The 90,952-nt window shown below is 36.1% G+C and carries 66 protein-coding genes and 1 tRNA gene (1 of these 67 cut by a window edge); 27 read left to right on the plus strand and 40 right to left on the minus strand.

The genetic code is table 11. The features are described from left to right. The 4 genes from EKM05_RS05445 to truB all read left to right on the plus strand — a co-directional run. Positions 1-246, plus strand: partial view of an ABC transporter permease gene (locus tag EKM05_RS05445; protein WP_126457611.1) — the 3' portion only. 630 nt of this gene lie to the left of the window's left edge; only the last 246 of its 876 coding nucleotides appear in the window; its start codon lies beyond the left edge, outside the window; the stop codon is at positions 244-246. A 71-nt stretch (positions 247-317) separates the two neighbouring features. Continuing rightward, a complete protein-coding gene (locus EKM05_RS05450; protein WP_126457612.1) occupies positions 318-557 on the plus strand; it encodes a DUF3098 domain-containing protein in 240 nt (79 codons plus the stop codon). A gap of 72 nt (positions 558-629) precedes the next feature. Next, the gene (locus EKM05_RS05455; protein WP_126554004.1) at positions 630-1,439 is read left to right on the plus strand and encodes an undecaprenyl-diphosphate phosphatase; all 810 of its coding nucleotides are present in this window, start codon (positions 630-632) and stop codon (positions 1,437-1,439) included. 6 nt (positions 1,440-1,445) lie between these two features. Beyond that, positions 1,446-2,147 carry a tRNA pseudouridine(55) synthase TruB gene (truB, locus tag EKM05_RS05460; protein WP_126457614.1) on the plus strand — a complete coding sequence of 234 codons (702 nt, stop codon included), beginning with the start codon at positions 1,446-1,448 and terminating at the stop codon, positions 2,145-2,147. A 226-nt stretch (positions 2,148-2,373) separates the two neighbouring features. Here truB and hflX read toward each other — a convergent pair whose 3' ends face one another. Then, positions 2,374-3,624 carry a GTPase HflX gene (hflX, locus tag EKM05_RS05465; RefSeq protein ID WP_126456307.1) on the minus strand — a complete coding sequence of 417 codons (1,251 nt, stop codon included), beginning with the start codon at positions 3,622-3,624 and terminating at the stop codon, positions 2,374-2,376. Between the two features lie 713 nt (positions 3,625-4,337). Here hflX and EKM05_RS05470 point away from each other — a divergent pair. Further along, entirely contained in the window at positions 4,338-6,518 is a 2,181-nt protein-coding gene (locus EKM05_RS05470) for a glycoside hydrolase family 97 protein (protein WP_126554006.1), read from the plus strand. A 327-nt stretch (positions 6,519-6,845) separates the two neighbouring features. On the opposite strand, the gene EKM05_RS05475 is transcribed toward EKM05_RS05470, so the two are convergent. The 3 genes from EKM05_RS05475 to EKM05_RS05485 are packed head-to-tail and all read right to left on the minus strand — an operon-like array spanning position 6,846 to position 11,571. After that, entirely contained in the window at positions 6,846-7,307 is a 462-nt protein-coding gene (locus EKM05_RS05475; RefSeq protein ID WP_126554008.1) for an FKBP-type peptidyl-prolyl cis-trans isomerase, read from the minus strand. A 60-nt stretch (positions 7,308-7,367) separates the two neighbouring features. Beyond that, positions 7,368-8,723: a DUF5689 domain-containing protein gene (locus tag EKM05_RS05480; protein WP_126554010.1), complete on the minus strand. Its 1,356-nt coding sequence runs from the start codon at positions 8,721-8,723 to the stop codon at positions 7,368-7,370. 10 nt (positions 8,724-8,733) lie between these two features. Next, positions 8,734-11,571: a carboxypeptidase-like regulatory domain-containing protein gene (locus tag EKM05_RS05485; RefSeq protein ID WP_126554013.1), complete on the minus strand. Its 2,838-nt coding sequence runs from the start codon at positions 11,569-11,571 to the stop codon at positions 8,734-8,736. Positions 11,572-12,128: 557 nt separating this feature from the next. On the opposite strand from EKM05_RS05485, the gene rbfA reads away from it, so the two are divergent. Beyond that, entirely contained in the window at positions 12,129-12,521 is a 393-nt protein-coding gene (gene rbfA, locus EKM05_RS05490; protein ID WP_126452046.1) for a 30S ribosome-binding factor RbfA, read from the plus strand. Between the two features lie 3 nt (positions 12,522-12,524). After that, positions 12,525-13,724 (plus strand): FtsX-like permease family protein, encoded by a 1,200-nt coding sequence (locus EKM05_RS05495; RefSeq protein WP_126554014.1) that lies wholly within the window; start codon positions 12,525-12,527, stop codon positions 13,722-13,724. A 122-nt stretch (positions 13,725-13,846) separates the two neighbouring features. Here EKM05_RS05495 and dusB read toward each other — a convergent pair whose 3' ends face one another. After that, positions 13,847-14,839, minus strand: coding sequence for a tRNA dihydrouridine synthase DusB (gene dusB / locus EKM05_RS05500; protein WP_126457620.1), 993 nt, complete (start codon positions 14,837-14,839; stop codon positions 13,847-13,849). Positions 14,840-15,133: 294 nt separating this feature from the next. Between dusB and lepA the strand changes: the two genes are divergently transcribed. Beyond that, positions 15,134-16,930, plus strand: coding sequence for a translation elongation factor 4 (gene lepA, locus EKM05_RS05505; protein ID WP_126452060.1), 1,797 nt, complete (start codon positions 15,134-15,136; stop codon positions 16,928-16,930). A 171-nt stretch (positions 16,931-17,101) separates the two neighbouring features. Beyond that, on the plus strand, positions 17,102-17,872 hold the full coding sequence (locus tag EKM05_RS05510) for a Bax inhibitor-1/YccA family protein (RefSeq protein ID WP_126554016.1): 771 nt from the start codon (positions 17,102-17,104) through the stop codon (positions 17,870-17,872). Between the two features lie 61 nt (positions 17,873-17,933). Here the strand turns inward: EKM05_RS05510 and EKM05_RS05515 are convergent, their stop codons facing one another. From EKM05_RS05515 to EKM05_RS05525, 3 genes are all read right to left on the minus strand, one after another. Then, entirely contained in the window at positions 17,934-18,449 is a 516-nt protein-coding gene (locus EKM05_RS05515) for a PAS domain-containing protein (RefSeq protein ID WP_126457622.1), read from the minus strand. A 94-nt stretch (positions 18,450-18,543) separates the two neighbouring features. Next, entirely contained in the window at positions 18,544-19,626 is a 1,083-nt protein-coding gene (gene dinB, locus EKM05_RS05520; RefSeq protein WP_126554018.1) for a DNA polymerase IV, read from the minus strand. A 54-nt stretch (positions 19,627-19,680) separates the two neighbouring features. Further along, positions 19,681-21,765 carry a site-specific recombinase gene (locus tag EKM05_RS05525; RefSeq protein WP_233590879.1) on the minus strand — a complete coding sequence of 695 codons (2,085 nt, stop codon included), beginning with the start codon at positions 21,763-21,765 and terminating at the stop codon, positions 19,681-19,683. Positions 21,766-22,187: 422 nt separating this feature from the next. Here EKM05_RS05525 and EKM05_RS05530 point away from each other — a divergent pair, with 422 nt between their 5' ends. Then, positions 22,188-22,655 carry a CYTH domain-containing protein gene (locus tag EKM05_RS05530; RefSeq protein ID WP_126554020.1) on the plus strand — a complete coding sequence of 156 codons (468 nt, stop codon included), beginning with the start codon at positions 22,188-22,190 and terminating at the stop codon, positions 22,653-22,655. A 1-nt stretch (position 22,656) separates the two neighbouring features. Here EKM05_RS05530 and EKM05_RS05535 read toward each other — a convergent pair whose 3' ends face one another. The 12 genes from EKM05_RS05535 to uvrC all read right to left on the minus strand — a co-directional run bounded on the left by EKM05_RS05535 (position 22,657) and on the right by uvrC (position 42,814). Then, positions 22,657-23,139 carry a septal ring lytic transglycosylase RlpA family protein gene (locus EKM05_RS05535; protein ID WP_126554022.1) on the minus strand — a complete coding sequence of 161 codons (483 nt, stop codon included), beginning with the start codon at positions 23,137-23,139 and terminating at the stop codon, positions 22,657-22,659. 83 nt (positions 23,140-23,222) lie between these two features. Beyond that, the gene (locus EKM05_RS05540; RefSeq protein WP_126554024.1) at positions 23,223-23,657 is read right to left on the minus strand and encodes a hypothetical protein; all 435 of its coding nucleotides are present in this window, start codon (positions 23,655-23,657) and stop codon (positions 23,223-23,225) included. 96 nt (positions 23,658-23,753) lie between these two features. Further along, entirely contained in the window at positions 23,754-27,047 is a 3,294-nt protein-coding gene (locus EKM05_RS05545; RefSeq protein WP_126554026.1) for a TonB-dependent receptor, read from the minus strand. 261 nt (positions 27,048-27,308) lie between these two features. Continuing rightward, complete coding sequence (locus EKM05_RS05550) at positions 27,309-30,554, minus strand: carboxypeptidase regulatory-like domain-containing protein (RefSeq protein ID WP_126554028.1); 3,246 nt, start codon at positions 30,552-30,554, stop codon at positions 27,309-27,311. 380 nt (positions 30,555-30,934) lie between these two features. Next, a complete protein-coding gene (pgi, locus tag EKM05_RS05555; RefSeq protein ID WP_126554030.1) occupies positions 30,935-32,578 on the minus strand; it encodes a glucose-6-phosphate isomerase in 1,644 nt (547 codons plus the stop codon). Positions 32,579-32,758: 180 nt separating this feature from the next. Then, complete coding sequence (locus tag EKM05_RS05560) at positions 32,759-33,979, minus strand: peptidoglycan DD-metalloendopeptidase family protein (RefSeq protein WP_126457630.1); 1,221 nt, start codon at positions 33,977-33,979, stop codon at positions 32,759-32,761. A gap of 22 nt (positions 33,980-34,001) precedes the next feature. Next, positions 34,002-34,937 carry a tryptophan 2,3-dioxygenase family protein gene (locus EKM05_RS05565; RefSeq protein WP_126554032.1) on the minus strand — a complete coding sequence of 312 codons (936 nt, stop codon included), beginning with the start codon at positions 34,935-34,937 and terminating at the stop codon, positions 34,002-34,004. Continuing rightward, on the minus strand, positions 34,937-35,707 hold the full coding sequence (locus EKM05_RS05570) for a DUF3108 domain-containing protein (RefSeq protein ID WP_126457632.1): 771 nt from the start codon (positions 35,705-35,707) through the stop codon (positions 34,937-34,939). The genes EKM05_RS05565 and EKM05_RS05570 overlap by 1 nt, the downstream gene beginning before the upstream one ends. Positions 35,708-36,027: 320 nt before the next feature. Next, positions 36,028-37,188, minus strand: coding sequence for a 4-hydroxyphenylpyruvate dioxygenase (hppD, locus tag EKM05_RS05575; protein WP_126457633.1), 1,161 nt, complete (start codon positions 37,186-37,188; stop codon positions 36,028-36,030). A gap of 206 nt (positions 37,189-37,394) precedes the next feature. Next, positions 37,395-38,552, minus strand: a complete 1,158-nt coding sequence (locus EKM05_RS05580; protein ID WP_126554033.1) for a homogentisate 1,2-dioxygenase — start codon at positions 38,550-38,552, stop codon at positions 37,395-37,397. A 189-nt stretch (positions 38,553-38,741) separates the two neighbouring features. Further along, complete coding sequence (locus EKM05_RS05585; RefSeq protein WP_126554036.1) at positions 38,742-40,940, minus strand: patatin-like phospholipase family protein; 2,199 nt, start codon at positions 40,938-40,940, stop codon at positions 38,742-38,744. Between the two features lie 74 nt (positions 40,941-41,014). Then, positions 41,015-42,814 carry an excinuclease ABC subunit UvrC gene (gene uvrC, locus EKM05_RS05590; protein ID WP_126457636.1) on the minus strand — a complete coding sequence of 600 codons (1,800 nt, stop codon included), beginning with the start codon at positions 42,812-42,814 and terminating at the stop codon, positions 41,015-41,017. 127 nt (positions 42,815-42,941) lie between these two features. Here uvrC and EKM05_RS05595 point away from each other — a divergent pair, with 127 nt between their 5' ends. From EKM05_RS05595 to EKM05_RS05605, 3 genes are read left to right on the plus strand one after another with little or no spacing between them, the layout of a single operon-like run. Further along, positions 42,942-43,904, plus strand: coding sequence for a succinylglutamate desuccinylase/aspartoacylase family protein (locus EKM05_RS05595; protein ID WP_233590880.1), 963 nt, complete (start codon positions 42,942-42,944; stop codon positions 43,902-43,904). 49 nt (positions 43,905-43,953) lie between these two features. Continuing rightward, positions 43,954-44,517 carry a 5-formyltetrahydrofolate cyclo-ligase gene (locus tag EKM05_RS05600; protein WP_126554038.1) on the plus strand — a complete coding sequence of 188 codons (564 nt, stop codon included), beginning with the start codon at positions 43,954-43,956 and terminating at the stop codon, positions 44,515-44,517. A 36-nt stretch (positions 44,518-44,553) separates the two neighbouring features. Beyond that, positions 44,554-44,751 carry a hypothetical protein gene (locus EKM05_RS05605; RefSeq protein WP_126457638.1) on the plus strand — a complete coding sequence of 66 codons (198 nt, stop codon included), beginning with the start codon at positions 44,554-44,556 and terminating at the stop codon, positions 44,749-44,751. Between the two features lie 66 nt (positions 44,752-44,817). On the opposite strand, the gene EKM05_RS05610 is transcribed toward EKM05_RS05605, so the two are convergent. From EKM05_RS05610 to gdhA, 7 genes are all read right to left on the minus strand, one after another. Further along, a complete protein-coding gene (locus EKM05_RS05610; RefSeq protein ID WP_126457639.1) occupies positions 44,818-45,417 on the minus strand; it encodes a lipoprotein signal peptidase in 600 nt (199 codons plus the stop codon). Positions 45,418-45,502: 85 nt separating this feature from the next. Further along, complete coding sequence (locus EKM05_RS05615; protein ID WP_126457640.1) at positions 45,503-45,883, minus strand: TraR/DksA family transcriptional regulator; 381 nt, start codon at positions 45,881-45,883, stop codon at positions 45,503-45,505. A 6-nt stretch (positions 45,884-45,889) separates the two neighbouring features. Beyond that, the gene (gene ileS, locus EKM05_RS05620) at positions 45,890-49,354 is read right to left on the minus strand and encodes an isoleucine--tRNA ligase (protein ID WP_126554042.1); all 3,465 of its coding nucleotides are present in this window, start codon (positions 49,352-49,354) and stop codon (positions 45,890-45,892) included. 316 nt (positions 49,355-49,670) lie between these two features. Continuing rightward, positions 49,671-49,874: a helix-turn-helix transcriptional regulator gene (locus tag EKM05_RS05625; protein WP_126457642.1), complete on the minus strand. Its 204-nt coding sequence runs from the start codon at positions 49,872-49,874 to the stop codon at positions 49,671-49,673. Between the two features lie 415 nt (positions 49,875-50,289). Beyond that, on the minus strand, positions 50,290-51,003 hold the full coding sequence (gene recO, locus EKM05_RS05630) for a DNA repair protein RecO (RefSeq protein ID WP_126554044.1): 714 nt from the start codon (positions 51,001-51,003) through the stop codon (positions 50,290-50,292). 54 nt (positions 51,004-51,057) lie between these two features. Beyond that, the gene (locus EKM05_RS05635) at positions 51,058-53,346 is read right to left on the minus strand and encodes a T9SS type A sorting domain-containing protein (RefSeq protein ID WP_126554046.1); all 2,289 of its coding nucleotides are present in this window, start codon (positions 53,344-53,346) and stop codon (positions 51,058-51,060) included. A gap of 125 nt (positions 53,347-53,471) precedes the next feature. After that, complete coding sequence (gene gdhA, locus EKM05_RS05640; protein ID WP_126457645.1) at positions 53,472-54,815, minus strand: NADP-specific glutamate dehydrogenase; 1,344 nt, start codon at positions 54,813-54,815, stop codon at positions 53,472-53,474. A gap of 365 nt (positions 54,816-55,180) precedes the next feature. On the opposite strand from gdhA, the gene EKM05_RS05645 reads away from it, so the two are divergent. Continuing rightward, complete coding sequence (locus EKM05_RS05645; protein WP_233579249.1) at positions 55,181-55,891, plus strand: glutamate dehydrogenase; 711 nt, start codon at positions 55,181-55,183, stop codon at positions 55,889-55,891. 79 nt (positions 55,892-55,970) lie between these two features. Here EKM05_RS05645 and EKM05_RS05650 read toward each other — a convergent pair whose 3' ends face one another. Further along, positions 55,971-57,116 carry a cystathionine gamma-synthase gene (locus EKM05_RS05650; RefSeq protein ID WP_126554048.1) on the minus strand — a complete coding sequence of 382 codons (1,146 nt, stop codon included), beginning with the start codon at positions 57,114-57,116 and terminating at the stop codon, positions 55,971-55,973. A 103-nt stretch (positions 57,117-57,219) separates the two neighbouring features. Between EKM05_RS05650 and EKM05_RS05655 the strand changes: the two genes are divergently transcribed. Then, a complete protein-coding gene (locus EKM05_RS05655; protein WP_126554050.1) occupies positions 57,220-57,666 on the plus strand; it encodes a hypothetical protein in 447 nt (148 codons plus the stop codon). A gap of 45 nt (positions 57,667-57,711) precedes the next feature. Here the strand turns inward: EKM05_RS05655 and EKM05_RS05660 are convergent, their stop codons facing one another. The 3 genes from EKM05_RS05660 to EKM05_RS05670 form a co-directional block, all read right to left on the minus strand. Beyond that, positions 57,712-58,923: an MFS transporter gene (locus EKM05_RS05660; protein WP_126452111.1), complete on the minus strand. Its 1,212-nt coding sequence runs from the start codon at positions 58,921-58,923 to the stop codon at positions 57,712-57,714. A gap of 171 nt (positions 58,924-59,094) precedes the next feature. Beyond that, positions 59,095-60,135, minus strand: a complete 1,041-nt coding sequence (locus EKM05_RS05665; protein WP_126554052.1) for a Gfo/Idh/MocA family oxidoreductase — start codon at positions 60,133-60,135, stop codon at positions 59,095-59,097. Positions 60,136-60,509: 374 nt separating this feature from the next. Continuing rightward, positions 60,510-61,577, minus strand: a complete 1,068-nt coding sequence (locus tag EKM05_RS05670) for an NADH:flavin oxidoreductase/NADH oxidase (RefSeq protein ID WP_126554054.1) — start codon at positions 61,575-61,577, stop codon at positions 60,510-60,512. Positions 61,578-61,777: 200 nt separating this feature from the next. On the opposite strand from EKM05_RS05670, the gene rseP reads away from it, so the two are divergent. The 5 genes from rseP to EKM05_RS05695 all read left to right on the plus strand — a co-directional run bounded on the left by rseP (position 61,778) and on the right by EKM05_RS05695 (position 70,467). Next, a complete protein-coding gene (gene rseP / locus EKM05_RS05675; RefSeq protein ID WP_126457651.1) occupies positions 61,778-63,127 on the plus strand; it encodes an RIP metalloprotease RseP in 1,350 nt (449 codons plus the stop codon). 138 nt (positions 63,128-63,265) lie between these two features. After that, positions 63,266-63,339 (plus strand) — tRNA-Asn (locus tag EKM05_RS05680). Positions 63,340-63,904: 565 nt separating this feature from the next. Beyond that, positions 63,905-65,548 (plus strand): amidase family protein, encoded by a 1,644-nt coding sequence (locus EKM05_RS05685; RefSeq protein ID WP_126457671.1) that lies wholly within the window; start codon positions 63,905-63,907, stop codon positions 65,546-65,548. Between the two features lie 512 nt (positions 65,549-66,060). Then, complete coding sequence (locus EKM05_RS05690) at positions 66,061-69,282, plus strand: glycosyl hydrolase (protein ID WP_126554056.1); 3,222 nt, start codon at positions 66,061-66,063, stop codon at positions 69,280-69,282. A gap of 381 nt (positions 69,283-69,663) precedes the next feature. Next, entirely contained in the window at positions 69,664-70,467 is an 804-nt protein-coding gene (locus EKM05_RS05695; RefSeq protein ID WP_126554058.1) for a hypothetical protein, read from the plus strand. Between the two features lie 236 nt (positions 70,468-70,703). On the opposite strand, the gene EKM05_RS05700 is transcribed toward EKM05_RS05695, so the two are convergent. From EKM05_RS05700 to EKM05_RS05735, 8 genes are all read right to left on the minus strand, one after another. Then, on the minus strand, positions 70,704-71,447 hold the full coding sequence (locus EKM05_RS05700; RefSeq protein ID WP_126554060.1) for a tetratricopeptide repeat protein: 744 nt from the start codon (positions 71,445-71,447) through the stop codon (positions 70,704-70,706). A 73-nt stretch (positions 71,448-71,520) separates the two neighbouring features. Next, the gene (locus EKM05_RS05705) at positions 71,521-73,266 is read right to left on the minus strand and encodes a BatD family protein (protein ID WP_126452129.1); all 1,746 of its coding nucleotides are present in this window, start codon (positions 73,264-73,266) and stop codon (positions 71,521-71,523) included. A 20-nt stretch (positions 73,267-73,286) separates the two neighbouring features. Beyond that, entirely contained in the window at positions 73,287-74,033 is a 747-nt protein-coding gene (locus EKM05_RS05710; RefSeq protein WP_126515349.1) for a tetratricopeptide repeat protein, read from the minus strand. Positions 74,034-74,079: 46 nt separating this feature from the next. Next, positions 74,080-75,111, minus strand: coding sequence for a VWA domain-containing protein (locus EKM05_RS05715; protein ID WP_126554062.1), 1,032 nt, complete (start codon positions 75,109-75,111; stop codon positions 74,080-74,082). 129 nt (positions 75,112-75,240) lie between these two features. Further along, complete coding sequence (locus EKM05_RS05720) at positions 75,241-76,242, minus strand: VWA domain-containing protein (RefSeq protein WP_126554064.1); 1,002 nt, start codon at positions 76,240-76,242, stop codon at positions 75,241-75,243. Next, positions 76,242-77,870, minus strand: coding sequence for a hypothetical protein (locus tag EKM05_RS05725; protein ID WP_126554066.1), 1,629 nt, complete (start codon positions 77,868-77,870; stop codon positions 76,242-76,244). The genes EKM05_RS05720 and EKM05_RS05725 overlap by 1 nt, the downstream gene beginning before the upstream one ends. Before the next feature lie 17 nt (positions 77,871-77,887). Beyond that, positions 77,888-78,751 (minus strand): DUF58 domain-containing protein, encoded by an 864-nt coding sequence (locus EKM05_RS05730; protein ID WP_126457681.1) that lies wholly within the window; start codon positions 78,749-78,751, stop codon positions 77,888-77,890. Positions 78,752-78,831: 80 nt separating this feature from the next. Continuing rightward, a complete protein-coding gene (locus EKM05_RS05735; protein WP_126452140.1) occupies positions 78,832-79,836 on the minus strand; it encodes a MoxR family ATPase in 1,005 nt (334 codons plus the stop codon). Between the two features lie 212 nt (positions 79,837-80,048). On the opposite strand from EKM05_RS05735, the gene EKM05_RS05740 reads away from it, so the two are divergent. The 4 genes from EKM05_RS05740 (at position 80,049) to EKM05_RS05755 (ending at position 84,109) form a co-directional block, all read left to right on the plus strand. Further along, entirely contained in the window at positions 80,049-80,921 is an 873-nt protein-coding gene (locus EKM05_RS05740) for an aldo/keto reductase family oxidoreductase (protein WP_126452142.1), read from the plus strand. Between the two features lie 49 nt (positions 80,922-80,970). After that, a complete protein-coding gene (locus tag EKM05_RS05745; RefSeq protein WP_126457682.1) occupies positions 80,971-81,723 on the plus strand; it encodes an SDR family NAD(P)-dependent oxidoreductase in 753 nt (250 codons plus the stop codon). A gap of 246 nt (positions 81,724-81,969) precedes the next feature. Beyond that, the gene (locus EKM05_RS05750) at positions 81,970-83,109 is read left to right on the plus strand and encodes an ATP-binding protein (protein WP_126457683.1); all 1,140 of its coding nucleotides are present in this window, start codon (positions 81,970-81,972) and stop codon (positions 83,107-83,109) included. Between the two features lie 274 nt (positions 83,110-83,383). After that, positions 83,384-84,109, plus strand: coding sequence for a metallophosphoesterase family protein (locus tag EKM05_RS05755; protein WP_126457684.1), 726 nt, complete (start codon positions 83,384-83,386; stop codon positions 84,107-84,109). A gap of 295 nt (positions 84,110-84,404) precedes the next feature. Here the strand turns inward: EKM05_RS05755 and EKM05_RS05760 are convergent, their stop codons facing one another. Next, entirely contained in the window at positions 84,405-85,952 is a 1,548-nt protein-coding gene (locus EKM05_RS05760) for an aldehyde dehydrogenase family protein (protein ID WP_126554068.1), read from the minus strand. Positions 85,953-86,337: 385 nt separating this feature from the next. Between EKM05_RS05760 and metG the strand changes: the two genes are divergently transcribed. The 3 genes from metG (at position 86,338) to EKM05_RS05775 (ending at position 90,838) form a co-directional block, all read left to right on the plus strand. Further along, on the plus strand, positions 86,338-88,398 hold the full coding sequence (metG, locus tag EKM05_RS05765) for a methionine--tRNA ligase (protein ID WP_126554070.1): 2,061 nt from the start codon (positions 86,338-86,340) through the stop codon (positions 88,396-88,398). A 206-nt stretch (positions 88,399-88,604) separates the two neighbouring features. Continuing rightward, positions 88,605-89,297, plus strand: coding sequence for an HAD family hydrolase (locus EKM05_RS05770; protein WP_126457686.1), 693 nt, complete (start codon positions 88,605-88,607; stop codon positions 89,295-89,297). 284 nt (positions 89,298-89,581) lie between these two features. Further along, complete coding sequence (locus EKM05_RS05775) at positions 89,582-90,838, plus strand: OmpA family protein (RefSeq protein ID WP_126554072.1); 1,257 nt, start codon at positions 89,582-89,584, stop codon at positions 90,836-90,838. Positions 90,839-90,952: the final 114 nt, after the last annotated feature.

Consider the following 90,952-nt stretch of genomic DNA (forward strand, 5'->3'; position numbering starts at 1 on the left):
AGAAAACCTTTTGTAATGCGAAGTATAAAACTGGGCATGATTGGAGCTTTTTTAGCCATAATAGCCTTGACTGGTGTACTGATTTATATAGAAACCAGTTTTCCAAATCTTGGCATATTAGAAGACAAAGCATTAATTGGACTTGTTTTATTGAGTGTTCTAGGAATTGGTATTTTAATTACCTGGTTAAGCACGCATTTTGCAACACAACGGTTCTTGAATTTAAGAACAGACGATTTATATTAATTTTTACTCGTTTATTTGGCTATTTGTTTACTCAAATTCTCACCATTCAGCGTTTAAATCAATCTCATAAAATGGAAAACAACAACCACAAACCAGAATTTCTTTTTGACAAAATAAATTATAAAATTCTCTTAATCGGGATTGGTGTAATTGCCTTGGGATTTATTCTAATGGCCGGCGGAGGAAGTGATGATCCAAATGTATTTAGCGAAGACATCTTCAATTTTAGAAGAATTCGACTTGCGCCAACAACTGTTTTAATTGGTTTTGGCATTACTGTATATGCCATTCTTAAAAACCCAAAAAAATAACAAACATTGACGCATTATAAGTTACAATACTGATTAACAGACTACTAAAAACAGAACACTGATCACGCTATAATGAATACATTACAAGCTTTTTTAATTGCCATAATCGAAGGATTAACAGAATATTTGCCCGTTTCATCCACAGCACACATGGTTTTCCTAAGTTCCTATTTTGGAATTCAAGAAGATGATTTTGTGAAGCTTTTTCAGGTTTCTATTCAGTTTGGAGCTATTTTAGCTGTCGTGGTATTGTACTGGAAAAAATTCTTCGATTTCTCCAAATTCAATTTTTACATTAAACTCATTTGTGCCGTAATTCCTGCTTTGGTTTTAGGAAAATTATTTGACGATAAAATAGAAGCTATTTTGGGTGATCCTATCCCTATAGCGGTGGTGTTAATTATAGGAGGTGTAATTCTGCTTTTTATTGACAGTCGTTTTCAAAGCCCCACTATCATTCAAGAAGAAGATATTACTGTAAAAAAAGCTGTAATTATTGGTTTCTGGCAATGTTTAGCCATGATGCCGGGGACAAGTCGTTCCGCTGCCTCGATAATTGGGGGAATGCAACAAGGATTAACGCGGCATGCTGCGGCAGAATTCTCTTTCTTTTTGGCCGTGCCAACAATGATGGCGGTAACATGCTATTCTGTGTTCTTGAAAACCTACGAAACTTCACAAATGAAAGGCTATGAATTGATTTTAAAGTCTAACGAAAACATCCAATTATTCCTGATTGGTAATGTCGTGGCTTTTATCGTTGCCATTATAGCAATTAAATTTTTTATTGAAATTATCAAAAAATATGGTTTCAAACCATGGGGCTGGTACCGAATAATTGTAGGTATCTTTTTATTGATCTACTTTTCATACTTTAAATAATTTCCTTTGAAGACAGCCGAAGATTACCAAAACGGACAAATTTTACTGATTGACAAGCCCTTGAACTGGACCTCATTTCAGGCGGTGAATAAATTGAAATGGGCATTAATCACTAAACTGAATCTGCCAAAAAAATTCAAGATAGGTCACGCTGGAACGTTAGACCCTTTGGCAACCGGATTACTGTTAGTTTGTACCGGAAAATTCACCAAAAGAATCACTGAACTTCAGGGTCAAGCCAAAGAATATACCGGAACTTTTTACATTGGAGCGACTACGCCTTCGTATGATTTAGAAACGGAGATCGATCAAACTTTCTCGACAGATCATATTGATGATGCTTTAATCCATGATACCATAAAACAGTTTCTAGGCGAAATAGATCAAAAACCCCCTATTTATTCGGCTATAAAAAAAGATGGCGTGCGCTTGTATGAACATGCCAGAGCAGGAGAAACTGTTGAAATTGCCACCAGAAAAACAACGATTCACGAATTTGAAATCACCAGAATTGCACTTCCTGAAATAGACTTTAGAGTAGTTTGCAGCAAAGGAACTTACATTCGTTCCTTGGCATTTGATTTTGGAAAAGCCATGGGTTCTGGTTCGCACTTAACGGCTTTACGCCGAACCAAAATTGGCGATTATGATGTAAAGAATGGTGTAGCTGTTACTGTTTTTGAAAATAATTTAGACTCCAATAATTAGTGTTTTGAGACTTTCAACCCTAACAACATTCTTAGTTGCTTTTTTAAAACGAGAATAATTTCCAAATTAATTCATCCCTAATTATATCTTTTTTTAATTACTTCGTTCAGCCACGTTTTATGAGAACTTGTTGTGCAGCGTACAACCTGATACAGCTGGGCATGCCCAAAAAAAATCCCTCTTAAAACTTCAAAAGGGATTGGTTTATTTTATGTTTTGGAGAAAATTATTCCATTTCTTCCGCGTCTTTGTCTTCTTTCTCCACCGCGTCTTTATAATCCGGATATAAAAACTTATTGTACGGAAAACGGGTAATGTGAATGTGACGTACGGCTTCATAAACACGTTCTCTGAATTCCTCAAAATTTTCCTTGTTAGTAGCCGAAATAAACAACGCATTTTGCTCGCCTACTCTGCTCATCCAAGTCGATTTCCATTCTTCCAGCGTATAATGTCTTGGCGTTTTTTCGGTCATTAAATCATCTTCGTCAATAGTCAAATGCTGGTAAGCATCAATTTTATTGAAAACCATAATTACCGGTTTGTCATTTGCCTTAATATCCAATAAAGTTTGGTTTACGGATGCAATATGATCTTCAAATTCAGGATGCGAAATATCAACTACGTGCAATAACAAATCCGCTTCGCGAACCTCATCCAGCGTACTTTTGAAAGAATCAACCAGTTGTGTTGGCAATTTCCTGATAAATCCTACCGTATCCGAAAGCAAGAAAGGAAGGTTTTTAATAACTACTTTTCGGACGGTGGTGTCCAGCGTAGCAAAAAGTTTATTCTCTACAAAAACATCACTTTTACCAACGGCATTCATCAAGGTTGATTTCCCCACATTAGTATATCCCACCAAAGCCACACGAACCATAGCGCCACGATTGCCGCGCTGCACACCCATTTGCTTGTCGATGGTTTTTATTTTTTCTTTCAATAACGCGATTCGGTCACGAACAATACGTCTGTCGGTTTCAATCTCCGTTTCCCCGGGACCACGCATTCCAATTCCCCCTTTTTGGCGTTCAAGGTGCGTCCACATTCCGGAAAGCCTTGGTAATAAATATTGACATTGCGCTAATTCTACTTGCGTTCTGGCGTACGAAGTTTCAGCACGTTGCGCAAAAATATCCAAGATAAGGTGCGTTCTGTCCAGAATTTTACATTCCGTTATGATTTTAGATATATTTTTTTGTTGTGAAGGTGATAATTCATCATCAAATACCAAAGTCGAGATATCATTTTCTTTTACAAAAAGATGAATCTCTTCAATTTTTCCGGTACCAACAAAAGTCTTGGGATTAGGACGTTCCATTTTTTGCGAAAAACGTTTCACCACTTGCCCTCCTGCGGTAAAAGTCAAAAACTCTAATTCGTCAAGATATTCGCGCAGCTTCTCTTCACTTTGGTTTTGAGTTACAATACCAACTATAGCCGTCTTTTCGAAATTTATTACTTCTTTTTCTAACATATTTTTGAATAAGTTACAAATTTAATGATTTGTCAGGGACTTATTGAGTTCTGGGTTTATAAAAAATTAGAAGCCGTAAATAATGATAGTTTTTTGGTCGATCCGAAAATTATACTGCTGAAATGTTTTCCTGCGAATAAAATAAATTCAGCCGTGTATTTCTCCAGATGAAACTGCTATTTAACTCCAGAACGAGAAAAATTTTGCCACAGATTAGCACAGATTAAACGGATTTTTTCTCTTAGCGATAAATAATCTGTGAGTATCTGCCAAATCTTTTTTATCAGCGGGTCGTAATGATTATTTCTAAAGAAAAATTTTGCCACAAATCACCATTTGATTTCAAAAAAATCAGTGAAAATTAGGATAATTCGTGGCTAAAAAAATTTGCCAAATTTACAGTTATTTTAAAAAATTTTATTCTTGCCTCGCACACATTAAATGTTAGTTCTATTTTAATAAAGTGCATCATTTGAAAACAGTTTAGGCGCTAATTTTGACTTACTATCAATTAAATTGAACAAAACTGTACATCATTCCAAATTTTATTCCACTGGAAAGAGTGTGAAATAAACAATAAAGAGTTTACTTTTACTTTTTAAGAAATTGCAGCGATAACTACAATTTTGTTACTGTTTTAAATAAAACGATCTCGTAAAAATCAAGCCGAATTATAAAACCAAAAATCAACTAGTAATTTATATTCAATAAAAATGAAGCATTATCTTTTTTCACTACTATTCACTTTAACGTTCTTGAGTAACGTTGCGGCACAACAATTAAAATCACCCAACCAAAAATTCACAATGGATTTTTCATTGTTAAGTGACGGCACTCCAAGTTACACTTTGAGCTACAAAAATAACGTCGTTATAAAACCTAGTAAACTGGGTCTCGAACTAAAAAGCGACAAAAAAACAATGTTGTTTGATTTGACATATAGTACTAATCCCGCTGAAAAAGAATTACTTTTTGATAAAAATTCGTTGTTAAATAATTTCACGATAACAGATACCCAAACAGCCACTTTTGATGAAAACTGGAAACCCGTTTGGGGAGAAGTAGCTTCCATTCGCAATCATTATAACGAATTGGCAGTAACCTTAAATCAGAAAGAAACAGACAGAAAGATTGTGATTCGTTTCCGTTTGTTTGACGATGGTTTAGGATTTCGTTATGAATTTCCTTCGCAAAAAAACCTTACTTATTTTGTAATTAAAGAAGAAAGAACTCAGTTTGCCATGACAGGAGATCATACTGCATTTTGGATTCCGGGTGATTATGACACTCAAGAATACGATTACACCACATCAAAATTATCGGAAATCCGAGGCTTATCAGAAAAAGCAACTACCGCAAATGTTTCTCAAAAGTCTTTTTCTACAACAGGAGTACAGACTTCGCTAATGCTAAAAACAGCAGATGGATTGTATATCAATCTACATGAAGCAGCATTAATCAATTATTCGTGCATGCATTTGAATCTAGATGATAAAAATATGGTATTCGAATCTTGGTTAACACCAGATGCCAAAGGAGACAAAGGATACATGCAGGCCCCAAATCATTCGCCTTGGCGTACAATAATTGTTAGTGATGACGCAAGAGAAATTCTGGCTTCAAAAATGACATTGAACTTGAATGACCCAAGCAAAATTGAAGATACATCATGGATAAAACCCGTTAAATATGTAGGTGTTTGGTGGGAAATGATCACCGGAAAAAGTTCTTGGGCGTATACGGATGAATTTCCAACGGTACAACTTGGCGTTTCTGATTTTTCAAAAGCGAAACCAAATGGAAAACACGGTGCCAACAACACTAATGTAAAAAAATACATTGATTTTGCCGCTAAACACGGTTTTGATGCCGTTTTAGTAGAAGGCTGGAACGAAGGTTGGGAAGACTGGTTTGGTCATTCCAAAGATTATGTTTTTGATTTTCTGACTGCGTATCCGGATTTTGACGTCAAAGGATTGCATGAATATGCCAAATCAAAAGGTATTAAAATGATGATGCACCATGAAACTTCAGGATCTGTGCGTAACTATGAGCGCCACATGGATAAAGCGTATCAGTTTATGAAAGACAATGGATACAATGCTGTAAAAAGTGGTTATGTAGGTGATATTATGCCAAGAGGCGAAAACCACTACAGCCAATGGATTGTCAATCACTTTCAATATGCTTTGGAAAAAGCAGCCGAATATAAAATTATGTTGAATGCTCACGAAGCGGTTCGTCCAACGGGAATTTCAAGAACCTATCCCAATTTAATTGGTAACGAAGCAGCAAGAGGAACAGAATACCAAGCTTTTGGTGGTTCTAAACCCAATCACGTGACAGTGTTGCCTTTTACCCGTTTAGTAGGCGGACCGATGGATTATACTCCTGGGATTTTTGAAATGGATTTAAGCAAATTGAATCCGGATAATAATTCCCATGTCAACAGTACGATTGCAAATCAATTGGCATTGTACGTAACGATGTACAGCCCGTTGCAAATGGCAGCCGATACACCGGAAAATTACGATCGCTTTCCTGATGCTTTTCAGTTCATCAAAGATGTAGCCGTAGATTGGTCTGACAGCAAATACCTTGAAGCAGAACCTGGTCAATATGTTACTGTTGCGCGTAAAGCAAAAGTGACGAACAATTGGTTTATTGGTAATGTAAATGGCGATACTTCTCGTACATCAACCATCAAATTTGATTTTTTGGAAAAAGGAAAAAAATATGTTGCCACTATTTATGCTGATGCAAAAGAGGCACATTATAAAACCAATCCACAAGCGTATACGATTCGTAAAATGACGGTGACTAACAAATCAAAACTGGCACAACTCAGTGCGCCCGGTGGAGGTTATGCGATAAGCATCGTTGAAATTAAATAATAATAAGCCGTTGGGTGTAATTCAATTTGTTTAATTTTTTAACCACATAGAAATATAGATTTTAAAATTCCGTAATGCGTTCCACTTTTTCCTAGAAAACCATAGCTATGTGAACCCAAGAATTAGGCTATCTTACTCTTTTTTTCTATGTCTCTATGCGGTTCAAATTTTTTATTAAAGATTAATTGAAATTTTCTTTAATTACACCCAACGAGTTCATAATAATAATCCGTGTATTGTAATTCATTCTACCACATAAATTCATAAAACAGAAAAGGCTGCCTAGAAAATCTAGACAGCCTTTTTTAGTTTTATCTTTCTCTTTAACTAATTTACTTTGATCAGTTTAACATTGAAAACAAGAACAGATCCTGCTGGAATAGGTCCACTACCGTTGCTTCCATAACCCAGATGAGAAGGAATTAAAAGAACTCCGTTTCCTCCTTCTTTAAAAAAGGGAATACCTTCTGTCCATCCTTTTATCACTTGGTTCAAACCAAATGAAATGCCTGAAGCATCACTTTGATCAAAAATATTTCCATTAGTAAAATATCCTTTGTAGGCTACTGTTACATTAGATGAAGCTGTTGGTTGAGCTCCAGTTCCCGCTTCATTAACCACATAATACAATCCTGAATCGGTTTTTGTGGCAGTCAATTTATTTTTCGCAATGTAATCCACGATTTCTTTTTCGTTTTGAACCGTGTAATCAACAGGTTTAGATGCTTCGTTATCCGATAAACAAGAAACAAATAATAAAGAAATTAGGGCTAATAAAGTAGATTTCATAATTTAATTTAAATGTTAAAGTTGCAAATATAGTAATTCAAGCAAAGCCTTTTATAAAAATTATTTATCACCAAAAATCTGGACGTCATCTACTTGAAAAGCGCCATCCAAAGCCAGGTTTTTTCCGGAGCCTGTATATTTAAAAGCAATGCTGATTTTACCTTGGAATGCAGATAAATCTACTGCGCCACTTCCTATAAATTGATACCAAGGCGTGGCTTGTTTGGGCAAATTAACCATTAAGGGAATCCAAGTGGCAGTTGCAAAATTCAATCCGTCAAAATTACTGGAAGCATACACTTCCAAGGAATTTAACTGGGAATCAACGTCTAAATGATGCTGAGCGCTTCTAAAAGTAAGGACTTCTTTCGTATGAACATCCATGTCAATTTTTGGCGAGATCAACCAAGCCACATTCGAAACAACTTTAGTTCCGCTAATGGCAAACTCGGCATACCCGTTACCGGAATAAACGGTGCCTTTCCAGAAAAGTGTTCCTTTTTGAACCATATTTGCCCAGCCGGGAAGACTCAAATTCGACTTATCGACAACTTTTTCAAAATCTTGGGAGAAAAAAGGAACAGCTCTGCTTCCGGTCATCACCACATCTTTTTCGGAACGCGACAATAATTGGTAATCCGTTCCGTATTTTGTCAAAATTCCCCTTACTTTTCCGCTTCCATCGGGAACAACTTTAGTCGAAAAATCAGAAAAACTACTCGTTCTAAAATAGACTTGATTGCCTAATTTATCTACTAATCCCCAATTTGTCGCACCGCCCACATTATTGGTTTCTTCAAAATAATGACGCCCTATTGCCAAAGCTGAAAACTGAACATCAGACAATTCGACCAACGTATTCAAATTAGAATCATTCAGCAGTTCCGACATGGTTAACGACCGAACCAAAACCTCCTCCTTTACATTCCTACACGACGCATTCAACACTTTTTTATACTCATTTTGTGAAAGTCGCCCCACGCCACCTTCATTATAGGAATTCACAAAAATACTTCCGATACGCATCCCGCCAAATGAAATATCCGTATATTGATCTTTCAATTTTATATATACTTTATTGCCCAATCTATAGTCAATATACAAGTTGGTAGCATCCACAGGAACGCTAAATCCTATGGCTGGCGTTGTGGCTGTTGCCAAAGTCTGAAAGGAAATCGACTTGAAAAAATTTCCCGATTCATCGCTGGAAACCACATACGCCTCGATGACATCCTCGTATTTGTACTGTGTTACAATGGCATTCGCAACAGCATGAACTTCGTTAACTGTTTTATTTACAACTAAATCTGACTGGGTGCAAATGAGTTTTGGAGCCACAACCTCATCCGTTACGCAACTGCTGAAAGTGATTGTCAACAGTAAAAATAGAACCGGTTTGCAAAATATTGATTTCATGTGCTTTAATTTATAAATTGATATAAAGATTGACGAAATACGTTCTTCCGTATCCGTAAAAATATTTTGGTCCAAAAGAAGGCGTGCCACTGGAAACATCTTGATTAATTTGTCTGAAATTTGCGTTTCGGGCTTGTTCATAACCACCCGTTTTATAGGTAACATCGAGTACATTATTGATGCTGGCAAAAATCCCGACATTCTTTCCGTAAATTCTCCATGATTTTCCACCCACAAGGTTGAGCAACATCGTTGGATCAAATTTTTCTTGTTTTATAAGTACTGTAGCCCGTTCCTCCGTTGCCTCTGGAAAATTGAAACCGCTTGCGGGATTTTTATAAAATATTTCGGTTCTGGAAATAGGAGAAATATCAATATAACTGTTGGTGAGGTAATTTACATTGGCGCTAATCCACCAATATTTTGGATCTCGATATTCAATTCCCACGGAATATGCGCGTTGCGGCATTCCCGCTTGCTTATAATTTTTGAGGGAAGCCGTTCCAAAATCAAAAACCGGACTGGTATTTTCTGGAGTTGCTTCAGCATCGTTTGTCAAAGTCACTCTTGGATTACTGTCATACGTATATTCCCCGAAAGCGGCCGAAAAAGTGGTTTTAAATGTTTGGCTTAATTGGTATTCCAAACTGAATTCGGCCCCTACATTTTTCTTATTCAATTGTGTTAATGTCTGACTCACAAAAGCATCGGTATTTAAATAACCGAAGCCATCATCAAAAATTCCTTCGGCATAAAAAAAGGAAATTTGAGTAGCATTTTTAATTAAGGAATAATACGCAGTTAGTCTGGCTTTGAGTTTTGGGGAACGATAGATGTAACTGGCGTCCAAACTGCTGATGTTCTCACTTTCAATTCCGTCTACAATCGCATTATTCAATCGGGAATTCGCAAACGTATTTTTCAAAGATGGTGCTTTGGTTAAATGCGCCGCATTAAAAGTCACCAGCTGTTTGCCGGAGATTTTGAAATTGAATCCGGCTTTGAAGCCAAAGTTTTCAAATGCTGTTTTTTCGCTTTTCCCGAAGGAATTGGTTTCATAAATTCCGTTTTTGTACAGACCTTCCCTTTGATAATTGGCAGTAGAAAAATGCTGGGCCAGATAAAAATCCGCTTTGTTGTAGGTGAATTTGAATTGGGTAAACGCTTCTACAGTATTGGCAAAATAATTATAGTTGTATCCGTACGTATCCCCAACAACTACTTGACGGTCGGGACTATTCAAATCAGACTGGGATTGATTTCCACTATAAAAAGCATCGATATCTTCAAAATAGGAACCGCCAAGCAAGTCCAACAATTTTTGTGAATTATGCGATTTTAGTTTTTTGAAAGATGCTCCTGCGTTCAAAAAAATATTTTCCGACAGTTGCGCACTCAAATTTGTTGTGGCCACCGCTGTTTGATCTTCTACTTGATCTTCATACAAAACATACTTGCTTTTTGTGGGTTCGTAGCTCGTAATTGTTCCATTAGCATCCAAAACCGGATTTTGATTGGCTTGGTACAATGCGGTCCAATCAATTTGCGAATTGGCTAAAAATTCCGCTTTACTTTTTTCTGCATTTTCATAATCCGGAGTAAATGCACCCGAGAATTCTCCATTATCAGGCGCATAAAGAGAGCTGTAATAACTGGGCATATTTCGATAATACGTTGGATCAGGACTATTCGCATTTTGATAATCGATGTTGCTGTTGGCAATTGTTCCAAATTGATACGTCACACTCGAATTCAAATTGGTTTTATCATTGATTTTAAAATAATGATTCAGCATTATCATGGGTTCTTCAATGGTTTTGATGCGGGCATTTCTTTTTTCATTCTCTTGAAAACCCCAATACGAATTGTATTTTACGTTTGTCAATTGGGTAACTTCAGCTGTATTAGGGGAATTTTTGGCTCTGGAATTCGGAGTGTACAGTGCCGTGAGATTCAACGAATGCTTCTCGCCTACTTTTTTTTCGAGACTTATAAAAAAGGAATTCGCATCATAACTGCTGCCTTCAAAATACCCTTCTTGCGCCCAGCGCTTTCCTGCCGAAACTACAAAAGCCCAGCCACGGGAATTCATTCCGGAAGCATGCGTAGCCATGGTGCGCCAACTGTAATTGGTATTGGTCCCAGAAAATGAAATTCGAGAACCTGGTCTGTAAATAGAGGCTCGCGTATTGATTTCCTGTGTCCCTAAAATACCCCCAAACGTATAATCCGAAGGGGCAGTTCCCATGGTAAATTCCTGATTACGTAGCGCGTCATTCAATCCGCCCCATGCACCCCATTGCGGTCTGCCGTCATAAATTTTATTCATGGAAACGCCATTGATCATCATTGTGGAATGTTCGCTGTCTAATCCCCGAACTCTAAAACGAGCTTGTCCCCAGTTGAAAGCGGCAGCTTGCAAAAAAGCATCTCGGGAGGATTGCAAGAGTCCGGAAGTACTTTCGGAACTGCTGTTGTCATCGCCAAAATCACTTTCAATAAGTGTGATGATACTGTTTTGCTGCTCTATGGATTGGTCTTGTTCTAAAGATATGGTTCCCAAATCCAGCATTTGTCCTTCGGTAATTTCAACGGGATACAAGCCATCTTTGAAACCCTGACTGTGTACCAGAAGCAAAATATTTCCTGTGGGAACGGTATCAAAACTGAAATTACCATCCGTTTTAGTGAGTTGCATTAAAGTCGTGTTTTGAACACTGACAACCACAAAACCTAACGAAATTTGCGTTTTTGAATCGATGATTTTTCCAAAAAAGCCTGTGTTATTTTGTGCCGTAATGCATCCCAGTTGAACCATGAAAAAGAAAGCTATGTAAAAATTATTCATATATTCAAACGATGAGGGTTCTATTTAATAAAAATTATAAATTCCAATAAAAAGTTCAACCGTTACAATGAATTGCAACGGTTGAACTAAAACATAGAAAGCGTCATCCGAAAGGGAATAACTTTGAAAACAATTAAAAATGAATTTTGGAAAAAGAGTATAAAACCTTACTACTATAATGCTGAAAAAAGTGGTATTTAAAATTCAGCCTGTTGTCACGAACGAATTATAATGTTAAATGTACAAAAAAAACAATAACATATTGATTTTCAATAAATAAATTACTCTTTAGGTTAAAAATAAAAAACATACAAAAACATCGCGGTTTTAGTTGAAAATTTTCATTCTTTTCAAACGATCCTAAGCTTATTTATTCAAATATTATCTGTTGTTTTTGCTTCCAATACTAGCGATTTTATCGATTTGAAGGCCTGATAAAAGTTAAAGTGTTTTTTTATTCTTCGGAAAAAGCGTCTAAAAACGCACCAATTGTTAGGTAACTTTTAAAATTTGCCCCGAAACTTCGGGATAAAACTTAAAAGTAGTATTTTTGCACTATGGAAACAAATAGACAGAAAAAAATAGGTGGGGTTATCCAAAAAGATTTGGTTGATATTCTGCAAGGTGAAGTGAGAAAAAATGGAGTAGCTAATTTAATTATCTCGGTATCCAAAGTTACTGTAACTACAGATTTATCAGTGGCGACAGTACATTTAAGCGTTTTTCCTCAGGACAAAGCCAAAGAAATTTTAGAGGCGGTGAAGTCCAATGCTAAAACTATAAAACATGATTTATCACAACGCGTTCGTTTGCAATTAAGAAAAGTTCCTAATTTGGTTTTCTTTATTGACGACTCTTTAGATTACATTGAAAAAATTGACAATGCGTTAGCCAACAGAGATAATCCTATAGAAAACAGGGATCTTTTAGACAAACGCAGATTCCAATAAAGTTTGAATTTCTCCCTCTACATAGCCAAACGATACATCCTCAGCAATAGTAAAAACAATGCTATAAACATCATCAATCGCATTGCCAGCATGGGAATTATTGTTGGTGCAATGGCTTTGTTTGTTGTTTTATCCGTTTTTAGCGGGCTAAAAGTATTTAGTCTTTCGTTTACCAATGACATCGATCCGGATTTAAAAATAAGCAGCACTTTAGGAAAATCCTTTTTGATTTCTCCCAATCAGGAAAGCCAAATCAAAAAAATAGACGGTCTTGCTTGGTATACCAAAATCATCGAAGAGCGTGTTTTATTTACTTTTGACGGAAAACAACAAGTTACGTACTTAAAAGGGGTTGATGCTAATTTTAGCAAAGTAAATGCTATTGAATCCAAACTTTTCAATGGGCAATGGTTTAAACCTGACACCTATCAAGTAGTTGTTGGGTATGGAATTGCTCAGAAATTCTCGATGGGATTATTGGATTTTAATAATCATTTGGAAGTAATGGTGCCTAAAGCTGGAAAAGGCACGATTGAAAATCAAGAACAGGCCTTTAACAAAACGGATATAATTCCTGTTGGTATTTACGCCATTAGCGAAGATTTAGATTCTAAATATGTTTTTGCTGATTTGGGTTTAGCGCAGGAACTATTGGAATACAAAACCAATCAGGTTTCCGGGATTGAAATCAAAGCAAAAACTGGTGCTGATGAAACTGCTATTATAAATCAACTTCAAACTATTTTTAAGAATAAAATCACCGTAAAAAATAGGGCTCAACTTAACGACTCGCTCTACAAAATGTTGAATACCGAGAATATCGTTGTTTATTTAATCTTTACTCTGGTAATTGTTGTGGCACTATTCAACTTGATTGGCGCGTTAATTATGATGATTTTAGACAAAAAAGGGAATCTAAAAACCCTTTTTAATTTGGGAACTGAAATCAAAAATTTGCGAAAAATATTCCTGCTTCAAGGGACTTTATTGAGTGTTTTTGGCGGAATTATTGGGCTAACCTTAGGGATTATAATTGTACTACTTCAAGAACATCTTCAGCTTGTAATGATTACTCCTACACTGGCTTATCCTGTGATTTTCTCTCTCGAAAATGTACTTATTGTTATGGGGACGATTATTACGCTTGGCTTTATTGCATCCTTGATTGCAAGTAGTCGCGTGAGTAAGAAGTTATTGGAGTAAGTTTTTTACCGCTAATTCGCTAATTTTTAAAAAAATTACTCTTTAGATTTAGCAAAGATGTTTAATTAATAAGCTATTATAAATTAGCGAATTGGCGGTAGAAGTTGATTAATATATACTGCTTAAACCAACTCATATCCCGCATACGCTTCTTCGATTTCATTCAAAGCAGCGAATAATTCTTCAGGGCGGTCCAGCGTTACTAATTTTTGTTTGTGGGGTTTAAAAGAATGAATTCCTTTGAAATAATTGGTGTAATGTGGTCTTGTTTCCACAATTCCTAATCTTTCGCCTTTCCATTCCATGGCCCAAGTGAGGTGATTTCGAACTGCTTCGACTCTATCAATAACGGTAGGTTTTGGCAAATGTTCTCCCGTTTTAAAGTAATGTTTGATTTCGTCAAAAATCCAAGGATAACCAATGGCAGCACGACCAATCATAATGCCATCGATACCATATTCATTTTTATATTGCAATGCTTTTTCCGGAGAATCAATGTCGCCATTACCAAAAATAGGCATCGTGATTCTTGGATTATTTTTAACTCGGGCAATATGCGACCAATCGGAATGGCCTTTGTACATTTGGGCACGAGTTCTGGCGTGTATGCTCAAAGCAGCAACACCAATATCTTGCAAACGCTCTGCTACTTCATCAATATTAATGGAGTTATCGTCCCAACCCAAACGGGTTTTTACGGTTACCGGCAAATGGGTACTATCGATAACGGCTTTAGTCAGGCGAATCATTAAATCTACATCTTTAAGAACGCCGGCTCCGGCTCCTTTGCAAACGACTTTTTTAACAGGGCAACCAAAATTAATATCGATTAAATCCGGGTTTACGGCAGACACAATTTTAGAGGACATGGCCATCGCTTCTTCGTCTCCACCAAAAATCTGAATCCCAACGGGGCGTTCGTAATCAAAGATGTCTAATTTCATGCGGCTTTTGATGGCGTCCCGAATCAATCCTTCGGAAGAAATAAACTCAGAATACATCATATCGGCACCGTGCGCTTTACACAATCTGCGAAAAGGCGGATCACTCACATCTTCCATTGGTGCGAGAAGTAAAGGGAATTCGGGTAATATTATGTTGCCAATCTTGATCATCGTCCTTAATTTTTTGCAAAATTACGACATTTAGCTGAAAGGATAAAAGAAGAAAGGAGAAAGACTTCGTATTAAAGGTGTTGGTTTACGAATTCGGGACTTTGAAACTGTTGAATTTAGCTTATATTTGCAGATTAATAGTCGCTGTTTGGCGATTGCGTGAGGGATTGCAGTGAAAATCCTTTTCCTTTTTTCTTTAAAAAAGGAAAAGATTGTAGCGGAAAGCCCGACCCTTGTGGTCACGCCCTGAAAAAAAATCAGGGTAAACCCAAATAAATTTGATATCAACAGAAAATGAAACACATACGGAATTTTTGTATTATTGCACATATTGACCACGGGAAAAGCACGCTTGCTGACCGATTACTTGGCGCTACACAAACCGTTACCGCTCGTGAGGAAAAAGCGCAATTGCTGGACAACATGGATCTAGAACGTGAACGTGGGATTACGATTAAGAGTCACGCGATTCAGATGGAATATACGTATAAAGGACAAGAATACATCTTGAACTTGATTGACACTCCTGGACACGTGGATTTTTCGTACGAAGTTTCTCGGTCGATTGCCGCTTGTGAAGGCGCACTTTTGATTGTAGATGCAGCGCAAAGCATTCAGGCACAAACGATTTCGAATTTATATTTGGCTTTAGAAAATGACTTGGAAATTATTCCGGTTTTGAATAAAGTAGATTTACCAAGCGCGAATCCAGAGGAAGTAAGTGACGATATTATTGATTTACTTGGATGTAAATTAGAAGATATTATTCATGCATCTGGTAAAACTGGTTTTGGTGTCGAAAATATTTTGGCAGCCATCATCGATCGAATTCCTCCTCCAAAAGGAAGTGTTGATGAGCCATTACAAGCCTTGATTTTTGACTCGCATTACAATCCATTTCGAGGAATCGAAGTTATTTTCCGGGTAAAAAATGGTCAGATTAAAAAAGGTCAGAAGATAAAATTCATGGCTACCGGAAACGAATATTTTGCAGACGAGATTGGGACTTTAAAATTAAACCAAGTTCCGAAACAAGTGATTTCAGCCGGTGATGTTGGGTATTTAATTTCTGGAATTAAAGAAGCGAAAGAAGTAAAAGTAGGTGATACATTGACAGATGCGAAAACGCCAACAACGAATATAATTAAAGGATTTGAAGAGGTAAAACCAATGGTTTTTGCGGGAATTTATCCTGTGGATACGGAAGATTATGAGGAGTTGCGAAACTCTATGGAAAAATTGCAGTTGAATGATGCTTCATTAGTATTTTTACCGGAAAGTTCAGCTGCTTTGGGATTTGGTTTCCGTTGTGGATTCTTGGGAATGTTGCACATGGAAATTATCCAAGAGCGTTTGGAGCGTGAATTCAACATGACAGTGATTACTACGGTTCCCAACGTTTCGTATTTGGCTTACACCAAAAAGGATCCAACAACTCCACTTATTGTAAACAATCCTTCGGACTTGCCGGAGCCCTCTCGTTTAGACCACGTGGAAGAGCCTTTTATTAAGGCAACTATCATCACCAAATCCGATTATGTTGGAAATGTAATGAGTTTGTGTATTGAAAAACGTGGGTTGATTACGAATCAGACCTATTTGACTACGGAACGTGTAGAGTTGACTTTTGATATGCCATTGGCAGAAATTGTATTTGATTTTTACGACCGTTTGAAAACCGTTTCTAAAGGATATGCTTCCTTTGATTATACGCCAATTGGGTTGCGAACTTCTAATTTAGTGAAAGTAGACATCTTATTGAACGCTACGATTGTGGATGCATTATCCTCCTTGATGCATGCCGACAACGCATATCAAATAGGAAAAAAAATGTGTGAAAAACTGAAAGAATTGATTCCACGCCAACAATTTGATATTCCTGTTCAAGCGGCTATTGGGGTAAAAGTGATTTCTCGCGAAACAATAAAAGCATTGCGTAAAGACGTTACCGCTAAGTGTTATGGTGGAGATATTTCCCGTAAACGTAAATTATTGGAAAAACAGAAAAAAGGTAAAAAACGAATGAGATTGGTTGGAAATGTTGAAATTCCGCAAGAAGCGTTCATGGCTGTTTTGAAGTTGAATGATTAATGACAGGATGTTTTTCTCGTCATTAATTACCCTGACGATAGTACCGGTTTTTTTAGAGGAGTGAACTAGGTATTTCATCCCAGATTTAAATACGAAATTGGTTGTTTACTTTAGTGTTCAGAAACAAAGAGACAAAAGCGTATATTTGAATAACAAAAAAATATAACAATTATGAATTTTAATTCTAAAAATCCATTTTTAAATACTAAACCTTTTTCTACTGCAGCTTCAAAAAATGATCAAGTACATCAAACCACAATTCTTGATTATAATGACGAGATGACCTTGTCAGGAACCATAAATAAAAGTTTGATTTTATTTTTACTACTTACTGCTTCGGCTATAGTAATATGGTGGTTGACCTTTAATGGGATGAACCCAATGGTCCCGGCAATTGGCGGTGCAGTAGTTGGGCTTATTCTAGTCGTAATTTCAGCGTTTAAACCTCAATATTCCCCCTATTTAGCTCCTGGTTACGCACTTTTTGAGGGCTTATTTATTGGTGGAATTTCAGCAATATTTGAAGCAATGTATCCTGGAATTGTCATTCAGGCCGTAGGAGCTACATTTGTAACCTTCATGATTTGTCTGGGATTATATAAATATAAAATTGTGAAGGTAACAGAACAATTCAAATCGGTAGTTGTGGCAGCAACATTGGCAATTGCTACGTATTATCTTATATCTTGGGTATTTTCAATGTTCACCAGTTTTGTGCCCGTGCATTATGGCGGCTCATGGATGAGTATTGGAATCAGTGTTTTTGTAATTGTGATTGCTGCTTTAAATCTGTTTTTGGATTTTGACCGCATCGAAAAAGGAGCTGAACAAAAAATGCCAAAATACATGGAATGGTATGGTGCCATGGGGTTAATGATCACCCTTGTTTGGCTGTATATTGAATTTTTAAGATTGCTCTCAAAATTAAACAGTAAAAACTAATCGTGCTAATAGCTGTATAAAAAAGAGTGAACCTTTTAAAGTGTAAAAGAGTCACTCTTTTTTATGCTGCTTTCTCAAAAGCAATGTAATGACTTAAAAGCCCTTTATTGTTGAAAATAGGAAACCCTTTTATGAAACAAACATAAATAGTCCCATTTTTTTTATAATTCAACACTGTTTTTTCAAAAGGTTTCTGCTCTACTATTGCCGTACGAATTTCACTTGAAGTACTCTTGCTCGTTGCTTTCCCTTGAAAAATCTTAGGGCTTTTTCCCAAAACTTCGGATTCTGCATAGCCGTTCATTTTTTTCATGTTGTGTGAAGCAAATATAATATTCAATTTTACATCCGTAACAATAACAACCTCTTCTTTCAGGCTACTATTGAGATCCCAATCATTTTTTGACCATTTATTTTGCAAAGCAATTGAGTTTAGCTTGTTTAAATCCAAAAAAACATTCTTGACTGAACTCAAAAATTCATTATGAAAATCCCAAGAACAAACAGGAACCGTCTTAATACTTAAAGCGCTGTGATACATCGCAATAGCGTCTTCATATTCTTTAAAATTGCTCATAATACATAATTTAATGAACCAAATGTAATTTTATTCACAAAGATAAAATTACAAATTTCAGATTTTAACCATTGTTGAACTCCTTCATTCTGCATTAGAAATCAAATTTCAGCTGCACCACAACAAATTTTTTCTGCTCTGTATTCAAATTGCTTAGAGAAATCCCCAGCAAACGAACGGAATCCTTCATGCGCTCTTGGTACAAAAGTTCTTTCACAACCTCTAGAATCAGTCCTTTGCCAGATATAAAATAAGGCAAGGTTTTACTGCGGGTTTGTTGGGTAAAATCACTGTATTTAATTTTCAAAGTGATTGTTTTTCCAGCTATAGTTTGTTTTTTTAATCTTCTTTCTAAGGCACTTGCAATAGGATCCAGTTGCTCCATCATGAAAATTTCTGAAGAAAGGTTGACGTCAAAAGTATGTTCTGCCGCTACTGATTTTGTGATTCGATTGGATTTAACCTCACTATTATGAATTCCCCTAACTACGTTGTAGTAAAAATGTCCTGATTTTCCAAAATGTCTCTCCAGAAACTCCAATGATTTACTTTTTAATTCTACTCCCGTAAAAATCCCTAATTGGTACATTTTCTCGGTGGTTACTTTTCCAACCCCATGAAATTTGTGAATGGCTAATTCTTCCAAAAATGCAATCACTTCATTTGGATCGACTGTTTTCTGCCCGTCGGGTTTATTATAATCACTTGCGATTTTAGCGACAAATTTATTAACTGAAATCCCTGCCGAAGCTGTCAAACCTACTTCATTAAAAATGCGTTGTCTTATTTCCTGTGCCAATAAAGTGGCGCTAGGATTTCCTTTTTTATTTGTAGTGACATCTAAATACGCCTCATCGAGTGAGAGTGGCTCTACTAGATCCGTATATTCATAAAAAATCTTGTGAATTTTTCTTGATATTTCTTTGTACCGATCAAATCTCGGTGTAACAAAAATAAGTTCTGGGCAGTTTTTTTTAGCCATAACGCCACTTATGGCACTCCTTACGCCAAATTTCCTAGCCTCATAACTTGCTGCAGCGACAACTCCTCGATTCTCTGAACCTCCCACTGCAATGGGTTTTCCCCGCAACAATGGATTGTCCAATTGCTCCACAGAGGCGTAGAAAGCATCCATGTCAACGTGAATAATTTTTCTTACTGGAATGAATCCCTGCATAATGTTCTAATTGAATATTCCCTTCGATTTCTTCCAAAGAACCTAGCATTCTGATTAATTCTTACCGTCTGAACTCAAATAATTGACAACTACTTCTGATTTTTTTTTGTTTTCCGTTGGAAAAAAGAAACTAATGGGTCTGGATTTAAAATGATTCCAGATAGAAGCGGCAATAAATCGCAATTCAAACAAAGAAATAGCCCTGGAGCGGAGCGCCAATCCCAACGAAAGGCTAAAACTGACCGTAAAATTCACTAACCCAATAACTCCAATCCCAAAAATGCCCCAAAACAACATAGTATTGCTTACTTGATAATTTGCTCCATACACTCCTAAGGCTAGATTGCCACTTACAAAAGTGATGTGTCTAATATCCAGATTCAACCCTAAAAACAAGCCAACGGAAGCCGTACTTCCCATAAAAACGCCAAACCAAAAATTAGAAATAATTCCGGCCCCTCTTTTTTCGTACAGCTTGGCTAATTTTAAAGTACGTACTTTCCCTAAGCTTCTTTTCAACATGGGGTGTTCCGTTATCCGGAAAAAAACCTGATTATGTTTATCCCTATTGGCAATACTTCCCGAAATAATTCCAGATAAAAACAGAAAAAATCCTGCTATTGCCGCATGAAAAATAGCTAATGAATGAATGGGACTAATGTCTGTAAGTAACGTTTCCCATTTAGTTGCAGCAATATTATAATGGAATAAGTAATCAATAGCCCAAATTCCAAGCAATGAAACTGGAAAAGCCATAATTACATTCCCCAAAAATGCAATAAACTGGGACCTGAAAACACGTGCAAAAAGAATGGCAAAAGCTTCATATTTCTCCGCCTCCTTCCCTTGTTTTGCAACTCCTTTTTCTAGAGCTTTTATCAAGGCAGCAGCAGTCATCGCTGGCTGTTTTGTAGCTAAAGTAAACCCCAGAAGATAAATAGCAATAAATCCAAAAGCATAATTCATACTATAAAGAAAAGCATGCCCAAAAAAACTAGTGTCAGCGCTAGCAAGCAAAACCTTAATGACACATAATATACCTACAATAAACCCTCCACCTAGGGCGGTACGGAACATTTTAAAATATTCTTTGCGACTTTCTGTGATATAATGTTCCCCTGTTTTAGCCGTGTGCTGGGTAATTTCATAGGAGATTAATTGTGTACTTTCGGCTATAAATTTCCTAACATTGTTCTTGTAGCAATTGAATTTTATCAAACGCAAGGCTAAAATAATTCCATTGTTTTTTTTATCACTCTCTTTTTCAACGATCAGCAACGGAATTAAAAATTTAAGCCGCTCTAATTGCTGTCTGATTTTTAGTAAATTCTGGTTTACCCGAAGTGAAATGCCATATTTAGAACTATTATGAAAAGCTCTGTCCACAAATTCTTCGCATTGCTTATGCAAAACCATCAATTGGGAATAAGATAAATCATCTATAGTGATGAAATGATTATCAGAACTCCGGACCTGATCTTCTATTTGAAACAATTCCTTTTCAAAAGCTGAAAAAGGACTTTCAAAATCATCAAATTCAGGTACCATTTTAATCACATCCGTTTCCATGGCACGACCGCTGATGCGTTGTGTAATAAGATGCATTGCAACAAGTATTTCTGATAAAACGGAGTGAGGTGCTACACTTTCATAAATAGATTTGAATTTTAAAAGGCTGTATAATTCCTCTAATTGCTCCACTGGAATTTTATTTACCCAAATCCCATCATTGGCTAGATAAAAAACCTGATTGAAAATGTATTCTAAAGTGTCTTTTTGAGGTTGATAAGGCAATATCTTAGCAAAGATTCTTTTTTTGACTTCAAAAAGAAAATCTACATCTTGTAAAATAGCTGCGTCTGTGAGGATTTTATTAAACTTAATGTCTTTGAGAATTTCTTTGAGATAAAGGGAAAGTTGTTTCCGACAAGAATAATTTTCTTTCAAAAAAGTAATAATATCCTGCAAATCCACGGTTGCCAATTTTTTTGTCTGCAAAGGCCGAATCAACCGAATTAACTCCACTAAAGGCTCCAGGTTGTCTTCTGTATCACGCCAAGACTCTGCTTCCCCAAAAAATTCAGTTAGCACTCCCACTGGAGTTGGCTTGTGTTTTCTTTTAAAAAATGGTTTTATCAACTTTGTTTAATTTTTGTAAAAATACGAACAGACTGATCATTTTTCATTAATAAATCCTTGAAATTATTGCTCGAGGACGCACAAAAAGACCTATTCGCAAAATTTCCTTCCTATTATCGGTAATCGACACACAGAATTGGAACATAAAAAACAGCAAACTAGCATAAACTCCGCTTTTGTCAAAGAGATAAAAACGGAACAAAAGCAAAATATTTAATACCTTTGGTTGCTGGTATCAGCCCAGATAGCAATGAAAAATCTTCGATTGAAAAAAACTATTTTTCATTTAAAAAAGAGCAACCCAAGACGCTATTTTTTACAAATTGAAAAAAGATTTATGAGTAAAAATTGAAATGAATATCTGGATACGAGCCAAGTGAACTGACAAAATAAATAACTAAAAATAACAAATTTCGCTTGAAATGATAGAAATAGAAAGAAAATTTTTAGTCAAAGATGATTCCTATAAAGAATCTGCTTTTACTCAAAATCATATTGCGCAGGGCTATTTGAGTTCCGCACCAGCGCGAACGGTACGGGTACGAATAAAAGGAAAAAAGGGGTTTCTGACGATAAAGGGGATTTCTAATAACTCCGGACTGTCCCGTTTTGAGTGGGAAAAAGAAATTTCCATTAGTGACGCTGAAAAATTACTGCTTTTGTGTGAAAAGGGAGCTATTGATAAAACTCGTTTTGAAATAAAAGTGGGCTCTCATATTTTTGAAGTAGATGAATTTCATGGTGAAAATCAAGGACTGGTTGTGGCAGAAATTGAATTAAACTCTGAAGAAGAATTTTTTGAAAAACCAGCTTGGCTGGACAAGGAAGTCACCGGAGACTCCCGCTATTACAATTCTTATTTGAGCACTTCGCCTTTTAGAAACTGGTAATCTAATTACTCATTACGGCTATAGTTACCTGCAGCCCTCCGCTGTTTTTATTAACTGCAATATCCATAAATGCTCGTTTAGAAAGATCAATCTCTCTAGACTTGACAAATGGGCCTCTATCTGTAATTTCTACAATTACGAACTTCCCGTTTTTTTCATTGGTCACTTTGACTTTGGTACCAAATGGCAGTTTTTTGTGGGCGGCGGTATATTTATTATTGTCAAATTTTGTACCGCTGGTCGTTCTTCTGCCATTGAATTTATCTGCGTAATAGGATGCGTGAGCGGCTTTTTTGTAGATTTTAAATTTTCCTAAAGAAGAGATCAATGAGTCTATTTTTTTTTCTTCCAGCTCCATTGCGGTTCGACTTTTTTTGATGCTGTCTTTTTGTATGGTGGCTTTTTGTCTTTCAGAGATGGAACTTTGGCTACTGGCTAAAGTGATTATTGCCAACAAAAAAAATAATGTTATTGATTTTTTCATTTATGTCTTTTTTAGTTAAATCTATTTTACAAAAACCATACCTAGATAAAAAAAGCTCTATTTCTAGAGCTTTCACGGTTTTTTTAAAACCATATTTTCCATGGGATTCGGCTTAAAATAAGCACTAATCCTAAACCATAAAAAATAGAAAATGTTTTAAATTTAGATTCGCTTGTAGTTGCTTTTTTGTGTTTTGACCACCCAATAGTAATCAAGACAATTGCTATTATATTGATCAAAGGATGTTCTAAAGCCAACAATCGGCTTTCCGTTGTCAGCCCACCCATTCCAACGGCTTTTATCATATTCAAACCATTGGGAGACACAAAGTATAAAAGTACACCTACTACTAATTGAGTGTGTATTGCTATTAAGCCAAACAGCGCTATCTTTCTGTCTTTGGAAGTAAATTCTTTTTTAGAAAACATCCCTATCAAAGAATTAACCACAGCCACCACTAAAACTAAAAGTGCCAGATAAGCCCAGCCAGAATGAAATTTTTGAATAAAATCGTCCATAAATAATATTTTTGTTTTAACAAATATAAGCAAAAAAGGCATAAAAAAACCACGTTTTTCAACGTGGTTTTAAATATTCAAACACTTAAATTACTCCTACTTACCAAAAATGTATCTAAGTGTAAATTGTGCTTGCCAAACATCAAAAGTTGAAGCATTTTTTTGAAAAGTGTCTTTTATTAAAACTCGAGTTCCGTTAGCTTCTACTTGAGTCGCTAATTGATAAAAAGGAACATTCGTAGTCGTTGTTCTGTAGTTCAAAACATTTGTATTTGTAACTCGTTGTGTAACTCCCCAATCTTTATTAATGAAATTAGTAAAGTTCAGGATATCAGCTCTGAATTGAAAATTATTCTTTTTACCCGCAATTGTAATATAAAAATCTTGAGTTGCTGATAAATCTAATCTATGTAGCATAGGTAAAACTCCTCCATTTCTCTCTGCATACTGCCCTCTTCTAGTAGAAAGGTAATCATCTTGATTGATATAGGATTCGTAAGCTTGTTGTTGTTGCGCTTCAGTGTAGACTGTTGTCACAGTCCCATTTGTTACTGAAAGTGATTGAAAACGAATTTCATTTGCATTTTTAGGGACATAAATCAAGTCATTGTTATTTACTCTGTCACCATTCATATCACCCCCGTAAGAATAGGAAAACGGTCCGGATTGTTCTCCAATGTATCCTAAATTGATTGAAGTTGCCGCCCCTACATTTTTACCGTATTCAATTTTGTATCCTAAAATACCAACTAATCTATGTGGTGTATTATTGTTAGACAATGCTAAAGGTAAGTCGTTATTTCCATTTACAGATCTAGCGCCCGTCCACGAACCAGAAGCAATAGAACCCGGAGATAACAAATCATTAGCACTTGAATACGTGTATGCAAACGATCCCCATAGCCCTTTTTTGTATGGATACTCTAATTTAAAGGTTGAAGAATAAAAATATCCTTTGTCCGTGTTTGTTAAAACAACGGCACTGGAAACATTATCATTAACACGAACACCTGCATCGGTACGAGCATATCTTGGTCTGTTATCCGGACCGCTGAAAGTTCCAACTGGCGCATCAAAATTAGCATTATAATAATGTATCGCATTAATATTTCTTTGAAAAATCCCTTCTACTGTACCTACAAAACCAAAAGGAAGTTTTTGATCAACCGCTATATTAGTTTTCCAAACTTGCGGAAACTTAAATTTTTTATCGGTGAAAGCCAATTCAAAAGTAGTAGGAAGCGTTGGAGTATCCGGAATAAAATAATCATTTGGGTTTGGAGTAAAACCATACCCACCAGAAGCCAATGCAGTGCCACTTACATCAACAAAACCTGTAAGCACTCCATTATTACCAATTGCATTAGATAAATAAACTGAAGGTGCTCTTCCTGTAAAAACACCACTACCTCCACGAAGTTGCGTCGTTGCATCGCCATTTAAGTCTAAGTTAAAACCAACTCTTGGCTCCAACAAATACTGAGTTTCAGGCATTTCGCCAGTATTAAATCTTTCTCCTTGTCCGAAAGTTAAAGCAGTAACTGCAGGATTTTCAAGTGCTGTATCAGCAAACCATACTGCTGAGGCACGTAATCCTACTGTTAATTTGAATCTGTCACTCAGTTTCATTTCGTCTTGCGTGTACAAATCTAATTTGTTTGACTTGAAGATTTGTAATGGCTCTTGAGCACCTGGCAATGCAGAATATCTGAATTGAAGACGTGCAGGAAGTGCCGTTGTTGATGGAATGCCACCTGTGTTTGCAGACTGATTAGCTGCTGCATAAAAGTCAGAAAGTGAATTAAAAGTGTAAACACCATTTGAACCAGAGAAAAACAAGTTGCTTGATTTGAAGTACTCAAAGTTAGCACCAAACAATAAAGAATGTTTTCCTATGGTTTTAGTCAAATTATTTGTAAAATGTAAAGTAGAATACGAAAGTTTATTTCCTTGCGTGAACGGATCTAAACCTGCCGAGATAGCTGTAGTAGACCCATCCAAAATATCAATTGTTGGAAATAACCCACCACCTTGTAATGCTCTGTCTTCAATTTGCTTATCGTAACCAGCTATAAAATTATTGTACCACGAATTGCTTAGTTTACTATTCAATTCTAAAACTACTGATCTAGTATTATCTTGAATAACGTATCCACTGTTTTTGAAAGACATTGCAAGAGGACTTGTTCTTCTATTTCCAAAACCTAATGAATTTGAGTTCGATGTTAATTCATCAGAACTTGAATCATGAAATACATAACGAGCAGTTAATTGATGATTATCATTAATATTCCAGTCAAGTCTGGCTAGGAATTTTTTTGAAATCCTTTCTGAATCATAATTCTCCCAAGGACCAGTAGTGTAATTAAATTTATCTTGCAAGAAGTTTGAAAGTGTCTGCATTTGTTCGAAAGTAGGTCTAGAAACCTGCGCACTTGCTTGTGGCGAACCTGTAGATGTCCAAGTAGTAGCCGGACTAATGTTCTCTATAGTTTCAACATTCCCAAAGAAAAATAATTTATCTTTAATGATTGGTGCTCCAATTCTGGCACCCCAAATTTTTTCTTCAAATTTTCCAGGCACTACTGTTCTTTCTCCTGCTTTACTTCCTATGAAGTCTTTTTTGTTGCTTCGGAATGAATTGTATATTGATCCTTCCACTTCATTGGTTCCACTTTTGGTAACCGCATTGATTCCAGAACCTAAAAACCCAGATTGACGTACATCATAAGGAGCAATATTTACCTGTAATTGTTCAATAGCATCTAAAGAGATAGCTGTAGAACCGGTTCTTCCTCCTGCTTGTGAATCACTACCTAAACCAAAACCATTATTGAATACCGATCCGTCAATAGTAAAATTGTTTAATCTTGAATCCTGTCCACCAAAAGTACCGTTACTACCTGCATTGGCATTGTACTTGGTAATAGCATTTATGGAACGTGCTCCTGTTACTGGCACAGCTGTGATTTCTCTGTTAGAAAATTGTTGAGATGCTCCAGTTCTTCCTTTATTGAAAGTCCCTTTTGATTTAGTAGAAACAATTACTTCATTCAAAGCATTTGATTCTTCTTCTACAACAATATTTACAGTTAGATTATTCCCCAAAGGAGCATTAATTTCTGTAATTTGAGTTGTTTTGTAACCCACATAAGTCACTTTTACGGTGTACGGACCACCTGGTCTAAGTCCCTGAACCGCATAGCCTCCATTAGCACTTGTGGTAGAGAAATACTTTGTGCCTGTAGGCATGTGGACAACTTCAACTGAAGCTCCCGGAAGAGTCTCTCCAGCATTTGATTTAACAGTACCAGACATAGCAGAACTAGTAACCTGCGAATGCGCTATAACTGATAGAAAAATAATCAAAATAAAAATAATTTTTTTCATTTTTGTTTTTTTTGTTTAGTTTATTAAGTTTGGCAAAACTATAACATTAATTTCCTAAAAAGTTAACATAGTGTTAAGAATATTGTACTTTAAAACATTTTTTTTGACTGCAAACATTTTTTATGTTTTTTAGAACAAAACCATAGTTTTGATTTTATCTTGTTCCTGTTTGTTCTTTATAAAAAGCTACAAAAGTATTTTTTTGTCATAAAAAAACCCTCATTCCAAATTGAAATGAGGGTTTTTTTATTTTTTGCTAAACTAGTTGAACGTATAACGAACACCAGTCTGCATTTGCCATCTTGATGAGTTAAGACCTACATCATCAACTTGGTTAACATTATTCCCTACAGCAGGGTTATATCTAAAAGTTGGTGTAGTACCATTAGCTAGGAATCCAACTTGTTGAAGCAATTGCACTTGGTCGAAGCTAGTGAAATATCGTTTACCCCAATTTTTATTTAAAAGATTGGTAAAGTTGAAAATATCAGCAGTGAATTCTAAAGTATGTTTCTTATTCCCTACATTGATAGTAAATTCTTGAGCAAATTTCAAATCGACAACATGAGTCGTTTTTAAACGATCTCCGTTACGCTCCGCATATCCACCTTTTCTGCTTCTTAAATACTCATTTCCTTCAATGAAAGCACTAAGTGCATCCCATTGTTGATCAGCAGTCAAACCATTAGTTGTGCTAACTAAATTAATTTCAGATCTTGCAGCAGGAACATAAATCAATGCTGAATTAGAGAATGTATCTTTTAACAAATTTCCAAAATCATTATAAACATAACTAATTGGAGTTCCTTGTGCCCCTTCGTAGAAGAAACCGATTCTTGATTTTGTGAATTTACTCCATTTTAGAGTAACGTTCCCATTTGAAATAATTCTTACGCCTTGATCAAAATCAGATCTTGACAAGGTTGGGAAGTTAGCTCCATTAACGGTTTCAGTATTATTCCACTGAGAACTGTTTTGAGATGAGGTTGCATCCAATAGAACGGTAGACTTACCATAAGAATACGTACCAGAAATATTACCGTCAATAAATGGTGATCTAAAGTTTTTAGTTAACGTGAAAGACACATTATAAGCTTTTCCTTCATCTGTATTAGAGGCTAAATAGATCCCTAAATACTTGCTGTCCACTCTATTGTTTGCGTTATAAGTAGGTCTTGTATCTGCTCCAGTTAAATTACTTGTCGATGCTTTGACATTCAAATTTTCATACTTTATAGCACTGATATTGTCATTATAAGTAATTTCAGATGTAAATACGAAGCCTAATGGTAATTTTTGATCTACTGCAAAACTTGCTTTAAACACCTGTGGTAATTTAAAATCTTTTGCAAAAATATCAATGTTACCACCTCTACTACCCGAACCCGGTCTAGGAAAAGACGCAGGAAGCGGCGCTATTTGACTATCAACACTTGGATTAGGGTTAAATACTGGCATTTGAGTATTAGTTGTTCCTGTAATTTGAATTGCACCTTGAGTAACTCCATTATTATTGTATGTTCCACCTGGCCATACTAGCGGTAATCTAGAAGTAAATACTCCAAATCCACCTCTAATTTGAGTCAATTTGGCACCGTTTACATCATAATTAAAACCCAAACGCGGTGCAAAATGAGCATAATTAGATATCCCTTGACCTACTCTGGCATCTTTCAAGTTTTTACCGGCTGCTTGTAATAAACCAACCGTTCTAACATTAAAATCATTATTTACTAAACCATCTTCCCATACTGGCATATCAACTCTTACTCCGTAAGAAAGTTTGAAATTTTCAGTCAATCTCATGTCATTTTGAACATACAAACCAAATTGTTTTGTTCCAAACTCAGCTGCTCCTAATGACTCATCTCCACTACCACCGATTAAAGAATAGTTTAATAAAAATCTATTTGGTCTTTTATCTCCCAAGAAATCAGCTAAATTATCGTACCGATAGGCACCAAAATTGTTACCAAAGAATACGTTTTTAGATTGTGAAAATTCATTATGTGTCCCAATCGTGATTTTATTTCTTCCAAGATTTATCTCGAAATTATCAGAAATTGTCAATGTTTGTTGGTCTAACAAGTTCGCTGTTGAAAAGGCTTCAGCACCAAAGAAAATATTACCAGCACCATCTCTAATTTGCACTGTAGGAAACGGACCGCCTGAAGCGTCTCTATCATCAACCACTTTCGTGTAAGCTACAACAAGGTTATTAGAGAATTTGTTACTAAATCTTGAATTTAATTCTAAGGCTGTTGAAGTTGTTCTTGAATTGAACAATTGGCTTCCGTTGATAAAACTAATTGCAGTTGCAGAGGAGCGACTTGGAGCGAAATTCTCCGCATCAACAATACTATGTTTCAAAGATAATTTATGATTGTCACTGATGTTCCAGTCTAACTTAGCAATAATTTTATCACTCTTAAGTGTTCTGACATTATTATTATAAGAACCTGGATCATATCCAAAACCTGCTAATTTTGCAGTTAAGGCCGCTATATTTGCTAATGTAGAACTTCCTGTATAAGTGCCAAATTCAAACGGTTGTGGTGTCTCATTGTTTTGTTTTTCATAATTGATAAAATAAAACAATTTGTCTTTTACAATTGATCCACCTGCACGAACTCCGTACGTTTGCGCAGAAAAATCAGCTAACTTTTGTCTTCCGTTTGCACCTGCCAATGAAGGGGGCGTTTTAGCAGAAATAGACTCATCTCTATTGAAAAAATAGGCAGATCCTTCAAAATCATTGGTTCCTGACTTAGTAATTGCACTAATTGCTCCACCAGCAAAACCTGAAAGTTTCACATCATAGGGAGCTACACTTACTTGAAATTGCTCAATTGCATCCACAGAGATTGGACTTACACCTGTTTGTCCTCCGTTAGTTCCATTAGCAGCTAGCCCGAAAACATCATTACTTACAGCTCCATCGATGTAAATCGCATTGAATCTGTTATTTTGACCACCAATAGATAATTGATCATCTCCCCTTATTTGAGCTTGAGGTGTTAATCGTGCAAAATCAGAAATATTTCTGGATAAGGAAGGTAATGAATTGATTTTATCAGAATTAATTACTGTTTGCGCTCCTGTTCTTTGAGAATTAAACGTATTGTCTCTTGCGCTTCTAACTACTACTTCTTTCAATTGATTTGACTCTTCAGCCAAAGCAATTTTAAAGGTTTTATTTTCTCCTAATTGAAGATAAATTTCGTTTTCTTCATGGTTTCTGAAACCTACATAAGTGATAGTAATTTTGTAAGGTCCCCCTACTCTCATGTTTGAAATACTAAAATTACCAGTCCCATCTGTAGATGCAGTGTAACGGGAACCTGAAGGAGTATGTACTGCAAGAATAGATGCCCCTGGTAAAGTTTGAGAATCGTTATCATAAACATTTCCGCTTACAGAGGAATTTGTATTTCCCTGTGCGTAAAGGTTAGGATTAGCGCAAAATAATAACGCTAATGCAAAAAACAACTTTAAAAATTTTTTCATATTGTCTAGTTTATTAATATTTGGCAAAAATATAACATTTTTGCTTTAATAAGTTAACATAACGTTAAGAATATCGTTTCTTTTAAACAGAATTTTTATCTCAAACCAATAATCTCGCTTTTTTTAATTAAAAAAAAAAGAAATTATTCAATTAAAATCATTTTATATTAAATTATCCACACCAAATTACCAATTGCAAATACTAAAAAAAATAACACAAATTTAAAAAAAGTACTCTGCCAGAATTACTTAAATACTAAAAAGCCCTGAATTAGCTAAAATCAAGGCTTTTAGTGTTTTATACCTCCATCAAAAACAGAGCAGTAATCAACCTTAAATGAAAATTGATACGATCATAAAAATCAGTAGCTTATTTGCTCCTATTTATTCTTCAAAAAATGATTCAATAAAAAAGTGGTAGATCCGTCATGTGTTTGAACCGTTTTCGTATTAATTTCTTCCAAGATAGAATTAGCCAATTGTTTTCCTAATTCAACTCCCCACTGGTCAAAACTAAAAATATTCCAGATCACTCCTTGTACAAAAATCTTGTGCTCGTACAAGGCAATCAAAGAGCCTAGCGTCTCGGGTGTCAGTTTTTGGATTAAAATAGTGTTTGTAGGCTTGTTACCTGTAAAAACTTTAAATGGCAAAAGGAATTTTGCTTTATCAGCTGAAATTCCTTGTGTATCAAATTCAGCTTGTACTTGTTCTTCTGATTTCCCATGCATTAATGCTTCTGTTTGTGCAAAAAAGTTAGACATTAGTTTATCATGATGATCATTGTCGCCGTATAGAGGAGTTACAAATCCAATAAAATCTGCAGGTATCAGTTTTGTCCCTTGGTGAATTAACTGAAAAAAGGCATGTTGCGCATTCGTTCCTGGCTCTCCCCAAATGATCGTCCCCGTTTGGTAATTGACCGGTTTCCCGTCCCGACCCACACTTTTACCATTGCTTTCCATTGTTCCTTGTTGCAAGTAGGGGGCTAATTTTTGTAAGTATTGCGTGTACGGAATCAAAGCTTCACTTTCGGCACCAAAAAAATTGTTGTACCAAATACTCAATAACGCTAACGTAACCGGCATGTTTTGGTCAAAATCGGCAGTTTTGAAATGCTCGTCCATCTCATTGGCTCCTTTTAGCATGCCGTCAAAATTATCGTACCCAACGGCTAAACTTATCGTAAGTCCAACGGCACTCCACAAAGAGAATCTCCCTCCAACCCAATCCCACATAGGGAATACGTTGTCTGGGTTTATCCCAAACGCTGTTACTTTTTGAATATTGGTAGAAACGGCAACAAAATGCTTGGCCACATCTTCTTGAGTAGCCGATTTTAAAAACCATTTTCTGATGGTTTCAGAGTTGGTTAATGTTTCTTGAGTTGTAAATGTTTTGGAAACAACCACAAAAAGCGTTGTTTCTGGATTTAGTTTTTTTATGATTTCATTTACATGATCCCCATCCACATTAGAAACAAAATGAACATTTAAATGATTTTTATAAAATTGCAATGCCTCAACAACCATAACAGGCCCTAAATCCGAGCCTCCAATGCCTATATTGACCACATCCGTGAACGGTTTCCCTGTAAAACCTGTTCTTTTGCCGGAAATTACTTCATTGGTAAATAATTTAATTTTACTTTTTACTTCATTAATTTCAGTAAGTACATTACTTCCATCAACATTTATTATTGCTGATTTTTTGGCACGCAATGCGGTGTGAAGTACTGCTCTATTTTCGGTTTGATTAATTATTGCACCATTAAAATAATCAGCAATAGCACTTTTAAGTCCTACTTCATCTGCTAGTTGTAATAACAACTGAAGTGTTTCTTGATTAATAATATTTTTTGAATAATCAATTAAAAAATCATTCCATTTCAAATTGAATTTTTTTGTTCTGGATTCGTCCAATTGAAATAATTCCTGAATCGACGCTTTTTGCATTTCGCTGTAATGCTTTTCAAGTTTTTTCCAAGCGCTTGTTTCGGTTGGATTTGTGGTATTTAAAGCCATTTATTGTGTGTTTTGTAGTATTATTTTAATAGGGTAAAAATAGTGAAATTAGTTTTAATGAAAAATGGTTTTGCATTATATTAAACTATAGTAATATAACAAGATTTCAGTGTTTTTTGGGACTAACACTAAGCAACTCGTCTTTTTTGAAAAAAATTGTGATGATTTTACAAATGTTATTTACAGGTTAGCCACACTATCCAGTTCAAATTTCAAGGGCGTTATTTGTGTCAAAAACCGACTTTTATTAGCGCCATTCATCGGTTCACCACTAGGCAATTTAAGTCTTAATGCATCTACTTGTCTTCCGTTTTTCCAAAATCGATAACAAACATGTGGCCCTGTTGCCAAACCTGTGCTTCCTACTAAACCGATAACCTGTCCCTGACTGACCCGTTGTCCGCGTCTCACGAGTATTTTTGACATGTGCAAATATTGTGTTGAGTAGGTTCCGTTATGTTTAACTTTTACAAAATTCCCGTTTCCGGCAGTAAAACCACTTTGCTCCACAACGCCGCTTGCCGTAGTGGTTATAGGTGTGCCATGAGGCGCCGCATAATCCGTTCCTTTATGTGCTTTCCATCTGTGCTGAACCGGATGAAATCTACTGTTTGAAAATCTTGACGAAATTCTACTGAATTTTATTGGAGACTTAAGAAAGAAATTTTTTAGTGTTTTCCCTTCTTCATTATAATATTGAATTTTATCTGAATTGGGGTTCTGCGCAAAGGGAAAGGCATAAATAATTTTTCCTCCGTATTCAAAAAAAGAAGCTTCCAGTTCTTCGACTCCATCATAAACGGAATCATTTATAAAGCGCTCTGTAAACGTTATCGCAAAACGATCTCCTTTTTTGAGTTTCATGAAATCAATTGAATAGGCGTAAATTTTAGCTATTTTATTCGCTAGAGCCCCTTCAATCTTAGCATTGTCTAAAGTTTCCGACAATGATTCTTTCAAAACTCCACCAATGGTGCGTCGCCTAATTGTAATTGGTTTGGTTTTTTTATAAACAACTACCGCTGTGTCCCGCATATCAATCACGTAATAACTCAGCGCATCGGGTTGATAAATAAAAGCCTGTAAATTATGTTTTTTATCCTTGGACCTCAACAACGTAAAAGGCCTGTTGATTCTAATACTTCTTACATCAAACGAATCTCTCACTTTAGCAATAATATCATATACTTTTCGTTCCCCAATATTCTGATTTTGAATAATAGTTCCAAAAGTATCTCCCCTTTCGATAGTATCATTAACGATATTAAAATCAGCAAGAACAAACCCAAACTCACTCTTTTTAGGAACAAGTTTCACTACTTTTTCCGGCACAACTTCCTTCATTTTATTACATGATACTAAAGAAAAAAGTGCTATTATAATTATAAATATTTGTTTCAAATCTTGTTTTTTTTTATTCAATCTACATTTCTACTCCCCAATTTTCTAATTCGTGGCTACTCCATAATTCCGGGAAGAAAATTCTTCTTTGATATTTTGGATGCATGTATTTTTTCCAGTCACTCCCGCCAGTAGCTTCTCCGTCGCCTTTTCCACTTTGATCAATATATTTTTTTGCTGTATTAAGGTGTTGCATTACCCAAGTAATATTTACCGTATGGTCATAATGACGCATGGCTTGAATTAGTTCTGGATTTTTTTGATCTGATTCCGGTAATTGTTTGAATTTTTGCCAAATATTAATGGTGTTGTATTCCTCCATGTGGGCTAAGAATTCCTTCTTATATTTTTTTTCAAACTCCTCCAGTAAAAATGATTTTTTACCGCTGTGATACTCTTTTCCGGCTGCTTGCCAATACAAATGTTCCAGTGCAAACTCATACGTTGTATTCCGGTCAATGGTATCTCTATAACGGTAATCAATCAGATTTATTAGGTCTGTTGATGAAAATTCTATCAAGCGGTATTGCGCACTTTGAAAGCCGCTGGCCGGAGTTAGTGTATTTCTAAATTTCATGTATTGCTCCACTTCCATTCCATTTCCCATAATATCAAAAGAGGTGGTTAACATGTCAAAATAACGGCTGATTCGCATTAATCGTTCCGTGAAAAACACTGTATTAATGCTTTCACAATAGGAAATTTGCCGCATCTCCCAGAGAATCATTTTAAATATCAATTCATTAACCTGGTGATACATGATAAAAACCATTTCGTCCGGAAGCGTCGTTCTCTGAATTTGAAGATTCAACAGGGCATCTGTCTGAATATAATCCCAATAGGTGATTGGCTTAGACCACAATAATCCTTCGAGCTGTGTTTCTGTTTTTTGATTTATCGCTTCATATTTAAGCTCAATTTCTTTTAAAATAGCTTCTGAATTGTCTTTAGTACTCATTATTTTTTTGTTTTAAAAGGATTTTTCAATCCTCTGTATCCCTCAATATCTGCCTTGATTGACCCTACTGCCAGACTGGCTTTTATCCTCAGCGGTACTTTATTGTCATCGTCCGAAATCCAGACAGTAAGACTTTCTTTCTCTTTGAAAACGCGTCCTGATTGTACCAAAGGTCTAAAAATCATAGCTGAAACAACGCCAAATTTAGTGGTAATATTTTCTCGTCCAATAAACTTTAGCTTGAATTTAGTAGTTTCATCATCAAAAAACATATCGATTGCCACTGATTCTCCAATTTTTAATTTATCGATACTAGGATAGTTTCTTAAATAATAAAAGGCCGATAGAATATCCTGAGTGTTTTTTGGAATGTAAAGTGTTTTTTCGGTTTTATGTTTATAATCTTTTACAACAACTCTGTTTGTAGATTGGTCAAAAAACCCTTCTTGATTTTTAGTATAGCCGCCTTCATCAATTTTTCGAACAAACTGGTACGGATTTCCTGTTTCCTTATCAATGTAGCTTTCGTATAAATCATCTACTTTAAAGAAAAAACGAGACATCCCCGTGGTGTATCCTTTACCAACAACATGAAACGTTTTTTTGTTGTTCAAAATGGCCTCTTTTACTTCCAGCGTGGCATAACCGGCATTGACTATTCCATAGTGTATCCTGAATTTGAACCACTCACCCACTCCGTAAGCATCTTCCTGAGGAGAATCAAAGCTTACTGTTATAATCAACACAAAGAATAAGAATAGTTTTTTCATCACTTAATTTGTCTGTTTATTGACTCTATTAGCAAATTTTGTTCCAAATATATCAAATAGCAAATTTTGTTCCAAATATATCAAAACAAAAAAACTCAGTCAAATAATGACTGAGTTTTTATGCTATTAACTAACCAAAAAACTATAAACTATGAAATTTATATGAAATCAGGAAGGAAACCACCCCTTCCCTTTTTGCGAGTGCAAAGGTAGTTAACAAATCCACTTTTTTTTGTTAAAAAAAAAGTTTAACACAACATTTACAAAAAAACATGTTGTTTATTAGTTATTTTTTCACAATATGTAAAAATAATGCTTTTTTACAACGTTCCTCGCAATTCCTGTTCTCGCTCAATTGATTCAAATAGCGCTTTAAAGTTCCCCGCTCCAAAACCTTTGGCTCCCATTCTTTGTATAATTTCAAAAAACAAGGTTGGCCTGTCTTGCACCGGTTTTGTGAAAATTTGCAACAAATATCCTTCTTCATCGGCATCTACCATGATGGCTAGTTTCTCGATTTCGTTTAAATCTTCTTTCATCATTTTCATGTGATCTCCCAATCGCTCCGGAATGGCTTCATAATAGGTATGTGGAGGAGCAGACAAAAATTCAATTCCTCTTGCTTTGAGTTGCGATACTGTTTTGATAATATCGTCCGTTGCTATAGCGATATGTTGAATTCCAGGACCACCATAAAAATCCAGGTATTCCTCAATTTGCGATTTCTTCTTTCCTTCGGCAGGTTCGTTGATTGGAAATTTGATTCTTCCATTTCCGTTTGACATTACTTTACTCATCAATGCTGAATATTCCGTATTGATTTGTTTGTCATCAAAAGAAAGGAAATTTACAAATCCCATCACGTCTTCATAAAACTTAACCCAAGTATTCATTTCGTTCCAACCCACATTTCCTACCATGTGGTCAATGTATTTTAATCCTGTTGGTTCCGGATTATACTCGGATTTCCATTCCTTATAACCAGGCAGAAAAACACCATTATAGTTTTTGCGCTCTACAAAAATATGTACCGTTTCTCCGTAAGTGTAAATTCCGGAACGTACTACTTCTCCAAATTCGTCTTTCTCTACCGTAGGCTCCATAAAAGAGCGCGCACCACGTTTCATGGTTTCTTCGTACGCACTGGTGGCATCTTCTACCCATAGCGCTGCAACTTTCACGCCGTCTCCATGTTTTCTTAAATGTTCGTGTATTGGAGAATCTTGTGTTAATGGCGTAGTTAATACAATGCGGATTTTATCTTGTTTTAACACATACGACGTTCTGTCTCGCACTCCGGTTTCTAATCCTGCATACGCCAAAGACTGATACCCAAAAGCCGTTTTATAATAATGTGCGGATTGTTTTGCATTTCCTACGTAGAATTCTACATAATCGGTTCCTAATAACGGAAGGAAATCTTGTGCTCCTTCAAATATTTTTTCGAGTCCGTATTCTACTGATTTTACTTCTTTGCTCATTGTGATTTATTTTTTGATTCGGCATCTCTAGTTTTGGAACGCGGTTGACGCGGATAAAACAGATGTACACGGATGTATTAATTTAAAATTATGTTGTTGTTTACTCTAAAGCCCTAGCCCTGATGGTCGAATTGCTCTCGCAATTACCTTTTTCTGGCTTCTTTAGCCAGGAAAAGATAAAGCGTACAGCAGGAAATAGCTTCTAATTACTCGACCCAAGATTTGTAATATTGACCGTCGTCCAATCCCATCGCTTCTTCGGTGACCATTAAGGGACGAAAGGTATCAACCATAACCGCTAATTCGTGGGTTTCTGTATGACCAATGCTGCGTTCCATAGCACCTGGCGCCGGTCCGTGAGGAATCCCTTTTGGATGTAGTGTAATGTGACCTTGCTCTATATTGTTGCGACTCATGAAATCCCCATCTACATAATACAAAACCTCATCACTATCTATATTACTGTGATTGTAAGGCGCAGGAATGGATTTCGGATGGTAATCGTACAATCGCGGACAGAACGAACAAACAACAAAAGTTGAAGTTTCAAAAGTCTGATGCACTGGTGGTGGCTGGTGTACCCGACCTGTTATAGGTTCGAAATTATGAATACTAAATCCGTATGGAAAATTATAACCGTCCCAACCTACTACATCAAAGGGATGTGTGGCATAAACGAATTCATGCATCATTCCTTCTTTCTTGATTTTTATTAGAAAATCACCTTTTTCATCGTGCGTTTCTAATTCTGTTGGCAAAATAAAGTCGCGCTCGCAAAATGGAGAATGTTCTAGATGTTGACCTGATTCATTTTTATAGCGTTTTGGCGTGTAAAAAGGAGCAAATGATTCGACGTAAAACAATCTATTTTCCGAAGTTTCAAAATCAATTTGGTAAATCATTCCACGTGGAATAATCAAGTAATCTCCATATTCGAAAGAAATATTTCCCATCATGGTGCGCAATTTTCCTTTCCCTTTATGAATGAAAATCATTTCATCGGCATCGGCATTTTTATAGAAATAACTGCGTAATGATTGTCTGGGTGCGGCTAATCCTATGATACAATCTTTATTGATCAACATGGCTTTACGACTGTCCAGAAAATCGTCCTCCGGCTTTAACTCAAAACCTTTTAAAAGTAATGATTTGATGTTTTTTCCAATGGCAATTTTTGGTTCTACTGAATAGGATTTTAAAATTTCCTTTACCTGTGTTGGTCTGTGAACGTGATATAGTAATGAGGAATGGCCATGAAAACCTTCCGTTCCAAAAAGCTGTTCGTAATACAAACCACCTGTAGGCTTTTCAAATTGAGTATGTCTTTTTTGGGGAAATTTTCCCAATTTATGGTATAAAGGCATGATTTTTTTGCTTAAAAGTTAAAGTTTAAAAGTTTATCGTTTTATCGAAATAAACTTATTTAATTAAATCAAAAAAAATACAATCTATTCCGGATTCCTCTTAATGAGGAATTGCAGATATCCTAACAAACCGTTCCAAATTGTTTTCATAATAACAAATATCGGAATTAAAATTCAAATAAATTACAATTAAAACATAAACCCGATGCTAAACCATGTAAATCCTTTAGGCTGTTCCGGGGACCAGGAATATTTTATTTCTATAGGTCCAATGACTGTTTCTAAACCATATCCTACGGCATAGCCAGAATATTTTGGAATCGAAACCCAATCCACGGTCTCAAAAATCCGATCTCCAATATTAGCAAAATTTGCCGAAAAATTGATGTGGTTTTTTTTATAAAACTCATAATCTATCGTTCCTGTTGATTTTATATAACTATTAGCGGCCACACTTAAATAATCGTATCCATATAAATATTTGAAATTATTAAGCGGATTATATCCATATCCTCCTAAAATAAAATTAAAAAAAGCAACGCTTTCCTGACCAAAAGAAAACCCGGCATCGGTTTGGAATTTTACTGTAGCGTTCTTAAATAAAGTTGCGGCTACACCAAAATCTGCTTTAGCAATAGAAAACGGTTGAAAATCGCCCGTGTAATTGGACGAAAGCAAATAGGTTTGAATATCACCAGTAAAATACCATCCTTTTTTAGGAAAATATTTATTATCAAAAGAATCAAATTTCATGTAGCCAAAAAGACTGAAGTAATTACTGTTGTCAATTATTGGATCTACATTGGCGAGTGTTTCTGATTTTATTTTTAAATATTTGAGCTCGACTCCGCCTCCTATCAGAAATTTTTGAACAAATAAAGACTGGAAATACGCTTGATTTGTCAAGTCCGTAAAATCTACATTAATCGAATTTATATCCGGATTATTAAACGTTGTACTGCTTATTTCTTTGGCTACATTCCTGTTAAATTGGTTGTAATAAGATTTAAAACCAAAACTCAAATTAAATCTATTTTCGATATAATAATCTAAATTGTATCTAATATTATCTCCTAAAACAATATCCAGAGAGGCTATATCATTTTTAAAAAGTGTTTTTTTACGGGTCAAATTTACCAAAACGCCACTTTTGAATAAATTATCATAATGCAGGCCAAATTTTAAGTAGGTTTTTGTTGAATTCTCTTCTAAATTTATGTTCAGGTCTACACCCCCTTTATTAGGTTCCAATGAATATGAGATAGAGCTAAAATTTTTGGTTGCATTGATATTATTAATGCCTTTTAATAAATCATCATAGCTCGTTTTTACTCCGGGCTTAAATCTTAGCTTGCCTATGACATACTCTTTCGTGTAATTCTTTAATTCATTGCTGTTTATTGCTCTTATTTGAAGGCTGTCTGACAGTAGTTTTAACCTGGGCTTCGTGTAGGGATTGGACGCATCAACAAGTTGTTTGAGTTGCTCATAAATCCCAAATGTTGCCTCTTCCCCTTTTCTTATTATTTCCTTTCCCTTGTCAAATGAGATCACACCATATTGTGTAACGTCTGGTCTAATATAAATATCAGTATCCGTTACATTTTTTTTCATTCGCTCTATAGATTGAAGATTGGTGATTTGAACTAAAATTTTAGTAGCATCCTTGAGTTCTGTTCGGTCTAATAAATCATTTTGAACATCAACTCCTATAATGATATCCGCACCTAATTTTCGCACCTCTTCAATGGGATAATTATTAACAACGCCGCCATCTACCAGGATTTTTCCATCAATTTCCACCGGAGAAAATAAGGAGGGAAATGCGGAACTGGCAATCATGGCTTGTGCCAGATTCCCTTTGTTCAATAAGACTTGCTCTCCCGTTTCAATATTAGTTCCAATACATAAAAAAGGAATTGGAAGCTGGTTAAAATCCTTAATGTGTCTTACGTTTCTGGTAATTCTGCTCAATAAATTATAATTGTAGATCCCTTTAGACAAGGCTTCTGGAATTCCTATTTTGAATTTGTCAAACGGTAAAACCAAAGCATACAATTCGTCGTTTCTTTTTTCATAAAAATTCTTGGAAGACCTGGGGATAAAATCATTTATTAATTCATTGAAATCGGTCGCTTGAAAAATAGAATCGATCTGGTTTGCATTGTAACCTGAAGCATACAACCCTCCAATAACTGCACCCATACTGGTTCCGCCTATGTAATCAATCTTGACACCCGCTTCTTCTAACACCTTAAGGACTCCTATATGAGCAAATCCTTTTGCACCACCACCGCTTAAAACCAATCCTACTTTGGGTCTTTTTTGCTCCTGCGAAAACACCATCAAACTAGTAAAAACAAGAAATATTAGTGCAATTTTCTTCATAAGCAGCAATTTGGCAGTACTAAAACTGGACGCGATTGGGTATTATTTGTCCAAGTTTAGATACTCTAGATTAATCATTGATTTGTTGCCTTGTAAAATTCGGTAATTTTTTTGGCTTTAGACACACCTATAACGTCCGAAATTTCTTTTTCTGTTGCTAATTTCAATCTTTTAACACTTTTGAAGTGTTGGATCAAGGTCAGCATCGTTTTTTCGCCAATACCGGGAATGGATTCTATCGAAGAATTCAGTGCTGCTTTACTCCTTTTATCCCGGTGATGCGTTATCCCAAAACGGTGCGCTTCGTTGCGTAATTGCTGGATTACTTTAAGGGTTTCTGATTTTTTATCTAAATATAACGGAATAGAATCACCCGGATAAAAAAGTTCTTCGAGCCTTTTGGCAATGCCAATTATGGCTATTTTTCCGCGAAGACCCAATTCGTCAAGACTCTTCAGCGCTGATGACAATTGCCCTTTTCCACCGTCAATAATTATTAAATTCGGTAACGGTTCCTTTTCGTCCAGCAATCGTTTGTACCTTCTATAAACCACTTCGGTCATTGAAGCAAAATCATCCGGTCCTTCGACTGTTTTTATATTAAAATGGCGGTAGTCTTTTTTGCTGGGTTTTCCATCTTTAAAAACCACACAAGCCGCTACAGGATTTGTCCCTTGAATATTCGAGTTGTCAAAACATTCAATATGTCTTGGCTCTACAGGCAATCGCAAATCTTTTTGCATTTGTGCCATAATCCTTTTTGTATGACGGTCTGGATCTACAATTTGCAGTTGTTTGAGTTGTTCAATTCGGTAAAACTTAGCGTTGCGAATGGATAAATCCAAAATTTGCTTTTTGTCTCCCAATTGAGGAACAGTTACTTTTATATTCTCCCCTAAATCAACGGGAAACGGTACGATTATTTCACGCGACAGCAATTGAAAACGTTCCCGCAGTTCAATAATTGCTAATTCCAGTAATTCTTCATCGGTTTCGTCAAGTTTCTTTTTGATTTCCATCGTGTGTGAACGAATAATCGAACCGTGCGAAATTTGTAGAAAATTTACGTACGCCGCACTTTCATCCGATACAATCGAAAAGACATCAATATTCGTAATTTTTGGATTTACAATCGTGGAACGCGACTGGTAATTCTCCAACACTTCGATTTTCTCTTTTATTTTTTGTGCTTCTTCAAAATGCATGTCGGCGGCCAGATTGGTCATCACCCGCTTGAAATCCTTCATGCTTTCCTTGAAATTCCCTTTCAGGATTTCGCGAATCGCATCCACTTGCTTTTGATAATTTTCTAAAGTTTCTAATCCTTCGCAAGGCCCCATACAATTACCAATATGATACTCAAGACACACCTTGAATTTTCCACTTTCGATATTGCTTTTACTCAAATCATAATTGCAAGTTCTAAGCGGATACAACTCTTTGATCAGTTCTAAAATAGTACTTACGGTCTTGAAACTAGTATACGGCCCAAAATATTCCGACCCGTCTTTGACCATTCTCCGAGTCGCAAATATGCGCGAAAAAGGTTCTTTCTTGATGCACAACCACGGATAACTTTTATCATCCCGCAATAACACATTGTAGCGCGGCTGCAAGGTTTTTATTAGGTTATTTTCTAGTAAAAGGGCATCGGTTTCCGTAGGAACCACAATGTGTCTTATAGTCACGATCTTCTTAACGAGCACATTGGTTTTGGCCGTGTCATGAATTTTATTGAAATACGAAGAAACTCTTTTTTTTAAATTTTTGGCTTTGCCTACATACAAAATTTTCCCTTCCTTGTCGTAATATTGGTATACGCCTGGATTATCAGGTAAGGTTTGGATTTGGAGTTCAAGTGAAGGAAGTAGCATTTTAGATTGATTCTTTTTAATTTAATTTTGCACTTCAAAAATACAAATAACATTTTTCAAAAGCGAAAAATGACGCACTTCTTATTTCTTCCCGAATAATTTTCTAAATTTAGCCTTTAAACTTTCTATGAATCTACGAGAACCTAAAAACATAACGATCTTAAAAGAGCCCATCTTACCGGGAGACAGCAAAACCATCAATATGGAAATTGCAAAACTCCATACCATGACCAAACTGAAAATTCCAATAATTGTGGAACGGTCAAAAATAAACGGGCCTACCGTATTATTCACCGCGGGGCTTCATGGAGATGAAATTAACGGGATCGAAATTGTACGCCAGCTGATTGTACAAAAAATCAATAAACCAAAAACAGGAACCATTATCTGTATTCCCGTGATTAATGTCTTTGGATTTGTGAATCAATCCCGAGAATTTCCAGACAAACGGGACTTAAACCGGGTATTCCCCGGCAGTAAAACAGGCTCACTTGCAAGCCGGTTTGCGTATAATTTACTTAAAGAAATTATTCCACATGTAGATTATGTAATTGATTTTCATTCCGGTGGCGCCAGTCGCTTCAATGCCCCACAAATTCGTATTGTTCCTAATAATCCAGAACTAAAAGCCTTGTCGGATATTTTCAACACCTCTTTTACGATGTATTCAAAAAACATTCCGGGAACTTTTAGAAATTCATGTAACAAGTTGGGGGTAAAAATGTTGCTGTTTGAAGGCGGAAAATCCATTGACATAAATGAAGCGGTCACACAGGAAGGAGTTGAAGGTTCTAAACGAATATTGCATCATCTGGCTATGTTAAATGCAAAGAAAAAAACCATCATTCCTGAAAAAGAAACGATTTATATAGAAAAATCCGTCTGGGTCAGAGCCAAATACTCCGGGATGTTTCACGGTTATACTAAAATTGGCAATTACGTAACCAAAGGACAACTCTTAGGCTCTATTTCTGATCCCTACGGAAAGGTTGAACACAAAGTAAAAGCACCCAATTCAGGTTATATTTTTAATGTAAATGATGCGCCCATCGTATACCAGGGTGATGCCATCTACCATCTTTCTCTTTAAATACGAGTATACAATCCATACTTTTGCATCCGGTTCAAAATAATAAAACATGAATAAAACAGCCTTACGGAAAAAATACAAAGCCTTACGGAACTTCCTTTCCGAAAATGAAATCGAGGAAAAGAGTTTGGCTGTAGCCAATAAAACACTCACACTTCCTCTTTGGGAGAAAACCTATTTTCATATTTTCCTTCCCATAACAGAACAAAAGGAAGTCAATACAGAATTTATTCTTCACATATTATCCGGAAAAGACAAAGAGATTATTGTTTCCAAAGCTGATTTTGCCACCCGAAAGATGACGCATTTTCTTTTGACTGATAATACCCGAATCAAAAAAAATGAATATAACATTCCCGAACCGGTAGATGGTATTGAAGTTCCTTCTACTAAAATCGATGTGATTTTTGTTCCGCTTTTGGCTTTCGACAAAAAAGGACATCGGGTGGGTTACGGCAAAGGATTTTATGACAAATTTTTATCAGAGTGCAAACCGGATGCAATCAAAATTGGACTTTCTTTCTTCGAACCCGAAGAATTGATTACCGATATTTTTGAAGGCGATATACAACTGGATTACTGTGTGACTCCGAATCAAGTTTATAAATTTTAATCCGTACTTTTGTAACTGATACAATCCACTTAACTTATGAGAACATTCAAAAATTCAAGATTTGCCGTAAGCGTTATGGTTATTCTATTTGCAGTTTCCTTTTCAAGCTGCAGTATTCACACTGGAACCAGCAGATCATCCTATAAAGCTAAAAAACTACCTCCAGGTCAAGCAAAAAAAATATATGGAGGGAAAAGCGCTAAACAATATGCCCCCGGACACAATAAAAATTAATACAAACAAAAAAGACTTGCTCAAATCAGGAACAGGTCTTTTTGTATGTTATAAAAAACGTCGAATCTATTCGTGATGAAAAGCTTTTTTGTTGAAAAAAATCAAGATTCCAACTCCTGTCGAAATAGCCATATCAGCAATATTGAAAATTGCATTGAAAAAAGTAAATTCTTTTCCACCCCAAATTGGCAACCAACTAGGTAAATTTCCGTGCCAAAAAGGAAAATAAAACATATCTACCACTTTTCCGTGAAACCAGGTTCCATACGGTTGATCCGAGAATAAAGTAGCCACTTCTTGCTGACTATCATCAAAAATAATTCCGTAAAAAACAGAATCGATGATGTTCCCAAAAGCACCTGCCAAAATCAATGAGATGGCAACAATTAGATAGTTAGAACTATTTTTTCTTTCTATAGAATCCCATAGCCAGTACCCAATTCCGCCTACAGCAACCAATCTAAAAAGGGTTAAAAATAATTTTCCGTAAACCCCCGGAATTACTGTTCCCCATGCCATTCCCTCATTTTCAATGAAAAGGATTTTGAACCATTTGAATACTTCGACTTCTTCCCCTAAGATAAAATTAGTTTTGATGTAGATTTTAGTGACTTGATCAACAAGCAGTAAAATAAAAATAAGGAGATAGGCTTTTCGTAATGACATTTTATAAATTTTAATGGCGCAAAAATAGCAATTTAATCAAAAAAAACGCTCCCAATGGAGCGTTAAATATTGTTTAACTAGTAGTTTATCGTTGCAGGTTCTTTGCTTCAATACTCATTGTAGCGTGAGGGACAATTTTCAATCTTTCTTTCCCGATTAATTTACCGAAGACTTTACACACTCCGTACGTTTTATTTTCGACACGGAAAAGGGCATTTTTCAAATCCCGAATAAACTTTTCCTGACGAATTGCCAGTTGAGAGTTTGCTTCTTTAGACATCGTTTCGCTTCCTTCTTCAAAGGCTTTAAAAGTTGGCGAAGTATCGTCAGTTCCGTTATTTAAATCATTCATGTACGCACTTTTTATCAGATCTAAATCAGCCTGTGCTTTTTTAATTTTCCCAAGGATTATCTCTTTGAATTCTGCTAAATCAGTATCAGAATATCTTGTGATTTCATCTGTCATCTTATATTATTTTGAAATTAATATCATTGTTTTTATTTCATCAAATGTTATTTCCGTACCGTTTGTTATTTCATCTACAAATACCAATTCACTGGTCAGTGTTTCTGATTTTATATAGGCTTCATTTTCTAAAATTGCCTGCTCTAAAAGTCCGTTTCTCTTCAGTTGCACTTTAATTTTATCCGTAACTTCAAATCCGGAATCTTTACGAATATTCTGAATTCTGTTTACTAATTCTCTGGCAATTCCCTCTTGTTTTAATGCTGGTGAAATTGTAATGTCCAGCGCAACCGTTATTCCGTTAGCGTTTGCTACCAACCAGCCTTCAATATCCTGTGAGGTAATTTCGACATCTTCTTGTGTTAAAATTACGGTATTTCCTGCAATAACAATACTTAGGCTTCCATCCTTATCCAATTGACTGATCTGTGCCGCAGAAAACCCTTGTATTTCCCTAGAAATCAACCCCATATCCTTTCCAAAACGGGGTCCAAGTGCCTTAAAATTAGGCTTGATTTGTTTCACCAAAACACCGGAAGCATCATCCAAAAGTACGATTTCCTTCACGTTTACCTCTGCTTTTATCAGGTCAGAAACAGCTTCAATTTCGGCTCTTTGATTGTCGTCAAGCACCGGAATCATTACCTTTTGCAACGGCTGACGCACCTTGATCATTTCCTTTTTTCGGAGTGATAAAACCAATGATGAAATGGTTTGTGCTTTCTGCATTTTGCTCTCCAACATTTTATTAACATAGTTTTCAACCGAAATTGCAAACTCGGCCAAATGTACGCTGTCATATTTTTCCGACTGTGTTGCTACAGTTAAGTCTCTGTAAAGTTTGTCCATAAAAAACGGAGCGATTGGCGCACCAAGTTTACTTATGGTTAACAAACACGTATATAAAGTTTGATATGCCGCGATTTTGTCCTGTGCGTATTCCCCTTTCCAGAAGCGTCTTCTGCACAAACGAACGTACCAGTTACTCAAATTTTCCTGAACAAATTCAGAGATTGCGCGAGCCGCTTTAGTTGGCTCATAATCTGCATAATAGGTATCTACATCTTTTATCAAGGTATTCAATTCAGAGATAATCCATTGGTCAATTTCCGGTCTTTCGTTTAATGGAATCTCTGCTTCTTCATATTTGAAACCATCAATATTGGCATACAAACTAAAGAACGAATACGTGTTGTATAATGTCCCAAAGAATTTTCTACGTACCTCAGCGATTCCTTCTAAATCAAATTTCAAATTGTCCCAAGGATTTGCATTCGAAATCATGTACCAACGCGTCGCATCTGGACCGTATTCTTTTAATGTTTCAAATGGATCTGCGGCATTGCCCAAACGTTTAGACATTTTTTGTCCGTTTTTGTCTAAAACCAATCCGTTAGAAACTACATTTTTATAGGCAACTTTATCAAAAACTAATGTCCCAATGGCATGTAAAGTATAAAACCAACCACGCGTTTGATCCACTCCTTCAGCAATGAAATCAGCAGGAAAATCCTTATTTGCGTCTATTTTATCTTTGTTTTCAAAAGGGTAATGCCATTGCGCATAAGGCATGGAACCAGAATCGAACCAAACATCAATCAAATCAGCTTCACGTGTCATTGCCTTTCCAGAAGCAGAAACCAAGGTGATTTCGTCGACTACATTTTTATGCAAATCAACTAAATCGTAATTGGATTCAGCCATATTTCCAATTTCAAAACCTTTAAAAGGATTTTCTTTTTGAAAACCTGCAGCGATAGATTTTTCAATTTCGTTGTATAATTCTTCAACAGAACCAATTAAGATTTCCTCTTGTTTATCTTCAGTTCTCCAAATTGGCAATGGAATTCCCCAGAATCTGGATCGCGATAAATTCCAGTCATTGGCATTTTTTATCCAGTTTCCAAAACGTCCTTCTCCAGTCGATTTTGGCTTCCAGTTAATCGTTTCGTTCAGTTCGAACATTCTGTCTCTAACCTCCGTGATTTTTATGAACCAGGAATCCAATGGATAATATAAAATCGGCTTATCGGTTCTCCAGCAATGCGGATAACTGTGGACATATTTCTCTACTTTGAAGGCTTTGTTTTCTTCTTTTAATCGAATGGCAATTTCAACATCTACGGAACGCTCTGGCGCCTCGCCATCGTTATAATACTCATTTTTCACATATTTACCAGCATATTCGCCCACATGTGAGGTGAATTTTCCTTGTAAATCTACTAATGGAACCGGAGTTCCATTTTCATCCAGCACCAACATCGGCGGGATTTCTGGCGTAGCTTCTTTTGCTACTCTTGCATCATCAGCACCAAAAGTAGGTGAGGTATGTACAATTCCTGTTCCATCTTCGGTAGTTACAAAATCTCCTGAAATTACTCTAAAAGCATTTTCAGCATTTTGATACGGAAGCACCAATGGCATTAGTTGTTCGTACCGAATATCAACTAAATCAGCTCCTTTGCATTCTGCTAAAACCTGAAACGGAATTTTCTTGTCGCCTTCTTTGAAATTTTCAAAATCAGCAGGTTCTGTACTTTCAAAGAACCCTTTCCCGAATTGTTTTGCAACTAATTTTTTAGCCAAAATCAATGTTGCCGGACGAAATGTATATTGATTGAATGTTTTTACTAAAGCATATTCAATTTTTAGACCTACAGTCAAAGCGGTATTACTTGGCAATGTCCAAGGCGTTGTCGTCCAAGCGAGGAAATAAAAATCCCCAGCCCAGCCCTCCCCTTTGGGGAGGGAGTCGAGTCCGAAAGCCTTTGATACCGAATTTTCAGTTTCAGCTCCCTCTCCTTTGGAGAGGGTTGGGGAGAGGACTTTAAATTGTGCCACAACAGTCGTATCCGTTACATCACGATAACTTCCTGGTTGGTTGACTTCATGAGATGACAATCCTGTCCCTGCTTTTGGGGAATAAGGCTGAATGGTGTAGCCTTTGTACATCAAGTCCTTGTTGTAGATTTGTTTCAAAATCCACCAAACCGTTTCCATATATTTGGATTTATAGGTCACATACGGATCTTCCATATCAACCCAATAGCCCATTTTTTCGGTCAAATCGTTCCATACGTCTGTATAACGCATTACGGTTTTTTTGCACGCTTCGTTGTATTCTTCGATGGAAATGGTTTTTCCAATATCTTCTTTGGTGATTCCCAATTCTTTTTCGGTTCCTAATTCCACCGGCAAGCCATGCGTATCCCAGCCGGCTTTACGCTTTACCTGGAACCCTTTTTGAGTTTTATATCTGCAAAAAATATCTTTAATGGCGCGTGCCATTACGTGGTGAATTCCCGGTAATCCATTTGCCGAAGGCGGCCCTTCAAAAAACACGAATGGGGTGTTTCCTTCACGAGTGGTTACACTTTTCTCGAATATGTTTTCCTTCTTCCAAAAATCAAGTACCTCTGACGCTACAGTTGGTAAGTCAAGTCCTTTGTATTCAGTAAATTTTGTGCTCATTTTATCCTTTTCTAAATCGAGGTGCGAAAGTAAGGAATAGTTATGAATTATGAGTTATGAGTTACGAGTTTTTGCGTGAGGGATGGAAGAGGAAATCCTTTTATGAAGTTTACGAAATAAAAGATTGGAACGAACAGCCCGACCCGAAGTTTTTACGTAGGGTCACGCCCGAATTTCTAGGTAAAAACTTCTTTTAAAACATCCAGCGATTTTGGTTTTCTTGAAACTTTTATGGCTTTGCAATTTTCTAAAGTGAATTTGTTTTGAAAGAATTTGTATTAAATACAATTTCTTATCAAATTGAAGTATTTAACCCTTATTTGTCATCATCATCCAGTTCGAAAAAATCATTAACTGATTTTCCAAACAACCTTGATAATTTTAGCGCAAGAACTGTTGATGGCACAAAGCGATTGGTTTCAATTGAATTTATAGTTTGCCTTGAAACTCCTATTTTCTCCGCTAATTCTTCTTGGGTTAAGTTTAAAATGGCGCGTTCAACTTTTAGTCTATTTTTCATTACACACCTTTTTTAAATTACTAAAATTCAACAATATGACAACGAAGAACATTAATAGTTAACTGCTATTTCCTCGTATTTTTTATTGAGTTACGATATTCTAAAAAAAATAGCATGACAAGAATTAGGTATCCTGCTGCTTTTATCCACTTGCTAATATTGTAGTCCGTAAATAATTGTAACGAAATAATAGTTATTGAAATCAAAATCAAAATTAATTTTATATACTTCATATCAATGATTTTAAATAGTTAGCAACCTATGTGTTTTTTAAACTTTTCCTTTTTGTTTTGATTTTGATTCCATAAAGTTAATTAGTTAAAGCTTATTTTCCATAAAGAACAACAAAGTTGATTAAAAGATAAATATACTTTACTTTTTGATGCAAAATTAAATTATGAAGAATTTTTTTGTCCTATGAAAAAACCTCTTTCAAAACGTCCAATGATTTTGGTTTTTTAAAACCATCCAAGTGGAAACTGTAGTAATCGATCAGTATTCTTAAAACGATTTGCCGTTCGATGACATGGAATATTTTTTGATCGGTATCGAATTTCAAATCGATTAGTTTTTTGAACAAATTGCTTTCATGTTCCGTGAGCGAACTGATGGCATTGAAAGGCGTAAAGACACCTTCGTTCATTTCGAAAAAAGGCATGTCCATATCAGAAATATCCGGATAAAAACCCAGATATTTTGTGGTTTCCAATAATAAAATCAAATGAAAATTAGCAATTTCATCGTGATTGTCGAGCCAATGCAAAGCGGTTTCCAGAAAGGTAAACAGATGTTCATTTGCCTCTTCTTCGTGAATGGAATGGTGTAGCATTTCGGAAATAAACATTACAATCGTGCTTTTATAAATATCCGAATGTATCGAATGAAAAGGAGTCCCAATTTTTATTTCCTTGAAATTTTCTAAAGTACCTTTGTTTTTATGAACGGCTTCAATTTCGAGTATCGTCAAAGGTTGAAAATAAGCGATTTTTTGATTTGATTTTCGACTCGAAAAAGCATCCCGAACGAAGTACGATTTCAAGCCATGTGACAGCGTAAAGCATTTCACAATTAAGCTTTTTTCTTGAAATTTTAAAGATGAAAGAACAATGGCTTTGGTTTTTACGAGCACAATTTTAATTTAAAGATTGAAAAATTTAAAGATTGAAAAATTCATTCTTCTAAATTACCTGATTATCATTACTTTTTTAACTTTAGTTTCCACTCCGTCTTGTGCCGAAATAAAAATCATATACACACCGGAAGCCACTTTATATTTCCCAAAAGCGGTGGTATCCCATTCTATTGTTCCGCCTTCGGAAGTGGTTTCATAAACCAGATTTCCTCCAATATCAGTGATTTTAATGTTGGCTTTATCCAGTAATCCGGCAATTTTAACGGTTCCTTGGTATTCCGGTCGTACCGGATTTGGATACACATACGCGTTACTTAAATCATCATTAGCAGCAGTTGCAATTCCTTTGAAAGAAATCAGCCCTTTTGCAGTAGCAATAAAAACTTCGCCCGTAGCGCTATTGATCTCAATGTCATTGATCACATTGCTGGGCAACGGCGAGTTGCTTATTGTAAAATGATATTTGGTTTCCTGACCGTTTGGCGAGACTAAAAACAAACCGGAATCAGCCGTTCCTATCCATTTGTTATTGGCACCATCAACAGCAATATCCGTAATAAACTGTTCGTATAACAATTCTTGGGCCAGATTATCGTCTGTAATAATTATGGGATTGGTCGTCATCTGGTCATCCGATTGAAAACTACTTACATTTGACAAAATTCGCAACCCTTTTGTAGTACCGATCCAGAGCTGGTTTCTGGTATCTATTGCAATAGTTCGAACATCCGAAACTGGTAAATTACCCAAATCAGCGCCTGTTGTTATTTTTTTAAATCTAGTGTTACTTTCGTTAAAACCAATCACACCATCACCATTCGTAGAAAGCCATTTGGTTCCATTTCTATCTATTGCAATTGTTCCAAAATTGTTGTCATTTGGCGAGTCCAAAATAGCATCCATCGCATAACTTTGCCATTGACCCGAAGGCCTCAAGACTTTCAATCCATTTTTTATTCGGCTGTTGGTAACCCAAAGATTTCCTGTTTTGTCAAATGCGGTTCCATTGATCCTAATGTCTTTATAATTAGGCCCTGCAAAGGTTAATGACTCTAAGGCGCTATTGGTTTGATTGTACAAAATTTTTGGTACGTCATTTTCTATTTTCAACAGTCCTGAGAAAAAAGAACTGGCATATACTTCGTTTTCATTGATTGGATTAACTATTATTCTGGTCATTGATTGCGCTCCTAAAACTGCTTCATACGGAATATTCAACCACCCTGTAGCGCTAAATTTACTAATCCCATAACTGTCTAACGGATACGGATTATAATCGGACGTATAATCTCCGTAAACTACCCAAAGCGAACTGGGCGCCACCTGAAGCGAAAATATATTGTTTCTTGACGGACCAATGGGTGTTATGTTTTCAAAAGTTACCCCCAAAGAAAGCGTAGTTGTAGTCAATCCATTTTCTTTTGTTCCAATAAAAACAGTGTCGCCTATTATAGTAGCACACGTAAAACTAATATTGGGTTCTGGCAGTTGATTGGTGTTTATTTGACGTACCAATGCCATTTGGCTGTTATAAATATAAACACTGTTTAAAGTTGTAACTACTAAATAATCATCCGATGTTCTCATATCCAATGCAGGTTGAGAAAGCTGGACAGATCCCGCAAACGAATCCGTAACCAAATTAAATTTATGAATATATCCCGAAGCGTCCACAGCATACAGATTTAAACCTACTGTTGTTATGCCAGACCAGATTCCAGAGGCTATTGTGGTCCATTGGTTAAAATCGACTAAATTCTTATTAGAAACAGCTGCTCTTTTTATTCCATTATTTGTGGCAGCATAAATAAAACCATTGTACAATGCGGTTTGGCTCACACTGATTTCGGCACCGGCATTCCCAATAAAATAAGTATCCCCAAATTGCATGGTGGCCAAATTAAATTGGACAATACCAAAATCACACGAGAGATAAGCTATCCCTTCAAATTCCATGAAATGATTGATTTTCTTTATATCCGAAGGAAGTTGTTTGTTGATAATATCGACTACATTGAGCATGCTTCCATCAACTTCATTAATCACGATTAGCAGTCCGTTTTCATATCCTACAATTGTTTTATTGGAGGCTGTACTATGAAATACCGACGAGATGGTTTGTCCGGAGAGTCCGTCTACTGTATTGGTGGTTTTGATTATATTACTGGTTGTGTTTTTAGAAAACAACGCATTTTCAGAAGCAGCAAAAACGGCTGTTGCAGATACGGAGACATCTTTTATTTCATTATAGGAGAAATAACCCTGCCACGACAAATCGTTTTGAGCAAAACCCATTTGCACAAAAAGTAGCAGCAAAAAAAATAAAACGCTCTTGTTCATTATCTGTATGACTATTGAATTACAAATATAGAACAAACGAAAGTCTTAGCATTTTGTTACACACAAAAAATGCCTTCTGTCCAGAATAAAGACAAAAGGCATTTTATACAATAATTAAAGCTGATTTACACGACCCCTTGTGCCAGCATAGCATCTGCTACTTTTACAAATCCAGCAATGTTTGCTCCTTTTACATAGTTCACATATCCTTCTTCGTCCGTACCATATCTTTTACATTGATTGTGGATTCCTACCATAATCTCTTTTAGTCTGCTATCTACTTCTTCACTGGTCCAGTTTAAACGAATAGAATTTTGTGTCATCTCTAATCCAGAGGCTGCAACACCACCTGCATTTGCCGCTTTACCTGGTGCAAAAAGGACTTTTGCGTTTAAGAATTCTTTGATAGCTTCTAACGTACATGGCATGTTTGCTGCTTCGGTTACACAAATAACTCCATTTGCAATTAAGTTTTTTGCATCTTCCTCGTTCAACTCATTTTGAGTTGCGCAAGGAATGGCAATATCTGTTTTTACTTCCCACACACTTTTACCTCTGTGGAAAGCGGCATTTGGATATTTTTCTAAATACGATTCGCATCTGTTATCGCCTCTTGCCCTCATCTCTAGCATAAAGTCAATTTTTTCTCCGAAAATACCTTCCTCATCATAAATATACCCATCCGGACCTGAAATAGTAACTAATTTTCCGCCAAGGTCATTTACTTTCAAAGCGACTCCCCAAGCCACATTCCCAAATCCAGAAATGGAAACTGTTTTTCCATTGATAGTTTGGCCTATGGTTTTAAGCATTTGTTCCGCAAAATAAACCACTCCATACCCTGTTGCTTCCGGTCTGATCAAAGAACCTCCGTAAGCCAGTCCTTTACCGGTTAACACTCCAGTAAATTCGTTTTTTATTCTTTTGTATTGACCAAATAGATACCCAATTTCCCTGGCTCCAACACCAATATCTCCTGCAGGAACGTCTAATTGTGGCCCGATGTGTCTGCACAATTCCGTCATGAAAGACTGACAGAAACGCATCACTTCCCCATCTGATTTTCCTTGTGGATCAAAATCCGATCCTCCTTTTCCTCCGCCCATTGGCAAAGTGGTCAGACTATTTTTGAATACTTGTTCAAATGCTAAAAACTTAAGCACTGATAAATTTACCGTATGGTGGAAGCGTATTCCCCCTTTGTATGGTCCGATTGCTGAATTCATTTGAATTCTAAAACCTCTGTTAACCTGTATTTCACCACTATCGTCAACCCACGGAACACGAAATATAATCGACCGTTCTGGTTCAGCTATTCTGAGAAGCAAATTTTTTCCGTCGTATTTTTTCTGTTCTGCAATAAATGGGATTACAGTTTCAGCGAATTCCCTAACAGCTTGAATAAATTCAGGTTCATTTGGATTTTTGGCTTCAACTTGAGCCATAAATTCATTTACTTTTAGTAACATAGATTATAAATAATTGATTAAGAAAACGATTTCGTTAAACTATACAAAGATACATTTTATAAAAATATTCAGACTTAGTTTTTCCACTTTATCAATAGAATTATTTTTTTATTACCCATTTGCAATCAATTGTGTATAAGATATACCATTTAATCTAAAATCACTATGACTTTCGTAAGTAAAATAAGAATTTGTAAACTTATTTATAATTTTATTTTTATTAGTGAATGATGTTTTTATATATTTGTCAGGATTAGAAAATTTATCCCCCTAATGATCAAACAAATAACCCTGCTTACCCTTTTTTTTTTGGGTTTTTACCTCATTCTAATGCACAATTCGGTGGTTTTTCGCATGAAATAGGAGTGGTTGTTGGGCCTGTTGCTTTTCAATCTGATTATGGGGAACGAAATGACCTTTCAACAAACTCAGGAAATACAGGTATAGGAATAGGGATTATTCATTATTTGAATTTTTCTTATAAAGCCGACTGTAGTTGTTATACCCCGGAAACGTATTTTAACAACCACTTCAAATTAAGAAGTGAGCTATCGTATAATAAAACCCACTTAAAACACTTTGGCGAATGGGTCGCTCCAGAGAAACCCTCACTGGAAGCAGATCAATTGCGCGCAATGACAGGAAGCACTGCTGTTACTAACATTGGAATGCAACTGGAATATTTTCCCTGGAGTATTCGTGATTTCAGTTCCCAAACAGGAAGCTTAGGGCCTTTTATAAGCCTGGGAGGTCAGTTTAGTTATTACAATGCAAAAGCTTCGTCCTCACTAGGCCCTTTAGGAACTCCGTTAACTACATTTCCTAAATATCTAACCCCAACTGATGGTCGTCCGTATGGGTTTTCTTCTGAAAGCGGATCTGTCTGGTCCGTGGTATCCAGCGTGGGAACCCGCTATAAATTATCTCCATTATCGGATTTAATGGTCGACTTAAGAATGCAGTATTATTTTTCCAACTGGGTAGATGGTTTAAATCCTAATCCGGAAATTTATAAAGAAAACAAAGCAAACGACTGGCTGGTTTGGTTTAATGTAGGGTATATTTATTATTTGTAATAATAATGGTAATACTTTCACACAACAAACCCCCAACTCTAAATTAGAATTGGGGGTTTGTTTTTATTTTGAAAAAATCTTACGCTAAGGCTTGTTTCAAATCTTCCAGTAGATCTTCGATATCTTCGATTCCTACGCTTAACCGGACTAAATCATCTGTGATACCAACTGCTGCCCGTTTGTCTTCCGGAATTGATGCGTGAGTCATCAAAGCCGGATGATTTGCTAATGACTCTACACCTCCAAGGGATTCTGCAAGGGTAAATACGTTAATTTTTTCTAGAAAAGCAATAGCATCTTCTTTTTTACCAGAAACAAAGGTAAACGAGACCATTCCTCCATAACCGCTCATTTGCTTTTTTGCAATTGCATGAAACGGATGGCTTGGCAATCCTGGATAATACACCGTCTTTACTTTTATATGATTGTCTAAAAAATCCGCTACTTTCTCTCCATTCTGACAATGTCTTTCGACACGCAAATGCAACGTTTTTATTCCTCTAAGTACTAAAAAACTATCCATTGGCCCTAATGTAGCTCCAGTTGCAAATTGTTGAAAATGCAATTGTTCCCCAAGCGCCTCCTCTTTTACAATTAAAGCTCCCGCAATTACATCAGAATGACCGCCAAGATATTTCGTCGCCGAATGCATGACAATATCAGCACCTAAGTCTAATGGTTTTTGTAAATAAGGCGTTGCAAAAGTATTATCAACTGCGAAAAGTATTTTCTTTTCTTTGGTGATTTTAGCAATTTCCTGAATATCTGCTAATTTCATCAAAGGATTTGTTGGCGTTTCTACCCAAACTAATTTTGTGTTTTCAGTTATCAATGACTTGAATTTCTCTATGTCATTCATATCCACAAAATGAAATTTTATTCCGGAATCTTTGTAAATACGGGTAAACATGCGATAGGTTCCTCCATATAAATCATCCATTGTTATAATTTCATCCCCTGCTTTGAAAGAACGCAAAACACAATCTGTAGCCGCTAACCCTGAAGAAAAAGCCAATGCTCGGGTTCCGTTTTCTATACTTGCTAATGCATTTTCCAGTGCGGTTCTGGTAGGATTTGCAGCTCTGCTATATTCATAATCCGGATTTATGGGTTGTCCGGGACTTGTTTGTGCAAATGTAGATGTTTGATATACCGGTGGCATAACGGCTCCTGTGCTTGGGTCATGGTGTTGTCCACCGTGAATCACTTTAGTATTAAATTTCATATCTTCTAATTTTAAAATGCTCGATTGTTTTACAAATTTACCGTTTAATTCATTCTTACCAAGCCTCAAGTAGGTCCCTTTGTGTTTAATTATCTGTTAAAAGATGAAATACATTGTCTTATTTTCACTTATCATTTTTTCTATCACACGGTGCTCTAATGAATTAGTTTTTGAATACCAGAATTTTGTAACAACAACTACATTACACTGCAAAAAGCCATGTCCTACAATAAGCTTAAAAATCCTAATAGCTAAAGAACTCCCAATTGTAGCAGACAGCATTAATAAAAAAGTATTTTCTGTACTGAAGAAAATTATTTGTTTTGGCGAAAAGCCACACACTGCATCAAATTACAAGGAACTAACGACTGCTTTTATTGGTTCCTACGAAAAACTCCAAAACGATTTTCCGAATAACACCTTTGGATGGGAAGCTCAGGTTGAAGAAAGCATAAAATACAAATCTGAAAATATTTTAAATTATAAAAGCATGTCTGACCACCAGTCTTTCGGTTTAATTTACTCCAACAGAGGTCTTTTGGAGATCTGATTCTAAAAACACGAAGACAACTTGTTTTACAAATCAAAAATCCAATTAGTCTATAGCTTTAATTCGGGATACCATCAGTGCTATCAAAAATCCAAAAATACCTATAAATGCGAATGAAAATCGCAGACTGGACAACTCAGCGATGTACCCTATAATAGGCGGACCCATCAAAAATCCAAGAAAGCTTACGCTGGAAACTGTGGTTAGGGCTACGCTGGGAGAAACGTTTGGTGTTTTCCCGGCAACACTATATACAGTAGGCACAATAGTAGAAACACCTAGTCCTACAAACATAAAAGCGAGGGTTGCGGGAATAATAAAAGGAAAAAGTACTGCTGTAAAAAGTCCTGCCGAAATCATGATACCACTTATTTGTAAGACTCTTTTTCTTCCAAATTTACGGATCAGTCCATCCCCTAAAAAACGCCCACCTGCCATCATAATCATAAAAGAAGTGTATCCTAAAATCACTAATGGTCCGGGTGCTTTGATAACATCTTTGAAATAAACGCCGCTCCAGTCAAACATAACACCTTCACTGGCCATGCAACAAAAGCCAATGACACCAAGCCAAATTAAACCGCTATCTGGTTTTGAAAACATTTTTTTCTTCTCGACTTGGATCGTTTCTTTGGCTTTGACCAAAAAATTATAATTAAATGCCATCATCAATAGTACTATTCCGGCAACAATCAAAAAATGAACATACGGAGTCAACTCAAATGCCAGCATACCCAATCCTACTAAAGCACCTGTAAATCCGGCAAAACTCCACATCCCATGAAAAGAGGACATAATTGTTTTTTTGAAAAGTACTTCTGTGTAAACACCCTGTGTATTCACGGCTATGTTAGACAAGTTTCCAAAAATTCCAAACACGAATAATCCCAATGACAATTGCCAAGCCGCAACAGCCAAGCCCAAGTTTGTCAAGCTAAAAACATAAAAAAGCAAGGAAAAAATCAAGATCCGATGACTGCCAAAACGAGTGACCAATTTACCGGAAAAAGGCATCACCACCAGTTGTCCTAGTGGCAAAGCAAATAAAATACTCCCTAAATCCCCTTCGCTTAGGTGCAATGCTGTTTTAATATCCGGAATTCGGCTGGCCCAAGTAGCAAAACACAAACCCATACCAAAATAGAACATAGAAACTGCCCAACGAATTCTTTTCAGATACGAAATCTTAGCATCTTTATATGTTTTCTTGAATTTAGCTTTCGTTTTTGACCTTCCTAAAAAGTTTAAATCTATCAAAGTGATTTGTTTTAGAATTTTATTGTGCCAAAATTACAAAAAGCAACGATTGGTTGTGTCAGAGCCACACATTTGATGCAAGCTACAACGTTATTGTTCATAAAAAGTAATTCCCGCGAATTCACTAATTTTCACAAAAGTTTAAAAAAATTAGCGAATTCGCGGTATATTTTATAGGTCAATTACTTTTTTCTGCGCACTGCTTTGGATTGCCGATTCAATAATTCGCATAACCTGAACACCCTCTTGTGCCGTAACCGGTTCTATAGATTCATTTGTAATCGAATGATATACGCCGTCAAAAAAGTCATAATAATTCCCTTGAAGCGTGGGTGTGATTTCCTGAACCGTTTTGCCTTTTATTTCCGTGTGTAACAACCCTCTTTTTTCAACTGATTCCGTTCCCCAAACATCCAGATTGGGTTTCATTCCTAATTTTAATTCGTCTTCCTGTACATCGCCACGCGGTTTCAGGAATGACCCTTTTTTTCCATGAATAATATAAGCGGGAATCGCTTCCCGGACAAAAAAACCCGCTTTTAATCGGACACGAAAGTTAGAATAATACAGTAAAATATCGATATAATCATCAACCAAAGAATGTTCCCGTGTGATGCGGATGTCAGCAAAAACAGATTGTGGCAATCCAAACAAGCACAAGGCCTGATCGATTAAATGTGGCCCTAAATCCTTGAGAATTCCAGCACCGGAATTGGCGGTTTCTTTGTGTTGTTTTGGACTCAAAAGCGGATTGTACCGATCAAAATGGATTTCGGCTTCTATAAGATCTCCCAAAACTTTCTCTGAAATGATTTTCTGGACGGTCTTGAAATCACTGTCCCATCGTCTGTTTTGAAAAACGGCCAGTTTCAATCCATTTTCTTTAGCGATAGCAGCTAATTCCTGCGCTTGGGCAACCGTTGTGGTAAATGCTTTCTCGACAATGGCGTGTTTCCCGGCCAACAGCACTTTTTTAGCATATTCGTAATGTGTCTCTACAGGGGTATTGACTACCACCAGATCAAGATCATCCTCTAATAGCTCTTCCATCGTGGCATAACTTTTCACCGAAGGATAATCTTGATGAATCAATTTTTTACTTCGTTCCCAAGAACCAAGCAGCTCAAATCCGGGATGAAATTCTAAAAAAGGAGCATGAAATACTTTTCCGGACATTCCGTAGGAAAGCAAAGCTGTTTTTATTTTTTGCATGGTATTATTTTATATAACATTGATTTATACTTTTTAAAAACAAAACTCAAGTAAGTCGAAAGTTTAAACGTCATAAAGTCAAAAGGAACACTATTGCAAACAGTAGTTTAAAATCAATCTGTTGCGTCATTTTGTCTAATTTTAAAACACGACATTATACAGTGGCTGTTACTTATATGACTTAAGTAGCAAGAAAGATATATTGTCGCAATTATTAAAAAGATTTTTTGCCACAGATTGTAAGGATTAAAAAGATTTTTAAAATTACATAACGAATTAATCTGTGCTAATCTGTGAAATCTGTGGCAAAGAAATTTAGTGCTTTATTAAAATACGACATTAAATTTTAGTCATTACTTATATGTTTCAAAATTTTACTTTTTTGCTCTTTCGTATTGTTTTGGCCATTCGATCTCCGCCTTCAAGTCATGGGCAAATGTCAATCCTAAATTTGGATTTCTCAGGGACTCTCTGGCAAATAACACTAAATCCGCTTTGCCTGAAGCAACAATCTCCTCGGCTTGGGCGGCAACAGTGATTAAACCTACGGCGCCAGTCCGGATTCCGGTTTCTTTTTTTATGCTTTCTGCAAAAGGGACTTGGTAATTTGGTCCCAACGGAATTTGTTGGTGCGAAACTAATCCTCCCGAAGAAACATCAATCAAGTCCACTCCTTTTTCTTTTAGTATTTTCGAAAGTTGTACAGATTCCTCAGCATTCCACCCGCCTTCTGCCCAGTCTGTTGCTGAGATTCTAACGAATAAAGGCAAGTTTTCCGGCCACTCAGCTTGAACTGCTACAACGACTTCGAGTGTCAATCGGATTCGGTTTTCGAAACTTCCACCGTATTCATCGGTTCTAAAATTAGACAAAGGCGAAAGAAACTGATGCAACAAATACCCGTGTGCGGCATGGATTTCCATCACTTGAAAACCTGCTTGAAGCGCTCTTTTTGTGGCTGATTTAAAGTCGGAAACTACTTTTTGAATTCCTGTTTGGTCTAATGCAATTGGTATTGCTTCATTGTCATGATAGGCTACAGCACTTGGCGCTACTGGATCCCAACCGTCTTGTATTTTAGCTACTTTTCTACCTCCGTTCCATGGTGATGCGGCGCTGGCTTTTCTTCCGGCATGTGCCAATTGGATTCCGGGAATTGAATTCTGACTGATGATAAATTGATTAATTTGCTGTATTTTTTCGATTTGTTCGTCTTTCCAAAGTCCCAAATCGCCCGGAGAAATCCTGCCTTCTGGAGAAACCGAAGTCGCTTCCTGAATGATTAATCCTGCGCCTCCGCTGGCGCGACTTCCCAGATGCACAAGATGCCAATCATTAGCAAAGCCATCATGAGCAGAATATTGGCACATAGGAGAAATTGCAATTCTATTTTTAAGCGTGATGCTTTTTATTTGGAGTGGAGAAAATAATTGAGATGACATAGTAGTAATTTAAGTATGTAATTAAAATAAAGACAAAGGGAATTTCCTTTTAAAAAAAGTAAAGTTACGAGACAGCAGCGAAACGAGGGACTGAATTTTCATTAATTAACAAACATTTAAAACGGTATGGAACAATTATTGCGAATTAAACAAATAGAAAACCTTACTTTTGTGAGTTGTAAAAGAACTAAAATTAAAAAATGGACATAGTTATCAAGCTTTCTCAATTTTTATTGAGCTTATCATTACTGATTATACTTCACGAATTAGGACATTTCATTCCTGCTAAACTGTTTAAAACCAGAGTCGAAAAATTCTACTTATTTTTTGATGTTAAATATTCCCTTATCAAAAAGAAAATTGGCGAAACTGAATACGGTATCGGGTGGTTGCCTCTTGGCGGTTATGTGAAAATTTCCGGAATGATTGATGAAAGCATGGACAAGGAACAAATGGCCTTGCCTCCGCAACCCTGGGAATTTCGCTCTAAACCGGCTTGGCAACGTTTGATTATTATGTTGGGAGGCGTTACCGTAAATTTTATTTTGGCTTTCATTATATATATCGGAATGGCATTTGCTTATGGCGATATTTTCATAGCAAATGCGGATTTGAAAGATGGAATTTGGGTAACAAATCCAGCTATTGAAAAAGCAGGAATACAAACAGGCGATAAAATACTCTCTATAAATGGAAAGAAAATGGAACGTTATGATGATATCTCTAAAAATTTATTCTTAGCTAAAGAAGTTACAGTTGAAAGAAATAATGAAACTAAAATAATTGAGTTTCCTATAAATATTATCAATCAAATAAGTAATTCTGGCGTTAAACGTACATTAGTAGAAATGAGGATTCCATTTATCGTTAGTGAGATTGAAAAGAGTTCTCCTAATTTTAAAACTATAAAATCTGCAGATATTATAACCCACTTTAATGGCAGCCCTATAAAATATGCTGATCAAGCAATATCACAATTTAAAAACTTTAGTGGGAAAACGGTTCCCGTAACTTTAAAACGAGATGGTAAAATCATTCAGACAACAGTAATATTTAATAACAAATCAAAATTAGGAATAGCTTACGCTTCAAGATTACCTTATTCTAATATTGAAAAATTGAATCTTTATAAAGTTAATCGTGAGAAATATAGTTTTGCAGAATCAATTCCAATTGGGATTAATATTGGTTTTAATGGATTAGTTGATTATGGGAATCAGCTTATAACGATATTTAATCCTAAAACTGAAGCCTATAAAGAAGTTGGGGGGTTTGCTGCTATTTTTAACATCTTTCCTAATACCTGGAGCTGGCAAGTGTTCTGGAACATCACTGCATTGTTATCCATAATGCTAGGTGTAATGAACTTATTGCCTATTCCGGCACTTGATGGAGGTCACGTTATGTTTTTATTATATGAAATCATCAGTGGTAAAAAACCAAGTGACAAATTCCTAGAGAATGCGCAAATGGTTGGTTTCGTATTACTTATAACACTGTTATTATTTGCTAACGGAAACGACATTTACAAGGCAATTGTAGGGAAGTAAAAAAAATTAAAAAAAAATTTATTTTTGCTTGCAGAAATCAAATTAAGCCCTATATTTGCACCGCTTTACAAGTGAAATAAACTTCATTAATAAGCACACAAAAACGTTCATTTTTTACCAGAATAAAAATATACAGTTTCCTTCTTAGCTCAGTTGGTTAGAGCATCTGACTGTTAATCAGAGGGTCCTTGGTTCGAGCCCAAGAGAGGGAGCTTTTTAAAAAGACTTTACAGTGATGTAAGGTCTTTTTTGTTTTAAAGCTGTAGTGAAATCGGGACTTCAGGGTGATTCAGTAGATAAAAGCTAATTCTAGATTTTGCCAAGTTACTAGGTTCGTTTATAAAAAAAAGGCACACTATTCGGTACCCATCTAAAATCTCGAGGTACCCATTTTATATTCTGACTTGTCATGCCAATTGTTTAACTCTAAAAAACGGTAACATGAATCAAAAAAAAACTACAATTCTAATAGTGCCTCTTGCCAAAAACCCACCTCCTTTTTTTAAAGAATCCTATCCTGCCTTTGCTATAATTTTACGCTAATAGTACATTAATTGTATATCTTTGAATTTCGATCACATGACTTATTATTTACAAATAGGTTCGGGAATAAATAAAGACACTTAATGCTGTTTGAACTTGCGGATTTTAATATCTTTTCTTTCGAATATACATCCAACACCTTTTGTTTATAGTTGCTTCGATTAAGTAAATAGTGTAAAAACGAACTAGAACTGACCTAAAAAAAACCAATACATAACCCTAAATTTAGATTTAATGAAGAAAATTCTTTTCCTCTCTCTCTTTTTTATACTGGCTTGTAAGCCAACTCAAAAAACAGTTATTCCGGCATGGGCCCCTTATGACGAAACCGAAGAACTAGCAAAAAATGCTACCAACGCATCAACAAGAATGCAATACAAATTGATCCAGTCAAAAATTCTGGATAAAAACACTATTTGGGAAAACATAGCACAACAGATAGGTGCTTTTTCGGAGGACGATTATCAAAGACTAAAACCTTTAATCTTAGAACAAAACATTCCCACCATTCAATCCCATATTAAATCTGGCAGCCTTAGCTATGAAACACTGACACAGTGGTATTTATACAGAATTGTCAAATATGAAAATGATAAAGATAAGATGCTAAATGCAATTGTAGCTATTAACCCTGAAGCAGTTAATGAAGCACGAAAGAGAGATAAAAACAAATCCAATCACGACCATCCAATTTACGGTATTCCAATACTTGTAAAAGACAATACAAACGTTAAAGGCATGCCTACCACCGCAGGAACACATTTGTTACGAAACAATACCGCTGCAGATGCATTTATAATTACCCAAATAAAAGATAAAGGTGCTATTGTTTTAGGTAAAACAAACTTAAGCGAATGGGCTAATTTCCTTTTCCTGACTGGTCCTAATGGCTATAGTGCAGTGGGAGGGCAAACGCTTAATCCCTATGGACGGAAAATATTTGACACTGGTGGTTCGAGCTCAGGAAGTGGTGCTGCGGTAGCCGCCAATTATGCAGCGGCAGCAGTGGGAACTGAAACTTCAGGTTCTATTCTTTCTCCTTCGTGGCAAAATTCAATTATTGGTCTAAAACCAACTACTGGTTTATTGAGCCGAACGGGTATTATTCCAATCTCAAGTACATTAGACACGCCTGGGCCAATGACAAAAAATGTTACTGATAGTGGAATCCTTCTTTCGGCTATGAGTGGAGAAGACAATAATGATCCTGCAACCAAGAACAATCCAAAAAACATAAAGTACCTCGATGATCTAAAGTCGGGAACGCTGCAAGGATTACGATTTGGTGCCATTAAAAACTTTTTAGGAGATTCAATTTATAAGCAGAGTATCAATACCATAATTAAGTTAGGTGGTATAGTCGTTGAATATGATCCAGAACCAATGAACTTCGACGGTTTTGGCACCATACTTAGTGCCGACATGAAAGTTGATCTTCCTAATTATTTGAATAAATATGCATCAAATGAACTTACTATCCGCTCTATTGCTGACATTATAGCGTACAATAAAAATGATTCGATACTAAAAATTCCCTACGGACAAGGACGTTTTGAACAAATGCTAGCCGAAAACACTACTGAAGCAGAATTACTGCAAATAAAGGCCAAAATCAAAAAAGAAGGAGTCAATTTTTTTGAAAAACCGATGGTAAAATACCAACTCGACGCTATCTTATCCATAAACAATAATAACGCCGGTCATGCCGCTGCGGCCAACTACCCTTGCCTTACTATTCCTATGGGCTACAAAACAACGGGAGAGCCATGGGGTCTTACATTTATAGCCAGACCGTATCATGAAGACAGCCTTTTAAAAATGGGATTTGCCTTTGAAAAAGCAACAAAAATTCGAAAATTACCGCAAGACTATAAATAGTTTTAAAAGATTAAAATTAAAAATACCCGCATCTATTAAATCACTTGTACGTTGGCTACAACTTTAATTTAAAGCAAGAAGATGCAAAGCAAAATTGATATTGAAAACCTAATACAGAATCCTGAAATTTCAATGAGATTACTTGAAAACATATAAAAAGTTAATCATCGAATAAATCACCCGAACAAGCCTCAATAGCTATCGGTAGAACCTTTTTAAAAAAGACTTTACAGCAATGTAAGGTCTTTTTTGTTTTAAATTCACAATGAAATTAAGACCTCACCTAGTTCAAAGATAGAAATAGAAAATTTGTTGATAACCATTTTAACTTAGTTACAAATCTGTGCTTCCATGCAACGCCGTTTAACAACTACAATTACTACTAAATTAATTCTTATATTTGATAAATAACTAGGTATGTGTTTTTCCAATATGCAGTGTTTAAAACTAAAAATGGCAAATCCTTATTGAAGTTTAAAATTTAACAACCACTAACCAATCTATTAAAACCTATGAACCAAACTTATTTTAAAAGAATTAATTTTAGTATCGTTCTTGTCTTTTTTATAACACTTTCCACTAGCTTAGGCTATGCTCAAAAAAAGAATGTAAAAAACAAAACAACTTCAAATTTTGTCTCAGATAGCGTATTTAATGCGCTTAAATGGAGAAATATCGGACCTTTTCGATCGGGAAGATCACTTGCGGTAGCAGGACATGCCAACCACCCTTTGACGTATTATTTTGGTTCAACAGGAGGTGGCGTTTGGAAAACAATTGATGGAGGAAATGAGTGGTTTCCTATTTCTGATAGTATTTTTAAATCATCTGCTGTAGGTGCAATTACAGTTGCTCCATCTGATGCGAATGTAGTATATGTAGGAATGGGCGAAGCGGATATGAGATCCAATATCTCTTTTGGTGACGGAATGTATAAATCTGTAAACGGCGGAAAAACCTGGTCAAAATCTGGCCTCGATAAAGCGGATGCAATTGCTAATATTGAAGTACACCCTTCTGATGCTAACATCGTTTTTGTTGCAGCAATGGGAAATCCTTTTAAATCTAATCCGGAACGCGGTGTTTACCGATCAAAAGATGGTGGAAAAACATGGCAATTAGTTCTTTCTAAAGATGAAAAAACGGGCGCCATGTGTGTTCGTATCGATCCTACCAATCCTAGAATTGTTTACGCAACGCTTTGGGAAGGATATCGTAACGGTCATTCTATGTCATCAGGAGGAAAAGGATCTGGAATGTACAAATCTATTGATGGCGGTGATACTTGGAAATCGCTTAACGAAAAACCAGGAATGCCAATTGGAATCCTCGGAAAAATGGGAATCGCTGTGTCTCCAGTAAATTCGAATCGCTTGTATGCTTTGATCGAAAATACAAAAGGCGGACTGTATCGATCTGACGATGCAGGCGAGCACTGGGAATTGATTAATGAAGATAAAAATCTTTGGCAAAGACCATGGTATTACATGAATTTACAAACCGATCCTAAAAACGAAAATGGATTAATTGTATTAAATGTAGACGCTTGGAAAACCAGTGATGGCGGTAAAAGCTTTAAAAAAATAAATGTCCGACACGGAGATACACATGATGTATGGATAAATCCTTTAAACCCAGATAACTTTATAATTGGCGATGATGGTGGTGGAGAAGTAACCTTCAACGGTGGAGAAACCTTCACGGAATTAGACACACCAACCGCTCAATTTTATCATGTATCAGTAGACAATGAATTCCCGTATAATATCTATGGAGCTCAGCAGGACAATTCTTCCATTCGGATTGCTTCTAGAACTAGTGGCAATAGTATAGGTCCTGAATCTTGGTACGCCGCTGCAGGTGGAGAAGCAGGATATATCGAGGCAGATCCAACGAATGCTGACATTACATACGGTGGCGAGTACGACGGTCAATTGAGTTCTTACAACAAAAAAACAGGCCAAGGAAAAGATATCTCTCCGTATCCAGAATCGAATATTGGGGCTCCTTCAAGTGCTAAAAAATACCGTTTTCAATGGACGTACCCAATTGTTTTTTCGCCTCACAACCCAAAAAGAATGTATGTTACCTCTCAGGTTGTACACGTGACGGAAGATCAAGGTCATTCATTTGAAATTATAAGTCCTGATTTATCCCGAAATGATCCAAAAACTACAGGAGAAACGGGCGGACCAATAACTAAGGATCAAACAGGAGCAGAAGTATACGCTACCATATTCACCCTCTCAGAATCACCGCTAGAAAAAGGGGTAATTTGGACCGGATCTGATGACGGTTTAGTACATATCACTAAAAACAATGGGGCAAAATGGGAGAATATCTCATTACCAACAACAGTATTGCCTGACTTTTCTTTGATTAGTATGATTCACACTTCAGAACACGAAAAAGGAAAAGCATATTTAACAGCCAATAAATACATGTACGGCGATCGTACACCGTATATGTTCAAAACGGTTGATTATGGAAAAAGTTGGACTAAAATAACCAATGGAATTCCATCTGATGAATATTGCAGAGTATTGCGTGAAGATCCTAACAAACCCGGATTACTGTTTGCTGGAACTGAGCGAGGCGTTTATGTTTCTTTCAACGATGGAGATTCTTGGCAAAAACTAAACTTGAATTTACCGGTTACTCCTATCCGAGATTTAAGAATTCAAAAAAGAGAAAAGGATTTAATCGTTGCAACCCACGGCCGATCTTTTTGGGTATTAGATGATATTACACCGCTTTATGAAATAAAAGACAAAACAGCAAAAGGTGACAAACACCTTTTCAAACCGCGTCCTGCTTATAGAATGCAAGGCGGACAAAGCGATGACATGAGTTCAGGAACTAATGCGCCAAATGGAGTAATTGTACGTTACTTTTTCAAAAAGAAACCTTCATCTGAGATAAAATTACAGTTTTTGACACCAAAAGGAGATACTATAAATACCTACTCTTCAACCAAAGACATGAAGGGTGAACCGATGAAAATTTCCAAGGAATTTTATCAAGATCCAAAAAAAGAGCAAGCGGGTTTCATCACCGCAAAAGCAGGTATGAACTCCTTTGTATGGAATATGCGCTATCCTAATGCCACTGCAGTTGACGGAACTAATGTAATGTGGGCAGGGTCAGGTGTAGGTGCAAAAGTAGTACCGGGATCTTATATTGTTCGGTTAATTGAAGACAAAACCATTATTGCAGAGGCAGCTGTTGAAATCAAACTTGATCCTCGAATGACCACGAGTGATGCTGATTTAAAAGAGCAATTTGACTTGCACCAAAAAGTAAATAAAAAAGTCAATGAAGCTCATCTCGCGATTAACCAATTGCGAAAAATACGCACGCAAATTAATGGATACATAGCTACTGTAAAAGATACTGTGGCAGTCAATCAAATGAAAAAAATGACAAAATCGACTCTGGAAAATTTGGATAAAATTGAGTCATCATTAATGCAGCCAAAAGCTAAAGCACCACAAGATGTGTTAGCTTTCCCAATTCAATTGAACGATAAAATGGCTGGATTAGGATCCAATATTTCGTCATCGGAATCAAAACCAACCCGAAATGCTTATGTTGTTTATGAAGATTTAGCTATGAAAATAGATGCCGAACTCCAGAAAATAAAAGATATCGTGGATAACGATGTCAAGAAATTTAATGCTTTTGTAATGAAACAGCAAATTCCTGCCATTATTTTAGATAAGGAAATAAAATAATTAGATCGTATCAATCTTGTCAAATGGAGCGCAGTCGAGATTTAACTGCTAATCTGTCCCGAGGGGCGAGCCCAAGAGAGGAGCTTTTTAAAAAGACTTTACAGCAATGTAAGGTCTTTTTTGTTTTAAGGCTTTAGTGAAAGCCGGGCTTCATGGTGATTAATGAGAAAAACTATCTTGTTTTGCAAAAACCGTTCTGTTTCAGAAACAGCAGTCATTCTCCTTTTAAAATTTGAGATAAATAGTGATCCTATTCTATTTTTAATTTAGATATTTACATTTAAAATTAATCAGATGATACGAAGACAGTTTATTGGTTCGAAGGCTTTAGTAAGTATTGCAGGTATTTTTGGATTCACAAAATGAGAAATATAATAAAAAATGGTACAAACAGAATTAAGCAGCATCGTAAAACGATTAAAAAACCATACTGCTTCCCTCGAGAAATCAAATATCCTTGTTGATAAACCTTGGACTATTGTAGACAGAGACAATGAGATACAGAGGTTAATTTTTAAAAAAGATAAAACACTAATTTTATCAAAAAACGGTCAGGCACAAATAGGGAAATGGGATTATTTTCCTGAGGCCAAATCATTACTAATTGACAGAATTTCAGATAAAATCCTATGCAATGAAGCATTTATTGACGAAGGTGTATTGATTTTAAAACTAGATGGAACAGACAATCAGTTTTTCACTTTAGCAAATGAAAATGTAATTCCAGATTTAGATATTGGAAATTATTTGAATAACATTCGTCGGGAAAAATTATTTATTGTTGAGCAAAAACTTGTTGATGGCAAAATTTTTGAAATAGAAAGATCATATTATTTAGCAGAAGTAGAAATTGGAAATAAAGTATCTATAAACAATGAGGTTATTAAAGACGGCTCATATCAAATAAGCAACGAAAAAAAAATATATGAAGTCAAAAACAATACAATAATACAGATTTTTACAGTTAACATTTACAAAACTTCTTCTGAAACAGAAATTACAGTACATCAAAAAAATTACTGGGAGATATCAAAAGGTGATAGCGTTTTTATAAACTCTGAAATTGCAGAAAGTCAATCATTAAAACTTACGAAAGGGAGGATTTTATTAATTCATGATGGTAAAATTAACCAAATAAAATGGAAAACAATTTTTCATAATTTACTGTATTTATTTCTGCATTAAATTCTTACTAAGCTTCAGAGTAAATTGGGCATTTAATCGCAATAATACTTATGTCATGGGGTGATTATGTTTTTAAAGTTTCAATATAAAAACATGAGACAAATATTAAATGCCAACTGTAGAATTTGCAATTTTGAAACTGATTTTAAATATGGTGGCGGTCAGTTTAATTACCATGAAAACCGCCCTGTTTCTGCTATAAATAAAGAAACTGGACAATTTGAAACCGTGAACTATTATTTCACTTCCTTAATTGCACTGCTCTCTATCCAGCCTTCGGTTCCATCCGTTAGTTGCACTTTTTTCCATTTTTCGATGACTTCCTTCACATAAACTTTAGTTCCTTCATGCAGCACAAAAATAGATTTACCGTCATTTCTGGGTTCGCTTTTCACATTCGCCATTTCGGCAAAAACAATGGCTGGTTTTTCGGTATCAAAATGACTTTTCTCAATAATAGCTGCGACCAGCGCCATTAGTAAAAGAAAAACAGCCAGAAACATTCCAAAAAAGAAAATCCGTTTAGGAAGTGTTCTTTGTAAAAAATAGTACCCGATAAAAAACAACAAAAAAGCGGCAGCCAATCCTACAGAAACCCATTCCCAGGTATTATAATGATAAATTCCCGTGAAATCACGAACTAATTTTGCAAAACCTACTTTTGGGATTACTTTAATTTCATCAATTGTTCTTTTTTGAGCGAATTTCAGGTTGTTTATACTTCCTTGATCGTTTGGATTGAGCACTAATGCTTTTTCATAATTGTAGATCGAAGGCGCAACCTGATTCAATTTATAATAGGCATTTCCTAAATTAAAATACAATTCCGAAGAGTGCTGCTGGGTTTTCAAAACACTTTCATAGGCAGCCACGGCTTCAGTGTACTTTGCCTTTTCATAATACGCATTCCCTTTTTCAAAGCCGTTTTGGGCAAAGAAAAACTGAGTTGAAAGTAAAAGTATGTATAGTATATTTTTCATCATTATCTTTTTTTGCAACGAGGGCACAAAGGCTCAAAGTGTATTTACTCAAAAATTAATTTTAGTACTTTTATTAAGCAATCTGTTTTTCCAACGCAGCGATGATATAAACTGCTTTATCAAAATCCTGTTGTATTGTAACACTGGATGAAGGTGCATAACGAGCCACTTCACAATTTTCAGTAAGCGCAATAAAATCGTTTACAGCTTCTGGTTTTGCATTTCGGGACAACAATAATTCCTGAATATTATTCTTGCTCATTTCAGAGGTTTCAATGTGTAATTTTGCCTTCAGGAAATTATGCATCGCTTTCTCCAGTGCAATGTAAAACAGTTCTTTGTTATTGATTTGTTTCTTGGCCACTGATAAATATTTCTTGGCCAGTCTATTATTCATTCGGATTCTGTTTCCGGAAATATCGCCATCCATAGCTTCCTTTTTCTTTTTGAATAACACAATTATTGGAACCAATAAAAAAGGCAGTACTAACAATCCAATAAACAAATTCGATCCAAAGAAATCCTCTTTATCAATGGTAACCAGATTGGTTTTTGACTTGATCGTTTTAAATTCTTCAACCGCTGCAATTTTATTTTTATTTCCAGCTGTAGCAGAAGAATCTGCCGGAGAAGGGCCATCAAGAATATGGATCATAATCTCTGGAGAACGGAGTGTTTTATACGTACGGGAATCCAGATCAAAATAAGAAAACAGCATTGGTTTTACCGGATAATTTCCTCTGTATTGCGGAATTATAGTATAACTGTCTGACATTTTTCCGCTCATACCGGAAAGTGGTGTACTGATGTCTTCGCTGTGAACGGCATCATACATTTCCAGCGCATTTGGCACAACTGGTTTTGGCAAACTGAACAATTTTAGATTCCCTTTTCCGGTTACGCTGACAACAAGATCCAGACTTTCTCCGTTTTTTAAATCGGTTTTAGACGGTGTGACTTTGAAGTCGAAACTTCCAACCGCTCCGGTAAAATTTTCTGGTTTTCCAGACTCGGGTAGTGGTTTAACGGTAATGGTTTTGGCTCCGGCCGAAACTCTTTGGGTCGTTTCCGTTAGTACCATTCGACCAAACATATCCCTTTGGTTCGTTGGTAACTGCACATCAACTGCTAATGATAGGGGCTCGATCTTAAGTTTTCCTGATTTTTGCGGATATAGCACTACTTTTTTTAGCACGATATAGCGATAATTTTGGCCTTTAAACATCCCCTCTTCGGCAGCAAGCTGTTTTATTTCAATATTTTGACTCCAAAAATCATTGTATTTTGGCTTGGTCAGTTCTCCTAAATTTGAGATGCCAATATTTGCAAAATACAATTTGTACACGACCGTAATGGGTTCGTTGATGTACGGATTTGTTTTAGACACATCGGCAACAAGATATAAGTTTTCATCCGCAGACACTTGTGAATCGTTTGGATCTCTGGGTTGTTGCGTAGCCTCAGTAACATTTATTTTTACTGGTGCTGTCTTATAAATTTGACCATTAAACTCTATGGCTGCCTGCTTGATAACCAAGGTTCCTTTTTGATTTGGCAAAAGAATATATGAATAGACTTTCTCAAAAGAACTTCTCCCGTTTACCCAGGACTGACTTACTTGCTGGCTGGGCCCGGCAACAATTCTAAATCCTTCAAATGAAGGCTTCACAAAATTATCCCCATCTACATTCATCATAAAATCAATACGCAACCTCTCATTTAAGCCCAACGTACTTTTGCTGACTTTGGCCTCAAACTGAACCTGAGCATTAAGGGAGCTGCACACCAATAAAACGATTGCTGCTATATATTTTTTCATTTTCAAACTGTCTAATTGAATTACCAATCCTTCTCCGTTTTAACTGGTTTTCCTTTTACTTTCTGGGCATTCACCTTATCCTGAACCTTCTTTTCTTCTCTATTTACAGCATCTAGTAAATTTTCCAGACGTTGTTTGGAGATACCTCCAGGTGCTGGTTTTGGCTCCCCATTTTCATTGGGTTTTGGCTCATTTTTATCTTTGTCCTGATCGCCTTTATCGTCTTTTTTATCTTCCTCTTTTTTGTCTTTCTTCTCGTCCTTTTTATCGTCTTTCTTGTCTTTATCTTTCTTGTCGTCTTTTTTCTTGTCATCCTTTGGCGGATTGTCTTTCAGCATTTTTTTGGCCAAAGCAAAATTATAACGGGTTTCCTCATCGGTTGGGTCATTTCGCAAGGCGTTTTTATACGCTTCTACCGCCTGAGTATAATCCTTTTCATTCATGAATACGTTTCCCAAATTATGCAGGGCTCTGTGTTTTTGAGGTCTCGTTTTTGAATTTTTAAATGCTTTGGCGTACGCAAATTTGGCTTCTCCAGACTGCTTTTGCTTGTAAATACTATTTCCAAGATTGAAGGACGCAGCGGTACTATTAGGGAATTTTGAATCCGAAATTCTGTAATTAGCCTCTGCCTCTGCGAATTTGTTTTCCGCATATTCTGCATTTGCTTTAGGCAAAATTCGGTCTTTTTGTTGTGCGTACAAACCGGCCGTTCCGCAGAAAGCAATCATTAAAAAAGCAATTATGATAATTTTAAATCTTTTCATTTATTGTATCTATAAATCCAGAAGGTTAAGAACCTTTAGGAAATAATTATTTATTTTCGTTAAATAAATTCAATTTCTTAACCCAGCTTGTTTTTCTCTCCAACAGAAAGACATCCACAAATAACAGCAAGAAGGCAAACCCCAAAAACCATTGAAATTGCGATTGAAAATCCGCCATTTCCGTCGCTTCAAATTCGGTTTTCTGAATATTATTCAATGCATTTTTTACATATTCAAGCACTTCTTTGGTATTATTTCCGTTTACATAACCCCCTTTTGTGGCTTTAGCAATCGCTGTCAGACTTTCTGGAACCAACTTCGTTATAACCACTTGGTTGTTATTGTCTTTCTTGAAACCTTCAATAATTCCATTTCTTTTCAATGGGATTGTACCTCCTTTTTCAGTTCCAACACCAATTGTAATAATTTTAATTCCCAACTTATTGGCTTCTTCAGCCGCTTCTTCAGCACCTTCATTATGGTCTTCACCATCCGAAATCATGATCAATAACTTACTCGTTTTTTTATCATCAAAATAGGTTGACGATAATTTGATTGCCTCGTTGAACGATGTTCCTACGGAGGAAACCATATCAGTATTCATGCTTTGCAAAAACATTTTTGCAACGCTGTAATCCGTAGTGATGGGCAATACCGGAAAAGCACTTCCGGCATACGCCACAATACCTATCCTATCGCTTCCTAACTGGTTGATGATTTGTGAGACAATTTGCTTGCTTTTGTCCAATCGATTGGGCGCAACATCTTCGGCCAGCATACTTTTAGAAACATCCATTGCAAAAACAATGTCAATCCCTTCCCGTTTTACGGTTTCCATCTTGGTGCCAATCTTTGGGTTTACCAAAGCAAAAATCAGTCCAAGAAAAGCTAAAATCAGCACGACTATTTTTAATACTGGCTTAAAAACGGAACTTTCCGGACTTAATTTTTTTACCATTTCTAAATCTCCAAACTCGCGCTGTTTCTTTCTTTTCCAATATAAATTGGCCAGAAAAACCAACACTAAAAGAGGCAGTATAAAAAGAAGGTATAAATATTTTTTTTCGTCTAATTCCATTTTTAATTTTAGATTTATGAATTTTGATCTTAGATTTTTACCCTAAATCAAAATTCTAAACTTGGTCATTCTAATTCCAATATTCCAGTTCGTGCTCCCTTCCCTTCGGGGAGGGCTGGGGTGGGGATTTTATATAAAGCTTTTAAAAACTGTATTCCTTAGTCCTACTTCCAGCAACAACAAAAAACCGGCAAACCATATAAAAGGCCTGAATTTTTCATCGTAATCATAGAATTTTAATTCTTCTATTTCTGTAGTTTCCAGTTTATTGATGGAGGCATAAATTTCGGCCAGCTTGCTATTGCTGGTGGCTCTAAAATATTTTCCGTCCGTTTTTCTGGCAATACTTTTCATTAATTGTTCGTCGATTTCCACTTTCATCATTTGGAATAAAAACGTTCCATTAGGTGCTATTTTATAGGGAAACATGGCCATTCCGTTAGTTCCAATTCCTACTGTGTATACTTTTATTCCATATTGCTTGGCGATGTCTGAGGCTGTTTCCGGCTCAATGAACCCAGCATTATTCACACCATCTGTCAAAAGAATAATGACTTTACTTTTGGCTTTACTGTCTTTTAATCGGTTTACGGCAGTGGCTAATCCCATCCCGATTCCGGTTCCGTCCTGCAAAACAGTATCGTATTTTATAGTGCTAATCGCATTTAGGATTACTGCTTTATCGCTGGTCACCGGTGTTTTTGTGTACGCTTCCGAGGCATACACCACTAATCCTATTCTGTCATTTGGTCGTTCTTCAACAAAATCAGCTGCGACTCTTTTCAATGCTTCCATTCGGTTTGGTTTCAAATCTTTGGCCAGCATACTTCCAGAAACATCTATTGCCATAACAATATCAATTCCTTTAGTTGTTTTTGTTCTACTGCTTACATCCACCGTTCTTGGCCTGGCCATGGCAACAATTAAAGAACACAATGCTAAAACCCGTAATACATTCAACAGTGGCTTTAACTTTGTCAAATACGACTCTGCGCCTTTAAATCCTGCTATAGAACTAATTTTTAATGTTGCGATCTGTTCGTTTTTTGTCCAAAGCAACCAGACAATCACAACTGGAATCAGTAGAAACAGCCAAAAAAATTCTGGGTTCAAAAAAGTTATTTTATCCATTATTTACTTGCTTGTTTTAATTCGACCGAGTTCAAAACTCGTTCTGAGATTTCATTGCCATAGGTATCTCCTTCTTCATGAAAAAGTAAAATTTGTTGTAATCCACCTTCCTGACTGAACAATACTGCTTCATAGTACATTTTTACACCTGTCGCATCACCGCCATCAACTTGGGAAAAAGTGCCGTAGGCTTTAATCCCTTTGACCCCTTCTTTGGTTTCAAATTCTTCTTGTTTAACAATCATATTTTGAGCTCCTTGGGATTCTAATGATTGCAATATCCCGTCCATCGATTTAGCCAAATCAATTTGCGTTTCTGCTTTGAATTTTAACGTAGAAACCATCACATAACAACGATCTAAAACACTACCATACACAAACGATTGCATCTCTTTAATCAATGCCATTCCATTTTTAGGAAGCGTTTTAGTCAGATCTATTCTCTTGAGTACTTTTGGTGTTTCTATGATAATTCCTGGATTTCCATATTCACTTTTTACCCATTCGCCTTCTAATAATTCTTTTGTAGGATGACCAATGATATTGTCTTTCACATAACTAAACCCTTTGGTAACAATAAAAAAAGTGGTGGTCGCTGCCAATAAAAAAAGTACAATAGCGCTGGCCGTAAGAATCCGTTTATTTCTTTGTTTGCGCAACTGAATTTGAATTTGTTTTTGTCTTTGTGCTTCATTCAACAGTATCTCTTCTGCTTCTGGAACTTCCAGCGGAATGGAGCTGTCCAGGGTTAAAATTGCGTTTTGAATTTTATTTCGGTCTTCGGTTATTTCAAAATCCAATGGTTTCGATTTGGCAAATTTCACTAAATCGGCTTGTTTCAAAACACGCTCCAGATTATCGATAATTTCCTTCGAAAGCGTCATTTTCTTTTTGACAGAAGCCGCTCTAAGTCCAAGAATCAGCTCTGATGTAGTACTTTCCATAGCTGGAATTTCTATGGCTTCTTCAATATAATTTCGGGCAATATCAGTCAATTCACTGTAATAGGCCTTGACTTCTCCTTTTTGCCAAAGTTCTTTTTTCTCCAAAGAATCTAGCAAACTAGTCGCTCTTTCTATAGGCGTTTTATAAATTTCTTTGTGTAGTTTTTTCTCTTGTCGTTTTTTAATAAACCAATAAATACACGCTCCTATACCACCAATCAAAGCAACAATCAGCAGGTATTTCCACCAATCCCCAATTGAATTATCCGCAGGAGCAATGTCCTTGATGTCGTACATTTTTTGTTTCAAAGTATCCACTTGAACATTCGCTACCTCAACCAAAAGCGAATCCGTAAAAAACGGCTTGCTGTTGATAAAAATCTTGATACTTGGAACCACATATCTGCCAGAATCAAATTGGGTCAACCCGTATTTCTTGATTAATTCATAACGGCCGTCCATTTTGACCGTATCAATAGGATACGACTGAATCACCTCTAAAGCGCCAAGGTTTTTTAAGTTTGGAAAAATGACCTTAGACGAAGTATCAACAGTAGTTTTTATAGATAATTTAAATTCGGCACCAATTTTATTTTTAATTGTATCAATACTTGTGACTACTTGCTTTTGTTGTGCAAAAACAGCCGTAGAAAGCAGCAATAGTAGGTATAATTGTTTTTTCATCTTTTATTATTGAACCCTTATCTCGATTTAAAATAACTCAGCAATTTAGTCACATAACTTTCATCAACTCTTGTGTTTACCACACCTGAACCTGATTTACTGAATGTTTCTTTAAAATAGGTTACTTTATTATGGTACTGTTTTTCATAATTCATTCGCACTGCTTTCGAGCTGGTATTTATCAATTCAATTGCTCCGGTTTCGGCATCAAGCATAGAAACCATCCCTAAATTCGGCATTTTTTCTTCCCGAATGTCGTACACGCGAATCCCAGTTATATCGTGTTTTTTAGAGGCTATTTTTAATGTATGTTCATACTCTTCCGACATGAAATCAGAAATTACAAACACAATAGCTTTCTTTTTCTGGGTTCCCGATAAAAATTTTAAGGCTTGGGCAAGATCTGTTTTACGGCTTTTAGGCTGAAATTCGATCAATTCCCTGATGATGCGCAATACATGCGATCTTCCCTTTTTTGGCGGAATATACAATTCGATTGCGTCAGAAAACAAAATTAAACCTATTTTATCATTGTTTTGTGTGGCTGAAAAAGCCATTGTTGCCGCAATCTCCGTAACAATATCTTTCTTGAATTGATTTTTCGAACCAAAACTTTCTGATCCTGATATATCCACCATCAACATCATGGTCAATTCCCGTTCTTCCTCAAACACTTTTACGTGCGCTTCATTGTATCGCGCCGTAACATTCCAATCAATAGCACGAATATCATCTCCAAACTGGTATTGACGCACCTCGCTGAACGTCATTCCGCGCCCTTTAAAAGATGTGTGGTATTCCCCCGAAAAGATGTGATCGCTCAATCTTCGGGTTTTGATTTCTATTTTTCGTACTTTTTTTAAGAGGTCTTTTGTATCCATTTCTTTGGTAATTAGTGAGAAGTGAGTGGTGAGTAGCAACCAAAAAAGGCTAATTACTATTCACTTTTTACTATTCACTTTTATGGTACTTCTATTTCGTTTACAATTTTGTTAATAATATCAACCGAAGTAATGTTTTCGGCTTCTGCTTCGTAGGTAACACCAATTCTGTGACGCAATACATCATGCACTACCGCCCGAACATCTTCTGGAATTACATAACCGCGACGTTTGATAAAAGCGTAACATTTTGCAGCATTTGCTAAATTGATGCTTCCTCGAGGAGATGCTCCAAAACTGATTAACGGTTTCAAATCAGCCAATTTGTATTTCTCCGGGTACCGTGTAGCAAAAACGATATCCAGAATGTATTTCTCTATTTTTTCATCCATGTATACTTCCCGAACGGCTTCCTGTGCGCGCAAGATTTGCTCTACTGAAACTACTGGATTAACTTTTTCATAACTCCCTTTCAGGTTCTGGCGAACAATCAAACGTTCGTCTTCCATTTTTGGGTAATCAATAACCGTTTTCAACATAAAACGATCCACCTGGGCTTCAGGCAATTGGTACGTTCCTTCTTGTTCAATAGGATTTTGAGTAGCCAAAACCAAGAATGGACGGTCTAGTTTGAAAGTAGTGTCTCCAATAGTTACTTGCTTTTCCTGCATGGCTTCCAGTAAGGCGGATTGTACTTTGGCAGGTGCACGATTTATCTCATCCGCAAGGACGAAATTAGCAAAAATTGGTCCTTTTTTTATCGAAAACTCATTTTGCTTAATATTGTAAATCATTGTTCCCACAACATCCGCAGGCAATAAATCCGGCGTAAATTGTATTCTGCTGAAAGAACCATGTACGGCTTGTGAAAGCGTATTGATCGCTAATGTTTTTGCTAATCCGGGAACTCCTTCTAATAAAATATGACCCTGACCCAAAAGTCCAATCAACAAACGCTCCACCATGTGCTTTTGACCTACAATAACCTTGTTCATTTCCATTGTGAGAAGGTCTATAAAAGCACTCTCTCTTTCAATTTTTTCATTGATTGCTCTGATGTCTAAAGCCGCTGTATTTTCTTCCATTTTATTATTTTTAAAACCTTGAATTTAATGCCGTCGTTTTGAAGGTGCAAATTGAATTTTTTTTTAGAAGTAAGATGTTAAAAAATGGTTAAAACTTCGACAAAAGACTTAATTTTAAGGCCGAATTATGATACAATTTTTATATTTTTAAGAACTTTGAAAAATATATTTCGAATTTGAAGATTTACGCATTTTAATAAAAAATAAAAAACATGAATAAAACTAAATTATCACCCATTGTAGCAGGCGTCATGAACTGGGGGATTTGGGATAAAAATCTCAATACCAAAGAAATGGAAAACATGATTAATGTGTGTTTAGAAAATAAAATCACCACTTTTGACCATGCTGATATCTACGGAGATTACACCACCGAGTCTGATTTTGGAAAAGCATTCGCAGCCAGCAGTATTGACCGGGAAAAAATGCAATTGATATCCAAATGCGGGATCCAAATGGTGACCGAAAACCGGAACAATACGATCAAACATTATGAATATTCAAAAGAGTACATCATCTGGTCCGTTGAAAACTCCTTAAAAAACCTGCATACCGATTATTTAGACGTGCTTTTACTACACAGACCCAGTCCTTTGATGCAGCCGGATGAAATTGCCGAAGCCGTTTTGAAGCTAAAATCAGAAGGGAAGATCATCGATTTTGGAGTTTCTAATTTCACTTCTACACAAACCGAATTAATTGGTCAAAAAACAGAAGTATTGTACAATCAAGTCCAATTTTCGGCCACTAATTTCGAACCGATGGTGGATGGAAGTTTTGATTATATGCAGGCCAATAACATTCGGCCTATGTCTTGGAATCCACTTGGATCTGTTTTCAGAAAAGATATTCCGCAAACCCATCGCTTAAAAAAATTATTGGCGACCTTAGTTTCTAAATACCATTTAGGTTCCGACTCAATTTTGCTGTCCTGGATTTTAAAACACCCTGCTCAAGTAATTCCTATTGCCGGAACGGTAAATGTAGCCCGAATCCAATCCTTGATGAAAGCCGTCGAGTTAGAATTAGACAAAGAAGATTGGTTTGCCATTTGGGCAGCAAGTATGGGAACAAATGTAGCCTAGAATCCCTATTCAACTCAACAACTTTAGAATCAAAAAAGAAAAAAATTTCATGACTAAAACAGCCTTAGTGACCGGAGCCACCAGCGGAATTGGTAAAGCAACAGCACAAATATTAGCTAAAAATAACTATCAGATTATTCTTTGCGGACGCCGTGAGGACCGATTGACTGAACTCAAAAAGGAGCTTTCAGCATTTACCAAAGTGCATACGTTGTCTTTTGACGTTCGAGATAAAAAAGCGGTTTTCGAAAGCATCAATTCTATTCCGGAAGTCTTTGCTACAATTGATGTTTTGATTAATAATGCCGGAAATGCACATGGTTTAGACCCCATTCAAAAAGGAGATTTAGACGACTGGGATGCCATGATTGACATCAATGTAAAAGGACTTTTGTATGTCTCAAAAGCCATAATCCCACAAATGATCGAACGAAAATCAGGTCATATTATCAACATTGGGTCCATAGCCGGAAAAGAAGTATACCCTAACGGAAACGTCTATTGTGCTTCCAAACATGCTGTTGATGCCTTAAACCAAGCTATGCGAATGGACTTGAATCCTTATGGAATCCGGGTGGGAGCCATTCATCCCGGTGCCGTGGAAACAGAATTCAGTGAAGTGCGTTTCAAAGGCGATACAGACAGAGCCGCCAATGTATACAAAGGTTTTGAGCCATTACATCCTGAAGACATTGCTGACATTATTCACTTTGTAGTTTCCAGACCGTACCATGTAAATATTGCCGATTTGATGGTGTTGCCAACCGCACAAGCCGCTGCCACTATTTTAAAAAGGAATTGATTATCTCCATTATTTAGTATAAAAAACTACAATATATCGAGTTATCATTATATTTATAAAAGGGAATAAACAAAAAATGCAACAGTTAAAAATGCAACCGCTAATTCGCAGATTTTCTAATTAATTTTAAAATCTGCGAATTAGCGGTAGTTTATTAAAATATTCTGATAGAAAAGGATCAAAATAGGATCAACAAATATGTCTTTAACAACACTGAAAAATAAAAATACATAATAAACAGTACCAATGATCAACAAACGCATTCTTATTAAAAACCTGCTTGCTCACAATGATGAAAGTAGTTTTTATGACAAAAAGCGCCAGTTAAATTTGCATACACGGGAAGGAAAAGCCAAGTTTCTCAAACACATTTGCGCGCTGTCCAATTCAAACCCTATGAATAACTCCTATATTGTAGTGGGGGTTGAAGACCAAGACAATACTATTGTGGGGGATGATTTTTTTGATGACAGTCGGATTCAGAATTTAGTGAATGCCTATCTGGAGAATCCACCCAAAATTCAATATGAAAATATACCTTTTCCAAATCTACCAAAGGACAAGGTTATCGGACTGGTAACAATCAAGCCAAAAAGCAACACCTCCTATTTCAAAAAAGGAATTCACACGATTCCTGCCAACAGTATTTTTATCCGAAGAGGCAGCAACACGACACCGGTTGAAGGCGAAATTGAAAAGAATTATCAGAATACGGAAACCGTAATTGGCATTGAAAACAACTCCCGAAACAGCATTGAATACACACTTGATGGCGTGATTGATTTTATGAATTTACGCCACAAAGACATGTCGCCAAAGTATAAAGTATTCAAGGAGTTATTTGTGATTTGCTGGGCAGGAATTGCAAAAAAATCCCGTGATAAAACGTATTTATCCCGCGTGGATATTGAATTGATCAACGAACAAATCAAGCTGTTTTATTCGGCTCAGGATGTGGTCGAAATCACTTTTGACGAAGATACTTTTACCATTATTGAGTATGTTCCTTTGGGTCTGAATGATAAAACGAGTTATTATCCTTTAGAAAAACAAACGATTCATTTTCACGACAATGGCTATTATAAAATTGAGAGAGAGATGCTTTTTCAACCACCGGAATTCAACAAGAAAATGCTGTTCCATATTTATAATGCCAATATTACTTTGCTGAACAAACTCCAAAAAGGACTTTCATTAAGCAAACGAGAAGAAAAAGATTTAGAGAATTTACCCTCAACATTTATGATTTGCTACCTCAACGGTTTTGAAGAAGCCAAACAAAAGCTAATAGATGCCAAAGTACTGTTGAAACCTTTCAACCACGTGTATTTATCGTTCAAGGAAGCGTTGCGAATTTTGAGAAAGATGAAATATGATGTGCAGTAATTTTTTGTTGATTTATTTGTTTTTAAAATGTCCTGAAAAGTAAAATAAGCCCGTAAAGCAGTGATATTTCAAGTTTTACTTTAAAATGAGATTTGAGGAATTTAGCCCTGTTATTTGCTATAAAAATCAGAATTTTTAAAAAAGAGCTCCTTTAACTTTAGTTAAAAAAATAAGTTAAAAAGTAGTACTTCACCACTCTTTTACTTAATTTTATACCTTGAAAGACAGCTCGTATTTCTTGCTGTTTTTAGACTAATAAATGAACAACCCGTACATGAGAACACTTGTTATAGGCGATATCCACGGTGGTTTGCGAGCATTACACCAAATTATGGAAAGAGCCAACGTTACTAAAAACGACACCCTGATTTTTCTGGGAGATTACGTCGATGGCTGGAGTCAATCTCCTCAGGTACTTGATTTTATCATTGATTTAAAAACCAAACAAAACTGCATTTGCATCCGCGGAAACCATGATGATTTATTGCTGGAATGGCTCGGCGAAAGCAAAGACAATCTGCTTTGGCACAAACATGGTGGAGAAGCAACTGTTTTAGCCTACGAAACGGTTGGCTTAGAAACCAAGAAAAAACACATTGAATTCCTGAAATCATTAGAAAATTTTCATCTGGACGAGCAACAACGGCTTTTTGTCCATGCCGGTTTTACGAATATGAATGGTGTTGACTTTGAATATTTTCCCGGGCTTTTCTATTGGGACAGAACCTTATGGGAAACGGCCTTGGCATTAGACACGACAATGAAAACCGACCATGCGTTTTACCCAAAACGCTTTACTTTATATAATGAAATCTATATTGGTCACACGCCTGTCACCCGAATAGGTGAAACGACTCCCGTTCAAAAGGCAAATGTTTGGAATGTGGATACCGGAGCAGCCTTCAAAGGACCATTGACTATTATGGATGTTGACACCAAGGAGTTTTGGCAAAGTGAACCTTTGAACCAATTGTATTTTGACGAAAAAGGAAGAAATTAGATATCCTATTTTTTTAAACCTGTGTTTAAAAGTGATCTATTACTGCCACATTAACACTTGCACAAGCTTTAAAAAACAAAAAAAAATCGTCTAAGTCAAATATATTTGTCTGGGCACTTTGGATTTTATTATTGCTGTAGAAAAGGGTTTGTTTTTTTCGATGTGTATGACGGGTTAGATTACATCACAAAGATTATTGTGCGTGTTTTTTAATAAGTTTACAAGGAATTTGTAATACTAAAAAAGGCAATTTGAAATATTCAAATTGCCTTTTTTAGTTAATTCTATTTTGGGGTTACAAATCAAATTTTATTCCTTGTGCCAATGGCAATTGGGTTCCGTAATTGATAGTATTAGTTTGTCTTCTCATGTAGGCTTTCCATGCATCAGAACCCGATTCACGTCCGCCGCCAGTTTCTTTTTCCCCTCCAAAAGCACCACCAATTTCAGCTCCTGAAGTACCAATATTTACGTTGGCAATTCCACAATCGGAACCCGATTGAGAAAGGAACAATTCCATTTCTCTCATGCTGTTTGTAAAAATCGAAGAAGAAAGTCCTTGTGGAACTCCGTTTTGCAACGCAATCGCTTCTTCAATCGTGCTGTATTTCATTACATATAAAATAGGAGCAAAAGTTTCTGTTTGCACAATGTTAAAATGGTTTTCAGCTTCAATGATACATGGTCTTACATAACAACCACTTTCATATCCTTCTCCTTCAACCAAACCACCTTCAACAATAATTTTTCCACCTTCTTTTTTAGCGCTTTCAATCGCATTCAAATATTCCTGAACAGCACCTTTATCGATCAGCGGTCCTACGTGATTATTCTCATCCAATGGATTTCCTATTTGCAATTGACCGTACGCATTTTTCAACACGCTGATCGTTTTGTCATATACACTTTCGTGAATGATTAAACGTCTGGTTGAGGTACAACGCTGTCCTGCTGTTCCTACCGCTCCAAAAACCGCTCCGACTAATACCATACTGATATCCGAGTGTTCCGAAACGATAATAGCATTGTTCCCTCCTAATTCAAGGATAGTATTTCCAAAACGTTCGGCAACAGTTTTTGATACGTGACGACCTATTCTAGTAGAACCTGTAAAAGAAACCAGCGAAATTCTCTTATCATTATTGATTAAGTCTCCGGATTCATTTCCTGTTACTAAACAACTAACGCCTTCAGGAACGTTATTCCTTTTTAACACTGTTTTAATGATGTTCTGACAAGCAATTCCACATAAAGGTACTTTTGAACTTGGCTTCCAGATGGCAACATCACCGCAAACCCAAGCAATCATAGCGTTCCAACTCCAAACTGCTACCGGAAAGTTAAACGCTGAAATGATTCCAACCGTTCCTATTGGATGGTATTGCTCATACATCCGGTGCAAAGGTCTTTCAGAGTGCATGGTTAATCCGTACAATTGACGGGATAATCCCACCGCAAAATCACAGATATCAATCATTTCCTGTACTTCGCCATATCCTTCTTGAAGACTTTTTCCCATTTCATAAGAAACTAGTTTTCCTAAAGGCTCTTTGAATTTTCTTAATTCATCTCCCATCTGGCGAACGATATCCCCTCTTTTAGGAGCTGGAACCATACGCCATTCTAAAAATGCTTCCGAAGCTTTTTGCATTGCTTTTTCATAGTCTTCCTTAGAAGACGTTTTTACTTTTCCAATTAAAGTCCCATCTGCTGGTGAATAACTTTCGATGATTTTTCCATTGGCAAAATTAGCTGCTCCTGTTGATGTTCCTTCATTTACCTCCTCAATCCCTAATTGCTTTAGGGCGTCTTTGATTCCGAATTGATCTGCTATTGTTATCATTGTAACTTTTTTATTAAAAATTGTTATATTATTTACAAATATATTGATTTAACGTCAAATACTAAACATTGCTACTTTTATTTTGTTCTTTGGATCCAAAATCTGTTTTTTATAAAACAAACCCTTTTATAGATCTCAGAATTCTATCCAAATGATCTTCTTTTGAGGTTCCTTGTTATCGGTAGGCAAAATAAAATCGGATACACACTATAGTTTTAATCCCCTATAGTTGTAAATCTATTCTATTTTATCTTAAAAACAGAACAATTACTTATCTTAACTTTTATTTCCTGCGACGTTCCGTGAATATATTTGCAAGGGATAGTGGGAAATAGCTCCAAATAAAAATTGGATTGCTTATTTTTGTGCTCAATAAAATAGAATCATGATACAGAATCCAAAAAGATATACAATTACAGCGGCATTGCCTTATACGAACGGCCCAATTCACATTGGCCATTTGGCGGGTGTCTACGTACCTTCGGACATATATTCCAGATATTTAAGATTGCAGGGAAGAGACGTTTTGTTTGTTTGCGGAAGTGACGAGCACGGCGTGGCGATTTCGATGAAAGCTAAAAAAGAAGGTATTACACCACAGGAAGTAATCGATAAATATGACGGAATTATACGTAAATCATTCTCTGATTTTGGAATTTCATTTGATAATTATTCCAGAACTTCGGCTAAAATCCATCATGATACCGCTTCGGAATTTTTTAGAAAGCTGTATGATAAAGGTGATTTTATTGAGGAAGTGACCGAGCAATTGTATGATGCAAAAGCGGATCAATTTTTGGCAGACCGTTTTGTGGTGGGAACGTGTCCAAAATGTGGCAACGAAGAAGCCTACGGCGATCAATGCGAAAAATGTGGCTCTACGTTGAATGCTACGGATTTGATTAATCCAAAATCGACCATTACAGGCGAAACGCCAATTATGAAAGCAACGAAACACTGGTTTTTGCCTTTGGATCGTTATGAAGATTTCCTGAAAGAATGGATTCTTGTTGGACATAAAAACGACTGGAAACCGAATGTTTACGGACAAGTAAAATCATGGATTGACGGTGGTTTAGAGCCTCGTGCAGTAACTCGTGACTTGGACTGGGGAATTGACGTTCCTGTTGAAGGTGCCGAAGGAAAAAAATTATACGTGTGGTTTGATGCGCCTATTGGCTACATTTCTTCTACAAAAGAATGGGCTTTGCGCGAAGGAAAAGATTGGGAACCGTACTGGAAAGATCAGGATACAAAACTGGTTCACTTCATAGGGAAAGACAATATTGTTTTCCATTGCATTATTTTTCCGGCGATGTTGAAAGCCGAAGGAAGTTATATTTTGCCGGACAATGTGCCTGCAAATGAGTTCTTAAATTTGGAAGGAAATAAATTATCGACTTCAAAAAACTGGGCGGTTTGGCTGCACGAATATTTGGAAGAATTCCCGAATCAGCAAGACGTGTTGCGTTATGCGTTGACCTCAAATGCACCGGAAACAAAAGACAATGATTTTACCTGGAAAGATTTTCAGGCGAGAAACAATAATGAATTGGTGGCGATTTACGGAAATTTCATTAATCGCGTGGTAGTTTTAACCAATAAATATTACAACGGAATTGTACCTACTCCAAATAAACTTTCGGAAGTGGACGAAGCTACTTTGACGGAATTAAAAGCGTATCCAGCGGTGATTTCAAGTTCTCTGGAGCGTTACAGATTCCGGGAAGCGTTGAGCGAGTTGATGAATGTGGCTCGTTTAGGAAATAAATATTTAGCCGACGAAGAACCCTGGAAAGTAATCAAAGACAATCCGGAGCGCGTGCAGACACAAATGTACGTTGCGTTGCAAATTGCGGCTGCGTTGAGTTCACTTTGCGAACCCTTCTTGCCGTTTACAGCTACAAAATTATCAAGAATTCTAAAAATAAAAAGTCCTTTGAATTGGAATACTGTTGCTCAAAACTCTGATTTGATTCCAGCTGGTCACCAAATTGGAGAAGCGGAATTATTGTTTGCCAAAATTGAAGACGAGGAAATACAGAAACAAATTGACAAATTAGAGGCGACTAAAACGGCTAACAAAGCAGAGAATAAAGTAGCCGAACCACAGAAAGAAACAATTCAATTTGAGGATTTTACCAAAATGGATATCCGTACAGGAACAATTCTGGAAGCCGAAAAAATGCCGAAAGCGAACAAGCTTTTGATTTTGAAAATAGATACTGGAATTGACGTGCGCACCATTGTTTCAGGAATTGCGGAGAGTTTTAAGCCCGAAGATATAATAGGGAAAAAAGTTACTGTTTTAGTGAATTTGGCTCCAAGAAACCTTCGTGGCGTAGAAAGTCAGGGCATGATATTGATGACCACTAATGCCGAAGGGAAACTGGTTTTTGTAAATCCGGATACCGATGGCATTGCCAATGGAGAGACTATAAATTAAGAAAAAACAACCGCAAATTTGCTAATTAATATGTAATCTTAAATATATTAAGTAATAACCATGGTATAATGTCGTATTTTAAAATCAGGATGAAATTATGTAACAATCTGATTTTAAGCTGTTTTACTTAAAGTTAATTCTTTTGACTTTACGACTTTTAAACTTTCGACTTACTTAATTAGCGAATTCGCGGTAAATAAAAAAATATGAGCTTAAAAGTAATTGCCTTCGATGCCGATGATACCTTATGGATCAACGAAACCTATTTTGATGAAACGGAGAAAAAATTCTGCGGTTTGATGGAAGATTATTTATCGCATCAGGGAATTTCTAAAGAACTTTTCAAGGTCGAAATTGACAATCTGAAATTATACGGCTACGGAATCAAAGGCTATATTCTTTCGATGATTGAAGCCGCGATGAATATTTCGAATAATACCATTCCTATTGAAATAATCGAAAAAATTATTCAATATGGAAAAGAATTGCTGGAGAAACCTATCGTTTTATTGGATGGTGTTCAAGAAACTTTAGACGCATTGAACGGAAAATACAAATTGGTTGTAGCTACCAAAGGCGATTTATTAGACCAACGCCGAAAATTGCACAATTCTGGTTTGGGACATTATTTTCACCATATAGAAGTGATGTCAGACAAACAGGAAAAAGATTATTCCGATCTCATCAAACGATTGGAAATACAACCTTCGGAATTTTTTATGATTGGCAATTCCTTAAAATCAGATATACTTCCGGTTTTAGCCATTGGCGGACATGCCGTTCACATTCCGTTTCATACCACTTGGGCACATGAAAAAATTGACCATAAAATAGAACACGAAAATTTCATTGCTTTCAAAAAAATAACAGACGTTTTAAAACGATTGGAATTACGATAAATCCACCAATCCAATTGGCTAAAATTAGAGTATGCGAGTGCATTTGTCGGATCTGTTCTGTCTTAAATTTAGCCCCTTTAAACCTCTTTTTTAAGTAAAAAAGACACAAATTCAGCATATAAATACCTATTTTGAGCTATCAAAAACGCTTTAAAACATTCAAAAAATGCCCGTTTTAGTACATTGTTTATTACAATTGGAACGAATCCTTATATAATTTACTCTTTACCGGCTATCCTCCATTTTTGTACTGTAGGTTTGTAAAAACTTTAAATTTTTATATGATGAAAAAAATCATACTTACGTTAGTTTTTGCTTCAGCGATTACAACTTTAAGCGCTCAAACAGAACCTCAGAAAAATACTGAAAACGATTACAACAAATGGTCTGTTGAATTAGCAGGTGGTGTTAATAAAACACAAAGACCAATGACTGCTGGTTATTTCACCTCTACACCTAGTCCTTTTGTTGCTGATCTTGGAGTTCGATATATGTTCAACAACAAATTTGGTTTAAAGGCTGACATTGGATACAACAGCTTCCAAGGCAAAAACAATTCAATTGATTTTGACACTAAATATTACAGAGCAGATATTCAAGCCGTCGCTAATTTAGGAAGAATCATGAATTTTGAAACATGGACAAACACTCTCGGTTTATTGGGTCATGCAGGTTTTGGTTTAGCACAATTAGAAGACCAAAATTCGGCGTTGAAAGACAGAATGGGTAACTTTATGGCCGGTGTTACAGGTCAAATTAAACTATCAAACAGAATTGCTCTAACGGGAGATTTCACAACTATTCTTAATGCTGCGCAAGATGCCGCTTTTGATGGTGCAAGTACTCGTGATGCCAGAGGTTTCTCAGGAATTCTTTTTAATGGTACAGTAGGTTTAACAGTTTACTTAGGTAAAAACGAAAAACATGCGGACTGGGTTATCGATCACGAAGGTAAATTTGATACAATTGATACAAGATTTATGGCTATCGAAAATAAAATGCTGGATACGGATGGAGATGGCGTAGCTAATTATTTAGATCAAGAAGAAAATACTCCTGCAGGAGCAATGGTGGATACTAAAGGAAGATCAATTGACAAAAACAACAACAATGTTCCTGATGAAACAGAAGCTTTTATAATGAAAAATTATGCGAGCAAAACAGGTGACAGTACTGTTATTTACGATAATGAATTGATCAAAAGTTTAATTAATGGTGGTTATGTTGCTGTTTATTTTAACTTTGATCAATCAAGACCAACTGACGTATCTACAGAAGCTACTAGTTTTATTTTAACATACTTGAGAGACAATCCTTCTGCTTCAGTAGACATTATTGGCCATGCTGATGAATTAGGAGGATCTGCTTACAATGATAAATTATCTACAGCAAGAGCTAACCATGTTAAAACTACATTGGTAAAAGCTAACATTGATGCATCAAGATTGAATGTTGTTGCAAACGGTGAAGATACCTCTGTAGATAAAAATTCAGTAAATGCAAGAAAATTAGTTAGAAGAGTTACGTTCTCCGTAAAATAAGCTTCATACTTACTTATAAAAAAGCCCTAAAGGAAAATAGACTGCACCCAAAAGTTTAGACAAATTTATAATTAATTTTGATAATAATGAGCTCGATATTTTATCGGGCTCATT

Source organism: Flavobacterium sp. GSP27 (genome assembly GCF_003970395.1).
Classification (GTDB): Bacteria; Bacteroidota; Bacteroidia; order Flavobacteriales; family Flavobacteriaceae; genus Flavobacterium.

Bases quoted from the DNA above. Each gene is read 5' to 3' on its own strand.
- hflX (WP_126456307.1), bottom strand. From the start codon at position 3,624: ATGTTAGAAAAAGAAGTAATAAATTTCGAAAAGACGGCTATAGTTGGT.
- EKM05_RS05755 (WP_126457684.1), top strand. From the start codon at position 83,384: ATGAGAACACTTGTTATAGGCGATATCCACGGTGGTTTGCGAGCATTA.
- EKM05_RS05580 (WP_126554033.1), bottom strand. From the start codon at position 38,552: ATGCCTTTATACCATAAATTGGGAAAATTTCCCCAAAAAAGACATACT.
- EKM05_RS05690 (WP_126554056.1), top strand. From the start codon at position 66,061: ATGAACCAAACTTATTTTAAAAGAATTAATTTTAGTATCGTTCTTGTC.
- EKM05_RS05540 (WP_126554024.1), bottom strand. From the start codon at position 23,657: ATGGACGATTTTATTCAAAAATTTCATTCTGGCTGGGCTTATCTGGCA.
- EKM05_RS05485 (WP_126554013.1), bottom strand. From the start codon at position 11,571: ATGAATAATTTTTACATAGCTTTCTTTTTCATGGTTCAACTGGGATGC.
- dusB (WP_126457620.1), bottom strand. From the start codon at position 14,839: ATGATCAAGATTGGCAACATAATATTACCCGAATTCCCTTTACTTCTC.
- EKM05_RS05625 (WP_126457642.1), bottom strand. From the start codon at position 49,874: ATGAAAAATAGACTAAAAGTTGAACGCGCCATTTTAAACTTAACCCAA.
- EKM05_RS05730 (WP_126457681.1), bottom strand. From the start codon at position 78,751: ATGGATACAAAAGACCTCTTAAAAAAAGTACGAAAAATAGAAATCAAA.
- EKM05_RS05635 (WP_126554046.1), bottom strand. From the start codon at position 53,346: ATGAACAAGAGCGTTTTATTTTTTTTGCTGCTACTTTTTGTGCAAATG.
- rbfA (WP_126452046.1), top strand. From the start codon at position 12,129: ATGGAAACAAATAGACAGAAAAAAATAGGTGGGGTTATCCAAAAAGAT.
- ileS (WP_126554042.1), bottom strand. From the start codon at position 49,354: ATGAGCACAAAATTTACTGAATACAAAGGACTTGACTTACCAACTGTA.
- EKM05_RS05665 (WP_126554052.1), bottom strand. From the start codon at position 60,135: ATGCAAAAAATAAAAACAGCTTTGCTTTCCTACGGAATGTCCGGAAAA.
- EKM05_RS05695 (WP_126554058.1), top strand. From the start codon at position 69,664: ATGGTACAAACAGAATTAAGCAGCATCGTAAAACGATTAAAAAACCAT.
- EKM05_RS05450 (WP_126457612.1), top strand. From the start codon at position 318: ATGGAAAACAACAACCACAAACCAGAATTTCTTTTTGACAAAATAAAT.
- EKM05_RS05700 (WP_126554060.1), bottom strand. From the start codon at position 71,447: ATGAAAAATATACTATACATACTTTTACTTTCAACTCAGTTTTTCTTT.
- EKM05_RS05595 (WP_233590880.1), top strand. From the start codon at position 42,942: ATGAATCTACGAGAACCTAAAAACATAACGATCTTAAAAGAGCCCATC.
- EKM05_RS05585 (WP_126554036.1), bottom strand. From the start codon at position 40,940: ATGAAGAAAATTGCACTAATATTTCTTGTTTTTACTAGTTTGATGGTG.
- EKM05_RS05655 (WP_126554050.1), top strand. From the start codon at position 57,220: ATGAAATACATTGTCTTATTTTCACTTATCATTTTTTCTATCACACGG.
- EKM05_RS05530 (WP_126554020.1), top strand. From the start codon at position 22,188: ATGATAGAAATAGAAAGAAAATTTTTAGTCAAAGATGATTCCTATAAA.
- rseP (WP_126457651.1), top strand. From the start codon at position 61,778: ATGGACATAGTTATCAAGCTTTCTCAATTTTTATTGAGCTTATCATTA.
- EKM05_RS05615 (WP_126457640.1), bottom strand. From the start codon at position 45,883: ATGACAGATGAAATCACAAGATATTCTGATACTGATTTAGCAGAATTC.
- EKM05_RS05565 (WP_126554032.1), bottom strand. From the start codon at position 34,937: ATGAGTACTAAAGACAATTCAGAAGCTATTTTAAAAGAAATTGAGCTT.
- EKM05_RS05600 (WP_126554038.1), top strand. From the start codon at position 43,954: ATGAATAAAACAGCCTTACGGAAAAAATACAAAGCCTTACGGAACTTC.
- EKM05_RS05475 (WP_126554008.1), bottom strand. From the start codon at position 7,307: ATGAAATCTACTTTATTAGCCCTAATTTCTTTATTATTTGTTTCTTGT.
- EKM05_RS05725 (WP_126554066.1), bottom strand. From the start codon at position 77,870: ATGAAAAAACAATTATACCTACTATTGCTGCTTTCTACGGCTGTTTTT.
- EKM05_RS05710 (WP_126515349.1), bottom strand. From the start codon at position 74,033: ATGAAAAGATTTAAAATTATCATAATTGCTTTTTTAATGATTGCTTTC.
- uvrC (WP_126457636.1), bottom strand. From the start codon at position 42,814: ATGCTACTTCCTTCACTTGAACTCCAAATCCAAACCTTACCTGATAAT.
- EKM05_RS05705 (WP_126452129.1), bottom strand. From the start codon at position 73,266: ATGAAAAAATATATAGCAGCAATCGTTTTATTGGTGTGCAGCTCCCTT.
- EKM05_RS05670 (WP_126554054.1), bottom strand. From the start codon at position 61,577: ATGTCATCTCAATTATTTTCTCCACTCCAAATAAAAAGCATCACGCTT.
- EKM05_RS05470 (WP_126554006.1), top strand. From the start codon at position 4,338: ATGAAGCATTATCTTTTTTCACTACTATTCACTTTAACGTTCTTGAGT.
- EKM05_RS05770 (WP_126457686.1), top strand. From the start codon at position 88,605: ATGAGCTTAAAAGTAATTGCCTTCGATGCCGATGATACCTTATGGATC.
- dinB (WP_126554018.1), bottom strand. From the start codon at position 19,626: ATGCAGGGATTCATTCCAGTAAGAAAAATTATTCACGTTGACATGGAT.
- gdhA (WP_126457645.1), bottom strand. From the start codon at position 54,815: ATGTTACTAAAAGTAAATGAATTTATGGCTCAAGTTGAAGCCAAAAAT.
- EKM05_RS05515 (WP_126457622.1), bottom strand. From the start codon at position 18,449: ATGAGCAATTTTAAAGAATATGAAGACGCTATTGCGATGTATCACAGC.
- EKM05_RS05685 (WP_126457671.1), top strand. From the start codon at position 63,905: ATGAAGAAAATTCTTTTCCTCTCTCTCTTTTTTATACTGGCTTGTAAG.
- EKM05_RS05570 (WP_126457632.1), bottom strand. From the start codon at position 35,707: ATGAAAAAACTATTCTTATTCTTTGTGTTGATTATAACAGTAAGCTTT.
- EKM05_RS05610 (WP_126457639.1), bottom strand. From the start codon at position 45,417: ATGTCATTACGAAAAGCCTATCTCCTTATTTTTATTTTACTGCTTGTT.
- EKM05_RS05455 (WP_126554004.1), top strand. From the start codon at position 630: ATGAATACATTACAAGCTTTTTTAATTGCCATAATCGAAGGATTAACA.
- EKM05_RS05760 (WP_126554068.1), bottom strand. From the start codon at position 85,952: ATGATAACAATAGCAGATCAATTCGGAATCAAAGACGCCCTAAAGCAA.
- EKM05_RS05605 (WP_126457638.1), top strand. From the start codon at position 44,554: ATGAGAACATTCAAAAATTCAAGATTTGCCGTAAGCGTTATGGTTATT.
- EKM05_RS05545 (WP_126554026.1), bottom strand. From the start codon at position 27,047: ATGAAAAAAATTATTTTTATTTTGATTATTTTTCTATCAGTTATAGCG.
- EKM05_RS05510 (WP_126554016.1), top strand. From the start codon at position 17,102: ATGAATTTTAATTCTAAAAATCCATTTTTAAATACTAAACCTTTTTCT.
- pgi (WP_126554030.1), bottom strand. From the start codon at position 32,578: ATGGCTTTAAATACCACAAATCCAACCGAAACAAGCGCTTGGAAAAAA.
- EKM05_RS05480 (WP_126554010.1), bottom strand. From the start codon at position 8,723: ATGAAATCAATATTTTGCAAACCGGTTCTATTTTTACTGTTGACAATC.
- EKM05_RS05715 (WP_126554062.1), bottom strand. From the start codon at position 75,111: ATGGAATTAGACGAAAAAAAATATTTATACCTTCTTTTTATACTGCCT.
- lepA (WP_126452060.1), top strand. From the start codon at position 15,134: ATGAAACACATACGGAATTTTTGTATTATTGCACATATTGACCACGGG.
- hppD (WP_126457633.1), bottom strand. From the start codon at position 37,188: ATGAGCAAAGAAGTAAAATCAGTAGAATACGGACTCGAAAAAATATTT.
- EKM05_RS05740 (WP_126452142.1), top strand. From the start codon at position 80,049: ATGAATAAAACTAAATTATCACCCATTGTAGCAGGCGTCATGAACTGG.
- EKM05_RS05775 (WP_126554072.1), top strand. From the start codon at position 89,582: ATGAAAAAAATCATACTTACGTTAGTTTTTGCTTCAGCGATTACAACT.
- EKM05_RS05750 (WP_126457683.1), top strand. From the start codon at position 81,970: ATGATCAACAAACGCATTCTTATTAAAAACCTGCTTGCTCACAATGAT.
- EKM05_RS05720 (WP_126554064.1), bottom strand. From the start codon at position 76,242: ATGGATAAAATAACTTTTTTGAACCCAGAATTTTTTTGGCTGTTTCTA.
- EKM05_RS05745 (WP_126457682.1), top strand. From the start codon at position 80,971: ATGACTAAAACAGCCTTAGTGACCGGAGCCACCAGCGGAATTGGTAAA.
- EKM05_RS05535 (WP_126554022.1), bottom strand. From the start codon at position 23,139: ATGAAAAAATCAATAACATTATTTTTTTTGTTGGCAATAATCACTTTA.
- EKM05_RS05735 (WP_126452140.1), bottom strand. From the start codon at position 79,836: ATGGAAGAAAATACAGCGGCTTTAGACATCAGAGCAATCAATGAAAAA.
- EKM05_RS05650 (WP_126554048.1), bottom strand. From the start codon at position 57,116: ATGAAATTTAATACTAAAGTGATTCACGGTGGACAACACCATGACCCA.
- metG (WP_126554070.1), top strand. From the start codon at position 86,338: ATGATACAGAATCCAAAAAGATATACAATTACAGCGGCATTGCCTTAT.
- EKM05_RS05550 (WP_126554028.1), bottom strand. From the start codon at position 30,554: ATGAAAAAATTTTTAAAGTTGTTTTTTGCATTAGCGTTATTATTTTGC.